Origin of the sequence: Paenibacillus jiangxiensis (genome assembly GCF_046098255.1) — a bacterium.
GTDB classification, from domain to species: domain Bacteria; phylum Bacillota; class Bacilli; order Paenibacillales; family Paenibacillaceae; genus Paenibacillus; species Paenibacillus jiagnxiensis.
On sequence record NZ_JBJURI010000015.1, the window covers coordinates 1 to 115,343 of the forward strand.

Annotated in this window: 104 protein-coding genes, 11 tRNA genes, 1 rRNA gene and 1 pseudogene (1 of these 117 running past the window's edge); 90 read left to right on the forward strand and 27 right to left on the reverse strand. The window is 47.2% G+C overall.

Annotated elements, in window-relative coordinates; translation table 11 throughout:
• From rrf to glmS, 20 genes are all read left to right on the forward strand, one after another.
• Positions 1 to 77: ribosomal RNA gene (rrf, locus tag ACI1P2_RS31470) — 5S ribosomal RNA — on the forward strand; the annotation flags it as partial.
• A gap of 31 nt (positions 78 to 108) precedes the next feature.
• A tRNA-Asn gene (locus ACI1P2_RS15345) sits at positions 109 to 184 on the forward strand.
• Between the two features lies 1 nt (position 185).
• Positions 186 to 258: transfer RNA gene (locus tag ACI1P2_RS15350), tRNA-Thr, on the forward strand.
• A gap of 5 nt (positions 259 to 263) precedes the next feature.
• Positions 264 to 335, forward strand: a tRNA-Glu gene (locus ACI1P2_RS15355).
• A 57-nt stretch (positions 336 to 392) separates the two neighbouring features.
• A tRNA-Val gene (locus ACI1P2_RS15360) sits at positions 393 to 468 on the forward strand.
• Positions 469 to 517: 49 nt separating this feature from the next.
• A tRNA-Gln gene (locus ACI1P2_RS15365) sits at positions 518 to 592 on the forward strand.
• Positions 593 to 597: 5 nt separating this feature from the next.
• Positions 598 to 673, forward strand: a tRNA-Lys gene (locus ACI1P2_RS15370).
• Between the two features lie 16 nt (positions 674 to 689).
• Positions 690 to 777, forward strand: a tRNA-Leu gene (locus tag ACI1P2_RS15375).
• 6 nt (positions 778 to 783) lie between these two features.
• Positions 784 to 858 (forward strand) — tRNA-Gly (locus ACI1P2_RS15380).
• Between the two features lie 6 nt (positions 859 to 864).
• Positions 865 to 941 (forward strand) — tRNA-Arg (locus ACI1P2_RS15385).
• A 35-nt stretch (positions 942 to 976) separates the two neighbouring features.
• Positions 977 to 1,050, forward strand: a tRNA-Pro gene (locus ACI1P2_RS15390).
• 10 nt (positions 1,051 to 1,060) lie between these two features.
• Positions 1,061 to 1,134 (forward strand) — tRNA-Gly (locus tag ACI1P2_RS15395).
• 385 nt (positions 1,135 to 1,519) lie between these two features.
• Positions 1,520 to 4,312: a phosphoenolpyruvate carboxylase gene (ppc, locus tag ACI1P2_RS15400; protein ID WP_355320728.1), complete on the forward strand. Its 2,793-nt coding sequence runs from the start codon at positions 1,520 to 1,522 to the stop codon at positions 4,310 to 4,312.
• A gap of 129 nt (positions 4,313 to 4,441) precedes the next feature.
• Complete coding sequence (gene sigW / locus ACI1P2_RS15405; RefSeq protein ID WP_355320729.1) at positions 4,442 to 5,008, forward strand: RNA polymerase sigma factor SigW; 567 nt, start codon at positions 4,442 to 4,444, stop codon at positions 5,006 to 5,008.
• Positions 5,009 to 5,152: 144 nt separating this feature from the next.
• Positions 5,153 to 5,767 carry a zf-HC2 domain-containing protein gene (locus tag ACI1P2_RS15410; RefSeq protein WP_355320730.1) on the forward strand — a complete coding sequence of 205 codons (615 nt, stop codon included), beginning with the start codon at positions 5,153 to 5,155 and terminating at the stop codon, positions 5,765 to 5,767.
• Positions 5,768 to 5,993: 226 nt separating this feature from the next.
• Positions 5,994 to 6,827, forward strand: a complete 834-nt coding sequence (gene cdaA / locus ACI1P2_RS15415) for a diadenylate cyclase CdaA (RefSeq protein ID WP_355320731.1) — start codon at positions 5,994 to 5,996, stop codon at positions 6,825 to 6,827.
• Complete coding sequence (locus ACI1P2_RS15420) at positions 6,824 to 8,269, forward strand: CdaR family protein (protein WP_355320732.1); 1,446 nt, start codon at positions 6,824 to 6,826, stop codon at positions 8,267 to 8,269. The genes cdaA and ACI1P2_RS15420 overlap by 4 nt, the downstream gene beginning before the upstream one ends.
• 41 nt (positions 8,270 to 8,310) lie before the next feature.
• A complete protein-coding gene (glmM, locus tag ACI1P2_RS15425; RefSeq protein WP_355320733.1) occupies positions 8,311 to 9,651 on the forward strand; it encodes a phosphoglucosamine mutase in 1,341 nt (446 codons plus the stop codon).
• Between the two features lie 183 nt (positions 9,652 to 9,834).
• A complete protein-coding gene (locus ACI1P2_RS15430) occupies positions 9,835 to 10,020 on the forward strand; it encodes a hypothetical protein (RefSeq protein WP_408976232.1) in 186 nt (61 codons plus the stop codon).
• Positions 10,021 to 10,229: 209 nt separating this feature from the next.
• A complete protein-coding gene (gene glmS / locus ACI1P2_RS15435) occupies positions 10,230 to 12,062 on the forward strand; it encodes a glutamine--fructose-6-phosphate transaminase (isomerizing) (protein ID WP_355320735.1) in 1,833 nt (610 codons plus the stop codon).
• A 239-nt stretch (positions 12,063 to 12,301) separates the two neighbouring features.
• Here glmS and ACI1P2_RS15440 read toward each other — a convergent pair whose 3' ends face one another.
• Positions 12,302 to 12,847, reverse strand: coding sequence for a TetR/AcrR family transcriptional regulator (locus tag ACI1P2_RS15440; protein WP_355320736.1), 546 nt, complete (start codon positions 12,845 to 12,847; stop codon positions 12,302 to 12,304).
• A gap of 451 nt (positions 12,848 to 13,298) precedes the next feature.
• On the opposite strand from ACI1P2_RS15440, the gene ACI1P2_RS15445 reads away from it, so the two are divergent.
• The 11 genes from ACI1P2_RS15445 (at position 13,299) to ACI1P2_RS15495 (ending at position 23,800) form a co-directional block, all read left to right on the forward strand.
• Positions 13,299 to 14,054 (forward strand): carboxymuconolactone decarboxylase family protein, encoded by a 756-nt coding sequence (locus tag ACI1P2_RS15445; protein WP_355320737.1) that lies wholly within the window; start codon positions 13,299 to 13,301, stop codon positions 14,052 to 14,054.
• 123 nt (positions 14,055 to 14,177) lie between these two features.
• Complete coding sequence (locus tag ACI1P2_RS15450; protein WP_355320738.1) at positions 14,178 to 15,041, forward strand: aldo/keto reductase; 864 nt, start codon at positions 14,178 to 14,180, stop codon at positions 15,039 to 15,041.
• A 28-nt stretch (positions 15,042 to 15,069) separates the two neighbouring features.
• Positions 15,070 to 15,477, forward strand: a complete 408-nt coding sequence (locus tag ACI1P2_RS15455) for a cupin domain-containing protein (protein ID WP_355320739.1) — start codon at positions 15,070 to 15,072, stop codon at positions 15,475 to 15,477.
• A gap of 194 nt (positions 15,478 to 15,671) precedes the next feature.
• Positions 15,672 to 15,794, forward strand: coding sequence for a hypothetical protein (locus ACI1P2_RS15460; RefSeq protein WP_408976233.1), 123 nt, complete (start codon positions 15,672 to 15,674; stop codon positions 15,792 to 15,794).
• Positions 15,795 to 16,565: 771 nt separating this feature from the next.
• On the forward strand, positions 16,566 to 17,084 hold the full coding sequence (locus ACI1P2_RS15465) for a zinc ribbon domain-containing protein (RefSeq protein ID WP_355320740.1): 519 nt from the start codon (positions 16,566 to 16,568) through the stop codon (positions 17,082 to 17,084).
• Between the two features lie 99 nt (positions 17,085 to 17,183).
• Positions 17,184 to 17,648 carry a zinc ribbon domain-containing protein gene (locus ACI1P2_RS15470; RefSeq protein ID WP_355320741.1) on the forward strand — a complete coding sequence of 155 codons (465 nt, stop codon included), beginning with the start codon at positions 17,184 to 17,186 and terminating at the stop codon, positions 17,646 to 17,648.
• Positions 17,649 to 17,660: 12 nt separating this feature from the next.
• Entirely contained in the window at positions 17,661 to 18,404 is a 744-nt protein-coding gene (locus ACI1P2_RS15475) for a hypothetical protein (RefSeq protein WP_355320742.1), read from the forward strand.
• Between the two features lies 1 nt (position 18,405).
• A complete protein-coding gene (locus ACI1P2_RS15480; protein ID WP_355320743.1) occupies positions 18,406 to 21,087 on the forward strand; it encodes an alpha/beta fold hydrolase in 2,682 nt (893 codons plus the stop codon).
• On the forward strand, positions 21,068 to 21,823 hold the full coding sequence (locus ACI1P2_RS15485) for a hypothetical protein (protein WP_355320744.1): 756 nt from the start codon (positions 21,068 to 21,070) through the stop codon (positions 21,821 to 21,823). Before ACI1P2_RS15480 ends, ACI1P2_RS15485 begins: the two co-directional genes overlap by 20 nt.
• 15 nt (positions 21,824 to 21,838) lie before the next feature.
• Positions 21,839 to 22,108: a hypothetical protein gene (locus ACI1P2_RS15490; protein ID WP_355320745.1), complete on the forward strand. Its 270-nt coding sequence runs from the start codon at positions 21,839 to 21,841 to the stop codon at positions 22,106 to 22,108.
• 198 nt (positions 22,109 to 22,306) lie between these two features.
• Positions 22,307 to 23,800 carry a zinc ribbon domain-containing protein gene (locus ACI1P2_RS15495; protein WP_355320746.1) on the forward strand — a complete coding sequence of 498 codons (1,494 nt, stop codon included), beginning with the start codon at positions 22,307 to 22,309 and terminating at the stop codon, positions 23,798 to 23,800.
• A gap of 95 nt (positions 23,801 to 23,895) precedes the next feature.
• On the opposite strand, the gene ACI1P2_RS15500 is transcribed toward ACI1P2_RS15495, so the two are convergent.
• Positions 23,896 to 24,915: an alpha/beta fold hydrolase gene (locus tag ACI1P2_RS15500; RefSeq protein ID WP_355320747.1), complete on the reverse strand. Its 1,020-nt coding sequence runs from the start codon at positions 24,913 to 24,915 to the stop codon at positions 23,896 to 23,898.
• 144 nt (positions 24,916 to 25,059) lie between these two features.
• Here ACI1P2_RS15500 and ACI1P2_RS15505 point away from each other — a divergent pair, with 144 nt between their 5' ends.
• Positions 25,060 to 25,968 (forward strand): LysR family transcriptional regulator, encoded by a 909-nt coding sequence (locus ACI1P2_RS15505; protein ID WP_355320748.1) that lies wholly within the window; start codon positions 25,060 to 25,062, stop codon positions 25,966 to 25,968.
• A gap of 69 nt (positions 25,969 to 26,037) precedes the next feature.
• Here the strand turns inward: ACI1P2_RS15505 and ACI1P2_RS15510 are convergent, their stop codons facing one another.
• Together ACI1P2_RS15510 and ACI1P2_RS15515 are read right to left on the reverse strand one after the other, a co-directional pair.
• Positions 26,038 to 28,347 carry a glycosyl hydrolase gene (locus tag ACI1P2_RS15510; RefSeq protein WP_355320749.1) on the reverse strand — a complete coding sequence of 770 codons (2,310 nt, stop codon included), beginning with the start codon at positions 28,345 to 28,347 and terminating at the stop codon, positions 26,038 to 26,040.
• A 312-nt stretch (positions 28,348 to 28,659) separates the two neighbouring features.
• A complete protein-coding gene (locus tag ACI1P2_RS15515; RefSeq protein WP_355320750.1) occupies positions 28,660 to 29,700 on the reverse strand; it encodes an NAD(P)-dependent alcohol dehydrogenase in 1,041 nt (346 codons plus the stop codon).
• A 263-nt stretch (positions 29,701 to 29,963) separates the two neighbouring features.
• On the opposite strand from ACI1P2_RS15515, the gene ACI1P2_RS15520 reads away from it, so the two are divergent.
• The 3 genes from ACI1P2_RS15520 to ACI1P2_RS15530 all read left to right on the forward strand — a co-directional run bounded on the left by ACI1P2_RS15520 (position 29,964) and on the right by ACI1P2_RS15530 (position 32,569).
• A complete protein-coding gene (locus ACI1P2_RS15520; protein ID WP_355320751.1) occupies positions 29,964 to 30,380 on the forward strand; it encodes a MerR family transcriptional regulator in 417 nt (138 codons plus the stop codon).
• 169 nt (positions 30,381 to 30,549) lie between these two features.
• The gene (locus tag ACI1P2_RS15525; RefSeq protein ID WP_355320752.1) at positions 30,550 to 31,539 is read left to right on the forward strand and encodes a quinone oxidoreductase family protein; all 990 of its coding nucleotides are present in this window, start codon (positions 30,550 to 30,552) and stop codon (positions 31,537 to 31,539) included.
• A 196-nt stretch (positions 31,540 to 31,735) separates the two neighbouring features.
• Positions 31,736 to 32,569: a helix-turn-helix transcriptional regulator gene (locus ACI1P2_RS15530; RefSeq protein ID WP_355320753.1), complete on the forward strand. Its 834-nt coding sequence runs from the start codon at positions 31,736 to 31,738 to the stop codon at positions 32,567 to 32,569.
• A gap of 30 nt (positions 32,570 to 32,599) precedes the next feature.
• Here ACI1P2_RS15530 and ACI1P2_RS15535 read toward each other — a convergent pair whose 3' ends face one another.
• A complete protein-coding gene (locus ACI1P2_RS15535) occupies positions 32,600 to 33,364 on the reverse strand; it encodes a 3-hydroxybutyrate dehydrogenase (protein WP_355320754.1) in 765 nt (254 codons plus the stop codon).
• A 491-nt stretch (positions 33,365 to 33,855) separates the two neighbouring features.
• Here ACI1P2_RS15535 and ACI1P2_RS15540 point away from each other — a divergent pair, with 491 nt between their 5' ends.
• The 8 genes from ACI1P2_RS15540 (at position 33,856) to ACI1P2_RS15575 (ending at position 46,710) form a co-directional block, all read left to right on the forward strand.
• Entirely contained in the window at positions 33,856 to 34,791 is a 936-nt protein-coding gene (locus ACI1P2_RS15540) for a class I SAM-dependent methyltransferase (protein WP_355320755.1), read from the forward strand.
• 2 nt (positions 34,792 to 34,793) lie between these two features.
• Positions 34,794 to 37,646, forward strand: coding sequence for a beta-ketoacyl synthase N-terminal-like domain-containing protein (locus ACI1P2_RS15545; RefSeq protein WP_355320756.1), 2,853 nt, complete (start codon positions 34,794 to 34,796; stop codon positions 37,644 to 37,646).
• Positions 37,647 to 37,735: 89 nt separating this feature from the next.
• Entirely contained in the window at positions 37,736 to 38,488 is a 753-nt protein-coding gene (locus ACI1P2_RS15550; protein WP_355320757.1) for a phosphopantetheine-binding protein, read from the forward strand.
• Positions 38,489 to 38,577: 89 nt separating this feature from the next.
• Positions 38,578 to 40,011, forward strand: a complete 1,434-nt coding sequence (locus ACI1P2_RS15555) for an SDR family oxidoreductase (protein WP_355320758.1) — start codon at positions 38,578 to 38,580, stop codon at positions 40,009 to 40,011.
• A complete protein-coding gene (locus ACI1P2_RS15560) occupies positions 40,008 to 41,393 on the forward strand; it encodes a hotdog family protein (RefSeq protein WP_355320759.1) in 1,386 nt (461 codons plus the stop codon). The genes ACI1P2_RS15555 and ACI1P2_RS15560 overlap by 4 nt, the downstream gene beginning before the upstream one ends.
• A 5-nt stretch (positions 41,394 to 41,398) precedes the next feature.
• A complete protein-coding gene (locus ACI1P2_RS15565) occupies positions 41,399 to 43,048 on the forward strand; it encodes a PfaD family polyunsaturated fatty acid/polyketide biosynthesis protein (protein WP_355320760.1) in 1,650 nt (549 codons plus the stop codon).
• Positions 43,049 to 43,303: 255 nt separating this feature from the next.
• On the forward strand, positions 43,304 to 44,446 hold the full coding sequence (locus tag ACI1P2_RS15570; protein WP_355320761.1) for a response regulator: 1,143 nt from the start codon (positions 43,304 to 43,306) through the stop codon (positions 44,444 to 44,446).
• Positions 44,447 to 44,937: 491 nt separating this feature from the next.
• Positions 44,938 to 46,710: an SgrR family transcriptional regulator gene (locus tag ACI1P2_RS15575; protein ID WP_355320762.1), complete on the forward strand. Its 1,773-nt coding sequence runs from the start codon at positions 44,938 to 44,940 to the stop codon at positions 46,708 to 46,710.
• A gap of 83 nt (positions 46,711 to 46,793) precedes the next feature.
• Here the strand turns inward: ACI1P2_RS15575 and ACI1P2_RS15580 are convergent, their stop codons facing one another.
• From ACI1P2_RS15580 to ACI1P2_RS15600, 5 genes are all read right to left on the reverse strand, one after another.
• The gene (locus tag ACI1P2_RS15580; protein WP_355320763.1) at positions 46,794 to 48,554 is read right to left on the reverse strand and encodes a methyl-accepting chemotaxis protein; all 1,761 of its coding nucleotides are present in this window, start codon (positions 48,552 to 48,554) and stop codon (positions 46,794 to 46,796) included.
• 266 nt (positions 48,555 to 48,820) lie between these two features.
• Entirely contained in the window at positions 48,821 to 49,738 is a 918-nt protein-coding gene (locus ACI1P2_RS15585) for a glycine betaine ABC transporter substrate-binding protein (RefSeq protein ID WP_355320764.1), read from the reverse strand.
• Positions 49,739 to 49,770: 32 nt separating this feature from the next.
• Positions 49,771 to 50,427 (reverse strand): ABC transporter permease, encoded by a 657-nt coding sequence (locus ACI1P2_RS15590; RefSeq protein ID WP_355320765.1) that lies wholly within the window; start codon positions 50,425 to 50,427, stop codon positions 49,771 to 49,773.
• On the reverse strand, positions 50,424 to 51,557 hold the full coding sequence (locus ACI1P2_RS15595; RefSeq protein ID WP_355320766.1) for a betaine/proline/choline family ABC transporter ATP-binding protein: 1,134 nt from the start codon (positions 51,555 to 51,557) through the stop codon (positions 50,424 to 50,426). The genes ACI1P2_RS15590 and ACI1P2_RS15595 overlap by 4 nt, the downstream gene beginning before the upstream one ends.
• Before the next feature lie 207 nt (positions 51,558 to 51,764).
• Entirely contained in the window at positions 51,765 to 52,391 is a 627-nt protein-coding gene (locus ACI1P2_RS15600) for a TrkA C-terminal domain-containing protein (RefSeq protein ID WP_355320767.1), read from the reverse strand.
• Between the two features lie 218 nt (positions 52,392 to 52,609).
• Between ACI1P2_RS15600 and ACI1P2_RS15605 the strand changes: the two genes are divergently transcribed.
• Positions 52,610 to 53,590, forward strand: coding sequence for an aldo/keto reductase (locus ACI1P2_RS15605; protein WP_355320768.1), 981 nt, complete (start codon positions 52,610 to 52,612; stop codon positions 53,588 to 53,590).
• A 62-nt stretch (positions 53,591 to 53,652) separates the two neighbouring features.
• Here ACI1P2_RS15605 and ACI1P2_RS15610 read toward each other — a convergent pair whose 3' ends face one another.
• Positions 53,653 to 53,979, reverse strand: coding sequence for a winged helix-turn-helix transcriptional regulator (locus tag ACI1P2_RS15610; RefSeq protein WP_355320769.1), 327 nt, complete (start codon positions 53,977 to 53,979; stop codon positions 53,653 to 53,655).
• A gap of 152 nt (positions 53,980 to 54,131) precedes the next feature.
• On the opposite strand from ACI1P2_RS15610, the gene ACI1P2_RS15615 reads away from it, so the two are divergent.
• On the forward strand, positions 54,132 to 55,016 hold the full coding sequence (locus ACI1P2_RS15615) for an MBL fold metallo-hydrolase (protein WP_355320770.1): 885 nt from the start codon (positions 54,132 to 54,134) through the stop codon (positions 55,014 to 55,016).
• A 41-nt stretch (positions 55,017 to 55,057) separates the two neighbouring features.
• The gene (locus ACI1P2_RS15620; RefSeq protein ID WP_355320862.1) at positions 55,058 to 56,236 is read left to right on the forward strand and encodes an MFS transporter; all 1,179 of its coding nucleotides are present in this window, start codon (positions 55,058 to 55,060) and stop codon (positions 56,234 to 56,236) included.
• 84 nt (positions 56,237 to 56,320) lie between these two features.
• Here the strand turns inward: ACI1P2_RS15620 and ACI1P2_RS15625 are convergent, their stop codons facing one another.
• Entirely contained in the window at positions 56,321 to 57,211 is an 891-nt protein-coding gene (locus tag ACI1P2_RS15625) for an AraC family transcriptional regulator (RefSeq protein ID WP_408976234.1), read from the reverse strand.
• Positions 57,212 to 57,309: 98 nt separating this feature from the next.
• On the opposite strand from ACI1P2_RS15625, the gene ACI1P2_RS15630 reads away from it, so the two are divergent.
• The 7 genes from ACI1P2_RS15630 to ACI1P2_RS15660 all read left to right on the forward strand — a co-directional run bounded on the left by ACI1P2_RS15630 (position 57,310) and on the right by ACI1P2_RS15660 (position 66,797).
• Positions 57,310 to 59,250 carry a glycoside hydrolase family 127 protein gene (locus ACI1P2_RS15630; protein ID WP_355320772.1) on the forward strand — a complete coding sequence of 647 codons (1,941 nt, stop codon included), beginning with the start codon at positions 57,310 to 57,312 and terminating at the stop codon, positions 59,248 to 59,250.
• A 128-nt stretch (positions 59,251 to 59,378) separates the two neighbouring features.
• Entirely contained in the window at positions 59,379 to 61,118 is a 1,740-nt protein-coding gene (locus tag ACI1P2_RS15635) for a sensor histidine kinase (RefSeq protein WP_355320773.1), read from the forward strand.
• A gap of 6 nt (positions 61,119 to 61,124) precedes the next feature.
• The gene (locus ACI1P2_RS15640) at positions 61,125 to 62,555 is read left to right on the forward strand and encodes a response regulator transcription factor (protein ID WP_355320774.1); all 1,431 of its coding nucleotides are present in this window, start codon (positions 61,125 to 61,127) and stop codon (positions 62,553 to 62,555) included.
• 165 nt (positions 62,556 to 62,720) lie between these two features.
• On the forward strand, positions 62,721 to 64,421 hold the full coding sequence (locus ACI1P2_RS15645) for an extracellular solute-binding protein (RefSeq protein WP_408976235.1): 1,701 nt from the start codon (positions 62,721 to 62,723) through the stop codon (positions 64,419 to 64,421).
• Positions 64,422 to 64,498: 77 nt separating this feature from the next.
• On the forward strand, positions 64,499 to 65,389 hold the full coding sequence (locus tag ACI1P2_RS15650) for an ABC transporter permease (protein ID WP_355320775.1): 891 nt from the start codon (positions 64,499 to 64,501) through the stop codon (positions 65,387 to 65,389).
• Positions 65,390 to 65,404: 15 nt separating this feature from the next.
• A complete protein-coding gene (locus tag ACI1P2_RS15655; protein WP_355320776.1) occupies positions 65,405 to 66,289 on the forward strand; it encodes a carbohydrate ABC transporter permease in 885 nt (294 codons plus the stop codon).
• A gap of 232 nt (positions 66,290 to 66,521) precedes the next feature.
• Positions 66,522 to 66,797 carry a hypothetical protein gene (locus ACI1P2_RS15660; RefSeq protein WP_355320777.1) on the forward strand — a complete coding sequence of 92 codons (276 nt, stop codon included), beginning with the start codon at positions 66,522 to 66,524 and terminating at the stop codon, positions 66,795 to 66,797.
• 44 nt (positions 66,798 to 66,841) lie between these two features.
• Here the strand turns inward: ACI1P2_RS15660 and ACI1P2_RS15665 are convergent, their stop codons facing one another.
• The gene (locus ACI1P2_RS15665) at positions 66,842 to 67,147 is read right to left on the reverse strand and encodes a hypothetical protein (RefSeq protein ID WP_355320778.1); all 306 of its coding nucleotides are present in this window, start codon (positions 67,145 to 67,147) and stop codon (positions 66,842 to 66,844) included.
• Between the two features lie 260 nt (positions 67,148 to 67,407).
• Here ACI1P2_RS15665 and ACI1P2_RS15670 point away from each other — a divergent pair, with 260 nt between their 5' ends.
• The 3 genes from ACI1P2_RS15670 (at position 67,408) to ACI1P2_RS15680 (ending at position 70,720) form a co-directional block, all read left to right on the forward strand.
• Positions 67,408 to 68,109, forward strand: a complete 702-nt coding sequence (locus ACI1P2_RS15670) for a GntR family transcriptional regulator (protein ID WP_355320779.1) — start codon at positions 67,408 to 67,410, stop codon at positions 68,107 to 68,109.
• Between the two features lie 278 nt (positions 68,110 to 68,387).
• Complete coding sequence (locus ACI1P2_RS15675; protein WP_355320780.1) at positions 68,388 to 69,656, forward strand: MFS transporter; 1,269 nt, start codon at positions 68,388 to 68,390, stop codon at positions 69,654 to 69,656.
• A 38-nt stretch (positions 69,657 to 69,694) separates the two neighbouring features.
• Positions 69,695 to 70,720, forward strand: coding sequence for a zinc-binding alcohol dehydrogenase family protein (locus ACI1P2_RS15680; RefSeq protein WP_408976236.1), 1,026 nt, complete (start codon positions 69,695 to 69,697; stop codon positions 70,718 to 70,720).
• Between the two features lie 93 nt (positions 70,721 to 70,813).
• On the opposite strand, the gene ACI1P2_RS15685 is transcribed toward ACI1P2_RS15680, so the two are convergent.
• Positions 70,814 to 71,737, reverse strand: coding sequence for an AraC family transcriptional regulator (locus ACI1P2_RS15685; RefSeq protein ID WP_355320782.1), 924 nt, complete (start codon positions 71,735 to 71,737; stop codon positions 70,814 to 70,816).
• A 179-nt stretch (positions 71,738 to 71,916) separates the two neighbouring features.
• Between ACI1P2_RS15685 and ACI1P2_RS15690 the strand changes: the two genes are divergently transcribed.
• The 5 genes from ACI1P2_RS15690 to ACI1P2_RS15710 all read left to right on the forward strand — a co-directional run bounded on the left by ACI1P2_RS15690 (position 71,917) and on the right by ACI1P2_RS15710 (position 75,660).
• Positions 71,917 to 72,783, forward strand: coding sequence for an aldo/keto reductase (locus ACI1P2_RS15690; RefSeq protein WP_355320783.1), 867 nt, complete (start codon positions 71,917 to 71,919; stop codon positions 72,781 to 72,783).
• Between the two features lie 76 nt (positions 72,784 to 72,859).
• Positions 72,860 to 73,165, forward strand: a complete 306-nt coding sequence (locus ACI1P2_RS15695) for an ArsR/SmtB family transcription factor (protein ID WP_355320864.1) — start codon at positions 72,860 to 72,862, stop codon at positions 73,163 to 73,165.
• A 138-nt stretch (positions 73,166 to 73,303) separates the two neighbouring features.
• The gene (locus ACI1P2_RS15700) at positions 73,304 to 73,879 is read left to right on the forward strand and encodes an NAD(P)H-dependent oxidoreductase (protein WP_355320784.1); all 576 of its coding nucleotides are present in this window, start codon (positions 73,304 to 73,306) and stop codon (positions 73,877 to 73,879) included.
• 348 nt (positions 73,880 to 74,227) lie between these two features.
• A complete protein-coding gene (locus ACI1P2_RS15705) occupies positions 74,228 to 74,932 on the forward strand; it encodes an SDR family NAD(P)-dependent oxidoreductase (RefSeq protein ID WP_355320785.1) in 705 nt (234 codons plus the stop codon).
• A gap of 125 nt (positions 74,933 to 75,057) precedes the next feature.
• Complete coding sequence (locus tag ACI1P2_RS15710; protein ID WP_355320786.1) at positions 75,058 to 75,660, forward strand: histidine phosphatase family protein; 603 nt, start codon at positions 75,058 to 75,060, stop codon at positions 75,658 to 75,660.
• Positions 75,661 to 75,696: 36 nt separating this feature from the next.
• Here ACI1P2_RS15710 and ACI1P2_RS15715 read toward each other — a convergent pair whose 3' ends face one another.
• Entirely contained in the window at positions 75,697 to 76,167 is a 471-nt protein-coding gene (locus ACI1P2_RS15715; RefSeq protein ID WP_355320787.1) for a DinB family protein, read from the reverse strand.
• A 459-nt stretch (positions 76,168 to 76,626) separates the two neighbouring features.
• Here ACI1P2_RS15715 and ACI1P2_RS15720 point away from each other — a divergent pair, with 459 nt between their 5' ends.
• From ACI1P2_RS15720 to ACI1P2_RS15735, 4 genes are all read left to right on the forward strand, one after another.
• Positions 76,627 to 77,565, forward strand: coding sequence for a ring-cleaving dioxygenase (locus ACI1P2_RS15720; RefSeq protein WP_355320788.1), 939 nt, complete (start codon positions 76,627 to 76,629; stop codon positions 77,563 to 77,565).
• A gap of 22 nt (positions 77,566 to 77,587) precedes the next feature.
• Positions 77,588 to 78,196, forward strand: a complete 609-nt coding sequence (locus ACI1P2_RS15725; RefSeq protein WP_355320789.1) for a flavin reductase family protein — start codon at positions 77,588 to 77,590, stop codon at positions 78,194 to 78,196.
• Between the two features lie 126 nt (positions 78,197 to 78,322).
• Positions 78,323 to 78,772: an RrF2 family transcriptional regulator gene (locus tag ACI1P2_RS15730; protein WP_355320790.1), complete on the forward strand. Its 450-nt coding sequence runs from the start codon at positions 78,323 to 78,325 to the stop codon at positions 78,770 to 78,772.
• Positions 78,773 to 79,060: 288 nt separating this feature from the next.
• Complete coding sequence (locus ACI1P2_RS15735; RefSeq protein ID WP_355320791.1) at positions 79,061 to 79,720, forward strand: nitroreductase family protein; 660 nt, start codon at positions 79,061 to 79,063, stop codon at positions 79,718 to 79,720.
• Positions 79,721 to 79,818: 98 nt separating this feature from the next.
• Here the strand turns inward: ACI1P2_RS15735 and ACI1P2_RS15740 are convergent, their stop codons facing one another.
• Positions 79,819 to 79,980, reverse strand: a complete 162-nt coding sequence (locus tag ACI1P2_RS15740; RefSeq protein WP_355320792.1) for a hypothetical protein — start codon at positions 79,978 to 79,980, stop codon at positions 79,819 to 79,821.
• Entirely contained in the window at positions 79,964 to 81,208 is a 1,245-nt protein-coding gene (locus ACI1P2_RS15745; RefSeq protein ID WP_355320793.1) for a PTS transporter subunit EIIC, read from the reverse strand. The genes ACI1P2_RS15740 and ACI1P2_RS15745 overlap by 17 nt, the downstream gene beginning before the upstream one ends.
• Before the next feature lie 257 nt (positions 81,209 to 81,465).
• Between ACI1P2_RS15745 and ACI1P2_RS15750 the strand changes: the two genes are divergently transcribed.
• Positions 81,466 to 82,665: an enolase C-terminal domain-like protein gene (locus ACI1P2_RS15750; protein ID WP_355320794.1), complete on the forward strand. Its 1,200-nt coding sequence runs from the start codon at positions 81,466 to 81,468 to the stop codon at positions 82,663 to 82,665.
• Between the two features lie 6 nt (positions 82,666 to 82,671).
• On the opposite strand, the gene ACI1P2_RS15755 is transcribed toward ACI1P2_RS15750, so the two are convergent.
• Positions 82,672 to 83,379 carry a GntR family transcriptional regulator gene (locus ACI1P2_RS15755; protein WP_355320795.1) on the reverse strand — a complete coding sequence of 236 codons (708 nt, stop codon included), beginning with the start codon at positions 83,377 to 83,379 and terminating at the stop codon, positions 82,672 to 82,674.
• A 136-nt stretch (positions 83,380 to 83,515) separates the two neighbouring features.
• On the opposite strand from ACI1P2_RS15755, the gene ACI1P2_RS15760 reads away from it, so the two are divergent.
• The 3 genes from ACI1P2_RS15760 to ACI1P2_RS15770 all read left to right on the forward strand — a co-directional run bounded on the left by ACI1P2_RS15760 (position 83,516) and on the right by ACI1P2_RS15770 (position 84,811).
• On the forward strand, positions 83,516 to 83,749 hold the full coding sequence (locus tag ACI1P2_RS15760; RefSeq protein ID WP_408976237.1) for a PTS glucose transporter subunit IIA: 234 nt from the start codon (positions 83,516 to 83,518) through the stop codon (positions 83,747 to 83,749).
• A 247-nt stretch (positions 83,750 to 83,996) separates the two neighbouring features.
• Positions 83,997 to 84,194: an SAF domain-containing protein gene (locus ACI1P2_RS15765; protein WP_355320797.1), complete on the forward strand. Its 198-nt coding sequence runs from the start codon at positions 83,997 to 83,999 to the stop codon at positions 84,192 to 84,194.
• Positions 84,195 to 84,484: 290 nt separating this feature from the next.
• Positions 84,485 to 84,811 (forward strand): hypothetical protein, encoded by a 327-nt coding sequence (locus ACI1P2_RS15770; protein WP_355320798.1) that lies wholly within the window; start codon positions 84,485 to 84,487, stop codon positions 84,809 to 84,811.
• A 41-nt stretch (positions 84,812 to 84,852) separates the two neighbouring features.
• Here ACI1P2_RS15770 and ACI1P2_RS15775 read toward each other — a convergent pair whose 3' ends face one another.
• Positions 84,853 to 85,305, reverse strand: coding sequence for a DUF4367 domain-containing protein (locus ACI1P2_RS15775; RefSeq protein ID WP_408976238.1), 453 nt, complete (start codon positions 85,303 to 85,305; stop codon positions 84,853 to 84,855).
• Between the two features lie 396 nt (positions 85,306 to 85,701).
• Here ACI1P2_RS15775 and ACI1P2_RS15780 point away from each other — a divergent pair, with 396 nt between their 5' ends.
• From ACI1P2_RS15780 to ACI1P2_RS15790, 3 genes are read left to right on the forward strand one after another with little or no spacing between them, the layout of a single operon-like run.
• Positions 85,702 to 87,537, forward strand: a complete 1,836-nt coding sequence (locus tag ACI1P2_RS15780; RefSeq protein ID WP_355320800.1) for an ABC transporter ATP-binding protein — start codon at positions 85,702 to 85,704, stop codon at positions 87,535 to 87,537.
• The gene (locus ACI1P2_RS15785) at positions 87,534 to 89,282 is read left to right on the forward strand and encodes an ABC transporter ATP-binding protein (RefSeq protein ID WP_355320801.1); all 1,749 of its coding nucleotides are present in this window, start codon (positions 87,534 to 87,536) and stop codon (positions 89,280 to 89,282) included. Before ACI1P2_RS15780 ends, ACI1P2_RS15785 begins: the two co-directional genes overlap by 4 nt.
• A 20-nt stretch (positions 89,283 to 89,302) precedes the next feature.
• A complete protein-coding gene (locus ACI1P2_RS15790) occupies positions 89,303 to 89,905 on the forward strand; it encodes a TetR/AcrR family transcriptional regulator C-terminal domain-containing protein (protein ID WP_355320802.1) in 603 nt (200 codons plus the stop codon).
• A 201-nt stretch (positions 89,906 to 90,106) separates the two neighbouring features.
• Here the strand turns inward: ACI1P2_RS15790 and ACI1P2_RS15795 are convergent, their stop codons facing one another.
• Together ACI1P2_RS15795 and ACI1P2_RS15800 are read right to left on the reverse strand one after the other, a co-directional pair.
• Positions 90,107 to 90,643 (reverse strand): TetR/AcrR family transcriptional regulator, encoded by a 537-nt coding sequence (locus ACI1P2_RS15795; RefSeq protein ID WP_355320803.1) that lies wholly within the window; start codon positions 90,641 to 90,643, stop codon positions 90,107 to 90,109.
• A gap of 468 nt (positions 90,644 to 91,111) precedes the next feature.
• The gene (locus ACI1P2_RS15800) at positions 91,112 to 91,396 is read right to left on the reverse strand and encodes a chromo domain-containing protein (protein ID WP_355320804.1); all 285 of its coding nucleotides are present in this window, start codon (positions 91,394 to 91,396) and stop codon (positions 91,112 to 91,114) included.
• A gap of 104 nt (positions 91,397 to 91,500) precedes the next feature.
• On the opposite strand from ACI1P2_RS15800, the gene ACI1P2_RS15805 reads away from it, so the two are divergent.
• Both ACI1P2_RS15805 and ACI1P2_RS15810 read left to right on the forward strand, forming a co-directional pair.
• A complete protein-coding gene (locus ACI1P2_RS15805; RefSeq protein ID WP_355320805.1) occupies positions 91,501 to 92,223 on the forward strand; it encodes an MBL fold metallo-hydrolase in 723 nt (240 codons plus the stop codon).
• A gap of 223 nt (positions 92,224 to 92,446) precedes the next feature.
• Entirely contained in the window at positions 92,447 to 92,899 is a 453-nt protein-coding gene (locus tag ACI1P2_RS15810) for a hypothetical protein (RefSeq protein ID WP_408976239.1), read from the forward strand.
• A 104-nt stretch (positions 92,900 to 93,003) separates the two neighbouring features.
• On the opposite strand, the gene ACI1P2_RS15815 is transcribed toward ACI1P2_RS15810, so the two are convergent.
• The 4 genes and pseudogenes from ACI1P2_RS15815 to ACI1P2_RS15835 all read right to left on the reverse strand — a co-directional run bounded on the left by ACI1P2_RS15815 (position 93,004) and on the right by ACI1P2_RS15835 (position 95,324).
• Positions 93,004 to 93,228, reverse strand: a complete 225-nt coding sequence (locus ACI1P2_RS15815; protein WP_355320807.1) for a DUF5348 domain-containing protein — start codon at positions 93,226 to 93,228, stop codon at positions 93,004 to 93,006.
• Entirely contained in the window at positions 93,225 to 94,025 is an 801-nt protein-coding gene (locus ACI1P2_RS15820; RefSeq protein ID WP_355320808.1) for an ExeA family protein, read from the reverse strand. Before ACI1P2_RS15820 ends, ACI1P2_RS15815 begins: the two co-directional genes overlap by 4 nt.
• Positions 94,018 to 94,993 (reverse strand): annotated as a pseudogene (locus ACI1P2_RS31475) (helix-turn-helix domain-containing protein). The gene ACI1P2_RS15820 and the pseudogene ACI1P2_RS31475 overlap by 8 nt, the downstream one beginning before the upstream one ends.
• 115 nt (positions 94,994 to 95,108) lie before the next feature.
• Positions 95,109 to 95,324 carry a DUF6431 domain-containing protein gene (locus ACI1P2_RS15835; protein ID WP_355320811.1) on the reverse strand — a complete coding sequence of 72 codons (216 nt, stop codon included), beginning with the start codon at positions 95,322 to 95,324 and terminating at the stop codon, positions 95,109 to 95,111.
• Between the two features lie 281 nt (positions 95,325 to 95,605).
• Between ACI1P2_RS15835 and ACI1P2_RS15840 the strand changes: the two genes are divergently transcribed.
• Entirely contained in the window at positions 95,606 to 95,944 is a 339-nt protein-coding gene (locus tag ACI1P2_RS15840; protein ID WP_408976240.1) for a hypothetical protein, read from the forward strand.
• A 239-nt stretch (positions 95,945 to 96,183) separates the two neighbouring features.
• Positions 96,184 to 96,636, forward strand: coding sequence for a Rossmann-fold NAD(P)-binding domain-containing protein (locus ACI1P2_RS15845; protein WP_355320813.1), 453 nt, complete (start codon positions 96,184 to 96,186; stop codon positions 96,634 to 96,636).
• 120 nt (positions 96,637 to 96,756) lie between these two features.
• On the opposite strand, the gene ACI1P2_RS15850 is transcribed toward ACI1P2_RS15845, so the two are convergent.
• Positions 96,757 to 97,668, reverse strand: coding sequence for a DMT family transporter (locus tag ACI1P2_RS15850; RefSeq protein ID WP_355320814.1), 912 nt, complete (start codon positions 97,666 to 97,668; stop codon positions 96,757 to 96,759).
• Between the two features lie 166 nt (positions 97,669 to 97,834).
• Here ACI1P2_RS15850 and ACI1P2_RS15855 point away from each other — a divergent pair, with 166 nt between their 5' ends.
• Positions 97,835 to 98,719, forward strand: coding sequence for an AraC family transcriptional regulator (locus ACI1P2_RS15855; protein WP_355320815.1), 885 nt, complete (start codon positions 97,835 to 97,837; stop codon positions 98,717 to 98,719).
• 81 nt (positions 98,720 to 98,800) lie between these two features.
• Here the strand turns inward: ACI1P2_RS15855 and ACI1P2_RS15860 are convergent, their stop codons facing one another.
• Complete coding sequence (locus tag ACI1P2_RS15860; RefSeq protein WP_355320816.1) at positions 98,801 to 100,708, reverse strand: BglG family transcription antiterminator; 1,908 nt, start codon at positions 100,706 to 100,708, stop codon at positions 98,801 to 98,803.
• A 176-nt stretch (positions 100,709 to 100,884) separates the two neighbouring features.
• Here ACI1P2_RS15860 and ACI1P2_RS15865 point away from each other — a divergent pair, with 176 nt between their 5' ends.
• The 13 genes from ACI1P2_RS15865 to ACI1P2_RS15925 form a co-directional block, all read left to right on the forward strand.
• Positions 100,885 to 101,214: a PTS sugar transporter subunit IIB gene (locus ACI1P2_RS15865; protein ID WP_458296143.1), complete on the forward strand. Its 330-nt coding sequence runs from the start codon at positions 100,885 to 100,887 to the stop codon at positions 101,212 to 101,214.
• A 14-nt stretch (positions 101,215 to 101,228) separates the two neighbouring features.
• Positions 101,229 to 102,458, forward strand: a complete 1,230-nt coding sequence (locus tag ACI1P2_RS15870; RefSeq protein WP_355320817.1) for a PTS sugar transporter subunit IIC — start codon at positions 101,229 to 101,231, stop codon at positions 102,456 to 102,458.
• Positions 102,459 to 102,480: 22 nt separating this feature from the next.
• On the forward strand, positions 102,481 to 102,828 hold the full coding sequence (locus ACI1P2_RS15875; protein ID WP_355320818.1) for a PTS lactose/cellobiose transporter subunit IIA: 348 nt from the start codon (positions 102,481 to 102,483) through the stop codon (positions 102,826 to 102,828).
• Between the two features lie 19 nt (positions 102,829 to 102,847).
• Positions 102,848 to 104,287 (forward strand): glycoside hydrolase family 1 protein, encoded by a 1,440-nt coding sequence (locus tag ACI1P2_RS15880; protein ID WP_355320819.1) that lies wholly within the window; start codon positions 102,848 to 102,850, stop codon positions 104,285 to 104,287.
• 11 nt (positions 104,288 to 104,298) lie between these two features.
• Positions 104,299 to 104,934 carry a YczE/YyaS/YitT family protein gene (locus ACI1P2_RS15885; RefSeq protein ID WP_355320820.1) on the forward strand — a complete coding sequence of 212 codons (636 nt, stop codon included), beginning with the start codon at positions 104,299 to 104,301 and terminating at the stop codon, positions 104,932 to 104,934.
• 14 nt (positions 104,935 to 104,948) lie between these two features.
• Positions 104,949 to 105,215 (forward strand): phosphocarrier protein HPr, encoded by a 267-nt coding sequence (locus ACI1P2_RS15890; protein ID WP_355320821.1) that lies wholly within the window; start codon positions 104,949 to 104,951, stop codon positions 105,213 to 105,215.
• Positions 105,215 to 106,942, forward strand: coding sequence for a phosphoenolpyruvate--protein phosphotransferase (ptsP, locus tag ACI1P2_RS15895; RefSeq protein WP_355320822.1), 1,728 nt, complete (start codon positions 105,215 to 105,217; stop codon positions 106,940 to 106,942). Before ACI1P2_RS15890 ends, ptsP begins: the two co-directional genes overlap by 1 nt.
• Before the next feature lie 227 nt (positions 106,943 to 107,169).
• Positions 107,170 to 107,577, forward strand: coding sequence for a hypothetical protein (locus tag ACI1P2_RS15900; RefSeq protein ID WP_355320823.1), 408 nt, complete (start codon positions 107,170 to 107,172; stop codon positions 107,575 to 107,577).
• A 361-nt stretch (positions 107,578 to 107,938) separates the two neighbouring features.
• Positions 107,939 to 110,176, forward strand: a complete 2,238-nt coding sequence (locus tag ACI1P2_RS15905) for a glycoside hydrolase family 95 protein (protein ID WP_355320824.1) — start codon at positions 107,939 to 107,941, stop codon at positions 110,174 to 110,176.
• A 6-nt stretch (positions 110,177 to 110,182) separates the two neighbouring features.
• Complete coding sequence (locus ACI1P2_RS15910; protein WP_355320825.1) at positions 110,183 to 110,392, forward strand: hypothetical protein; 210 nt, start codon at positions 110,183 to 110,185, stop codon at positions 110,390 to 110,392.
• 73 nt (positions 110,393 to 110,465) lie between these two features.
• Positions 110,466 to 113,519: a pectate lyase family protein gene (locus tag ACI1P2_RS15915; protein WP_355320826.1), complete on the forward strand. Its 3,054-nt coding sequence runs from the start codon at positions 110,466 to 110,468 to the stop codon at positions 113,517 to 113,519.
• Between the two features lie 293 nt (positions 113,520 to 113,812).
• Positions 113,813 to 114,427 carry a TetR/AcrR family transcriptional regulator gene (locus ACI1P2_RS15920; RefSeq protein WP_408976241.1) on the forward strand — a complete coding sequence of 205 codons (615 nt, stop codon included), beginning with the start codon at positions 113,813 to 113,815 and terminating at the stop codon, positions 114,425 to 114,427.
• Between the two features lie 71 nt (positions 114,428 to 114,498).
• A protein-coding gene (locus tag ACI1P2_RS15925; protein ID WP_355320828.1) for an MFS transporter crosses the window boundary here: on the forward strand, positions 114,499 to 115,343 show its 5' portion. 361 nt of this gene lie beyond the right edge of the window; only the first 845 of its 1,206 coding nucleotides appear in the window; the start codon lies at positions 114,499 to 114,501; its stop codon lies beyond the right edge, outside the window.

Genomic DNA, 115,343 nt, shown 5'->3' on the forward strand with positions numbered 1-115,343 from the left:
CGAACACGACCGTTAAGCCCTCCAGCGCCGATGGTACTTGGACCGAAGGGTCCTGGGAGAGTAGGACGTTGCCAGGCGGAACTGCGCTTGTTATCCAAGCGCATATATTCCCTGATAGCTCAGTTGGTAGAGCACTCGACTGTTAATCGAGTTGTCACAGGTTCGAGTCCTGTTCGGGGAGCCATGCTCTCATAGCTCAGTAGGTAGAGTGCATCCATGGTAAGGATGAGGTCACCGGTTCGATCCCGGTTGAGAGCTTATATGGCCCGTTGGTCAAGGGGTTAAGACACCTCCCTTTCACGGAGGTAACAGGGGTTCGAATCCCCTACGGGTCATAGCTTTCTTTAAAGCTTCAAGGGTGAGAACTCATGGGGTTCGCGGAAGTCATAAATGGAGGCTTAGCTCAGCTGGGAGAGCATCTGCCTTACAAGCAGAGGGTCGGGGGTTCGATCCCCTCAGCCTCCACCATATTTCTAATAAAATGACTGGTAATGGGGAATTTTATTCATATGCATAATGGGGATTAGCCAAGCGGTAAGGCAACGGACTTTGACTCCGTCATGCATAGGTTCGAATCCTATATCCCCAGCCATTTGCGAGCCATTAGCTCAGTCGGTAGAGCACCTGACTTTTAATCAGGGTGTCGAAGGTTCGAGTCCTTCATGGCTCACCAGTTTTTTCTAAAATATGCGGTCGTGGCGGAATTGGCAGACGCGCACGGTTCAGGTCCGTGTGGGCTAACCCCCCGTGGAGGTTCGAGTCCTCTCGACCGCACCATATTTTGCGGACGTGGCTCAGCGGTAGAGCATCGCCTTGCCAAGGCGAGGGTCGCGGGTTCGATTCCCGTCGTCCGCTCCATTGTTTGTCCCCTTAGCTCAGCTGGATAGAGCGTTTGACTACGAATCAAAAGGTCGGGAGTTCGAATCTCTCAGGGGACGCCATAATGCTTCAAGTAAATTGCATTATTTCGAATTATCGGGACGTAGCTCAGCTTGGTAGAGCACCTGGTTTGGGACCAGGGGGTCGCATGTTCAAATCGTGTCGTCCCGATACTTCATATGCGGGTGTAGTTCAATGGTAGAACTCCAGCCTTCCAAGCTGGTAGCGTGGGTTCGATTCCCATCACCCGCTCCATTGTGTACATACAAAGCCGCAAGGCTTTTTTTGCATTTCAATAAGAATATAGGCTGGAGAAAGCACTCGGTATGGTTTGGCTTTCTCCTTTTTTCTATATACATTTATACACATCCAAACTCTAAGGAGCAGCAGTATGAACTATTCAAAAGTGCGAACTAAAGCTCTGATTTCAAGGCAAATCGTTCTTTTATACGCGGAAGTTACATAGGGAATAATAATTTGCCTTTGTGAATAAAAAAACATACCTACTGGAAATAATAAAGTTCTTTTTCCTCGAAATTTTCCGTTTAAAATTAAAGCTTTTCACCGATTTTTATTGTATGATGTTAAGAAAGTGTCAATTTTTCGTGGTGTGAATATCGGATAAGATGGGAGGAAAAGCATGACTGAGCTTACGTTGACCGCAAATAAAAGCCAATCCAACAATCTACTGCGGCGTGACGTTCGTTTTTTGGGTACGATTCTCGGGGAGGTTCTTGTACACCAGGGAGGCAATGAGCTTCTTGATATCGTAGAGAGAATAAGAGAAACGAGCAAATCCTTACGGGCCGAATTTTTGCCTGAGCTTTTCGATGATTTCAAATCCATGATCGGGGATCTGGAGCCGGAAATCCGGCATCAGGTTATCCGGGCCTTCGCCATATATTTTCAACTGGTGAATATCGCAGAGCAAAATCACCGTATTCGCAGAAAGCGTGATTACGAACGCTCTGCCGGTGAGGAAATCCAGCCCGGCTCTATCGAAAAATCCGTTCAGGAGCTGAAGGAGCAGGGATTCACAGCAGAGGATGTACACTCCATACTGGAGGAGCTTTCCCTGGAGCTTGTGATGACCGCTCATCCGACAGAGGCCGTGCGGCGGGCTATTCTGGATATTCACAAGCGCATATCCGATTATGTAACGCAATTGGATAATCCGACGCTGACCAACCGTGAGCGCGAACAGCTTCGTCAGAACCTGTTGAATGAGATCATAACACTATGGCAAACCGATGAGCTGCGGGACCGCAAACCGACGGTACTGGACGAAGTCCGCAACGGCATGTATTTTTTCCATGAGACGCTGTTCCATGTATTGCCTGATGTGTATCAGGAGCTGGAACGTTGTCTGAATAAATATTATCCGGATACAAGATGGCATATCCCGACTTATCTCCGCTTCGGTTCCTGGATTGGCGGGGACAGAGACGGAAACCCTTCTGTAACCTCCGATATTACGTTGGATACCCTTCGGATGCAGCGCAAGCTGGCTGTGCGGGAGTATCATCGCATTCTGTATGACCTAATGAGTTCGCTGAGCTTCAGCACAAGCATCGTGAGCGTATCCGAGGAGCTATTGACTTCCATTGAGCAGGACAAACTAAATGTTCCTCTAAAAAAGATGGAAATCTGGCATAATGAAAAAGAGCCGTATCGTATTAAATTGGCCTACATGATCGCCAAAGTGAACAACGTGCTAGATGATGCCAAAAGGGGCACCAAAGAGCAGTACACAAGCGCTGAAGAGCTTATTGCAGACCTTAATATTATCGACAGCAGCCTGCGTACTCACTTTGCTGATTATGTGGCGGATACTTACATTCAAAAGGTAATACGTCAGGTCGAGCTGTTTGGTTTCCATACGGCAACTCTGGATATCCGCCAGCATAGCCAGGAGCATGAAAATGCCATGACGGAGATTTTGGCAAAAATGAATATCACGCCTGATTACAAAGCTCTGTCCGAAGAAGAGAAGATTGAGCTTCTGGAAACCCTGATGAATGATCCGCGCCCGATCACTTCGCGTTACCTGGATTACAGCGAAAGCACACGGGAATGCTTGAACGTCTACCAGACCATCTACAAGGCTCAGCAGGAATATGGTAAACAATGTATCACAAGCTACCTGATCAGTATGACACAAGGTGCGAGCGACATGCTGGAAGTGATGGTGCTGGCCAAAGAATCCGGTTTGTTCCGTAAGGAAGTGGACGGGACGATTGTCTGCAGCATTCAGTCCGTTCCGCTCTTTGAGACGATCGATGACCTGCATGCCGCTCCGGAAATCATGAGAAGACTGCTGAAGCTTCCGGTTTACCGCCAGTCGGTAGCAGCGATGAATCAAATGCAGGAAATTATGCTCGGTTATTCTGACAGCAACAAGGATGGCGGAGTCGTAACGGCGAATTATGAGCTTCGCGTAGCCATGAACGAGCTGACCAAAGTGGCGGGTGAGTTCGATATCAAGCTGAAATTCTTCCATGGGCGTGGAGGAGCGCTTGGACGGGGAGGCATGCCGCTGAACCGCAGCATTCTGGCTCAGCCGCCGGGAACGGTAGGTGGAGGGATCAAGATTACAGAGCAGGGAGAAGTTCTTTCGTCCCGTTATTCTTTAAAAGGAATCGCTTATCGCAGTCTTGAACAGGCGACATCCGCTCTGCTGACCTCGGCCATGTACCGCCGCTCCGGCAAGGAAGAAAAGCTGAATGAACAGTGGGAAACAATTATCTCACAGATTTCCGCAGTCTCGCTGGAGAAATATCAGGACCTGATTTTCCGTGATCCGGATTTCTTCTCCTTCTTTAAAGAGTCTACGCCGCTTCCGGAAATTGGAGAGTTGAACATCGGTTCCAGGCCGTCGAAGCGCAAAAACAGCGACCGCTTCGAGGATCTGCGCGCAATTCCTTGGGTGTTTGCTTGGACGCAGAGCCGTTACTTGCTGCCAGCCTGGTATGCGGCCGGCTCAGGGCTGCAAAGCTTCTACCAGGACAAGGAAGAGAACTTGCAGGTGCTGCAGACGATGTACCGGGAGTTCCCGTTCTTCCGTTCCTTGATCGATACGCTGCAAATGGCCATCGCCAAAGCGGATCTGCTGATTGCCAAGGAGTATGCCGGTATGACGGGGAATGATGAAGCACGCCAGCGTATACTCGGACTAATCACACAGGAGTATGAGCTGACCTCCAGCCTGATACTGAAAATTACAGGGCAGAACGAAATTCTGGATAATGTCCCGGTTATTCAGGAGTCCATCCGGTTGCGGAACCCTTATGTCGACCCGCTAAGCTACCTGCAGGTGCAGCTGCTAAGCGAGCTGCGCGCAACGAGACAGCAAAGCGGCGAAGACGCAGAGCTTCTGCGGGAGGTACTGCTTACCATCAACGGCATTGCGGCAGGGCTAAGGAATACCGGCTGATGCGTTTGCAGAGAGTGCAGAGATGCTTTAAAATATGCAGTCGGGTGCTCTAATGAGGACCCGACTGCTCTGTTATTGTTAGCAGGAAGAAAATCATATCAGCCCATCAGCAAGTCTGGGGGAATAACGGTGGAAAACATGGACAGCCGCTTAGTCAGGCTGATTCTTAAAGGGGATCAGCGGGCTTTTGCGGAGCTAGTGGAGCTTTACAAAGATAAAATATTTCATCTGACGTACCGCATGCTGGGAAATCGGCATGAAGCTGAAGATATGGTACAAGAGACGTTTTTACGCGTCTACCGCAATCTGGATAAGTATGATCCCAATCAAAAGTTCTCAACATGGATATACCGGATTGCTACCAATTTATGCATTGACCGGTTGCGAAGAAGAAAGCCTACATATTCTCTGGATGCGGAAATCAATGAGCAGGAGGGTAGCGATGGGTACGCCATGCTTCCAAGCGATGAACGTACACCTGAAGGCGAAGCCCTGCTGCTGGAGACGCAGACTCAAATCCGGGAGGCTATAGACAACCTGCCGGCTAAATACAAGTCTATTATGGTGCTCCGCTATTTACAGGATATGTCCCTCCAAGAGATCAGTGATGTGCTTAATTTGCCGGTCACGACAATTAAGACGCGGGTACACCGGGGGCGTGAGTTTTTGCGGAAAAAGCTTGAACACAAATTGTAGCATTTTATTTTTGTGAAACATATCTGCTGCGACAGCGTATGTAATGTTGTATGAACGGATCTTGCGCCAACGGGATGCGCCGACCTGAGTGTGTCCGCGTCTGCTGGCTGCAAATCGGAAGACTACAAGAAAGGATTGGCTCATATGGAATGCAAAGAGGCCGTCTCTTTGATGCACCTATACCTGGATGGCGATCTGTCCAAGCTGGAAAAGGAAGAGCTGCAGGATCATCTGCTGGAATGCCAGGATTGCCGGATGCGGTTTAAAGAGCTGGAGCGGACCGAAATGATGCTGTTCGGAATCCAGCATCCCCTGCCTTCTGTAACGGATGAGCTGACCGATCGGATTTTGGGCGTTATGCCAACACCGAAACGGCAACAGCCATGGGTCAAATGGATAAAAAGGCATCCGGCTGCGACTGCTGCGGCTTTCTTTCTCGTTGTCATCCTATCCAGTCTTTTAAGCAATTGGGGCCAGACCAGCCAGCTAGTGGTCCGTGGGGACAATCTGGATCAGGTGGTCATCCATGGCAACACGGTAATTGTGCCTGAAGGCAAGGCCATCAATGGAGATTTGACGGTGGAAAATGGAACTGCTCAGGTCTACGGGGATGTAGAAGGAAATTTGACGGTGATTGACGGATCCTATTATCAGGCCTCAACCGCACATATATCGGGACAGGTAAAGAGCATTGACCGGGCACTGGATTGGGTATGGTATAAAATTTCGGATTTGTTCACGGAAGTGGCATACCGCTAGGGCTTGGCCGGCAGTACCTATAAAAAGCGCCTTTTTCCGCGAAAAGGGCGCTTTTTTGAATTAGAGGGTTCCAGAAATTTGTGAAAATAACCGGAATGCACCATTAAATTCGGAGTTCGGCTTGCAACCTGACCGCGATCGTTATAACCTAGATAAAGAGACCATACTATATACATACTGACGCTTTAAACGACCCACTTATTACTGACACTGCGGGGGCATGCGCATGCTGGAGTACTTTACGGATATGACCTGGAAAGAGTCCATTAAGGACTTGATCGATATTTTAATTGTAACGTACATTATATATCAGATTATTTTGCTGGTACGGGGCACCCGGGCAGTTCAGCTGCTGAAAGGAATCCTCGTGCTGGTTGTGATATGGGCTCTCAGCACCTGGTTTGATTTGTATACGCTGAAGTGGCTGATGAACCAGATGTTCACCTTTGGGGTGCTGGCGGTCTTTATTATCTTTCAGCCTGAGCTCAGGCGGGGGCTTGAGCAGCTCGGCAGGGGGAAGCTGTTTGGCCGCTCGTCTGCCGAGGATGAAGAGCTGAATAAGCTGATCGGCGAGATTATCAAGGCGCTGAACTATCTTTCCCGCAGGAAAATTGGTGCCCTGATTGTCTTCGAACGCGAGACCGGCCTGAACGAATATACGGAGTCCGGGATAAGAACCCAGGCTGTGGTAAGTTCGGAGCTGCTTATCAACATCTTTATTCCGAATACGCCTCTGCATGACGGGGCGGTTATTATTCAGAACAACCAAATCGCAGCCGCAGCATGTTATCTTCCTCTATCGGAGAACCCTTTTATCAGCAAGGAGCTTGGTACAAGACACCGGGCCGCGATTGGCGTCAGTGAGATGGCTGATGCGGTTTCCATTGTCGTGTCTGAGGAGACAGGCCAAATTTCGCTTGCCATTAACGGGCAGGTAGTGAGGGACATTAAGGAAGAATCGCTGATCTCCAAATTATATGAGGAACTGCGCCCGGCCACATCGATTAAGGAAAAGCGCAAGCCGTTCTGGAAGCGGGGGGGAGGCGCCACCAACTCATGATGGACAGATGGTTTAATAATGCAACTTTTTCCAAAATACTGGCTTTGTTGATCAGCATCCTGCTTTGGGCTATGGTCCATCTGGACAGCGGCACGACTTCGCCGGGAATTACAACGGCTTATGATAATAAAACGATAAAAGATGTAGCGGTTCAGGCGGTAGGACTGGATGACAACTATGTGCTTTCTGCCATGAGTACGGACAGGGTAAATCTTGAAGTTAGGGGACAGCGTTCCCTGCTGACTTCGTTTTTTACGGATGACTATAAAGTAACTGTGGATTTATCTAAAGTGAAGGCGGGGACAGAGACGCTGCCGCTGAGAGCTGATCTGCCTTCCGAAGTTGAAGTGATCTCCATTAATCCGTCCATGGTTACGGTAACGGTGGAAGAGAAGAAAACGAAGTCATTCAATATAACCATTGCGACGGACGGTGAGCCGGCGGCTGGCATGAGGCTTGGTATTCCTTCCTCGGACCCTGCAGCAGTGAATGTCACTTTGGCTGAGAGCCGGCTTGAAGCGGTGGCTTCTGTACGCGGTACCGTGGATGTAAGCGGAGCGAAAGAAAATGTGGCCGAACGCAGAGTACGGCTTAAAGCATACGATAAGAATGGGCAGGAAATTGAGGAGGCTGTGATTGAGCCGGCTACGGTGTCCGCCGAAGTGCCGGTTGTTCAGGGCTACAAAACAATGCCAATACGGGTAAGCTACACAGGAGACCTGCCGGATGGCCTGGTTCTGGCCAGTGTGAAGCCCAGCGTGACAGAGGCAAGTGTGTATGCTCCAACCTCTGTATTGTCAGGAATAACGGGAAATGTTGCTGCGACACTGGATCTCAGCACGTTGACAGAAGCAGGGACCAAGCAGGTTCAGGCCAATCTGACCGTGCCTGACGGGGCGGAAAGAGTGGATCCGGCATCAATTACACTGGATGTTACAGTAGCTCCGGATGGAGCGGTACCCACAACGCAGAGGACGATAGAGAACGTTCCGATCCAAATCAGCGGAGCTGGTGATTCCGGAAGTGTTACGATAGTGAACCCGGAAAGCCAGACCATGAATGTCAGTATCATTGGACCGGAAGATCTAGTGAAGGAGTTGACGAATAACGATATTATATTGGCTGCGGATGTTACGGGCTTGGAGCCTGGGCAGCATGATGTGCCCCTCAAGGCAACGCTGCCGAAGTACGTATCACTTGCAGACGAAGGAGCCTCTTTAACGATTACCGTGCAAGTGCAGGGTGGTTCGGAGCCAACTGTTACGGACCCGGAAGGGGACACGGGAACAAATTCAACGGGGCAGAGCGGCGACCCGAGTGCCGGAGGCGCTCCTGACTCTCAGCCTGCGGATGGCGCTGCGGCAGGGGGAACGCCGGAGGGCGGGCAGGATGCCACCCAGCAGGGCAGTCAGAACGATGCAGCGGATACAGGTCAGCCTTAAGATAAACCAGACATATATATATTAAAGAGGGAGTCATTATAATGGGAAAATATTTTGGTACAGACGGCGTAAGAGGCGTAGCAAATAAAGAGCTGACGGCGGAATTGGCCTACAGTATCGGACGCTGCGGCGGATACGTGCTGGCTGGAAATGTGGAGAAACCGACGGTTGTGATCGGCATGGACACCCGGATATCGGGGGTAATGCTGGAATCGGCGCTGGTGGCCGGACTGCTGTCCATTGGAGCGAATGTAATCCGTCTAGGGGTGGTATCCACACCAGGCGTTGCATATATAACACGTCTGCTTAAAGCGGATGCGGGGGTAATGATTTCCGCTTCCCATAATCCGGTTGAGGATAATGGAATCAAGTTTTTTGGAGGGGACGGCTTCAAGCTGTCGGACGAGACGGAACTGAAGATCGAAGCATTAATGGATGCGGAGGAAGATCAGCTGCCTCGCCCTGTGGGAAGCGGACTGGGGGCAGTAACCGTGGATGACAAATCCCGTTACCTATACCTGGATTACTTGAAGACGACAGTTTCCAACTCTTTTAAAGGACTTAAAATCGTTCTGGATTGTGCCAATGGTGCAGCTTACGAACTGGCTCCCAAGCTTTTCGCTGAGCTGGGGGCGGAAGTGATCGCAATCGGAGCGGAGCCAAACGGCTTGAATATTAACGATCATTGCGGGTCTACACATCCGGAGAAGCTTAAGGAAGAGGTTCTTCGCCTGAAAGCGGATATCGGGCTTGCTTTTGACGGGGATGCGGACCGTCTGATCGCCATTGATGAAAACGGGGAAGAGGTAGACGGGGATTTCATTCTCTGCATTTGCGGGGATGCCATGAACCGTGCCGGCAAGTTGAAGGACAGCACGATCGTGTCTACGGTTATGAGCAATATCGGTTTCTATAAAGCGGCTGAGAAGCTTTCCCTGAAAACGGCGAAAACGGCTGTTGGCGACCGTTACGTCATGGAAGAAATGCGCCGCGGCGGCTACAATCTGGGCGGGGAGCAGTCAGGTCACGTCATTTTCCTGGATTATAATACGACTGGCGACGGTATGCTGACCGCCATTCAGTTGGTCGATACCCTTGTGGCGTCCGGCAAGAAGTTCAGTGAACTGAAATCCTTGATGAAGCAGTATCCTCAGGTGCTGGTGAACGTCCGTGTACAGGATAAAACCAATTACCCCGGCAATGCGGCCATCGCTGAAGCCATTCAGAAGGTCGAGCAGAAGCTCGGCGACAACGGACGCGTGCTTGTTCGCCCTTCCGGCACGGAATCGTTGATCCGGGTAATGGCGGAGGGTCCTGACAAGGCGGAGCTTGAGCATTATGTTGAAGAAATTGTCGAAGTTGTGAAAAAAGAGCTCGTGTAAAGGTGCAAGCAAACCTGTGCCCGGAGCGCTGCAGAACCTCCTTTGGGTTCGGACGGTATCGGGCACGGGAAATTATATGAAAGAAAAATTGGTACAGGCATGGTACAAAAACCATTGCCAAATCGACATAGACACGCATATAATGTACTAAGTATTTTGATTCAAGAATAGAAGGCGAGGGCAGTGAGGTTTACAACCACTAAGCGCCAGAGCTTGCATACATGCGCGGGGGAACTGAGGTTCACGGCATATCAAGCTGACGAGGTGGAGGTGTTCGAAATGTTCGGCGGGGACCTCCCGGTGATGCATCCAACCGTAAACCGGTTTTCGGAAAAGGAATGGGCGACCATTTTTACAACGACCCGGTAGATGCCACTAACTATAAAATTATGAATTCATTTCATGAATGTGCGGCCATCAACAGCTGTGCGGTACGGGAATGCGTGACATTCGTGAAGATTTTTAATTGTCGATTCGGTTATCTTTGACAACTTCATAATGAACTCTTTCCCGCATATTCCGCATGCTCTGTTTCTTGATGCCGTTCGCTCTGAAATGATGATCGGAGGAAATCGAACATGTGTGGTATTGTAGGGTATATTGGGGATAAGAATACACAGGAAATTTTGCTGGATGGCTTGAGCAAGCTGGAATACCGGGGGTACGATTCGGCGGGAATCGCCGTATTTACGAACGACGGTCTTAAAGTTGCCAAGTCCAAAGGCCGCCTCGCCAACCTGGAAGCGAAGCTGGAAGGTACTCCACTGATCGGCAGCGCCGGCATCGGACATACGCGCTGGGCTACACACGGTAAGCCTTCTGACGTAAACTCTCATCCGCATATGGATGAAAGCCGGAAGTTCTCGGTCGTTCATAACGGCATTATTGAGAATTACCTGGAGCTGAAGGAGGAGCTGATGAAGGAAGGGCACACGTTCCTGTCCGAAACGGATACGGAAATCGTGTCCCACCTGATCGCACGTGAGTACCAGGGGGATATCGTCAAAGCGGTGCAGAAAGCCATTACCCATATCCGGGGAGCGTTTGCGCTGGGGGTATTGACTGAATATGAGCCAGACAGACTGGTTGCTGTTCGTCAGGCAAGCCCGCTGGTCATCGGTGTAGGGGAAGGCGAAAATTTCATTGGTTCTGATATTCCCGCTATTTTAAAATATACACGTAATGTATACATTCTCGAAGACGGTGAGATGGCTGTACTGACGAAGGACGCTGTCGAACTGTTGACGATTGAAGGGAACTTTATTGCTCGGGAAATGATCCATGTCGATTGGGATGCCGTGACTGCTGAAAAAGGCGGTTATGAGCATTTCATGCTGAAGGAAATTCATGAGCAACCACGAGCTTACCGGGACACGATGCTTGGACGTATCGATCATGACAATCATCAGGTCGTTCTGCCGGAGCTCAAGCTGTCTAACGAGCAAATTAAAAATATCCGCAACGTCCAGATCGTTGCCTGCGGTACGGCATATAATGCCGGTCTGATTGGCCGCACAGTAATCGAGCAGTTTGCCCGCATTCCGGTTGAGAATGATGTGGCTTCCGAATACCGTTACCGTTCGCCAATCATCACTCCGGAGACGCTCGTGATCGTAGTCAGCCAATCCGGGGAAACAGCCGATACGTTAGCCGCGCTGCGTGAAGCGCAAGCGAACGGCGCGCATGTGCTCGCCATCACCAATGTGGTTGGCAGCTCCATCGCACGCGATGCGGATGATGTGCTCGTCACGCTGGCCGGTCCTGAGATTGCCGTAGCTTCGACTAAAGCGTACACTTCTCAGCTGATTGCTTTTTATCTGTTCGGTCTGTACCTTGCACAAGTGCGTGGAACAATGAACAAGGAAGAAATCGCTCATGTACTGGCGGCAATGGAAGCACTGCCTGAGCAAGTAGAAGCGATGCTGGGCAATGCGGATACGATCAAATCTTATGCCGAGCATATTGCGAAGCACAAGCATCTGTTCTTCATTGGCCGCGGTCAAGACTACGCTGTAGTGCAGGAGGGCTCTCTGAAGCTGAAGGAGATCTCCTACATTCATTCCGAGGCTTATGCTGCGGGCGAGCTGAAGCACGGCACGCTGGCGCTGATTGAAGATGGCATTCCAGTCATCTCCCTGCTCACCCAGGAAGCCGTGATGGAGAAAACGTTGAGCAACATCAAGGAAGTAAAAGCACGCGGCGCCGAGGTGCTCGCAATCTCCTATGAAGAGCACGCTGCCGAGTTGCTGAAATCCGTAGACCATGTGATTGCGATTCCGAAAACTCTGCCGATTCTGACGGCTGCGCTTTCGGTCGTAACGCTTCAACTGCTGGCATACTACGCTTCTCTCGCACTGGGTCATGATGTCGATAAGCCACGTAATCTGGCGAAGAGCGTGACGGTGGAGTAATTATTTTATAAATGTGTGGAACCGCCACACCCGATTTTATTAGCATTAAGAGGGTAGCCCTAGTGAAGAGATTTCAAAGGGCTACCCTTTTTTGGTAATTAACGTTTTCCTTAATGACTCATTACAATAAAGTGTTGTTCTGAGCTGAAAAACTACAAATAAGTTTTGTTCTATAAACATCATGGGCCGTCCTACGAGGTGAGGACGGCCCATTTTTGTTGTGGAAGGGGGATAGGCGACTACAAATTCCTATCTAACAATACTCCTGTTTGTTCTGCTATCACACGCGGTGGTAAAGGCATATCATTCCTGAACCACCATTCCACAGCCCCCACGACCGCTGCCCCAAAAAATTGAAGAATAACATCTTCACTTAACCCCTGATTTTTTCCTTTAGTTACATCCACTTCAACCTTGTACTCTTCAACTACTAGATCAAGGAACCGACTACGAAAATAAGCTGCACTTTTCGTGTTTAGCATTGTTGAAAAGAATATATGATTGTTGGCAAAGTATTCAAACCATACATAGTTTCCTTCTTTAAAAGTCATTTCAGACGCAGATTGACATAACTCTCGGAGATTACTTATATGCTCTTCGATAATCTTAGCAAGTAAGTCGAATTTATCTGTGTAATGGAGATAGATCGTTACTCGATTAACATCTGCTCGATCAGAAATATCACGAATTGTAATGTCATCGAAGTCTTTTTCAGCCATCAGTTCAAGAACTGCTTTCTTTATTGCTTCTTGTGATTTAAGTGTCCTTCTATCCACTTTAGCCATTTTATAAGCTCACCTTTCTTGGATGATCAACAAATAATTATTATTTGTTGAGTAATCAGCACATCACATAAAATTGCCGATTGAAAGTGTCCTGTTCTTGATTAAGAATTATAAACGAGAGTTGATTAAACAATCAATGTTTAATATGTCGAAAGCATTGGATAACTATGACGAGTTTAGAGGAGGATACATTCATGGATAAATGGTCGAATGACGCCGAGCGAAACCAGTTCCTAGTAGAACGTAAAATCGGATGAAAGCCTGACGATCCCGATTTTTGATACATCAATCAACACCTTATAACGATTTGTTCATTAATTAACAAATCGTCTATTATTGACGATTGCAATCATTTCATTTTTCTTTAAAATATAGACGTGTGTTGATAAATAGTTTTTTGTTCAATAAATGTAAGTCTCATTCAGTCGCCAAAGAAGCAGGAGGGCTATTTATGAATCGAATTGAAAAGAGCCAAGAAAAATATAAACAACTATTTGGTGATGGAGTCCCTGCCGCGTATGCTACAGATCCGGATTTACAGGACATCCTGAGTCGCTTTATATTTGGGGAAGTTTTTTATCAAGGTCACCTGGATATTAAACAACGGGAGCTTATCACTCTGGTTGTGCTTACAGCGAACCAAACATTGCCTCAGCTAAAGGCTCACGTTCACGCCGCGCTGAACGTTGGGCTCACACCGGTGGAAATCAAAGAGGCGATTTACCAGTGTGCGCCGTACCTGGGATTTCCCAAAACGCTGAACGCGAGTAATGAAGTGAACGAGGTTTTCAAAGCGAGGAATATTGTACTGCCGCTTGAAAGCCAAACGCAGGTTGAAGAAGATACCCGTTTCGACAATGGACTTGCTGTGCAAACAAAGATTTTTGGCGATGTCATTCCCAGAATGCGCGAAAGTGCTCCGGCCAACCAAAAACACATACAGGATTATCTTTCTTCTTTCTGTTTTGGGGACTTCTATACCCGCGGCGGGCTTGATTTGAAAACACGGGAGTTGTTGACACTTTGCATCATATGTGCACTGGGTGGTGCTGAAGGTCAAGTGAAGGCACATGTGCAGGGCAACGTAAATGTTGGCAATGACAAGGAAACATTGATTACGGCCATTACCCACAGCCTCCCATATATAGGCTTTCCGAGAACACTGAATGCATTGGCATGTATTAATGAAATTATTCCTGAAATTTAAGTTAAACGCTGGAGAGCAAGCATCTCTGTTTCATTTAAAGAAATTGTGAATGGGCAATGGGAAAACCAAGGATTTAGGAAAAGGAATTCCCCAAAATATATCCATGCAAAGGAGACCTAAGGTATGTTTAACGAAACTTACAAATTATCAAATAATATTGAAATTCCCAAATTAGGCCTTGGTACCTGGCTGCTTGACGATGAACAGGCGGCACAGGCAGTGCGTGATGCGGTAGCACTTGGATATCGCCATATTGATACTGCTCAGGCTTATATGAATGAAGCTGGTGTAGGTGAAGGAATCCGTTCCTGCGGTGTCGCAAGAGAAGAACTTTTCATTACGACAAAGGTTGCAGCAGAAGCAAAGAACTATGATGCAGTTAAGCAGTCCATTGATGGGTCTTTAGCAAAAATGGGACTGGATTACATTGACCTTCTGATTATCCACAGCCCACAACCCTGGAAGGAGTTCCGTGAGGAGAACCGGTATTTCGAGGAAAACAAAGAAGTATGGAAGGCAATGGAGGATGCTTATAAGACAGGCAAAGTAAAGGCAATCGGTCTTTCTAACTTCCTTCAGGATGATGTAGAGAATATTTTTGCAAGCTGTGGGATCAAACCTATGGTAAATCAGATATTGGCACATGTGAGCAATACTCCTTTGGAGTTAATTGAATTCTGCCAGAAGAATGACATCCTTGTAGAGGCATATTCACCAATTGCACACGGTGCGATCCTTGGTAATACAGAGGTTAAGGCAATAGCCGATAAGTATGGAGTATCTGTTGCTCAGCTTTGCCTGCGTTACGATATCCAGTTGGGTCTTGTCGTAATCCCAAAGACGGCAAATCCAGATCACATGAGAATCAATGCAGAGCTTGATTTTGTTATCAGTGATGCAGATATGGAAACTTTGAAGAATGTAGAGCACATCCAGAATTATGGTGAGCATAGTTTCTTCCCGGTATTTGGCGGGAAATTAAAGTAAATCGGTAATGAATGGGGGTTTTTTTACAATGGCAAAACATGAAGAAGTGCAAAATGGCGTGATTTTCCCCGTGGGAGAGAAGAATGAAGCATTTGCAAATTATTTTGTGGGACAAAGTTACCTAAAAACGTTGGTTGCCGATCCTAAAGTTAATGTTGGAGTCGGGAATGTGACCTTTGAACCGGGTTGTCGGAATAACTGGCACATCCATCGAAATGGGTATCAAATTTTATTAGTAACTGGCGGTGAAGGGTGGTACCAGGAAGAGGGACAACCTGCCCAATTCTTGAAAGCCGGTGATGTTATTGTTACCCATGATGGTGTAAAACACTGGCATGGTGCAACAAAAGACAGCTGGTTTGAACATATTGCAATCACTGCAGGTACGCCGGAATGGCTGGAGCCAGTGTCAGATGAAGAATATACCAAACTTTAAGTGATAAAAAACAGTAGATGGCGTTAAATATAGCCACTATCCCTAAGCTAACAGGCAGCTATACTTAAGACGACACCGGTGTTCTTGCACGGTGTCGTCTTTTTGTTCACTATCCATTTAGTTGTTGAAGTGTTGAATCCTGTTCAAGATCCGCGATTATGGCGTATAGAACGTTTTCAAGCCCGTGCCTGTTGATGAAAAGCGACCAAGGTGCAAGCCTGAATGGGCTGGTCAAAGATCCCATCATGCAGCGCGTTGTTTTGGATCAATCGAGCCAATCGAGCCGTCTCCGCTTCAAGCATTCTCTTATCGTTTGACTCCGATGGACCCGAATAGCATCTGGCATTCTCATACGATCGAAAGCATCTCCTTATTTTTGCAGCAGCATACCTTGCAGCGATTCCCAGACAACCTGCTCCCCTGGCCTTAAGTCTATAATCAAGAATAAGCATAGGTATTAATAGGTCTTTAGGTCCTTCTTTTGCTTCCAAAGGATACCTCCCCTTTTTCAAAGGAGTGTTAAGTGAAGAAAACATGTCTAATGGTGCAGGAAAAAAGACCCTATATGTCGAAATAATGAAATAATGCAGAAGCGAAGGCTTTCCATTTATATCTAAACTGGGGGTTTGAAAAGTGCAACAATTTTCCATCATTTTAAGGGAGATACGGAATTGGTTTGAATCATTGAAATGGTATCGACTCTTTCAGAAAGTCGAGTTACAGCTGCTCTTCGGGGGGCTGGGCATAGTTTTTCTAGAAGAACTGCTTTTTGCCATTCTGCCATATCAAAGCCTTAACGTACTGACGACTATTTTCTATACCATTCCTTTAGTAACCATTGCATCTTACGCTTTTCTAATTGGTGTATGGTCATCTCTAGTATCCGGTAATGTCAAGTATGTACCCTATGGGCTATGGTTTAATGCCTTCATCATTCTATTTCCTTTTACAGGGATATCGCTATCTACACTCATTTCGGCAGCCGTGTATGTCTTCCTTGGTTATATCCTGTTTAAATACACGGTTTCTCCGTATTCGGCAAGGTAGTCATCCTAGATTCCATTATCATATGAACTGGAGGGAAACTAGTGAGTTTTCTAAACAAAATGAAAAGCAGTTTGAACCAAGTGAAAGACAAAGCTCAGCAAACAGTGGAGACAACTCGATTGAGTGCTCAGATTTCAGCGAAGCGAAAGGAGAAGACCACAAAGTTTACAGAGTTAGGCGAAATAGTACACCGTGCTTATTGTGCCGGTGAATTGAGTGAAAAGGTAAGTCAAATTGATGAACTTTCAAAAGCCGTGCTTCTTATCGATGAAGAGATCGAGCATTTAGAACAGCAATTGCTTAAGTTAAAGGGCGAGAAGACATGTACATGTGGAGCAGTTGTCGGATATGACTCCAAGTTCTGTAATAGCTGCGGCCAGACGTTACAGCATGATGAATCTCCCCAGGTATATGATGAACCAACTAAAGCAGAGGTAACAGAGGCTCAATCAGAAACGATTGATCAACCATCTTCGGCGGTTAAACTTTGTCACAGTTGTCAGTCACCAATTGAAGATGATTCACGTTTTTGCACCTCTTGCGGTGCAAAGGCGGAATAAAACAAGCCTCCAACCCCCTCTTTGGTGGTTGGGGGTTTTGTATGTTTTTATTTTTTTACATAGTAATACTTGGTCAGTGTATGAAATAGGGGGGATACAATGAAGTGTCCAAGATGTTCGGCGCAGGTAAAGGAGAATAATAAATTCTGCGGGAACTGCGGGATGTTACTTACCGAAGATATGGATCTTAGAACTAATTTAGATGAGACAGGTGAACCGTCCATACAGGTAGAGCACCTGGTATATGAATCCGAATCATCAACTCTGTTACCACCTACTGAGCAGACAAAGGCAGAGCAGGTAGGACAGTCGGTAGACGAAGTACAACTAACAGTGGAAGATGGACATAAATCCGACGTGGACGTCGAACCACAAGGAACAGAAACAGCTATAACTACTGAGAGAGATACAACACTGATCCCTGATACTTCAGCTGTGTCCTTAGAGAGTAATAATGGCATAAACGAAAGAATCATCCGATTTGCTTCAGTGCCGACATTTCTCTACATAGCCCTTAGTATGGTAGTCATTTTTCTTACTTGTATTTATGCATGGAAAGGATAGGGAGAGATTCGATTGAAATTCAAAGTAACTACATTGATTGCGTTCATATTGCTCTTAGCTGGAGCTTTTGTGTTTTTTTACATTGAGGACCATCGGAGTAGACCTGTTAAAGCTGAAGAGAATACTGACGTTACAAGGGATCAACTCGAGCAAGCCTACAATGATTGGTGGAACAGTAATGATAAAAAGATAGAAAGTCGCCTTTCATATGGTACCAAGTTTGCTGTCGTTCATGTTGGAGAATTGAACAGCGACGCATACTTAGATATGTGGGGACTTGACCTTGACCGGCGGCATGCATCACTGAATCCTGAAACCAAGGCAATCTACTTTTATGACCAAGATTATATTCCTTCGGAAAACGATAATATGATTGTTATTCATGATGCAAATAGTCTGGAAGTACTTCTTAAGGAAGCTGTATACAGAGATCAAAACGAGATAGATATCCCGTTTGCTCCTATCTCGAGTGACACAGTGTCAGAGAAGCCAAAGCCGGAAGACTTGGTTATGGAAGAGGGAAGACTGTACTCAAATACCCCCATGCAAATTGAGTTGCTTAATGACAGTGGGGCCATCCGACTTGAGTTCGATGGACAGATCAAGGAATTAAAGGTAGATGAGAAAGCTGTTTTCAACAAGAGCAAGGTTTTCAATGGAAAAACCGTTCGTTCCAAGGTGGTTGTAACCAACTATGGTATGTGGGACGCCATTAATATGAAGTACGTTATCAGCGACATGGATGGGGGGCTGTAGTATGAAGCGTTTCATCATTATGGTCCTTATAATAGCGCTTCTGCTGCCAGTCAGCCCTACGAAATCCGGAGCCGCTGAAGTGTTTGATCCGTATAAAACGACAGAATATATTCCTGTATTATTTGTTCACGGTTATAACGATGAGGCGTCTTCTTGGGAAGCTGCTGAAATATATAGTTACTTGAATATTCAAGGATCCCCGGTGGTCGCTGTTGATTACGGTGAGTATAACCGGAACGACATCACATCAGATACAATTCAACAACGAATGACTGATGCGATTAACAAGCTACCAAGGGATGCCCAATTCGATATCATTGTTCACAGCATGGGAGGCTTGCTAACCCGATATTATTTTACACAGCACCCAGAGATTCAGAAGCGTGTTCGCAGAGTTATTTTCATGGGAACACCAAATCACGGATCTCAAGCCGCCTTCATGAATCGAATTCAGACCATGTTTGATGATCCAGAAGATTACTTTCAGGATGGACTTGATAATAAGGAAATTCAAAAATACCGTGGTTACTACCAAGATTACTCCAATAAAATGATGGAATCTTGGAATGGTGGTCAAATTCCCTCGCAACCCTATGAAGAATGGTTGAATAAAAACCATACAGAGGTTATACAGACTATCAAAGGTCGCCAATTAACGGAAGCGGGTCTTAACCTATCAAAGTTGGGGACAGATGTACTTGAAGGGAGCCTGGATTACCGATATAGTGGTGCATTTGAGGAGTACGCCAAATTGATGCTTGGACGTGTTTTAGAGCGTGAGGAAAGAAGCAGGGGGCAATACTCATTGAAACCCGTTTTTAAAGACGATGAGTCAGATTCAGTGAAGCTAGTGGATCGGAATCTTATCGACGAGGGTACGATTGTTTCAGAACTAAAGGCACGATGTTGGGGCTTTTGTTTGGACGGTCAGCAGCTGTCAGCGAAGAATGTTGTACAGGATCGTTTAATGTCGGAACGCTTCTATCTGCTTAATCATATTGATGAGGATGGCAAAGAGGTGAAGGAGAGTGTTATTTCTAATTTGTTTCTTCACCGTTTATGGCTTGACGAGTCATTGTATCGAAATTCTACACTAAGGAATAATGGATATCTTCCGCAGTATATAACAGTAGCTACCGTTGATGATCCTTACCATTTAATAGGGCGTTATCCTGTAGATAGATTCATAAAAAATATTAGCCTATGGGATGCTGAAGAGAACGATGCGGTAGTCCCATTAAGCAGCGTTAAGCTTGAGATATGGCCTGATTTAGAAGTTGAAAAAAATATGGACCGGAATCTACGGATTCTCCCTGATCTTGAAATGGCGGATGACAAGGAAGTTGAAGAACAACTAGGTCCATATATCTACCACTCCGACCAGATGAAAGAAACAGAAATTATTAAGAAACAAGTTGAGAATCCGCTTACCGGTAAAGATGATAATGAACTAGTCATGTTGCTGAATCCTAACCAGACTATCTCAAAGTCAGGTAATAAGATTATCGTTCGCGAGGACATTAGTTACTATGGTAAACCCGTGAAACTTAAGGTTAGCTCACGCACTCGTGCGAATGTAAGAATTATGGAGCGGGATCAATATCAGACATGGGAACGAATGGTTCCTGTCCCCATGAAGTGGATTGAAAATAATCAATGGGAGGGAGAATTTGAGTATAAACCTTCCGACGAAGTAAAGGATGTTTTAGTTTTTGCAGACACTGAGGTTACAGTCAGTTATGAGCCTGCATTAGAAGAGCAACCAGTGCCTGAATATCCTTATTACATCCAAATGCTTGATAGTGAGATGAAGGATGGTAGAATCATCCATACGTTCCGGGTGATAGATAGATCTACGGGGAATTCAGTAGCTACGCTTGATTCCACTGACTTTGTAGCTAAATTAAACGGAAAGCCACTCGTGAATCCATTCATAACTAAGAATAAAAAGACACTTATGACCTCTGGTAGTATTCTCATGAACTTAGACTACTCGAGTAGTATGGACGGATATCCAAAGGCCATCTCAAAAGTCTATGCAGAGAGGTACATTTCCAGTCTTCAGAATAAGACAGAGGCAAAAGTGGGTATTATCGGCTTCACAGATATGATCACCGTTCTTCAGACTCTAACGCTGGATTACCAAGAGGCGAGTAAAAGAGTGTATACAAATATTAGTGGTGGGACATCTTTGTATGATTCGATTGTTGCGGGGGCACGCCTGCTTTCGTATGAAGCGGGTAGAAAATCAATGATTCTGATGACAGACGGGAACGAGTCTGGCAGCAGCGAAGCGACTATGGAAGAAGCCGTTCAGGCTGCGAAAGCAAATAACTTAGCCTTATATATTGTTGCTCTTGGCCTAACAGATATGAATACATTACAGCAGATTGCCGATCAAACAGGTGGAAAGTTAATGTATTCATTGTCACCTGATGATCTAATTGAAGCATACAGTACCGTCACTGAAGAGGAAGACTATGTTTATACACTACAATACGATGTAGGGAATCTTAGCCAGGCTAATACTTTGCTACTTCGAATGACAGATGACCGTTCAAATGAGGCAGTGGCGGAATATGCATCTTACGGGTTAATGTATTTGGAATGGCCTTGGGAAAAACTCAGCAGTATGGTGGCGGACATTAAGGAGGGCTACTGGCTTGGAAACAGCAGCTATTGATGACATAAATCTGGTCGAGGGGAACAAAAAGTCTGATACAATGCTGGAACGTCTGTTTAGTTGGATGCATCCCCTATCCATTTGGGTGGCTATTCTTGTCTCGTTGGCTTTATATACGATGGGTTCAGCAATCGCCAACTCTATCATCATTTTGTTTATGTTCTGGCAAATATGGTCCAAAAAATCATTTTGGCCATATTGGATCACCTTTCACCTTTTTTTATCTATCGGTCTTTTTGCAGCTCACCGTTTTGATCCTTCGAAATCGTTCGATTGGTTGCTTGGATCGGTACTTCCCTTTGCGCTAATTAGTTTGCTGCTACAATACATAACCCGCATAAATCTATGGAGCAAAGTTGGTCGGAAAACTTGCTCTTTGCTCATGTATAGGATTAAGCTACATCCTTTACCAGGGACATTGCTGTTTGTTTGCGCAATTATTTGGGGTGTGGGAGATTATGTTCAAGGCTGGTTAGGGTTTATTATCATTACATTAGTGGCCGTGATGATGGAATCTAACAAGCTTAAGGCGACAATGGTTATCCTATATGCGGCTATGCTTCACTTATTTGTATGGAAGGGAATGATTACGCTATATACCGATACAATTCAATACTTGACGATATTTGTAGATCGTATTGTGTTTCCTATAGCGATGTTAGTGTTTCTAATTTTACAAAACGGTACGGATAAAGACGCTAATAGGGAGTTGAGAATAGAAGTCCAGGGCGAATAATAGGGAGGATAGATAATGGCAATACCGACTATTTTATTATTTATTTTGATTGCAATAACAGTCACCGCATGGATAAACTCTTACCGTGAGCAGAGCGTCGCTTTTATGATAGGGTTAGCCATTTATTTGACAGGACTTGTGTTAGATCCCCCCAGCACCGGTCCGGGATTAAGGTTAGAGGGTATTTATTTCACACTTATCACCATATTAGTTGTGTTTCCTTTATATTTTCTCGGCAGTATCTCTTGGTTGATTGCCTATATCCGAAGAAGAAAGGGAGAGTAGAGTTAAGAAAAGGATTACATTCTAATATAGTAAAAATGGATTAGTATAAATGGATTATTAAGGAGAGGAGGTGTACTTTTGTCACGAGAATATCTTAAATATAACTCCCATGAAAAATAAGGTTACGACTCAATTTGATTTAAGAAGTCGTTTCTTAAAATATATATAGTCACAACTGCGCTAAAAAAGGGGATATATATGAAGAATTGTAATAACTGTGGGAAAGAGATTTTAAACCAACAGGCAAAATTTTGCCCAAGCTGCGGACATAGGGTTGAGTCCCACGCACAAATGACTGAGCATAATGAATTAACAAAAAAAGAACAAGTCATTGAGAGTGCGAAAGATCGAACAGAACCTAAAAAAGGCATTAAAAATCTGATTCAAAAAAATAGATTACTCCTGATTTTGGTCCTAGGGCTAATCGTAATCTTATCCGTCTCCTTTAAGGTTGGAAGCAACCTGATGTCAAAGGATAGGTTGATAAACCGCTTTGAGGTTGCAGTAAGGGAGGATAAGCCCGAAGCTTTGAAGAATCTGCTGTCTTCTTCCGACGACCGATTAATCATTAATGATAAAGGTGTTCAAGGCTTTCTTACATATTTAAATCAACATCCTAATGTCGAAGAACGAGTTGTAGAAAATCTAAAAATCCAGGCTAATTCTGGGGAAATAGATTGGTACACTCAAAATGAAATGGTCAATTTGTATAAAGACGGGAAATTTCTGTTTTTTGATAGATACAAATTAGAAGTTCAACCTGCTTTCCTTACAGTGGAAACCAATTATCCAAATGTACAACTGTATGCTAATGGAGAAGAAATTGCAACGATTGCTAAAGCAAACTCAGAACAAACCGTAGGGCCTTTTTTGCCTGGACAATATGAGATAGAGGCAAAACTCAAGAACGATTTTGTTGAGCTAAGCAGAAAAGAAGAGGTCGCTCTCATTCAAGATACAGAGGCGGTTACTCTCGATCTTGATGGCGAGAATGTCAAATTTGATATTGCTATTAGATCCGATTATGCAATTGAAGGTGTTAAAGGGGATTTATTAATCAATGGGAAATCAGTTGGTATTAATCCTCTTCAGGAGGAAACTTATGGCCCACTATTAACAAATGGATCTCTGACTGCTTCTTTTGAAGGGGATTTTCCATGGGGGAAAGTTAAAACAGCTGATGTCCCTATCGATAGCTCACGTGTTGTAATCAATCCTACAAATGAAGAAAAATTTCAACAGGCAATTATGGAGCAAGTAACAAAAAATTTTAATGAATACATGGAGGCCTACACAACCGGTAATATTGAAAAGCTGACAATTGCCACTGATAATTATAAAAATCAAGTTAAAGGTGGTATTGATTCGGACAAGTTTTGGGGGAACAGATATTCTGGAAAATATATTGGGACTACATTTGATTTATCGTCGTTTTATTTGTCTAATATAAACAATCAATGGACTTTAAGACTTGATGTTAGTAATAAATTTAATGAAGATTCTACCTTTAGAAAAGGGGAGAAACCCGAACTAAAGGAAGAGAATCATGTTTATAATGTTACTCTCGTATATGATACAAACAATTCTAAGTGGTTAGTGGATGCAGTGTATAATAAATACTGGAAATTGGACAGCGAGAATACAAAGGAAGTTGTACAGGATAACCCTAAAACTTACACATCATCATGGTAAATTGAAAATTAATATACAAGCTATGAATACACGCCCACACCAAAAGGAGGTCGACCAGTAAGCGCTGGCGACCTCACTCCAATACTAATGATGATCTATCCGTTTGTACTAAGCGCCAACAATCGTTTTAGGTTGTCATCAATAAATTGATTATCGGCATTGTTGATTCCACGACCGGCAAAATGGCCCCAGATCGACTCGATAGGACTAAAAACAGCATTAGGTATAAGCTTAGTCTCGTATTCGTTATCGTCCGCCTTGCAGAAGAGATCCGTGCTCCCTGGCATGACGCAGGCAAGCGCTTTAATGCTTTTGAGCGCCTTATCAAAATCTCCGTTATAGGTTGGGTTTGCACTAATATCGGCATTTTGGCCTGTCCATAACATAGCCAGGACATTGTGCGGATCCATCTTCATAAAGCTATCTTCCCAGACACCCGCCACAAAACCTGCCAATGAGTCAAATCCCAGTTCACGATAGAGTTCATCTCTATAAAATGCATCCGATAAACCCCATCCCGCATAGACACGGCCAACGGCGCGCATGTCAGCAGAAGTCAACTGGTTTAGTTTACTTGAATCGAAGCGGACTGCAGCCATGAGCGCAGCTTTCATTCCGTCCAGGACCAGATACGTTTGGGGCCAAGGCTTGGCAACTCCGGCGAAAGGCGCAATTCGTTCCACCATATCCGGATAACTTGCCCCCCATTGGAAGGATTGAATACCTCCCATTGACCATCCTACTACGAGAGCGATCTTGTGAATGCCGAATTTTTCGGTCACCAGCCGATGCTGAAATTGAACGTTGTCATAGATGGTTACCTGCGGGAAATTAGCCCGGTCGAATGGGGGAGGCGTGTTCGTAGGAGACGAAGATAACCCGTTGCCCAGCAGATTGGGAACGATTATGAAATATTTCTGCGGATCCAGTGCCATGCCATTTCCAATCAACCATTCATTCTGAACATGCGTGTCGCCAAAAGCAGTTGGATAGACGATGACATTATCTTTCTGTTCATTCAATTTTCCATAAGTCTTATAAGCAAGAAAAGCACCCGGTAACGTCACTCCTGATTGTAAGGTTACGTCACCCAAATCGAAAATCTCATAATCCATCGTATTGTCGCTCCCTTCAAAATGAAACCACACAATTAAACATGTATTTCTTGTACCTAGTATAGGCCTGTGGTACTCTCAATAAAAGTGAATAGAATTCAAAGCAGTATTCAATAATATTGAAAGTAAAAGGGGGATCGTATGATGGAATTGCGTCAACTCAATACGTTCCGTATGGTTGCCTCAACGTTAAATTTCAGCCGTGCTGCGGAAGTGCTGGGCTATGTCCCCTCCAACGTCACGATGCAAATAAAAGCATTGGAGGATGAGCTTGGTGTTCGTCTCTTTGACCGCTTGGGCAAGCAGCTCGTTCTCACAACGGCGGGTAAAAGCTTTTTAACTCATATTCAAAGCGTTCTGGACAAATTGGACGAAGCTCGCAGCGCCGTTCATGACAATGAGGTTCTAAGCGGCACCCTAACGATCAGTGCCAATGAGGTGATTTGCGCCTATCGGCTTCCAATAGTCTTTCGCGTATTTCGTTCGCGCTATCCGGGAGTTCGTCTGATCTTCCGCTCCGTTCCAAATCAAGAGCTCAAGCAAACCCTATTTGAGGGAACCGCGGATGTCGTCTTTATGTTGGATGAACCCATTCGTTCGGGCGGACTTGCAGTGGAACCGTTGGTGGAAGAAACTTTCCGTCTTTTCGCTGCTCCGGACCACCCGCTCGCAAAACGAACTGTGCTACAGCTGGAGGATTTTCACGGAGAAGTGTTCCTGACGAATGAAAAGGGTTGTCCCTACCGAACCATGTTCGACCGGTCATTTGAGAAAGAGGGTATAGATAGTATTACGTATCTAGAGTTTCAAAGTGCTGAAGCCATTAAACAATGTGCAATTTCGGGAATCGGTATTGCCTTTCTTCCTGAAATCGTAGCTGAAGCCGAAGTTGAGCGGGGCGAACTTGTTGCTCTTCCATGGAAAATTCCGGACTTGCACGTGTATACACAGATGTCATGGCATAAAGACAAGTGGCTTTCACCAATCATATTATCTTTCATAGAAGCAGCAAGGGAAGTTATCGCTATAGAAGAGGAGAATAAAACCGTTTAGCCTTTTCAGCGATAGGAAAACAAAAGGGTTGGAGCAGGGCATAACCCCGACCCAACCCTTTTGTCTTGCTTACGGCTCAATTCCCCATACAAGCTGACCGTTCATATACCCGGTAACCTGTTCATTGTTTGCGAACTGACTGCTGGAAGCCTTAAACGAGTAATCGTCAGCCTGGTTGTAATTGGACCAGTTGGTTTTGGAAAACCGTGCTTGAATTTCTGCGCTCTCGCCGGGGTTCAGCGTTCCGGCCGAACTCGTAAAGCCCATTTCCAGAACATAATCTGCTCCGGCAACCGGAGTTGCCAGTTTAACGAATTTGCCGGTTACATTCGCACTCCCGATGCTGGCCCAGTCGCACCAGAAACTCTGTGAGTTTTCCCCGTCAATCGTATAGTAATACTGGAGTTTTACGTCACTTAACTGAATCGCGGAATCACCGGTGTTGACTACTCTGAATTTGGGCGAAATTCCGTTGGTGGAGGCACTCGTGTTGCCGTTGAATGCTTGGATGGTCAAGTCTCCTGCGGGTACAGGAGGAGTACTGCTGTCCACTACATTTACTGTAAGAACAGCGTTTTTTCCTCCGCTGAAATGAAAGGTTATCGCATTCTGGCCCAGCGGTAGCGTGGAAAGATAGGATTGGCTCAGAACGACAGCAGCGCTTGACTCCGTATAATCCTGGCCCGATGTAAGAGTATCATTTTTTCCATTCGTTATGTTAGTAAGCTGGTGTCCGTTCAAAGTAAGGGTTACGGAAATATCCTGCCCTAGATTCTCCGCTTTATCATATGTCGCATTCACGGGCGTAATCGCAGCGCTTGGTGTTGGATTGTCATTCTTTAAATCGGGCAGCTCATCCAACGTGATTACATAATCACTTTGATAAAGCGTTGTCAGGGTGGCCGGATAATTAAAGGCGGAACTCATGAGATGCTCGCCATACCAGGGGCAGAAGTAGAGCCATCCCGCTTTTTCCTCCGTCAAATTCTGTACGCTTGGGACAGTGTCATTCTCCGTCATGGCCACCATTTTCGTGCCGTCGGTTAAATCAACAAGCTGATAGAAAATCGAGGTAATGGCATCCTCATTGGGTACGCCGGACAAACCGTCATGACGGTTGTAGATCGTATTGTATTTATCATAGCCGACAATATCCACCTGATCGTCGCCGGGATACCATGCGGGAGAAGTGTTATACACGTAGCTGTTGTAGGTCCAGATCAAGTTGTGCAAGCCATACGTCTCTGTAAGTTCGGTATAGAGCAGATCCCACAGCTGTTTGTACACCTCCGCACCTGCCGAAGCCCACCAGAACCACGCGCCTTCCCCATTCAAACCGCCGTTGCCCTCCGCCTCATGATAGGGCCGGAAAATAACCGGCACATTGTTGTTTTGCAGAATCTGCAGCTGTTCCGCCAAATCCTCAATGGTCATCATTACGTATTGATATTCTTTAGTACCGGGAACCACCGCATTGGCTGTATTAAAATTGGTTTCCGTCGGCTTGTAGGTGGCTTCCTTCCAATCCACAAACTCCCCGATCTGATAGGAGGTGAAATCTCGGGGCACATTGATATGCCAGCTAGCTGTCGCGATCCCGCCGCGGTTATTCACCCAATCGATCATCCGCTCGGTTGTGCCGTCCTCCCAACCGTAGAGCGGATTATAGTTCATTAAATCGAAGCCGCGGATGGCAGGATACTTTCCGGTTAAACTGTAGATCCAATCAAACTCCAACTCATAATCGCCGTTATTTCCGCCCCCGTAGATCTCCTGCTGGCCGGAGAGAATATGGTTGCCGTAAACCTCTGTTAAATAATTCATCAAAGTCTGCGTTTCCGGTGTGGCTTGAGGATCGGTAAGAACAGGCTGCACATCCAGGGGATCAAGATCGGCATAATCCACAGTGAAGGTATCAAAATAAGCAAACCCCCAACCGGCCTTCAGTTGAATGGTGTTGTTTCCTTGCTTCAGCTTATGGAAACCAAAGTCGTAATTCGACCACTCGGTCGTATAGGGCAGCATATACGAACCCTTGGTAATACCGTTCACTGATAAATATTGAAGCCTGCCGTCTGGACTGAGCTCCTGCATATATCGGGTGGAGATCGCATACATGCCGGTTTCCGGGACGGTCACAGTAAAAGTGATAGTGCCAGAATTCTGCATCCAGACAAACCCGGTCCCGGAGAACCCGGGCTTGGGTTGTCCGTAAATTTCAGTCACCACTTGAAGATCGGAGGTGAGCTGAGCATCTTCGCTTTCAATTGTGAAAAGTGCGGTGTCTGCATGAACGGGCGCTGCCATCAATCCAAACAATCCAAGCAGCAGAGTAAATGCCAGCATCATTGCGCTTGCCTTTTTGAGCCAATGTTTCATTGCCATCTTTCCTTTCCATCTGAAATAGGAGGAACAATAACATAATGTATCAACTCATGGTAGCGCTTACAAAATAAACATAGCACATGAACCAAATTTTGTAAATATTTCGACATTGAAAAGTTCAGATCTTCCTTGTGTCTTGAAAACGACATACTTGTCGTTTATCGTTGAGGTGAATGATGGCACCCATTGTAAGCGAAGATTATAAGGAGAAGAAGAGGCAGACAGAATAAATGAAGGTGTCCCCAAAGCTTTGCTTTTGAGACACCTTCAACATGAAATCACTTATAGAATTATCATTTACACAAATTACATTGTGCTAATGTCAATCACGAATCTATACTTCACATCTGAAGCTAACACACGTTGGTAGGCTTCGTCAATCTGGTCGGCCGATATCACTTCGATCTTAGGAATAATATTGTGTTTGGCACAGAAATCCAGCATTTCCTGTGTCTCACGGATGCCGCCTATCATTGAACCTGCAAATGAACGGCGATGTCCGATGAGTGACATCACATTTAATGACAACGGCTCCCCAGGGGCACCGACGTTCACCAAGGTTCCATCAAGAGTGAGCAGTGAGAAATACGCATCCATATCAATCTTTGCACTTACGGTGTTAATAATTAAGTCAAAGGTTCCGGCAAGTTTCGCGAAAGTTTCCGGATCGCTTGTGGCATAGTAGTTGTCTGCGCCCAATTGCAACCCATCGTCTTTTTTCGACAGTGTTTGTGACAGAACGGTGACCTCCGCACCCATGGCATGAGCAATTTGGACAGCCATGTGACCAAGACCGCCCATACCCACAACAGCTACTTTTTTACCTGGACCAGCGTTCCAGTGGTGTAGCGGTGAATAAGTCGTAATACCTGCGCAAAGTAATGGAGCAGCCGCGTCAAGCTCAATGTTATCCGGAATTCTGACTACAAAGTTCTCGGTTACGACAATATGGGTAGAATATCCACCTTGTGTAGGTTCGCCGTATTTGTCAACACCAGCGTAGGTAGGGATATTTCCTTTAAGACAGTATTGTTCTTCTCCTTTACGGCAGTTCTCACATTCGCCACAGGAATCAACCATACATCCGACCCCTACCCGGTCACCAACCTTGTATTTTGTAACCTCTGCTCCTACATCCGAGACAATTCCCGCAATTTCATGTCCAGGTACAAGTGGATAGTTTACAGGTCCCCATTCGCCGTGAGCAGTATGGATATCCGAATGGCATATGCCGGCATATTTAATTTCAATCAGAACATCATGGGAATCAAGATCACGTCTATTAATTTCTGCCGCTCGAAACGGTTTGTCCGGACCATCTACAGCTCGTGCTTTAGCAGTTATCATTCATAAATCCTCCTATAATTTAAATTTTTCAAGAGAAGATGCTTGCATCAGGTAAATGAAATCAATCAGGTTTCATTTCTATCCCTTCTCTTGCAAAACAATTTTAGTCCTTATAGTTAACTCTAGGTCAAGTGATTATTTATAAGAGGCAATTTTTACTTTCCTTAAAGGTGGCTTTGACATTCAGCAAATAACGTGATAAAGTGCCCTTTATACCATAAAGTTAACTCGAACTCTAATATATTTAGAATAGGAGATGCAAGATGAAGACTTATTCTATCAGCGAAATTGCAAAAGAATTGAATCTTACACCATATACCTTGCGTTACTACGATAGGGAGGGACTTATGCCCTTTGTAGAACGGACATCCAGCGGAACACGATTATTTAAAGAATCCGACATCGATGCTTTAAAAGTAATTGAATGTCTAAAATCCACCGGGATGCCGATCAAGGAAATTAAAAATTTCATTGATTGGTGTTCTGAGGGGGACTGCTCATTGCAACAAAGATATGACATGTTTATGGAACGGAAAGCTACTGTAGAAGCTCAAATGGAAGAACTAAAAAAAACAATGGCAGTCATCGAACATAAATGCTTATATTACAAGACTGCATTGGATGCCGGAACGGAAGATATTCATAAAAACGTAAAAATAGGGAGTGTCTTTACTAATTAATAAAAGCCACCTGTAAATTCATAAGTTTTCATATGGATTACAGGTGGTTTTTTTGTGACAGCCGCGGTGTAGCCTGTTACCTTTTATACCCGTATAACCCAAACCTGTCTGACTCCGCCCCTCCTTGGTAAGATAACCGCATAGATAATCTATCGAGGAGGTTCTCAAGATGAAATCAATTGTTATTGAAAAGGCAGGCGGAGCCGAGGTACTGCAGGTAAAGGAAATGCCGGATCTTGCGCCAAGATACGGGGAAATGATTGTAGATGTGGCGTATGCAGGCGTCGGGCTCGTGGATATATTGATCCGCAAAGGCGAGTTTACGGAGTTGTTTCCATTTCCGGTGATCCCGGGACTTGAGGTGTCTGGATATGTCCGTTCAATAGGAGAGGGCGTTCAAGGATTTAGGATCGGCCAGCCGGTCGCTTCCATGAAGCTGCTTGAGCTTGGTGGCTACGCCACCCAGGCTAGAGTTACGCCGCAACTTTCGGTACCGCTTGATGAGCTTGGAGGTGATGTGAAGATGCCTGAGGCTGCTGCCTCCATTGTCAACCTGACAACGGCCTATATGGCAGTCAAGCATGTGAACCGGATGAAGGAAAGAGACACCATTCTGGTTCATGCCGCTGCAGGCGGATTGGGCAGCTTTCTTGGGCAAATCGCAAGGCGGTTTGGTGCAGGTACCGTGCTGGGAACGGTTGGCTCATCGGATAAGATCAAGCTGGCCGCCTCGCTTGGATATGACGAACTGCTGCTGCGTTCGGATTTTGTGGATGCAACCAAACAGATTGTGGGAGTGCAGGGAGTCGACGCCGTTTTTGACCCGGTCGGCGGAGAGACAAGGGCCCGCAGCCAGGAGCTCCTGAAGCCGCTGGGGCAAATGATCGCCTTGGGCAATGCCAGCGGCGGTGAGTTGATGCACGCCACGAATGATATTTGGCTGGGCAACATGAACATCGCCGGATTTAACCTGGGGGCATATGCCGTATATGATCCGATGTCGGTGGGGCAGGCGGCACGGGAAGCGCTACAGCTGCTCGCCAGCGGGGATGTCCGCTCGGAAGTGTACGGTATATATCCAATGGAGTACGCATCTGATGCCCACCGCCTGCTCGAGAGCCGGCAGACGTCGGGCAAGCTGGTGCTGCAGATGGGATGATGAATAATGGATAACAGTATGAACAACAGGTAACATCAGAACCTATCAAAACCCATCAAAACCCATCAAAGTGTATATCTTCCGCGATTTAAAGCCTTTCGCCCGCCAACAGGCGGACGAGAGGCTTTCTTTTGAGCGGTATGGATGGTAACATTTAAATATTTGATGAACGCCATCTCGGAGGTGCTGCTTTTTTATGACACAAACCCGGAATTTGCTCGGGGAATTTTTAAAATCACGCAGGGAAAGGCTTCAGCCGGAGGATGTCGGCATCAGCGGGGGATACGGCAGAAGGAGAACGCCCGGACTTCGCAGGGAAGAAGTGGCGGAAATCGCGAATGTCAGCACCACCTGGTATACGTGGCTGGAGCAGGGAAGAGACGTGACTGCTTCTAGGGAAGTGATGGAGAATATCGCGAGAGCACTGCTCCTGTCCCCCGACGAGAAGCTGCATGTTATGCGGCTATCGGGATTTGGAGATCTGCCGGACTGGCCCGAACAAGTGCTTTCCTCGCCGCTTGAACCCGGACTGCAGAAGATCATTGACCAGCTGCTGTATCCCGCCATCATTGTCAATCGCCGTACCGAAATCATCGCCTGGAATCGCCAGGCGCCCCGCCTTCTGTATGACTTTCTGGAAGACCCTGCGATGGGGCGCAACATGACCTGGTCTCTCTTCATGAACCCGTATTTGCGGGACCGCGTCTTGAACTGGGAAGAGTTTACCGGATACAGTGCTGCCATTCTCCGCTCGTATTATGGGCAATCGAAGGGGGACGCGTGGTATGAGGAGTTTGCCCAAAGGCTTTCCGCAAAAAGTCCAGAATTTGCGGCACTTTGGGATCATCACGATGTCAAAGAGAAGAAGTCGCAGCCTTTTCTGCTTAATCACCCGGACTTTGGTGCATTATCCTTTGAAATCAACACCTTTGGCCATATCAACGGCAACGAGGAATTTCACTGCTGTGTCTATACGCCGATGGCCGGTACCGGAACTGAGGAGAAGCTGGCGAAATGTGCGTCGACATAAGCATAGGTGCGTTGAAAGCCTCCACAAATATTACACACCCGCGGATACGCTCAGCGTTTGACCGGTTATAGCGGCGGCCGCATCGGAAGCAAGATAGATGGCAGCCGCAGCAACCTCAGATGTTTCCACAAAACGCTGCAGAGGCTGTCTGCCCAAAAGATGTTTATGGAGAGCTTCCTCCTCCGTGATCCCGTCTTCTTTAGCTAAATTGGCCAGTTGCTGCATGACCAATTCCGTTCTGACAGCAGCCGGCAAAATAGCGTTGACCGTAATTCCCTCGTTTACCGTTTCAAGCGCTACTGTACGCGTTAGGCCCACAACACCGTGTTTTGCAGACACATAGGCAGATTTATAAGGGGAAGCCATTTTCCCATGAACAGATGAGATATTGATAATTCTTCCATATTGTTGTTTTTTCATTAAAGGAACCACGTACTTCGTTAACAAGAAGGGCCCGGTCAGCATGACATTAATCAGTTGGTTCCATTTTTCAATTGGAAAATCCTCTACTTTGTCAATGTGCTGCAAGCCTGCATTGTTGACCAGAACGTGGACGTTACCCCGATCTGCTGCCACCTGTTGGACAAAAAGCTGTACGGATTCCGGATCTCCGACATTTACTTCGTAACCTTTTGCCCGGTCTCCGAAATCATGGATACGGCCAGCCGCACCTTCCAGATTCAAATCGCCAACCGCGACGAAGTCACCATTTTTGACAAATGCTTCGGCAATAGCATAACCAATGCCGCGAGCGGCGCCTGTGACGATAACTGTTCTTTCCCCTTGAAATGACATTCCGCATTTCCTCCAATTCTTGTAAAATAGCCTATTCTGAAATGATATCGGCTCCGGTTTAAATATCGTTTTCTTCTTATGCAGGCATAGCAACATCGTAATTGGACCATCTATACAATATCTGAACAGAGTTTAGTTATAGTCGGATTGTCTTTGATATGTTTATAAGGAAGCCTCCCGGTTCAGGATTACTCTATCATTTCAGAGGTTCGCCGTATGTTGAACGTGGGCGGGTTTTAACAGAAAATTCTGTTCAGAATTTGTATAGATATTGTATAGATGTTGTACAGATGGAAGATTTATCATTTTGTTATGCCTAAGTTATGCATGCAGGTGTATTGTCGAAAGACTAGGTAATAAAGTGAAATTTGTTGTTTTATAGTTGTTATGTGGTGCGAATCAGCTCTGAATTGTTAAAGGGGGGACTGGGAGTGGTTGCGTGGACGTAATCGAGGTCCGTTAAAAGCTTTCTGCGGAGGTTTGACCACAATATGGATCAATCGAATAAAAGCAATTTGCTGGATCAATTAGAAACAAAAATCAGTCAATGCCAATACTCTGATGCATTTACTACCCTTTATGATGGATTAAGCCACATACGTTCACATTCTTCAGCAGAAGAATGGAAGCAATTCATCACCCAATATCGTGAACATGCAGTAAGCCGTTTTTTCCTACAGGAGCCGCTAACCCGCCGGGCATTTGAGAAACCGCGTGGTTATGCAGGCGATCCCGAAATGATCGACTTTTTATATGACCATGATAAATCAGCACCACCTACCGCCAGATCAACCGAGATTTCCGAAATTTTAAACTGCGAGCTTAACCGTATAAGCCATGCAAGCCATGCTGTTCGTGAAAGAAAACGTATTCTTTCCAGAAAGATTAATCAAACTGCAGACCGGGTTGCGAATCCCTATATCCTCTCGGTCGCTTGCGGCTATTTGCGGGAAGCGTTGGATAGTTTGGCGGTTAAAAACAGAAAAATAGGAAAATTTGTCGCTATGGATCAGGATGAGGAAGCTCTTTCTGTCGTTGCCGAACAAATAAAGGATTTTGGAGAAACGATCCATGCCTCTTTACTCGACATTATTAGTGATACCGTGCCTCTCCCTACGTTCGATTTTATTTATACCGCCGGTTTATATGATTATCTGCCAGACAGCCTTGCGAAAAAAATAACCAGCAAACTATTTAATTTACTCAATCCGGGAGGCCGATTGCTGATAGCGAACTATCTTCCGGATACTCCCTCTATTGCTTATATGGAAGCTGTGATGGATTGGTGGCTTATTTATCGCGATAAGGACCAAATGCAAGAGTTAATCGAACTAATACCGCAAGAAAGCATTCATGATGTGGAAATGTTCGTGGAAAAAAACCAGGTTATTATTTTTATGGAAATTGAGAAAGTGGGTGGTGGTTAGTCATGTCAGATCAGCACAATCCATGTAATATCGCAGTTGTTGGAGTTAGTGCTCTGTTTCCGGGATCGACGGATGTTAATGGTTTTTGGAAGGATATACTCGCTGGAACGGACTTGATTCAGGAAGTTCCCCCTACACACTGGCTGGTCGAGGATTATTATGATCCTGATCCTGCTGCTATGGATAAAACCTATTGCAAAAGAGGGGCATTTTTGGGGGATGTTGACTTTGATACATTGGAGTATGCGCTCCCTCCCCTTAATCTTCCAGCCACTGATCCGAGTCAGTTATTAGCCTTGATTGTGGCCAATCAGGTGCTGCACGATGCTGCACGCGGACAGTTCCAACATATGGACCGCGAGCGCATCAGCGTTATTCTCGGTTCCTGGACAGCCTCATTGGCTTGCGACATGGCTTCCAGGCTGCAGCGTCCAGTATGGGCCAGGGCATTGCGTGAGAGCGGATTGCCGGAGTCACAGATCGATGCGATCTGTGATCGCATTGCGGCTTCTTATGTGCCGTGGCAGGAAAATACATTCCCTGGATTGCTTGGCAACGTTGTTGCCGGCCGCATCGCGAATCGGCTCAATTTGGGCGGAACCAACTGCATCGTCGATGCTGCCTGCGCCAGTTCCTTATCAGCGCTTTCCATGTCTATTATGGAGCTGGCAGCAGGAAAATCGGATATGGTGATTACAGGCGGCGTTGATGCGATGAACAACATTTTTGCATATATGTGCTTCAGCAAGACTCCCGCACTATCGCCTACCGGGGATTGTCGTCCTTTTTCGGAGGCTGCGGACGGCACAATCCTTGGAGAGGGAATCGGGATGGTTGCACTCAAGCGGCTGGCCGATGCGGAGCGTGATGGGGATAAAATTTATGCTGTCATAAAAGGAGTGGGCACATCTTCTGACGGAAATTCCAAAAGTGTGTATGCTCCTGTAGCAGAAGGCCAGGTGAAGGCATTGCGGCGAGCTTATAAAGAGGCTGGATATTCCCCGCAAACCGTCGAATTAATGGAAGCGCACGGGACGGGAACAAAAGCAGGCGATGTTACCGAATTCGAGGGCTTGAAGCTTGCTTTTATGCAGCAGGAGGCAGCTTCGGCGCCATGGTGTGCAATTGGATCGGTCAAGTCCCAGATTGGCCACACCAAAGCTGCTGCGGGTGCCGCAGGTTTGATCAAGGCGGTTATGGCTTTGCATCATAAAGTTCTGCCGCCCACGATTAAGATCGAACGTCCCAATCCCAAGCTGGGGATCGAAACAAGCCCGTTTTATTTAAATACGATGACCCGGCCCTGGATTCGGGACGGATTGCATCCACGGCGGGCATCTGTAAGTTCCTTTGGGTTTGGCGGGACTAATTTTCACGTTACGCTCGAGGAATATTCCGGTCCTGGAAAGAGGGCTGAGAAGGTGAGGTCTTTTCCGACAGAGTTATTCCTGTTTAGCGCTGATCTGCTGGAGGAGCTTCTGTCTGAATGCCGCCAGGTGGCCGAGCTTTCTCTTGACGGCAAAACCTGGGTGGCCGCCGCCCGTCAATCACAGAAGAATTTTGACCCTGGCAAGCGATTAAGGTTAGCTGTAATCTCCGCAGGCGGCAGCGATTTAAGCGCCAAGCTCCACAAGGCAGTTGCACTCATGGAGACAAACAGCAGTTTTTCAATCATGGGTATGCACTTCGCAAATTCGAGCCCATCATACGGCCGTATCGCATTCCTGTTCCCTGGCCAAGGCAGCCAATATGTCAACATGGGGGCTGATCTGGTTATGGGGTATGACCAGGCAAGACTGGTTTGGGACCGTTCGGCCAATATTTCCTTTACCGGGACTGACACTAGACTTCACCAGGTCGTGTATCCGATTCCAAGGTTTACAGATGAAGAGCGTAAAGCACAAACGGATGTATTGCTGCAAACGGAGTGGGCGCAGCCTGCCCTAGGCACAGCATCCTTAGCAGCACTTGGCGTGCTGCGGGCTGTGGGACTCAAAGCTGATGTTATGGGTGGGCATAGCTTTGGCGAGCTGACTGCTTTGTGTGCAGCCGGTGTTATAGACGAAACTGCTCTCATTGAAATTGCACGCACGCGGGGAGAATTAATGGCGCAAGCCGCAACCATTCCGGGTGCCATGAGCGCTGTGTTCGGCGATAAAGCATCCGTGGCAGAGCTGATCCGCATCAACCATTTGAATGTTGTCATCGCCAATTATAATAGTCCGGCACAGCTCGTGGTGTCCGGCCGGACAGATGAGGTCGAGCGGCTTGAATTGTACTTGGCGCAGAAGAACATTCAGTACAGACGTTTACATGTAGCAACTGCGTTCCATTCTTCTGTGGTGGAATCATCCGTTGCACCCTTCCTGGAAAGCTTGCGAAAATATCCGTTTCAAATACCTGATACCAAAGTATATTCGAACATGACAGGAGAACTATTCTCTTCGGATGCAGAGGTGATCCGTGAAACGATCGCGCAGCAAATTGCCAAACCGGTATTATTTGAGCAGCAGCTGCAGTCCATGTATGAAGATGGGGTGCGAACCTTCATCGAGGTAGGGCCGGGCGGTGTTCTGACAGGTTTGGTCGAACAAACCTTCAAGGACCGGCAGGTCACGGCAGTATGTATGGACCGCAAAGGCCAGCATGGAGTGACCATGTTGTGGAACGCACTGGGGAAATTAGCCGCTGCCGGATTGACATTGGATTATGAAGCACTCCGGGAAGAGGCTGTGCCCGATGAAACTGAACCGGAAACGAAGAAGAAGCCGCGTATGAGTGTGAAAATTAACGGTTCAGGCTACAAAAAACCATATCCTCCTCTTGGGGGCACGACCAGCGTTGCCAAAGCCTGATCCGGAAAAAGTGGAGAAATACCCGCAGTGACCCGAGTTTTTACCGAAAACGACAATACAAAAAGTTACTGAACCTAGGAGGAATACCTATGACAAACCAAGCGGGAAATCACATGTTGGCCCAAGTCAATTCTGAGTACAGTGCCTTGCTTCACACCTTTCAGGAGCTGCAAAAGCAAACCGCAGACGCCCATATTGCACACCAACAATTCATGGCGACCGGACATGCTGCGTTTCTTCGCGCAGCTGAGGCAACATTTACAAACCTCACTAGATTAATCTCAGGAGAATCGACCGCAAGCAATCAACACTCGGCTGCGCGAGAAGCAGTTATTGATGAACAGCCCAAGCCCCTGCAAAACCCTGAAATTACTGAGCTTCCTCATCATCATGCGCCAAATGAGCCGGATCGAGTCCATCCTATTGCAGCCGCTCCTGAACTGGAGCAGATTGCTGAGGTACAGCCTGCCAGTCAACCTTCGGAACAGCCCGCCACACCTTCTGCAGTTATGCCATCCGGCATGCAATCTGATGAATCGATCATCGGTAAACCACCACAAATTGACCTTCAGCAGCAACCAAATGCAGCCACACAAAACGCAGCACAATTATTACTTGATATCGTCTCCGACAAAACCGGATATCCAATGGAGATGCTTGATCTATCGATGGAAATGGAATCCGAGCTCGGCATTGATTCTATTAAACGTGTGGAGATTTTTTCCGCCCTCCAGGACCAACTGCCAACCGGTATCCAAATAAATGCCAATGAATTGGCTGTCCGCCGGACCCTGGGAGAAATTGCAGACTACGTGGAGCGCAGCTTTGAAAAAAAGTCGTAACGGTTGAATCGTCAGTTTCGGATTCGCCGGTTCAGCCGCTTGGACGTTTTTGTTTAAGCCTGCAAAAGGCACCAGCAACAGGCTTTGCGATGAAGGCCTTAAGTTTCATGGTGGAGGGTGTCTTGGCCATCACGGATGATGAAACAGGCATCGCCCCATTACTCGCTAACAAACTCAAGGCTCATGGTATTCAGGCTGAGGTTGTTGGCAGAGTGCCAAATCATGCGTCCGGGGTTGTGTTCCTCGGAGGTTTACGAAATTTGGTAACGGAGTCAGAGGCGTTAGCTGTCAATTATGAAGCTTTTGCCGCAGCGAAGTCAGTAGCTCAACAGCTTACGGCTCGTGGCGGACTTTTCGTAACCGTGCAGAGTACAGGCGGCTCCTTTGGCCTACGCGGTATAGAGTTACAACAAGCCTGGACAGGCGGGTTGTCGGGCCTGGTCAAGACAGCTGCTTTGGAATGGCCGAAAGCTTCGGTTAAAGCCATTGATTTGGAAATGACCGCTCTTACCAAGGAACAGGCCGCTGATGCGATTATGGTTGAGCTGCTTTGGGGAGGGCCGGAAGTCGAGGTGGGGTTGCGGGTGAATGAACCACGTATGACCGTTCATGCCGAGCCTGCTTCGCTCCCCAAATCCGCATCTATGCGGGTTTTAAATCAAAAGGGTGTAGTCATTGTCACGGGCGGGGCCCGCGGTGTTACGGCTGCCGCATTGCAAGCACTCGCTGAAACCGTATCTCTGCGATTTGTGTTGCTGGGCCGCACAGCTTTGACGGAGGAACCGGCCATCTGTAAACATGCCAATTCGGAAGCCGAGCTTAGACAAATCCTGTTTGATTCATATAAGGCCAACGGGCAGAAAATTACACCGGGAGAACTGTCAACGCGCGCTCAGGAAATTCTTGCCAATAGGGAAATCAAAGAGACCTTGTATACTTTAAAAAAATCAGGTTCTCATGCAAGCTACTATGCAGTTGATATTCAGGATCAACAGTCATTAGTCCATACTTTATCGGAAGTGCGCCGGGAATGGGGGCAGATTACAGGCATTATTCACGGTGCGGGCGTTCTGGCTGATAAAAGGATTGCCGACAAAACACCCGAAAATTTCGATCTCGTATTTCGCACCAAGGTAGAAGGGCTGCGTAATTTATTGGCTGCAACCCAACAGGACCCGTTGGATATGATTGTCTTATTTTCATCTATTGCTGCGAGAGCAGGGAATATAGGGCAATGTGATTATGCGATGGCAAACGAGATTTTGAATAAAGTCGCGGCAGCCCAGGCAGCACAACGCGGAGTTGGCTGTCTGGTCAAATCTTTCAACTGGGGAGCCTGGGATGGAGGGATGGTGACCCCGAGTCTGCGGACACATTTTACTGAAAGGGGAGTCAACCTCATTCCGATTGAACAGGGGGCTCGTGCCTTTGTTGAGGAGCTGTTATTCGGCGATCGGGAGCAAATAGAAGTGGTTATTACCGGTGATAGAGCTGGCCAAGGCCTGATGGGAGGACAGACATGAGCTTTCAGCGAACCGTTATGAATTATCACAATCAGCTTGTTCAAACGCATAGGGATTATCAAACTCAACAAGGGGAGCTTCATCTGCAGTTTTTACAGCAGAGGGAACTGGCTCTTAAGGAAATGACCGCCGCTTTGTCTAAATCCGCAGGAACAAGTGAGCGTTCACATCCGTTTCGGCCTGTGGGGCCTTCATTCTCCCGGGCTGAACTTGAGGTGTTGGCGTCTGGCAAGGTTTCCGGCATATTAGGAAGCCGATTCGAAGCACAGGACAAGTATGCTCATCAAGTTCGAATGCCCAAACCCCCGCTGTTATTCGCTGATCGGGTTCTCGGAATGGAAGGTGAGCCGGGCTCTCTTGGCTTGGGCAAGATCTGGTCTGAAATCGATGTTTCGGGAGACTCATGGTTTCTGCATGATGGTTGTATGCCCGCAGGCCTCATGATTGAAGGGGTGGCCAATCCCGTTGGCCTTCTTATGTCCTGGCTGGGGATCGAGTCACACAATAAAGGGAACCGTAATTTACGGCTCTTAGGCTGTGAGTTCATGTTTCATGAATCGCTTGTTAAGCATAATACGACAATTACATCTGAACTTACTGTAGATGCCCACGCCCATAATGGTGGTACCTGGATTACCTCTTTCCACACCGACTGTTATGCCGCAGGACAGAAACGGTTCACAATGCGAAAAGGACAGGTCGGTTTCTTCACTGCAGCTGAATTGCTTGGATCCCGTGGTGTGAACTGGGATGCTGAAACTGCACGGTTTCATGCAGATGCCAGACGGGATGCTCCAGTTGTGGTTTGCGAACATCGTTCATTCTCCAAGGAACAAGTAAGCTTATTCGCCAAAGGACGTACTGCTGAATGCTTCGGAACCGGATATGAAGCGGCTTCTACACACACAAGATCACCGCGTATTCAAGCGGGAAACATGCTCATGATGGATGAAGTGCAATGCTTTGATCCGCAAGGGGGACCTTGGGGGAAAGGCTACTTAAAGGCGAAAAAAGCAATTCAGCCTAATGAATGGTTTTTCTTATGTCATTTCCATAACGATCCAGTGATGCCGGGCATGCTGCAATTTGAAGGCTGTCTGCAAGCGATGGCGTTCTATCTCGCTGGACTTGGGTTTACGTTGGATAAGGATGGGTATCGCTTTGATCCCATTCCTGAGGTGCTGTATGATCTGCAGTTGCGGGGACAAGCCCCTCCAACCGCTAAAGAAATTATCTATGAGGTATTTGTCGAAGAGGTTCATGGTGGAGATGAGCCCAGGTTATATGCGGATTTGTTGGTCACTGTGGATGGTTTAAAAGCTTGTTATTGCCGAAGAATGGGATTGCACCTCGTCAAAATGGAAGATCAAAGAGAGGGATGAGCGGTATGAAGCAGCAATCTGCAGGAAATTGGAATGCAGAGGGTGTAATTGGAGGCTGGCAAAGCGCTGGTGAATCCCCGCTCTTTGATCCAGAGGACATAAAAAGCACGGTCTCCAGAATTCGCGAACCGATCCATATCGTGGGTGGCGGCCCAAACGGATCACGGGGGGTAGCCTTCGGAGGAAGTATACACCATAGTTCACATGTTGGTCAGGAGGGAATCTATCCGCTGATTGCCTCCTTGCCGGCCATTTATCCGGAATGGCTGGGGGATCGTTCATTTTTGCAGACCCATGGTTTGCGCTTTCCATATGTCGTCGGTGAAATGGCCAACGGGCTTGCAACCACTGCCATGGTTATAGCCGCAGCAAAAGCGGGGATGCTCGGTTTTTTTGGATCTGCCGGGTTATCTCCACAGCGTGTCGCACAAGCCATTGACGAATTGAAAGCCGGGCTTGAACCGCTTGGACTGCCATGGGGCGTGAATTTGATTCACAGCCCAAGCGAGACGGATACGGAAGAAACGAATGTCGACTTGTATCTTAAACTTGGTGTTACTCGTATGTCAGCATCGGCATTTATGAGTCTGACACCGAGTATCGTCCGGTATGCGTGCAGCGGATTGCGATTGAATGAAAACGGGCATATTGTGCGGCTGAATCATGTATTTGCGAAAATTTCCCGTCCCGAAATTGCGAAGCTGTTCATGTCACCGGCACCTGAGCATATTCTGCTGAGTCTTGTCAGGAGCGGAAAACTCACAGCCGAGGAAGCCCGGCTGGCAAGCCGTATTCCGGTGTCAGAAGATATAACGGTTGAAGCGGATTCAGGCGGACATACCGATAACAGGCCCCTGGGCACATTATTCTCAACCATTGCAGCTTTACGCGATGAATTAATGGCCTTTTATGGATATGACCGGTCTATTCGGGTGGGAGCAGCAGGGGGAATTGGCACCCCTGCCGCCGCTGCGGCCGCTTTTGCTTTAGGTGCAGCGTATATTGTTACAGGCTCGATTAATCAAGCGTCGCTGGAATCGGGTTTGTCCGATGCGGGCAAGCAAATGCTGGCCAAGGCGGATTTGGCCGATGTCACCATGGCTCCGTCAGCGGATATGTTTGAAATGGGAGTCAAGGTGCAGGTGCTTAAGCGAGGGACCATGTTCAGTGGGCGGGCGCATCGTTTATTCGAAGTGTATCGGCAATTTGAATCCCTTGAATCCATACCCTTGGACCAACGGGCGAAGCTGGAGAAGGAAATTTTTCAAGACTCTCTGGAACAGATTTGGGACGAAACAGAACGCTTTTTTCAGAATAGGGACCCCCAGCAGTTAGTCAGAGCCCAAAAAGATGCCAAGCATCGGATGGCGCTTGTTTTTCGTTGGTATTTGGGACATGCGAGCCGATGGGCCATTCAGGGAACAGCGGAGCGCAGACTGGACTATCAAATCTGGTGCGGTCCGGCGATCGGGGCATTTAATGCCTGGGCAGCAGGTTCATTTTTGGAAGATCCAGCGAACCGTGGTGTCGTGCCAATCGCATTGAATATGATGGAGGGAGCTGCTGTCATCACCCGAGCCCATCAATTACGTACATATGGCATTGCCGTAGTTCCGGGAGCATTTAATTTTTACCCAAGGCCAATGTCCGTATGAACCCGGAATACCGATGAATTGTTACCCCAACAATATCGGCTCCATCGCTGAGACCTTGTTCCCGCTAATCTTAGACAAATTTATTGTGATTTTTAAAGATATTCTATATTATTGCAATAACAGAGGAAGATTTTGGATACGCCTTCGCATCTTGAAAAATCCTGGCGACATTTGCAGTGCATGAAATGGGTGAGCAACAGAGGTTGGCAACTATGTTTCTGTCGTATTACAAAAGCTTACAGGGGAGAACTGCTGATGAACGTAATACTTCTAGATAATGATCGCTTCGCGTTGGATTACCTTGAGGAGCAACTTTTGGAAATGGCAAATGTTACAATTGTTGGCAAGTACCTGAATCCTCTGCTAGGAAAGGCCAGAGCTCTAAGCGATGAGGTAGATGTTGTTTTTCTGGATGTAAATTTAGGAACAATGAATGGGGTACAATTAGCGGAGCAGATTTTAGAGGTTAAGCCCAGCCAGAAATTTGTTTTTGTCACCGCTTATTATGAATATGCAATAAAAGCATTTGAACTTAACGCAGTCGATTACATCCTTAAACCGGCTTGTTCGGTACGTTTGACGAAAACATTACAACGGATCCAAGGGGAGGATCGTTCGAGTGTTCATGTCCGTCGCATAGACGAGCCCATAATGCTTCATGTATTTCAACAGGTCACAATTTCAGCAAAAAACGAAGATACCATGTTTCATTGGCGGACAACGAAAGCGCAGGAAATGTTTTTATACTTACTGCAGCACCGGGGGCAATTGGTGCGCAAATCCGTGCTGCTTGATTTGCTGTGGCCGGAATATGACTCATACAAGGTTTCATCGCAATTATACTCCACCGTGTATCAGGTGAGGAGAACGTTAGAACCTTACAGGGAACGGTTACAGATTGAGAGACATACGGATGGCTATATCCTGAAGTTGCATAACGTTATAGTGGACGCAAAGGATTGGGAGCGTAGGATAAACTCAGCCCCCCCAATCAGTGATGAAACCATTAAATACTATGAACAAACCATGAGGCTGTACACAGGGGATTACCTTCAGGAGTATGATTTTTGGTGGGCGGAAGGTGAGCGTCACCGGCTTAAGATGTTATGGCTGAACACGGCGCTATTGATGGCCAGGTGGTATCAGAATGCACATTATATAGAGAAGGCGGTCGGGTGGTACCAGGAGATATGCAATCGGGAACCACAGGCGGAAGAAGCACACTTTGCCTTAATAAGTATTTATGCGTCTATCGGCAATCATATCGCGGTAGATCGGCAATATCGGCTTCTGGTCAAGGTGCTGCAGGAAGAATTAAGTGAGCGCCCCAGTCCGTACATTGATGATTGGTATCACAGCTGGAAGCAGACAAGAGTGAAATTTTCTATACAGGGATAAGCGAGACATCCGTCACCCCTCCTTGGTGATATTAACCAAAAAGATCACCGACCTTATAAACCATTAGTCTAAATTAGTTACTCAGTTGGCTTGGAGCTTTTCTGCTATTAGAAGTGCTAACGAAAAAAAACCGTCTCCTCAGAGGGACGGTTTTCCGCTTTTCCGTTTCCCCAGGCTCGCCCATACCGATAAAACCCATGAAGTCCGTTTGGTGGGGAGTAGCTGATTAGCTGTAGTTTTGCTCGACGCTGGTTCCCCGGTCAAACCGTATTTCCGCATCTGCCGGGCTTGCCGGTATTCCATCAACTTTTCATTTATATAATCTTGTTCAAGCATGTTTACCCTCCTCAAACACCAGTTCTTATGATGGTTTTTTTTGTTTGTTTTTTGTCTAACCCCATTATGCTCTATTCAAAAGGGGATAAAAAGCGTATACTTGCGCCAAGGTATTTCCTCTTTTATTGTCATGTGATCGAAAGGGGGAGGGGATTATGCTGCTGGATGAGAGATACCTGCTGCTGTTTGAGCGTTTTGGAAGAGATACGGAACTGGGGGATCCTGTAGAAGTGAAGCTGGAGCAGCTGTCTGAAGCACTTTATTGCACCCCGCGTAATGCCAAACTCATTCTTGCAAAGCTCCGGAGTGAGCAGCTTATTGATTGGTTCCCTGGTCGGGGGAGGGGTAACCGGTCCAGAATTGCCTTTAAGATGGACAAAGAGGCCTACTTAATGGAGTTTTCACAAAGCCTGGTTGAAGAGGGGAATTATAAGCGGGCATTTGATCTGATCGGATTACATGCTACCGGAACGTTTGCCAAACCCAAGTTTCTGGAATGGCTGGATAAGCAATTCGGCTATAAAAAGGGGGAAGCGGGAGAAGGTCAGCATCCCCGGGATACACTCGTGTTCCCGGTATTGAAGCAGCCGCTGACGCTTGATCCCGCCGAGCTTTTGTATTCATTTGATTCGCATTTGATCCGTCAAATTTTTGACCGGTTACTCAGGTTTGATATGCAGCAGGGCTCGATTGTGCCCATGTTAGCCCATGCATGGAGCTCCAATAGCAATGCGACGGAATGGACGTTTCACCTGCGCAAAGGGGTGCGTTTTCATAATGGCCAGGAAATGACTTCCCGAGATGTAAAGTTTACGCTTGAGCGGCTCCAGAACGGACCGGCCAACAGCTGGCTGATGCGGGGAGTCGAAAGTATTGAGACGATGGGGCCCCGGACGCTCCGTGTGAAGCTTAGTCGGCCTAACCGGATCTTTGACCGCTTCATGTGCTCTGCGGCAGCTTCCATTCTTCCCTACGGATTTGCCGGTATGGAGGAGGAGGATTATTGGAGCCTCCCGGTGGGAACGGGAGCTTTTAGATTGATCTCCTGGACAACAGGGCGAATTGAGCTTGCCGCTTTTGATGCTTATTTTCAGGGCCGGCCCTACCTGGATAGTGTAGATATCGTGATTTTACCGAAAGACTGCGCCCTTGAAGTGGAAGAAAATGCAAAGGTTCATCACAGTATGGATACGATGCGGATGTACTCTTATGCTAAGGGGGAGGCCTGGCAGGAAATCGAGAAGCTGTGTCAGGGCTGCACCATGTTGATCTGGAACGTTTCCCGCGAGGGTCTCCAGCAGTCCGAAGCTTTGCGGAGAACGGTGAAAATGATACTTCATCCCGGAGAAATGGTTGCAGAGCTCGGCGGCGAACGGGTGCTTCCCGCTTTCGGGTTCCGTCCCGAAACCAGCCGTTCCCATACGGTTGAACCCATGAGGCCCGAACGTATTCGCAGGGCATTGGAAGAGTCGGGCTACGCCGGGGAGGTTCTTCGTTTTGCCTGCCATCCAAAATATAGCGAAGATGGCTTATGGATCATGAACAGGCTCTCCGAATGGGGAATCTCTGTCGAAGCGGTGGATTATGAGTCGTGGTCCGATGCTGACCTCTGTATTTCGGGGCTCGTGTTCCCGGAAGATGAAGTATGCGAAATCGAAGCTTATGAGCACCGGGATTACATTATGCACTCTTATTTCGACGAAGAGCGAAAGAAGTGGATCACCGGCCGGATTGATGAGGCGGTTGCGGCCGAATCAACGGATCAAAGACGCATGTATTTGAAGGAAATTGAAGACCTCGTTCGGGATAAGGCAACGGTGATCTTCCTGCACCATCGTCGGATAAGCACCTTTATGCATCCTTCCGTCCGCGGCGTAAGCCTGAACTCGCTCGGCTGGGTCGACTTTCAGAATGTTTGGTTGGAGTAATAAAGCAGCCTTCTTACCATGAAATAATATCTAATCTCACGATAAGAAGGCGTTGAAGTTTAATGTAAATGACAGTTGATATGTTAGTATTTAAATTTGACCGTCAGATCCTGCAGCTTCTGTGACATATCCGACAGGGTCGAAGCCAAGCTGGTGATCTGCTGCATGGAAGCCAGCTGCTCTTCCGCGGACGCCGCAATATTCTGCGAGTTGTCCGCCGCTTGAACGGCCAGGCTCGAGACGTTTTCTCCGCTCGCCGATATTTCCTGGGCACTTGCGGTGATTTGCTGCGCGATGCTTGCCAGCTCCTCTGTTTGCTGAGCGATGTGACTTGTAGAAGTCACAATTTTGTTGAACTGCTGCTCTGTCTCATTGGCAATTTGAATACCGGAGTCGACATCCACTTTTACGCGTTCCATGGTCTTAAGCGAATGTTCCATATCTATGCGCATGTCCTGAATTAACCGGGAAATCTGCTCGGAAGACTGGTTCGATTGTTCCGCAAGCTTGCGCACCTCTTCGGCAACTACGGAGAAACCGCGGCCTTCTTCACCGGCACGGGCGGCCTCAATCGAAGCGTTGAGTGCAAGAAGGTTGGTCTGCTTTGCGATATCCGTAATGGCATGCAGCATCGTATCGATCTGTTGGGTACGATCGTCCAGCTGTCTCATAACCGCATCGGTTTCATTTACGGAATTGTTGATCAGGCCCATTTGTTTTACAGTATGCTGTACAGCAGTTCCGCCAATGCTTGCCATTTCCATCGCATCTGCAGACGATTCAGCTATGGTCAAGGAGCTCTCCGTGATCCGCTGCATTCCAATTGAAATTTCCTCCAGCGAGCTGGTTGTTTTCTGGAGCATCACTTGCTGCTCCTTCGCACCGGCTGCCGATTCCTGGATCGCGATGGTGATATGCTCGGTCGCCTGCCCGGTGTGCTCTGCTCCCAGGGTCAATTCTTTTGAGGATGAAGCTACCTGCTTTGTGGACAGATTTACCTCACGGATCAGATGTCTTATATTTTTGATCATATGATTAAAGTCCTGTGCAAGCTCGCCAATCTCATCATTTGATTTCAATTTGACCTCTTCGACGGTTAAATCACCGTCCGCAACGGCGTTAAGCCGCTTTGCGATCAGGAGAATAGGCTTCGTAAAACGCCCGGAAACAAAGCTTACGATAATTGCTCCCAGAACAACCGCAACAGCCGCAATAACCAGAACAAGATACAGGACTTGGGTCGCGCCACTGTTAAACTCGCTTAGATATGCGCCGGAACCGATAATCCATCCCCAATGGGGATCCATTTCAACATACGATACTTTCGTTTCCACTTGATTTGTACCAGGCAAAGCCCATTTATAAGTGACAAACCCGCCGCCGCTTGTACCGACTTCAACGAGTTCTTTTCCCAGATACACACCGTCTTCCGTTACGACATCTGTCAAATTCTGGCCTTCATTTGAAGGGTTCATCACCGAAACGGCATCCTTGCCAACAGCCCACGGGTAACCCGTTTCTCCTACAGTATATTCACTCTTTATCTGTCGTTTGTTATCTGCATTTTTGGCGCCGAGGAGCTCAACACGCAGCTTTTCCTGTGCCTGCTCCAATGTTAAATCTCCGTTCTCGACTTGCTCGTTGAGAAGATTAATCATGCCAATGACCATATTCACACTTTGCTTAAGCGCCGCCTTGCCTGATTCATTCATTTCGTTTTTGGAGCCTAAATAAGAGCTGGCCCCAATCACGAGAGTAGGTACAATTAAAATAACCAAGCACAATATGGTTAGCTTCATTCTTAATGATCTCAACTTCATGATGGACCCTATCTTTGTTTTCACTGCATTTCCCCCTCAGATATTGACTTACAGACTCATCCCACCGCTATGGTAGTTAATCAAATAAAAAGGCTGTATATCATATATCGTAATAACGTGGCGGGAAATGAAGCCCTCATCAGCGGCACTTTCATGTTATCCGCCAAATTCGCCCGTATGATCGAGGTGGGGGAGATGAAAATTCAGAGTCATCGTAACATTGCAAGCCGAATATAAAAACGGGCGGTCCCTCGAGAGCGGGCGCCCGTTATTCATCGTTTTGCTATTTTTTACTCGCTGATCAAACCTTTTTCAACCAGAAAATCATGCGCAACATCTTCTTCCTTGAGTCCCTCGATATCAACCTGCCCGTTCAGCTTCTGCATATCTTCTTCTGAAATCGACCCACCGAGCTGGTTAAGAACTTCTTTCAGCTCCGGATATTGGTCCAGCGTATCCTTGCGAATGACCGTTCCCGCGTCATAAGGAGGGAAGAACTGCTTGTCGTCTTCCAGGATGACCAGGTTATGGGCTTCGATTTGAGCATCTGTGGAATAGGCGTTTGTTACGTCTGTTTCTCCTTCGCTGATCGACCGATACATGATGCCGTGGTCCATACCTTTGGCATCTTTAAAGTTCATGCCATACAGCTTCTTAATGCCGGGATACCCGTCTTCCCGGTCCAAAAATTCAAATTCAACACCGAGCACGAGGCCCTGGGACACCTTTGCCAGATCACTGAAGGTTTTGAGATTATATTTCTCAGCCGTTTCCTTCGTTACAGCCAGTGTATACGTATTGTTAAACCCGAACGGTGCCAAAAATTCCAGTCCGTCCTTCTCCACAAGCTCTTTCGTCTTTGTAAGTGTCTCTTCGGAAGTTCCCGTCTCCTGTTGATAGTAGTTGGCGACAATTGTGCCGGTATAGTCCGGATACAGCTGGATTTCATTATTTTTAAGTGCACCCCAGGCAACGTTCGAACCACCCAGGTTGACTTTGCGTACGACCGATAGATCTGTTTTATCTTCAATTAAATCGGCTATCATATGCGCAAGCAGTATGTTTTCGGTAAAGTTTTTGGATCCGATGGTGATGGTGCCGCCGTTTGCGGTTTTGTCGCTGGCAGCGCTTGAACCACCACAGGCCGCAAGCAGAAGCATGAGAGACGTCAAAATCATGGTCAACAGCGTTCTTATTTTCGTGTTCATAGTTGTCCTCCCTTTTGTAAAAGCTTATGAAATTAGACCTTGAGTCCTTTCGGCGTTGTCGCTTTTTCAAGCAGTCCGAGCAAATAATCCATGAGAAGCGCAAGCAGCGCCGCAGGTATGGCACCCAGCAGTGTGAGCGCCTCGATATTTCTTTGGATGCCGAGGAATATAAATTCACCCAGTCCTCCTGCTCCGATAAAAGCAGCCAGCGTTGCCGTCCCGACATTGATCACGGCCGCCGTTCGAATTCCCGCCATGATCACGCTAAAAGACAGGGGCAGCTGCACCTTGAATAAGATTTGCCAGCTTTTCATGCCCATCCCCCGTGCGGCTTCCACAATCGACTTATCGACATCGGTGATGCCCGCGTATGTGTTACGGATGATGGGAAGCAGCGAATAGAGGAAGAGGGCGGCAACTGCCGTCTTCATACCGATTCCGAATAAAGGAATCATGAAGCCAAGCATGGCCAAGCTGGGAATGGTCTGCAGGATGCCGGCCACCCCGAGTACAGTGCCTTTCAACGGTTTCATACGTGTGATCAGGATGCCCAGAGCAATACCGATGACGACCGCCAGAAGCATGGACAACAGCACCAGCTGGATGTGCACGCCAAGCGACTGAAGCAGGTCTTCCTTACGGCTGTCGAATTGTCTCAGCATCTGTTCCCATAACGTCAAATCTCTCATTTTGCAATCTCCCCCTCGCCGACCCATTTGGAGGCAAAAGCGGTCAGAAGACTGCTTCTTGTCACAATACCTGCAATTTTGCCCTCATCGGTGACAACCGGAATAATACCAAATGGCGCATCGGTAATGAGCGCAAGCGCGTCTCTTGCCGTTGCCGTATCCCTCAGCACCGCTTCGAGCGGTGTCATGATCTCATCAATGGTACGGATTTCTTCTATTTTGGCGGAAATATCATAAGCCGAAACAATACCGAGCAGATTACCCGAATCATTGACAACCAGCAGAGTATCGGTTCTGCGTTGGCGCATAAAGGTAAGTGCCTTGCCTGGCGCACGTCCCGGATAGGTTATGGATGGATTGGTACGCATGACGTCCGTGACCGGAATAAATTCGGGGTTTTGAAAAAGGCGGTTTTTACCGATGAAGCTTTCTACGAAATCGTTGGCAGGCTGGCTCAGGATCTGATCCGGTGTATCCAATTGCACCAGTTCTCCATCTTTCAGAATGGCAATCTTGTCGCCGAGCTTTAGAGCTTCCTCCATATCATGGGTGACAAAAACAATCGTTTTATGCAGTTCCTGCTGCAGCCTCAGCAGCTCATCCTGCAGCTGCTCGCGTGTGATCGGATCAAGTGCCCCGAAAGGCTCATCCATAAGCACGATTTCAGGATCGGCCGCCAGTGCCCTGGCAACGCCGATGCGCTGCTGCTGGCCCCCGGACAGCTGTTTGGGATAACGCTTGGCGAACACGGCAGGATCAAGCCCGACCAGACGAAGCATTTCGTTGACTCGTTCCTTTTTTCTGGCCGCGTCCCAGCCTTTGAGCTGTGGAATCAGTCCCACATTGTCTTCAATCGTGTAATGGGGGAATAAACCGATTTGCTGAATGACATAACCAATATTTCTGCGGAGTAGATCGGGGTTCTCTTTCGTAATGTCCTTGCCTTTCAAAAAAATTGTTCCTGACGTATGCGGCACGAGACGATTGATCATTTTCATTGTAGTCGTTTTACCGCAGCCGCTTGGTCCGATGAGAACCAGAATTTCACCGGCAGAGATTTCAAAATTCATGTTTTTGACAGCCTGATACCCGTTGGAATACTGCTTGTTGACCTGTTCGAATTTAAGCATGAATACCCCTTTCATTTAATAATCTTTGTGTAAAATTGATTTTTTGTAATTATAACAAGCAGCATCCATACTGACAACCCAAATTAATAATATAAGTTGTTTGTATATTAATGTAAATTAAATTTTGCGCACAAAAAAACGACCCTGTTCTAAGAATTCCAGGATCGTCTTATTTGCTTTTTCGCTGATTATGAATGTGAAACTTATTCAGGTATAGAATTCAGTCTGATTAATAAATTGTGCTGTTCGCTCATACATCTTTTCGTCCCCTACGACGACCAATGTATCCTTTTCACGCAAAATAACATGCGGACCCGGAGATATCGACACTTCCGTCCCTCTGCGCAATGCGATGATGGTGGCGCCTGTGTGCTGCCAGAACTGCAGCATGCCGATCGTTTTTCCTATGACATGTGACTTATCGGAAATTCGGATCTCTACCGGGTTATACGGTTTGAGATTCTGAAGTCTGTCCGAAGTCTCTATAATTTCAGTAAGCAGGATATCAAAGTGGCGATCCAACTTTTTCTTTTCGGATAAAAGCAACTGCAGGTCCTGCTTCAAAGAGTAGGCGGATTTTAGATAATGGTTCCTTGTTATATATTCATTTGCTTTTTCGTCCGAAATCACAATGATTTCCTTACCCTGTGAAACCGATACGATTCCTTCCTCCTTCAGCAATCCTATGGACTTGCGGATGGTTTCGGGAGATACATGGTATTGACCTGCGAGCAAAGATCTCCCTGAGATTTTGGATCGAACGGGAAATTCTCCGCTAACGATTCTTTGTGCAATATCCAGTGCGATCGATTTATAACCTGCCATTTCCTGCATTGCCGACGTCTACCCCTTGTTCATGAAAATAAAAACTCACACACAGTATACCTCTTTTTATTAGACAAATAAACGAAGTGAGATAATGAACAAATATCAATGGTCTGTTCACTAATTAACAAATCAGGCTAATCTAACAATTGCATGATACATATGCTTTTTTATAATAGTAGGCGTTAGTTCAATATTTCCCCATTTAAGCAAAGGAGCGAATCGGAATGGAATATGTAAAACTCGGCAATACAGGCTTGGACGTATCACGGCTTTGTCTTGGCTGCATGGGCTTCGGTGTAGCAGAACGGTGGGTGCATCCGTGGGTGCTGAATGAGGAGAACAGCCGGCCGATTATCAAAAAAGCGCTGGAGCTTGGCATCAACTTTTTTGATACGGCGAATGTATATTCGGACGGAACGAGCGAGGAGATTGTGGGACGGGCGTTAAAGGATTTTGCTAATCGGGATGAAATTGTGCTCGCGACAAAGGTCCATTTTCGCATGCATGAAGGTCCAAACGGTGCAGGGCTTTCGCGCAAGGCCATTATGAGTGAAATTGATAAGAGCTTGAAGAGGCTGGGGACCGATTATGTGGATCTGTACCAGATTCACCGCTGGGATTACAATACACCCATTGAAGAGACGATGGAAGCCTTGCATGATGTGGTGAAGGCAGGCAAAGCGAGATATATCGGGGCTTCTGCGATGTATGCATGGCAGTTCCTGAAGGCGCTTCATGTCGCGGAGAAAAACGGATGGACCCGGTTCGTATCGATGCAGAACCATTACAACCTCATCTATCGTGAAGAAGAGCGCGAGATGATGCCGCTCTGCAGGGCTGAAAAAATTGGCGTGATTCCGTACAGCCCGCTCGCATCCGGAAGATTGACACGGGATTGGACGGAAAAAACACATCGTTCCGAAACCGATCAGGTTCAGAAATCGAAATACGATGCCACCGCCGATACTGACCGATTGATCGTGGAAAGAGTTGCAGAAATTGCAGAAAAACGCGGCGTTCCGCGTGCCCACATCGCTATTGCCTGGCTGCTGCAGAAAGAGCCGGTCACTGCTCCTATTATCGGTGCTACGAAAATATCCCATCTCGAAGATGCGGCTGCTGCCCTGTCGGTGAAGTTAACTCCAGAAGAAATCGCTTCACTGGAAGAGCCGTATATTCCTCATCCCGTAGTTGGCGCTCTGTAACTGGAAAGTTGCGCTGGTGAAATATAAGCCGCCAATCCTAAGTTTGGGATCGGCGGCTTTAGTTATTGTTTAATGTATTTTTTATACTCATCTCCCCATATTTCAAGTTCTCTTAGAACAGGTAAAAGTTTCAATCCCATTTCGGCTAATGAATATTCTACGCGTGGCGGAACTTCCGGGTACACTTTTCTATTTATGAGCTGGAAGCTCTCTAATCTACGGAGTTCTTTTGTTAAAGTAGCTTGTGTTAATTCTGGCATTTGACGATTCAATTCTCCAAAGCGAAGTATTCCTGTACTTAAATTGTATAGTATCCGAAGAGCCCATTTCCCTCCGAGTATTTTCTGCGCTATTGCAATTGGGCAGTCATCAAGATCGATTCTATTCATACTTCTCCACCTCCATACTATCATTTTAGATAGTACCTATTAAATTTAATCCTACTTGAGATATTTATTGTAACATTATAGTATGTACGTGTAAATGAGACCCATGGGATAAGAAAATACGAAATGTAATTTTTCGAAGAAAGGTGATAATCATGATTACATCAACGGATTTCTGTAAGGTACAAAAACTGGACGATGATTTATATATCATTACTGAAGCTGGACTGGTGCATTTTTATCTAATCTTGGGGGAGAAGAAAGCGGTCTTAATTGACGCCGGCTTTGGCTTCGAGGACATAAGGCCTATCATCAGAAGTATAACCGATCTGCCGGTGATGCTGGTATTGACCCATGGCGATCCTGACCACAGCTACGGAAGCGAATACTTTGGAGATGTATGGCTGTACCAGCCGGACTACGGTCAGATTATGGGTTTTGACACAAAGCAAGAAAGGCAGTTCGCGGCAGAGTTGGGAGTACAATTTCTGAAAGAAAATAACCCTGAAGCCATTGAACGTTTCGATAGCAAAGCATTTGCTGAAAAGAGCCTGCTCCGAGTCCTGACTCCGCATTTTGTAAAGGATGGAGAATTGTTTGACTTGGGCGGAAAGACTTTGGAGGTAGTATTTACACCAGGGCATTCTTATGGGCATATCATGCTGCTGGATAGGGCAAAAAAGAGACTTTTTTCAGGAGATATGATTTGTGATTACGTCATCATGTACTTTTTCGAATCGGATAGAAATGCACCGTTTTCCATGGCCCTGGACAGCTGGAAAAAGATAAAACGATTAGAAAAGGACATCAAAGATATTTATAGCAGCCATGGACAGAACCCAATTACAATAGAATGGGTCGACGCATACATCGAATGTTTTTCGGGAGAATTTCAGCAGAATTATTTAAGGGATAAACCGTTTTCCAGGGGACATTTAGGCAGCGGGTACCAGCATATCTATAAAACCGTCAATATCCAATACACCGATAAGAGACTAGAGGAATTTTTAGGACACAAAGTGGAACGAATTGATCTGTAGTGCCTCAGCCCGGTTTTCTTTTATGGAGGGAGGTATGCAAGCTGGAACGCCTATGGACCAAGTCGTTTGTGCTCATGACCATCGGGATGCTTTTTTTGTTCATCGCATTTTACTCGTTGCTTCCGACATTACCCCAATTTATCAAAAAGATTGGCGGAAACGAGTCGCAGGTTGGGCTGGCGACGGGGGTGTTTATGCTGTCCGCGGTTATTTTTCGGCCGGTCGTTGGCGGGCTGCTGGATAGAGTCGGCAGGCGTCCGTTTATGATTTGGGGACTGCTTATTTTCGCTGTGGCGATGTATATGTATGACTGGGTCGGCGGAATCATCGTTCTATTGGGGCTCCGGATCTTGCATGGGATGAGCTGGGCCTTTTCTACAACCGCGATGATTACAGCGGCTACGGATATGATCCCGGCCGCCCGCCGCGGAGAAGGGATGGGGTGGTTCGGCATGGCCATGACCCTGGCGATGGCCATTGGACCGATGTACGGACTCTGGGTTGCGGAGAATCTGTCATACCACACTCTTTTTCTCCTCGCCGTCGGACTCACCGCTGTATCGCTGCTTTTGACACTGGGAGCAAAAATGCCTTTTCAGCCTCAAACGGGCACACGAAAAATAGAGCTTTTCGAAAGGTCGGTTTTATCGATCACCATAGCGGTCTTTTTTCTGTCTATCGCTTACGGAGGCATTACCGCCTTTGTCGCGCTGTTCGCTAACTCCATCGGGGTGAATTCGGGCGTATTCTTTTTGGTTTATGCCGCCACGCTTGTCCTGATTCGCCCTCTGGCAGGAAAACTGGCGGACCGGCACGGCGAGAGCTATGTCATTGTGCCGTCCCTTGTCATTGCGGTTGCGGCGTTGCTTGTCTTGAGCCTTGCAACCGGATTGGCCGGTGTTCTGGTTTCAGCGGTGCTCTACGGCATCGGCTTCGGTTCGGCTCAACCCGCTCTGCAAGCGGCGACGATTAACCTTGCCCGCCCGGACCGCAAAGGGGTTGCCAACGCTTCTTTGCTGACGGCTACCGATCTCGGCATCGGGCTGGGGGCGATTATACTGGGCTGGGTCTCGGAGCTTGCGGGCTACCAGGCCATGTTTATCGCTTGCGCCTTGTCATCAGGTATTTGCTTTCTGCTGTTTGTGATCTTTGTGAAACGTCTGTTGAAAAACAAAGCCGAACAGAACCGGGAGCAGCTCGCCCAGGGCAGCAGCTCCTAGAATGGCGGGTTAGGTCATGCAAACAGAAGCCCCCAGCCTCCTTAAAGGAGGTTTGGAGGCTCTTTTTCACATGAAAAACAGTCGTCAATTCATATATTGCTTGCGAAATTGCAGGGGGGACAAGCCAACGCCATGTTTGAAGCTGGATGAGAAGTAAGGTGCATTGCGGTAGCCGACCTCTTCCGATATGCGTTCCACTGACCAATCCGTAGTAATGAGCAGACGCTTTGCCCGTTCAAGCCGGAACTCGTGCAAATAATCGGTGGGTGTGCGGCTGTACTTCATTTTCATACAACGAATAATGTAATTGGGATGAAAGTGAAAAACATCGGCCAAAGTTTCGCTGGTGATTTTGTCCCTATAGTTTTGCTGAATATAAGCTGCGACCCGTTCCGCCAATCGTGCCGGTGCTGACCTTACGCCGTTCAAGCCACCTTCTTCTTCCAGCATAGCAAGCAGCTCGGCCAGCAAACGCTGCTCCTCCCAGAAAGAGTGATCCATCGGCAGCGCCAATAGCTGTTGTGCAAGGCTGAGGGCCGTCTGCGGGTTGGAAAGCTTTGAATGCTTTGGAAGGCGCAGCGTATAAGGGTTGCCAAATGGCCGGGATGAATAGGACACCCCTTTGTTATAGGTATTCGTTGTCGACGAACTTTCATATCTGCCCGCATGCTCAAAATGAACCCAGTAAAACACCGTATCCTGCTCGCAGGGCTTGACCGAAAAATGTTCGCCGTCCGGCAGCAGGAGCAATGTATCTCCAGCTGTCAGCGTCCATTGCTGACCATTCTCTCCGATGTGCAGCTCCCCCTTGACCATGATCAATACATCGTAAATGCCCAGCTTTCTTCGATTCGGGTGATGATCACCGGTACGGAACTCGGTCAGACCTGATCCCAAATAATAGGGAAGCGGCGGGGTTTTTAGTTCAATAACCGTCTCTCCGCTCATACAGCTCACTCTCTTCTTTTGTGTCATTTTTTATAAAAAAAGGTTCAATCCCTTTCTATTTCACCCGTTTATCAAAGCATATAATTGAAATCACAGTGGGTCAAATTCTATAGGAGGGATTGCATATGCAGAAAACTCAAGTTTACATTCAGGATGATTTCTGGGAAGATTATTCCGAACTGATTCGCCACACCGTCATTCCTTATCAATGGGAAGCGCTGAACGATAGAATAGAAGGAGCGGAGCCCAGCTACGCCATCCGAAACTTTCGGATCGCAGCGGGTCTGGAGGAAGGGGAATTTGGCGGCTGGATATTTCAGGACAGTGATCTTTACAAATGGTTGGAAGCGGTTTCTTATTCACTTCGTCATCATCCGGATCCGGAGCTGGAGCGAATCGCTGATGAAGCCATTGACCTCATCGGTCAGGCGCAGCACGACAACGGTTATCTGAACACCTATTTCACGATTAAGGAACCCGGAAAGCAGTGGACGAATCTATACGAAGCCCATGAGCTTTATTGCGCAGGCCATTTGATCGAAGCTGCTGTTGCTTATTATCAGGCTACAGGCAAGCGCAAGCTGCTGGATATCTCCTGCCGTTTTGCTGATCTGATTGAAAGATTGTTTGGTACGGAACCGGGGCAAATGCGGGCTTATTGCGGGCATCAAGAGATTGAACTGGCCCTGGTCAAGCTGCACGGGATTACGGGAGAAGAGCGCTACTTGAAACTGAGCCGCTACTTTATTGACGAACGGGGCAGCAAGCCGAACTATTTTATTGAAGAATGGGAACGCCGGGGCAGGACGAGCATTTGGAACCATGGCACACCTAACCTTGAAGTGTATCAAAGCCATCTTCCTGTACGTGAGCAAACGGTTGCCGTTGGTCACGCTGTCCGGGCCGTCTATATGTATACCGCGATGGCTGATCTGGCGCGCCTAACGGGGGATGACAGTCTGCGTGAGGCCTGCGAGCGGTTATGGGCCAATGTGACGCGCAAGCAGATGTATATCACCGGCGGCGTCGGTGCGACTCATCTTGGCGAGGCCTTTACTTTCGACTATGATCTGCCCAACGATACGGTGTATGCCGAGACCTGTGCATCTATCGGCTTGATCTTCTGGGCGCGCCGGATGCTGCAATTGGAGGCAAAAAGCGAGTACGCCGATGTGATGGAGAGAGCGCTCTACAACAATGTGCTTGGCAGCATGTCCAAGGATGGAAAGCATTTCTTCTATGTAAATCCGCTCGAAGTATGGCCGGATGCCAGTCAGAAGAATCCCGACAAGTTCCATGTGAAGCCTGTGCGCCAGAAATGGTTTGGCTGCTCATGCTGTCCGCCCAACGTGGCCCGTTTGCTGAGCTCGCTTAAAGATTATATTTATGATGTATCCGATGACGGATCGACGGTATATGCTCATTTGTTTATCGGCAGCGAGATCAGCTTTGCAGCCCCTGACGGCTGTCTAGTGACGTTGCATCAGCGGTCCAAATTACCTTGGGAGGGCCGGACCGAGTTCTCGGTTTCGCTTGCGAACGGTGCACCCGGCACTGTGTTTGAACTAGCGCTTCGAGTCCCCGACTGGTTCCAGAGTGGACACCCGGTATTGAAAGTCAACGGGGAAATTCAAGATTACCGCGTGGAAAATGGTTATGCGAAAGTTGAACGAACCTGGTCAGAAGGAGATACTTTGGAATGGCTGCTCCCTATGGAGGCAAAGCTGGTTGCTGCTCACCCGCAAATCCGTGCAAATGCCGGCAAAGCCGCTATTCAGCGCGGGCCGCTCGTCTACTGTGTCGAAGAAGCGGATAACGGTTCTCCGCTGGCCTCGCTGTCATTGGCAGGGGAGCCGAAGCTGTCAGAGCACCTGGTACCGGAACTGCTCGGCGGCTGTGTCGTTGTCGAAGCTGACGGGCTGGCTGCCGATGATTCCGTGTGGCCGGAAGATGAGCCATATCAGCCTTTCAGGAAGCAGACGACGCCCGTCCGTTTCAAGGCGATTCCTTATTATTTATGGGGCAACCGTCAGTCCGGGGAAATGAGTGTCTGGCTGCGCTGCTGATATAAGATTTTTCTGAATCATCATTGAATCCTGAAGGCTTCCGGGTAAAAGTCCCGAGAACCCTTCAGGATTGTTAGCATTGTAAGAACGCATTATTATGAAGGAAAGATCTGTCTGGAGATGAAAACATGAACCCGGAGAATGGATGGAAGTCCCGCATAGAACGAATGACGTTGAAAAACCGGATTCTCCTGCTTTTTGTGGCATCAACACTGATCCCTTTTATCTGTACCTGTTATCTATCCTACAAAACCATCAATTCCATCCTGATCACGAAGCTGCAGTCCGGCATTCAAAGCAATTTGAAACAGGTGACGCTGTCGCTTGAGAACACATTGAACAACCTGAACCATGTTTCGCAGCAGCTCGCCTTCGAAGGCAATATCGGCAAACAGCTGGAGCAGTTCATGATCGCAGATCAGCCCTATGACCGCAGCTATCTGACGGATCAGATCAAGTACCAGCTTAACCTGGTTACATTCACCAATCCCAATATCGGTCTGACGATGTATTACTTTCACAATGACCGCTCTTTTCTCTTTGAGACTACGGGCGTGAAGGAATCTTTTAATATTGACCGTCTTCCCGTCATCGCTTCCTATTACGGCATCACTTATTATGGGCCTCATCTCAGCAACGACCAGTTCAATAATCAGTATGTGCTCTCCGCATTGCGAAAGGTCGAGCTGCCGGAGCGGGAGGATGCATATGTCTACATCGAATCCGGTTTTAAGTTGACGCAGAGCATTCTCGACCTTGACGGAGTCAGCAAAAACGCGAACCATTTGATCCTCGACAACAATGGACGGATCTCGTATAGCGAGTTGAAGGACGTTTTTCCTGAAAACACCATGTTCCCGGATTTGAAATCCCCGTCACTGGGTTCCGGTGAGACTTCCGAATATTATTGGTACCGCCAGATCAGCAATCAGGGCTGGAGCGTGGTGTCCCTGATCTCCAAAGCCGATTACAACCGGGAAAAAAATCGCTGGATTGTACAGATGCTGGCGTTGTTCCTGCTGTTCACCTTAGTCAGTCTTGTTTTTGGCTGGCTCCTGTGGAAAATGGTGTACCGGCCTCTGTCTAAATTCAACAAGGAAATCAAACGGATGGCAAACAGTAATTTCGATGCCGTTACTATGCAATCACGCATACCGGAATTTGAAATGCTGTTAACCCAGTTCCAGCATATGAAGTTGCAAATTGCACAGCTGTACGCGGAGGTGCAAATCAAGGAAAAACGCAGGGCGGATCTGGAGATTGAGAAGCTGCTCTACCAGATTAACCCGCATTTTCTGATGAATACGCTGGATACGGCCCACTGGCTTGCCGTAATGAACGGACAGGAGGAAATTGACCGTCTTGTCACGTCATTGAACAAGCTACTTTACTACAACCTTCGCAAAGGCAATCAGGTTGCAACGATTCGGGAAGAAATCGACTCGCTCAAGCATTATCTTACTTTGCAGCAAATCCGATACAACTTTCAGTTTGATGTTCGTATACAAGTAGACGACGAACTGTTAGGTGTAAGCGTTCCCAGATTTATTCTGCAGCCTTTGGTTGAGAATGCCTTATATCACGGGCTTGATGATGAAGGCAGGATTGAGGTCGAAGTCAGCAAGAACGAGCGGCTCGAGATTGCCATTCAGGACAACGGCGCGGGTATTTCCGAGGAGAGCATCTCGGCATTGCTCGAGCAGGAACAAACGGAGCGCCAGCGGGCGGGGATGGGAATCGGTTTGAATTATGTCAAGCGTATGCTGGAATCTTACTATGACGGGAATGCCAGTCTCACGGTATCCAGTGAAATTGGCAAAGGCACCCGGATCGTCATCCGGCTGCCAATCCACAGAGAAGGAGAATAGTGCAGCATGATTGATGTGCTCATCGTTGATGATGATAAGCTGGTGCGCAAAGGGCTCATGTCCGCCATGCCATGGGACTCCTTCGGAATGAGAGTGATCGGTGAGGCGGCAAATGGCGAGAAGGCGCTTGAATTTCTGAAGGATAACCGGGTAGATCTATTGATGACCGATGTGGCCATGCCGGTCATGTCAGGCATCGAATTGATCCGGATCGTTCGCAAACGATACCCGGACGTCGCCATCGCTGTGTTGACCCTGCACCAGGACTTTGAATACATTCAGGAGGCGCTGCGTTTGGGGGCCGTCGATTACATCGCCAAGGTTCAGCTTGAAAAGGAGCGGTTTGAGGAAGTGCTTGGCCGCATTCATGAACTCATCCTTAATCAAAGACGGAGGCCGTCGAATGAACCGGATACTGTTGATAAAGACGTTTATCCGTTCGATACGGCATACGCAATTCTGGCGCTGGGGGATCAACCTCTTGTAAATGGACGCAGGCAGCATACGGATTTTTCGCAGGGCTGGAGAGTGGAGGCGGACGGACATATTTTACTGTGGACGCCAGACCTTCGGGAAGAGCTTCGGACAGAAGTGGACTCAGATCACGAAGGGCTTCCGCCGCTGCCGGACGAAGCTCTTGATGCTGACTGGAGACTAGTGCGGCTGAGGCATATCATCGGGCTAACGCAGTTTGACCTGCTGCAGATGCTTCGTAATTACAGGCAAAGGGATTTCTTCTATGATTGTGACGGATATGAGCCAAATCCCATCGCGAAATCCGTTCAGGAATTGCAGGCTGACCAGCCGGAGCCAAGTGAACAAGAGATGGAGAAGGTGAAGGAAGCGCTGCATGCCTTTCGCTGGGTCCATGACGATTCGTGTTTTGATACGTTGTGCAGCCAGCTGAGGGAGCTGAGGCTGCCAACTCCGAAACTGATGCAGCTGCTCTACGGTTTTATTGTGGATTGGTCCCGGCTATTTAAAGCCCTTACGAAAACGGGGATCACGCTGCCCGACACATTCTCGTGCTGGAGCGAGGTCGTTGTGTGGATGGGAGGCTTTAGGGAAATGGCGGTCACGTTGTCCGGTCATCTGCAGCTCAGCAGGGAAGTGAGCGTCAGCATCATGTCTGCCGTAAAAATCGTACATGACGAGTTTGAGTTTCCTCTGTTTGCTGTTGATGTCGCGAAACGGGTCAATCTGAGCCGCAGCTATTTTAACCAATGCTTCAAAGCGATTGTCGGTTATTCATTCAACGAATATCTGCGCAAGGTTCGAATAGACAAGGCGCGGGAATATCTTGCGCAAACAGCTAAACCGATTGTGTGGGTTGCTGAACATACCGGATATGCAGACGAGAAGTATTTCAGCAGAACCTTTCGCGAGCAGACAGGCATGCTGCCAAGTGAATATCGGCAGCAGCACAAGTCAAGATAGAGTAATGAACGGCATAAAGGGGGAGAAATGAATGGTAAGCGCTATCATTTTCGTTCATTTATCCCCCTTTGTCTCGTTCTCTGCCCTATCCATGAATCCATTTAAGCCATGCTATATTGATGTTGCTTGACAATACTGACAACGTGACAGAAGGGGGAAATCCGCTTGGCCAAGAAATTTGTCCTGATTGCAATGACTTTGCTGCTGATTATGTTAAGCGCTTGCAGTGGCACGAACGGCAAGGAGAACGATTCCGCTGCGGAAAGCACAACGCCTGGTACTGCAGATGGAGGCAGCGAGCCCGGCGATCCGTTTGGTAAATACCCTGAGACGATTACCCTTACGTACGGCAAATCCGTGGATCCTACGGACAAAAGCTTGCCTGCCGGAGATACACCGGAAACGAATCAGTATTCCCGTTATGTCAAGGAACACCTGAATATTGACACCAAGGTGACCTGGCAGGCCGCAACCGGTACGAATTATGACCAGAAAGTGAATCTGGCCATCTCCAGCAATGACCTTCCGGATGCGCTCGTAGTCAAGGACACCCAGTTAAGGGCGATGGTGAAATCCGGCCAGCTGGCTGATCTTACGGATGTATTCAATAAATATGCTTCACCGGCGATGAAAAGCTATATGGAGAAGACCAACGGCGTCTCGAGCGAGGCGGTTACCTTTGACGGAAAAATGTATGCGATTCCAAGCATACAAGTGCAGTCCGATGGTGTCCATCAAATGTGGATTCGCAAGGATTGGCTCGACAAGCTCGGGCTGCAGCCTCCGAAGACGATAGAGGAGCTTGAGAAGGTTGCGAAGGCGTTTGTCGAGCAGGACCCGGACGGCAATGGGCAGAAGGATACGATCGGCATTGCCGGCCAGCAGAACGGGGACCGGTTGTATGCGAATTTTCTTGAATCGACGAATAATACGTATGGTCTTGATCCGATCTTTGGCGCTTATAAATCCTATCCCGGCTTTTGGGTGAAGGACGCTTCCGGCAATCCTGTGTACGGCTCCACCCTTCCGGAGACGAAGCAGGCGCTGGCCAAGCTGCGCGATATGTACGCGAACGGGCTGATTGACAAAGAAATCGGCATCCGGAAAAGCGCTTCTGAAACCGTTGTCAACGGCAAGGCCGGCATATTCTTCGGCCCATGGTGGATGGGGTACGGACCGATTGGAGATGCGATTAAGAACGATCCCAAGGCCAACTGGCAATCCTATCTGCTGCCGCTCGACGCAGACGGGCAGTTCAATGCCCACATGGGTGCGCCATCCACGGTATTTGTCGTTGTCCGCAAAGACTACGAGCATCCCGAGGCGGTGATTAAAATGCTGAATCTGCTGATCCGCGATGAATCGAAGCTCGATATTACCGTCCCCATTGGCTACTATCCGCTCCGCGTCCCTATGTCTTATACGGACGAAAGTGAATATTCTGCCAAAGCGCTGCAGGACATTTTATCAGGGGCGAAAAAACCGGAGGACTTCACAGATCCGGGCTATAAGCTGCTTGCGGCCGACATTGAGAACGTGAAGAAGGTCAAAAAAGAACCATATGACAATATGGACATTCAATATTGGGATCCGCAGGCAGATCTCGGGATCTGGAGCCGTATTTACTCGCTCCTCGTTGGAGCCGCTCCGCTGCAACAGGACTACAACAAAGTATACAGTGTGCTGTACTCCCAGACCCGAACGATGGAGAGCCGCTGGTCCAACCTCAAGAAGATGGAAGATGAGACCTTTTTGAAGATTATTATGGGCGCCGCGCCGATTGATGATTTTGACAAGTTCGTTGACGATTGGAAAAGGCAGGGCGGCGATAGGATTACTGAGGAAGTGAAAGAGTACATGAAGTAAAAACGATGCTGGCAGGGACGCGGCGGGCCAATCCGGCGCGTCTTGCTGGTCATGCAGACTGAAGGAGGAGCGAAAAGGTGAGAAACAGAGGTTTTACCAAGCATTATTACATCATGCTTCTGCCCGGTTTCGTCTGGCTGCTGCTGATCAATATCATCCCCATGTTCGGGATTGTCATCGCTTTTCAGGACTTTAATCCCGGACAGGGATTCTTCAAATCGGAATGGATCGGACTTGAAAATTTCGATTATATGTTCAGCCTGAACGATACACGAGTTATTTTCTTTAACACCGTATTTATTGCCGTCATGAAGATCGCGGGCAACCTGATTGTGCCGCTTGTGTTCGCCATTATGCTGAATGAGCTTCGCTTAATGGTGGTTAAACGGTGGATTCAGACGATTGTCTACCTGCCGCATTTTTTATCCTGGGTGATTCTGTCTGGCATTCTGCTTGATGTATTCTCCTATACAGGCCCTGTAAATGGATTGTTAAAGCTTTTTGGCGTGGAGCCGGTGCTTTTTTTCGCCCGCGCGGACCTATTTCCCTTTATCGTTGCAGGCAGCGATGTGTGGAAAGAGTTCGGTTTTAATACCATTATTTATTTGGCGGCATTAACGGGAATCAATCCCTCTCTCTACGAGGCTGCTTCCATCGATGGAGCGTCCCGACTGCGCCGGATCTGGCATGTCACGCTTCCGGGGCTGAGAACGACCATTGTGCTGCTTGCCGTGTTAAGTCTCGGTAATGTTTTGAATGCGGGTTTTGATCAAATTTTTAACTTGTACAATCCGCTGCTCTATTCGACTGGCGACATTATCGATACATGGGTATACCGCGAAGGGCTGCTGAATATGCAGTACGGGCTTGCGACAGCGGTCGGCCTGTTGAAGTCGGTGGTCAGCTTTATCCTGATCATCGTGTCTTACGCGCTGGCGTCGAAGTTTGCGAATTACCGGATATTCTGACAAAGGAGTAACCATATGATAAGAGAAAAGACACTGCGCTCCAAGCTGTTCGATACCCTTCTTCTGATCGTATTGCTCCTGATTGCTTTTGTGTGTATTCTGCCGCTGTGGTATACGCTGGCTGTCTCTCTCAGCGAGAAATCGGCCGCGGCTGCGGGACAGGTGTGGCTGTGGCCTGTAGGCTTCAATTTTAATTCATACCGGCAAATTATCGGCGACAGCTCCTTCTTTAATTCCTTTTGGATATCCATCCAGCGCGTTGTGCTGGGTGCTTTGATCACATTTGTTGTCACTACCTTGATGGCATACCCGCTGTCCCGCAGCACCCGGGAATTCAGGTTGCGCAACGTGTTCATGTGGATTCTCGTTTTCACGCTGCTGTTTAACGGAGGTTTAATTCCCTGGTATATGACGGTGAAGGCGCTCGGGCTGTATGATACAATCTGGGCACTCGTGCTTGGGGGTGGTGTTCCGGTGTTTAACGTCATCCTCATTGTGAACTTCTTCCGCAATTTGCCGAAGGAGCTGGACGAGGCGGCGCTCGTTGACGGAGCCGGTCCGTGGCGGATGCTTATTATGATGTATATTCCTTTGGCGGTGCCGGTGTTGGCAACGGTTACGTTGTTCACCATCGTATACCATTGGAATGAATTTTTTCACGGTCTTGTTTTGACTTCAGGGCAGGATCACTACCCGTTGCAGACGTTAATCCAGCAATTCGTTGTGGTCATTGATTCGGCAAATATGACGGAGGATCAATACAAGCGGTTAAACGAGCTTTCCAATCAAACGCTTAACGCGGCGAAAATTTTTATCGCCATGCTTCCCGTGCTTGTTGTATACCCGTTCCTGCAGCGTTTTTTCATTCATGGAATTACGCTTGGCTCAGTTAAGGAATAGAGAAAAAGGATCAAGAGGTGACAAGAGGATAGATGGTTAAGAAGCCGCGGCACTGCGGCTTTTTTTGTGCGACGGAATTCGGCTTCTTAAGAGAGTTCTGCTAACGGGCAGTTATATTCATATTTCTCCCATTCACTAATAAAAAATCGTTGTAAAAGTATCCTTACCCATATAACAGTCAAGAAAATAAAACAAGCAACGCCAAGTAGGATGAAAATATTTCTTTCTGGTTATGATTATTAGAAACCTACAAATTTATAGTTTTGAATTGAGAGGTTTAACAAATGCAAGCAGTAAGTTAACTGAAGATATTGTAACTTGGAATAGAGATAGGGAGGCTGAGTTACAGGCAAAAGCTAGGTTGCTGGAACTAGCTATGAGCAGATTGTCCAGTGTACAGCGGAGTTATCTGGATGAAGAGGGAGAGTCCGATGCAATTGGTATACTTGCTGCATCATTAAATCTTATAGTTATGACTAATAAAATGCCGGATAAAATTTGCGGTTAAATCAAAAGAGACAAAGTGTATAGAATCTTCGTCTCTTTTCCTTGTTAATATTTTGATTCTACTGATTTAATAGTGGGTCTTTGGAAAATCCTATTCCCGTACGAGAAAAAATATTCTTCTCCAACTTTTAGAACGGGAATTTCGGAATGTGAATTAATATAAATAGTTCTTCTTTCTCTTGTTGCATTGTTTCTTTCAATAACCAAGTGATCACTTTTGATATCAACTAACTTTGCGCTTTCGTAAGTATTGGAGCCGCTAAAATAATAAAGTGTTCCTAAAATCGATAATACAATAATTACTTTTATTGTATTTCTAAAAACAACTAGGTAATTTTTACTGTTTTTCATAAAACACCTCCATTTACTGGTATTCATTATAACTATATAAGAGAAACAGGGGATACTCATATAAAGGGGATCTTAATAGTAAACCACTCAATAAAACTAAGTCCAAGGGAAAGAAATCCATTTTATGCTACTGAACAACTTGGTGGTTTTAAAAAAAGTATATCGTGTTCGGATCGCCGACTTGGGATAAAAGGTTTGATTCCAATACTTGCATACAAGTATAATAGTTCTATTCGCAGCACATTAGGTAAGGTGAAAATATGAATCTACCCAACATATCCAAAAAAAGGAATACCCTATCCGATCATGCCTATCATGTTATTCGGGGGGCTATTGTTACATTGCAGCTGGAACCCGGGCAGCTTGTATTTGAATCGGAATTAGGAAATACATTAGGGGTAAGCCGCACACCGATAAGAGAGGCTTTCCGCCGTTTGTTGACAGAAGAGTTAATCGAGATCCTGCCGCAGCGCGGCGCCCGCATCGCATATATGTCCAAGAAGAAGATTGAGGAGGCTCGCTTTGTACGTGTGAGTCTTGAGGTGAGCGCTTTTAAAGAAGTGGCCAGGAAGTGGAGTGCAAACGATGCCAGCTTCGAGAAGCCGTATCAGCAGATCAAGGGCATCCTGGAAGAGCATCGAAAAATGATTGATCAACAACACTTCGATAAGTTCCTTGAGCTTGATGAGAGCTTCCATAATACGGTTTTGGAGCTCACGGGAAATTCCACCTTGGTATCGATCATCAATCAAATGCGAGGTCATTTAAACCGTATGCGGTATTTGGAGCTGCTGGAAACGAAGCATATGAATCAGCTTGTAAACGAACACGAGTCTATATTCGAAGCCATAACAGCTAATAACGAAGAGGAAACGGAACGGTTGCTCAGAGAGCACATTACATCGCTTGAAAATTTTACGCCTGATTTAATTAACAAGTACTCGCATTATTTCCAATCGTAAAGTGATTCCCTAATCATTTTACGATTTTTTTGTTTTACAAGGAGGTGCGTCGGCAACAAAATTACAGCAAATTTTAACTTGTATACTAGCATAATGTATGCTAGTATTTCATTTGTGGTCGACCCAAAGGTTTCACAGGTGAAACAATTTGAAAAAAGAAAACGCTTTATTTTGATTGAAATGAGCAATGCAAACTGCAGGGAGGATCATCGATGAGAATGGTATGTACGTAGATGAACTTTATCGCAAAATCCATTTTTGAAGGGAGTTAACAGCTCATGTTATCTAAAGGGCGTGGCATCGTTCTGGTTCTGCTGTTTCTGGCGGGAGTTATCAATTATCTGGATCGCTCGGCCTTCTCCGTTGCAGCTCCATTAATTCAGGAAAATTTTCAGCTGGATGCGGCCCAAATGGGCCTATTATTCAGCAGCTTCTTTATTGGTTACGCTCTCTTTAACTTTATAGGCGGTTTCTTGTCCGACAAATTTGGGCCGAAAAAGGTACTCGGTTATTCCATGACATTATGGTCGCTTTTTGCCGGTTTAACCGCCGCTACCTTCAACTTCTCCTCTTTGTTTGTTGCACGCGTATTGTTTGGGATGGGGGAAGGCCCGCTTTCCTCATCGCAAAGCAAAATGGTCAATAACTGGTTTCCGAAGAAATACCGGGCCAGAGCATTATCGATCTCCATGGCCGGAACCTCGCTTGGTGGAGCCATTTCGGGTCCTATCGTCGGGATCATAGCCTTGACGTGGGGCTGGAAAGTATCCTTTGTCCTGATTACGATTATAGGCCTGATTTGGACTGTGTTCTGGATCAAATGCGTGAAGGATGCTCCGCAGAACGCTGCAGACGATGAAGCTGATGAAGAAGAGGTGCAACAGGCTCCGGCCGGCAAATCCAAAACGCCGCTCTCATACTATTTGAAGCATCCGACGATTTTGTTTACGTCAGTTGCGTTTTTTGCCTACAACTATATCTTGTTTTTCTTCCTGACCTGGTTCCCGAGTTATTTAATCCAGGCCAGAGGGCTTGACATCAAGGAAATGAGCTTTGCCACGATGATTCCGTGGACGGTTGGATTTCTAGGTTTTGCCCTGGGCGGTTTTATTATCGATTTTCTTTACAAAAAGACGGGAAATGCCATGTTCTCGCGTAAGGTCGTATTGGTCACTTGTTTGCTTGGCGCCGCGGTCAGTATCGGTTGTGCGGGTCTCGTTAACACAACGACCGCTGCAGTTTCATTGATGGCATCGGCGGTATTCTTCCTGTATCTTACAGCGATTACATACTGGGCGATTATTCAAGATACGGTTGAAAAAGAGCGGGTCGGCGGCGTCGGTGGTTTCATGCATTTTCTGGCGAACACATCCGGCATCATAGGGCCGACGGCTACGGGAATGCTCGTGCAAACAACAGGCCATTTTACAAGCGCTTTCATTTTGGCAGGAGGTTTGGCGGTGATCGGGGCATTGTGCGTTGCTTTCTTCGTTAAGCCTATTAAGGTCAAAAAAGTGAATGCTGGTGTGGAACGAACGATGGCTTAAATATATAAACCCAAATTATAAGTGATGGAGTGAGTGGATTGAAAGCAATACAAGTTGTAGAACCAGGGAAAATGAGACTGATCGAAAAAGAAATGCCGCGTATTGTTCACAGTAACGAGGTGCTGATTAAGGTTCGCATGGTAGGCATATGCGGCTCCGACATGCACATTTATCACGGGACCTCTCCGGTAGCGACCTACCCCCGCGTCATCGGACACGAGATGGTGGGGGAAATCGCAGAAGTCGGCGCGGATGTCAACCGGCTGATGCCCGGAGATAAGGTTGTCATGGAACCGATCGAAACCTGCGGGCAATGTTATGCTTGCAAAGCCGGCCGCCAAAATGTGTGTGTCAAGCTGCAGGTGTACGGAGTTCACAAAGACGGCTCCTTCCAGGAGTATATTGTTCTTCCCGAGCATTTAGTGCATAAAGTGGACAATCGCCTGGCCTGGGAGGAGGCGGTTTTGGTCGAACCATTCACGATCGGCGCTCAAGCGAACTGGCGTGGTGATGTTCGGGCTGGAGATTATGTTTTTATTATGGGAGCGGGTCCGATCGGATTGTGTGCGCTGCAGGTCGCCAAAATCAAAGGCGCGGTATGCATGATTTCCGACTTAAGCGATGAGAAGCTTGCTTATGCCAAGGAAGTTGGTGCCGACTATACATTGAATCCGCTTACGGATAATGTAGCCGACGAGATCAGTCGCATTACGGGCGGATTAGGTCCGAACGTAACGATTGATGCGGTTTGTACGGAAAAAACCTTCGAGCAGGCGGTAGAGTTGACCTCGGTGGCCGGACGGGTCGTCGTTCTCGGCTTTGGCGTAACCCCTTCGCAAATACCGCAGTTCCTCATTACCAAGAAGGAATTAACTATTGCGGGATCCCGATTACAATCGGGTAAATTTCCTGAAGTGATAGAATGGTTTAACAGCGGGAAGATCGATGTGAATGCTTTTGTCAGTCATCGTTTTGCGTTGGAGAATTTTCAAGAAGCGATCGAGCTCATCGAAACCAACCCTAACCAGGTTCGGAAAGTAGTCCTGGAGCTCCATACGAATTAGAGAAGATCCAAGTCACAACTGATGAATACGGGTTGGGGAGACGCTCCCCAGCCCGTTTTTGTCACAGGGGATACACAGTGCTTCCAAAAGAACCTAGAATGACGGGTTTGGTGTCTCGTCATATTTTTCCTTCAATGCTTTAATGTCTGCTCTGGGTGGAGAACCAAACATACGTGAATATTCGCGGCTGAATTGAGAAGCACTTTCATAACCTACCCGGAATGCGACATCAGCGGCTTCTGCCGACTCGGATAACAGGATTCGGCGTGCTTCCTGCAATCTCAACTGCTTTTGCAGCTGAATCGGACTCATAGCGGTTGCTTCTTTAAAGTTTCTATGAAATGACGAGACACTCATTTTGGCCATGTCTGCGAGCTCATCAACCCGCAAAGGTTTATCGTAATTTTGGATAATTTCTTCAATAGCTTCCCTGATGCGGTAGGTGCTGCTTCGCTCCATGGCAATTTGCCCCAGCGTCACTCCAAACTCTCCCTGCAGAAGCTTGTACAGAATTTCCTTGGTATAGAGGGGAGCAAGGTACGGGATATCTTGCGGCTTTTCTAGCAATCGGGCTAATCTGAGCACCGCATCCATGAGGGATGACTCCATCCGGCCAATAAACACAGCCAGCTTGGCATTTTCCTTCTGGTTGACTTGAATAGCTGTATCATTTAAAACTTCTAAAATTTGCGATCGCGTAAATTCAATCTTGAAGCCCAAATAGGGAACGTCGAGAGAAGCTTTGATCACCTGACTGACCAGCGGAAGCTTCATGGATGTAATAAGGTAGTTTGCAGCACCATATTCAAAGCGCTCTTGTGCCAGCAGCATTTCTTTCAGACCTTGAGCAGTGGCACAGAATGCAGGATTGTAAATCCTGTAGACCGGCTCGGTTACATCCGTAAAACGCATAAAAAACAGAGACCGGATAGCCGTTTCATGAACTCCGTCCCGGTCTGAATGACGCTCAATCAATTTGGCGAGCTCTTCCTGCTGGTTCAGCATTTCCTCAAGCATAGAATCCTCCTTATAGCTTTATCCTTTTTTAATTATAAGGTACCCATGTCTGTAAAGTTAGTGGTAATAAGAGAATAAGGCAATCATTCAAGACAATTATGGTACCGGTCTTGTTTTCATTTGCTGCACAATAAGGCTGTACCCAAAAGATCAGCATATTTAAAATGGGAGGGTTTCAAATGCGGAAAGTAATGCTGAACAATGGTGTTGAAATGCCGATCATCGGTTTTGGCGTTTATCAGATTAATGATGCGCAGGAATGTGAACAAAGCGTTTATGACGCTATTATGGCAGGCTATCGTTTAATCGATACCGCTTCCGGTTATCAAAATGAAGAAGCCGTCGGCAGAGCTATCAAGCGGAGCGGCGTGCCAAGAGATGAATTGTTTATTACGACCAAGCTCTGGATACAAAATGCGGGTTATGATAGCACAAAGAAGGCCTTTGCAAAGTCACTGGAAAGATTGCAATTGGATTATTTGGATCTGTATCTGATTCACCAGCCATTTGGTGATGTATATGGTTCCTGGCGTGCAATGGAGGAGCTGTATCATGAGGGGAAAATCAGAGCCATCGGTGTGAGCAACTTCCACCCGGACCGTCTTGTGGATTTGATTCTTCATAACGAAATCACTCCTGCCGTCAATCAGGTGGAAACACATCCTTTCTGCCAGCAAATTGAAAGTGCTGCTCTTATGAAGGAATACAATGTGCAGATCGAATCCTGGGGACCTTTTGCCGAAGGCAGAAATCATATGTTCCAGAACGAAGTTCTGATGTCGCTGGCTGAAAAACATCATAAATCCGTAGCTCAGGTGATTTTGCGCTGGTTGACACAAAGAGAAGTGGTCGTCATTCCAAAGTCGGTCCATAAAGAAAGAATTATCGAAAATTTCAATATTTTCGACTTTGAATTAAGCCAGGAGGATATGGAGACAATCGCCAAGCTGGATACGAAGCAAAGCAGCTTCCTCTCATATCATGATCCGGAAACGGTGAAATCACTAAGTAGTATTAAGCTGGACAGTTTAATACTCGATGTCTGATTTGATGTCTTTAGCAACTTACATGGAATTGTGTTGACATATCGGAAAATATCGATATAATGGTGGCATGAAACCAATTGATCCCATTGAAGTGTTCAAGGCATTATCTAATGAGGCTCGTCTGCAAATCCTGGAGTGGCTGAAAGATCCTAAAGCTCATTTTGTTGGACTCCAGGAAGGGGTTGACCTTCTCGACGTTGGGGTATGTGTCAGTCAGATCACAGCCAAGTTGAAGATGACCCAATCGACAACATCTCAATATTTGTCCATACTGCAGCGGGCAGGGCTTGTACATGCGACCCGGGTGGGAAAATGGACATATTACAGAAGAGATGAAGAAGCAATACAACAAATTGCTTCCTATATTCAGCAGGACCTGTAATAAAAACTGAATTCTATATCATGAATTCAGTTTTTATATATATAATATATCGACAATTCGCGAAATGTTATTTTTTTCGTCATTCATATCGACATATCCCGAATTGTAATATTATTTTCTGAAAAGGAGCTGTTTCATATGTTCAACGATTCCAACTTGTCCAACAGTGCCAAAACGCTTGTGATTGTTGTCCATCCGGATTTGGGATCATCCCGGATCAACAAACGATTGGCGACCGAGCTTGAGCGAAGAGGCCATGTTACCGTTCACCGGCTGTACGAGACGTATCCGGACGAAAAGATCGACGTTGCCCGTGAGCAGGCGCTGTTGTCGGCACATGACCGTATCGTATTTCAATTTCCATTGCATTGGTATAGTTCTCCTTCTCTGCTGAAGAAATGGCTGGATGAAGTATTTGAGCTTGGTTTTGCGCACGGCAGAGGCGGCGATAAGCTGAAGGGCAAGGAGCTCCTTGTTGCTATTTCTTCGGGAGGAGCTGCAAGCATGTTCCAGGCTGGCGGACTGCACAATTATTCCTACAGCGAGCTGCTGCGCCCGTTCCAGCAGACCGCCAATTACACCGGAATGACCTACCGCAGCCCTTTTATAATAGGCGGAATTCGCGAAGTGACCGATGAACAGCTCGAAAAATATGCTGTGGAATACGCCGACTATGTGGAGGGCCAGCCAGCCGTCATAGGTGCAAAAGGTTAACGGCAATCGTACTGCATCGAAGATAAAAACGCGCAAATCCTTTCTTAGGAATTCATTTGTGTGGGGAAATTAGAGTGAAAAAAACGACAAGGTTACAGGGACTTAAACCAATAGCCTTGTTTTTTTGCATGAAGCAGGGATATTGCCCAAATTGGAACCTTACTACCTATGACTTGTTCACATTTCCTCTTCGGATTGCTCTCTTGTCCATACGAATATAACATTATAGTTGACGCATCAACCTAAGTGTGATAAATTATATCCAAGTTGATATATCAACCTAATGCTGTATTACAAAAATCGAAGGATTCATCACAATTATACCAATCAAAGAAAGGAACATTTATTATGGAAATTCGTGACAAAGTTGTTCTTATTACTGGGGCATCTGCTGGTATCGGCTTAGCTACAGCACGCCGCTTTGCCGCCGCAGGTGCCAAATTGGCATTGGTAGCTCGTTCTGCCGATGTACTCGATCATCTCGCCGAGGAATTAAAGAGCCAGGGAAGTGACGCTGTAGCTCTGCCCGCTGACGTGAGCGATCCGAAGCAAGTTCAACGAGTCATTGAGGAGACGGCACGGCACTTTGGCCGCCTGGATGTGGTCATCAATAACGTAGGTCAAGCTGTAGTTGGCACGATCGCCGACGTCAATCCTGATGACTTCCGCAGGATCTTTGACCTTAATGTGATTGGACCATTAGCGGCTATGCAAGCTGTGATCCCTCTCATGAGAGAGCAAGGAGGCGGACTGATCATCAATATAAGTTCGGTGGTCTCCAAGATGAATATTCCCGGAATCGGAACCTATGCAGCTACCAAATCCGCGTTGAACATGCTTTCCGATACAGCACGAGGTGAATTGGCCTCAGAGCATATCCGGGTGATTTCCGTCTATCCGCGTGCAACCGCAACGGGTTTTGGCAAAAACGCGCTGGGTGTTCGACCGCAGCATGCACCAGGTTCCTCGGGTCAATCTGATACTCCGGAATATGTTGCAGAGAAAATCCTGGCAGCAGCTTTTAATGAGCCGGATGAGCAATATATGGATTAATGATATTCGACAGTTGTCTTGGTTTCCTTTTCCCAAATCATAAGATATCATATTATTAGATATATGTTTAATTTCATGTACATCTAATTTTAATTTGATATCCTTTGTGGAAAGGACTGATCAAAGTGAGTACGGATTTCTATCTGGTCAGACATGCTAAAAAAGAAAAAGGGGTGGGGGATGTCCCCATCTCTTTTGAAGGCGCATATGAAGCCCAAATGACGGCAAGCCGCTTTCGTCATATGTCACTAACCAAAATTGTTAGCAGTCCACTTAGAAGAGCCAAACAGACTGCCCAAATTATTGGAGAAGAAACAAGGAGAGCGGTATCAGAAGATATAAGGTTGCGGGAGCGGGCTAACTGGGGCGACCTGCCAGAACAAACTTTTCAGCAGTTTGTGGAAATGTGGGACCGGTGCACGAAAGAAAGGGATTTTTCCCCGCCAGTCGGTGATTCTGCAAGAAAGGCGGGGGAGCGGATGTCCTCGTGTTTACTGGAATTATCAGTTCAACATCCAGACGAGAGTATTATTATAGTGACTCACGGCGGTTTGATCACAGACTTTATGGTTAATGTTTTTGCCCCTGAGGAGCTGAACAGCAGGCATCCGAATTTTATACAAGAACAAAGCAATTTGATCCGGGAGTGCTCGATAACAAAAGTAAGCTGCAGTGAGGGAGCTTTCAAATTAGCCGATTTTGCCAATACGAGCCACCTGCTTAGTTAATTAACGGATGCCGCTTTTATGGAAATCATCAGCTGACTAGGCGTTTCCGTTGAGCCGCGCGTACAGGATATAATCCATGGGCGCCGGCTCGAAGCCGTCCGAGCGAAGTAAGGCGTTGATCTGGCCGCGATGGTATTGGCCGTGCAGGGCAACTTGCAGCAAAATGTCCCGAACGGATGATTCAAACGGCTCGCCGGACTGGCTGCGGTACGCGATGGGCTTATCCAGCGAGTCCTCTGGAAGAGCGTCAAACCAAGCCCGGAAGCCGTTTCCGTTTGCCTCAATCAGCGCTTCACAGGAGGCAAGATCCGCCTTATCCGCCCATAGTTCGATCCCCTCACTGCTCTTACCGCGTAGCTGGGTCAGCCAAATGTTCTCCGCCTGGAGCAAGTGCAGGAACAGCGTAGCTGCCTTGCTGGCTTCGTCCACCGGCGCAGCTTGCAAAGCTTCAAGAAGCCTGCGGTTGGCCCAATCCATATGCGCGAACAACGCTTGCATCGTTTTCATATCGTTTCGACCTCCATCGTTTCTTGATGTTATACCTTTTCTTTTGGATTGTATCATATCGCCGCACGTGACAGGCATGTTTACCGTATTCGAAGATTAATCTCCGGACCCAATATATAACTTGCAGGACAGAGAACACAGAGACGTTCCTGTCCTTTTTTTAGATTCCAGAAAGTACAAACTTCTTAGTAAAAGCTTCCTGGAATCGCAAGAAAAACTACCGCTAAACGCGGTCTGTCTTCTTTGAATGTACGTCGATAGACGTTTTTTTTATATTGTATATAACCGCCTGTATGAGTGGATAAATAAATCTAAAGAATAGTATTGACAAAAGGGGAATAAAGAAATATTATTATCTCATATTAAAAATACTTTAAATAAAGATAAATAATTTGAAGGTTGTTTTACCGAGTAAATGCAATTCCACACAACACTAATAAAAAACAGGAGTGAATTGAAATGAGTAAAAAAACAATGGGAATTCACCACATCACAGCGATCGTCGGACATCCACAGGAAAATGTTGATTTTTATGCCGGAGTATTGGGGCTGCGTCTGGTTAAACAAACGGTCAATTTTGATGATCCGGGCACGTATCACCTTTATTTTGGCAATGAAGGCGGCAAGCCTGGGACGATTATTACGTTCTTCCCCTGGGCTAATGCCCGCCAAGGAACCATTGGCGATGGCCAGGTGGGGGTTACCTCATATGTTGTGCCTAAAGGGGCAATGAAGTTCTGGGAGAACCGGCTTGAGCATTTTAATGTTCCGTTTTCAAAAATGGAGCGCTTTGGCGAGCAGTATCTGGAATTTGATGATCCGCATGGACTTCACCTGGAAATTGTGGAACGGGAAGAAGGGGAGCCAAACTCATGGAGCTTCGGCAGTATTACCTCCGATGTGGCCATCAAAGGTTTTGGGGGAGCGACGCTGTTATCCGCACACCCTGAACAAACGGCTGAATTATTGGAGAAAGTAATGGGGCTTGAATTTATTGCAAAAGAAGGAGATATCGCCCGTTACCGCTCTTCCGCCGACATTGGCAACATTGTAGATCTTAAACTTTCTTCAGTAGGTCACGGCCAGATGGGTGTCGGAACGGTTCATCATATTGCATGGCGGGCCAAAGATGATCAGGATCAATTGGAATGGCAAAAACATATTGCGGAAAATGGTTACGGAGTGACAGCGGTGCGGGACCGGAACTATTTCAATGCGGTATACTTTAGAGAGCATGGCGAAATTTTGTTTGAGATCGCTACAGATCCTCCGGGATTTGCTCATGATGAATCGTTTGAAACAATGGGGCAAGCTTTAAAGCTGCCGGCCCAGTACGAGCCTCATAGAGCTGATATTGAAGGAGTTCTGCTTCCGTTTGAAGTAAGAGAGCTTGACTAAACTGTGAAAGAGGTTGATCTGTATGCTTTCCATAGATCCTGCGGCAAATACGGAACGGGAAAATTATAAGCTGCTTATAGGCAGCATTGTTCCCAGACCTATTGCCTTTGTCACGACGCTTTCCAAGGATGGCGTTTTGAACGGCGCTCCATTCAGTTTTTTTAATATCGTATCCGCCAACCCTCCGATGATCTCGTTGTCCATTCAACGCTCGGAGGGTGTACAAAAAGACACAGCCAGAAACATCAGTGACATAAAAGAATTTGTGGTTCATATCGTTGACGAAGACAATGTTCGCCAAATCAATGAAACAGCCGCAAAGCTGCCGCCTGATCAAAGTGAAGTTGAATTGGCTCATCTGACTCCCATAGACAGCGTCAAAATCAATGTTCCGGGAGTAGCTGAAGCAAAAATTCGTATGGAATGCGTTTTGGAGCATTCACTTGAACTTGGCGGGACAGCTTCAAACGGATGCGACCTTATTATAGGCAGAGTAGTTCACTTTCATATTCAGAACGACATTTATGATCATGGAAAAATTGATCCAAGGCGCCTAGGGGCGGTCAGCAGGTTAGCCGGTCATGATTATGCGAAAATTGGAGAGATTTTCACGATTGAGCGACCTGTCTAGAGAAATATGTGGTCCGACGATTCAAGTCATGGCGTGGCTGGTAAAAGCTCATCTATTGCGGCGTACAAGGGAATTCGGTACAATTTATTCATGCTAGCCAAGAGTAGGCTGAAGGGGGAGTAAAGAATGAAGCATGAATATTGTACGCCGACTCAGCACCCGAAATGGTTCGGACTGGCTGTTCAAGCGCTTGCTATATTGTCGCAGGAGGACGTAAACATAGCTTGTCCAAGTGTTGAACTCGCCAAATATCTTCAGTCGGAGCCTTCCCTGTTGCGCCGCATTCTATCCGTTCTTGTTAAGGAAGGGTATATCGGAACCCGGGAAGGGCGTGACGGCGGGTACCATCTTAAAAAATCGCCTGAATCCATTCGTCTGGTTGATGTGTACGATGTATTTCGAGCAGGCAGCAGCATTTCCTGCGGCATTATCGAGACAGCGGGCACACACCCGCTTGGGAAAAGCATGAAATCTGCCCTTGAGGATATTACGCAAGAAATGGAAGACAGCATGCGCGGAGTATTAAGCAAATATACGATTGCAGATATCGCCAAACAACTGGAAGCAAAGATTTAGGTGAGTCCAGGAAAAAAGACAGTTGACAGCGGTTTGCTTAGATTTTATACTGTGCAATATAAGAAACAGTTTAAGGCAAGCCGCGAATGGTGTTATTTTTTTTGGTGCACTGTGTAGCTATGAACACAGTTATGCCCATGATCAGCAGCGGGAACAATTTGGTGATCTTGCTGCGATTCATTTGCAAACATTGGCTTCGCATGCGGACTTGGGCGTTAAACTGGGTCGTTTAGCTTAAAAATAACTGTGCCGAATCAATAACAGTATTGATTCAAGGGAGGATTTATCATGTCAACTTCAACTCAAACCAGTCAAAGTTCCGCTTTATTCGCCGATGTCATCCGCGAGCGCCGATCTGTGCGTGTGTATGACAAGTCGGTTCGCCTGTCTCACGAGGAAATTAAAGAGCTGATTAAGGAAGCGACGCTTGCTCCTTCCTCCAGCAACGCTCAGCCTTGGCGTTTCCTGGTGATCGAGACGGAGGAATTAAAAGCGAAGCTTCTGCCGATCGCTTACAATCAATCTCAGGTTACTGAAGCTGCTGCGGTGATCGCTGTGCTGGGTGATACGGAAGGATACAAGAAGCTGGGTGATATTATCGGCGAATCCGTAAAACACGGCTATATGGCGGAAGATACCGCTAAAGCATATGTGGAAAGATCGATTAATGCATACGGTTCGATGACGGAGGAAAGATTGCACAAAGTTCTCCACATTGACGGTGGTATTGTCTCCCAGCAGCTCATGCTGGTCGCGCGTGCTCATGGCTACGATACTGTGCCAATGGGCGGATATGACGCAGATCAGTTCAAGCAAGCTTTCGGCATCAGCGACCGGTACGTTTCGGTCATGCTGATTGCCCTCGGCAAAGCGGCCAAACCGGGCCACCCGACAACTCGGTTGCCTATTGACGACATCACTTTCTTCAACGAAATGCCTGCTAACTAAAAATGATTGAGCATCACGCAAAGAAAGCAGCCGGTCACCCGGCTGCTTTCTTCATGAGATAAATCCAATCAATCTATGAACTTGAGAGCCAGAAACCATTAATTGCTTTGCAGCGCAGTCGCGTTTGCTTTCTCGACCTCTGTTTTGCTGAGCAGCAGATAGCAAATTGTAAAGGAGAGCGCAATGGCAATGGCCATTCCGGAAATGGCATAGATAAAGTACGGACCGAAGTAGGCCGGGATGCTAAAAATACTGGACAATACATATCCGTACAATCTTACGCCGAAAAAGCTGATAAACGCGGAAGCAACCGAGCTGGCGATGATGGCGGCCAGAAAAAGCCTTTTTATACTTGGACAGTACACCGAACAACGCAGGCTCTGTAATTCCCAACAGACCGGAAACGGCGGCGGACACGATAATCGTTTTTTCTTTGGCCGTGTTTACCTTGTAGTACACTGCAAAGGTTGCGCCCACGATCGAGAAGTTCGCCATACACATCATAGGCATCAGCATATCGTAGCCTTGTGTTGCAAAGTTTTGCAAAGCAATCGGAGTCATGGCATGGTGCATGCCCGTGAAGACGGCCAACGGACGAATGGCACCAACAACAACACCGGCAAGGATGGGAGAGATGTCAAACAAGCCTTGCACAAGCCAAGCCAGCCCATTGCCCAGGTAAATACCGATAGGACCGATAACGGATAATGCGAGAAAACCGGAAATAAATAAGGTCAAGGTTGGTGTAACGACGGTTTTCAGTATTTCCGGCATAAATCGGTTAACCCACCTGTGAATATAGCTCATCGCCCAGACGGCAAAGATAATGGGGATAACCGTGCCGGTATAGTTAAACACAGGAATAGGGATAATGCCTAGAAAATGAAACGACGATAGCTCCCCGGCTTTGGCCGCATCCACCATCGTTGGAAACATTATGGTAGCGGCAATAGCGACGGCCAGATATTCATTGGTTTTGAATATCTTGGCTGCCGAGGCTGCCAGGAAGAATGGCAGGAACGTGAACACTCCGCTCGCCATCATGTTAATGATTTGCACCGTTTCACTTTTATCCGAAATAATATCGAGAGCGATCAGCCCCGCGATAAGTCCTTTGATCAATCCTGCCCCGGCAATAGCCGGAACGATAGGTCCGAACACGCCGGATACAATGTTCATGAAGAGGGTAACAAAGCCTTTCTTTTTCTCTTCGCTTTTTACCTCATCCTGTTGCACATCTGCCAGTTTGAGCTCACCGGCCAAAGCATTATAATATTCCCCAACCTTGGGGCCAAGAATGATCTGGAATTGGTCTTGGTTGAACTGAGCTCCCAAAACGGGATCCAATTGCTTAAGCTTCTCAATATCTACTTTGCTTTTATCTTTCAGATCAAACCTGAGTCTCGTCATGCAGTGCCAAGCGTTTACAATATTGTCTTCTCCACCGACCCCGGTAATGATGTCTTGTACCGTTTTCACTTTGCTCATCAAAAATTCTCCTGTCCTCGAAATAAGTGTTGGTTCCGTTTACATTACTGAATGCTATCACAAAGGCTTATCAAATAAAAGCAGTCCAAAATAAACCAGGTTTTTCGATAAATCCTTGATACATAAGGGTTCAATTAGATTTTTATGATAAATTGGACTGATATTTTTTAATATTTTGACCTTTTACCTTGCCAAATTGCTTCCGCATTTCAAAACATGTTTCAATAAATCTAGATTTCTTAGAAAAGAGGAGACCTATGAACCCTTCCATTATCACGAACGTGGAATGTTTTGTGCTTAAGCCGGATAGGCATAATCTGGTAGTTGTGAAAGTCACTACAGACAATAATCTGGTTGGATATGGCTGTGCCACTTTTCAGCAGCGCCCGAAGGCTGTCCAGCTCGTCGTCGAAGAGTATCTTAAACCTATATTGCTGGGAAAAGACGCGAACAACATCGAAGATTTATGGCATTTGATGATGGTCAACTCTTATTGGCGTAATGGTCCTATCCTGAATAATGCTGTCTCCGGGGTAGATATGGCTCTATGGGATATCAAGGGGAAAATCGCCGGCATGCCTTTGTACCAGCTGTTTGGCGGCAAAGCGAGGGATGCCGTGCCTGCATATACTCATGCAGTTGCGGACAATATCGAAGATTTGTATCGGGAGATTGATGCCATTCTCGAACAGGGGTATAAGCATATCCGCTGCCAGCTTGGCTTTTATGGGGGAAATCCTTCACGCCTGCACACCCCGGATAACAGCACCAAAGGGTCGTATTATGATCAGGATGAATATATGCAGACAACCATTGAGATGTTTGCCCAGTTAAGGTCCAAGTACCAGAACCGGTTTCATATTTTGCATGATGTACATGAGCGGCTTTTCCCGAATCAGGCCGTACAGTTTGCCAAAGACCTTGAACGCTATAAGCCTTACTTTGTCGAGGACATTTTGCCGCCGGATCAGAACGAATGGTTGAGTCAAATTCGCTCCCAAACTTCAACAGCCATAGCCACCGGGGAGCTGTTCAACAATCCGCTGGAATGGAGAAGCCTGATTGCGGACAGGCAGATCGATTTTATCCGCTGCCATGTATCGCAAATCGGGGGCATTACATCCGCGCTTAAGCTGGGAGCGTTGTGTGAAGCATTTGGCGTCAGAATTGCCTGGCATACGCCGTCGGATATCACTCCAATTGGCATCGCTGTGAACACGCATCTGAATATTCATTTGCACAGTGCCGCTATCCAGGAAAATATTCCGATCAAGGAGAATACGCGCAGTGTCTTTTCGCCGATCATCGATGCCAGAAACGGCTACATCTACCCGCTGGAAACACCGGGAATCGGGGTGGAGTTCAATGAGGAACAGGCGAAGAAGTATCCGGTGGAATACAGGCCTCATGAATGGACACAGGCGAGACTGCCGGACGGAACACTGATGACTCCGTAAGCCTTACTATGAGTTTCTTCTTTTATGATGCTCGTTATTAAACGCGGTCAAATACGTGCATCTGTAGTCAATGGCTACGATCTCACTGATCTCAAAGATTCTTCCATTACTGAGCAGGCCGCGGCTTGATATTTTCATGGCCGGGCTCTTTCGCTTTTGCTGCAGGAGCATGGCCTGCTCTTTGTTAAGCGCGATCGCCTCATAGGTATTCAGATAGTGAGAAATAGTATATTTATGCTTTTGCACATAGGATTGAATGGAATTTTCGGCATCCTTGGGAGTGAACATGGGAAACAAAGCAACAGGCAGCCGGGACAGCTCGATTTGCACCGTTTGATAGTTCACGATTCTTACACGCTGAAGCACCCATACCTCGTCGCTGCTTGTGATTCCGAAAATTTGCTGGTCCGCGGACGTGGCAGGCTGCTTTTGCAGCTCGATCACTTTGGATTGGATGTTGGAGTATGGATTCTCTGTCAAAGAGTTATATATAAGCGGGCTGGTCTGGATGTTCTTTCCGATGAAAATGCCTGATCCCTGCACGACTTTAACGAGGCCCATGTATTTCAATTTTTTGATGGATTCCTGAATCGTGTATCTTGAAACATGATACTGCTCCGCAAGCTCCCGTTCCGTCGGCAGCTTCGCGTCGGGGTAGTGGTTTTGATAGATTTTGCTTAACAAGTCGTGGATTATAAATTCTGTTTTGTTCACAGGCTGGTCCCCCTAGTCGTTAGCTCATGATACTTATATTACTGTTATACGATCGATTTTCAAGTCATCGTAATCGTTATAGAAGTGGGAGGTTTCAACATAAAACAACCGGCACGCAGCATTGATCCATGTCGGCATGAATACAGTTTCTCTTAAAGGCGATGGTTTTCAGGCACATGTGGGCACCGGAGACAAGGTCAAAGAAGGGCAGCTGCTGCTGGAATTCGATATGGACAAGATTCGTCAGGCCGGATACTTTGTCGTGACCCCTGTCATTGTCCCAGATGGCCAGGAACATATAAGACTGGTTGAAGTGGATAGCTCCGTCCGGAAGCCTTCAGAGGATCCGGTGCTGCGGGTTTATTTCTGAAGCTGCAAAGCAGCTCAATCGGATGAACTGGCATGCCAAGCCGGTGTTGTGTTTTTTACGAGGTAAACATAAAAACATGGAAAGCAGCAACAAATCGGCTTGAAAATCCACCTTCCAAGTAAAGAGTGAAGGTGGATTTTCTCATTCTATGACTTGAAAAACCACGTGAAGAAATGGAGTCCATTTCAAGTAATATATTGTTCAGACAATCAGAAAATCGATTTGACATGGTCTCAAGGCGGTTCCGATGCCCGCCGAGCTTCTTCCGTCCGGAATTCTGACCAATCGGGAGGCGATTATCGGCAAGCATGCCAAGGTGGAGCTGGACCCGAACGCCGCTGCTCGCTTTCTTGCTGTATGCGGGACAGCCCGTTCCGAAGGATGTGCGACTCAAGGAATTTCAGGTCCGTGGACCGGGGCCTTAAGCAATTGGCACGGTTGTTGAAGACTGAGCAGGAATCGTAGGCCCAATAATTGAACAAGCAGGTAACAATGGAGGGAAATATTGAAAAGATATTTCCTTGCCATTTGCATTTAAGAATGAAGCGCCTAATTTAGTCCGGTGTTGTGTTTTTTACCAGGTAAACTTAAAAACATGGGAATCAGTAGCAAATCGGCATGAAAGCCACCTTCGAAATTAAAAACGAAGGTGGCTTTCAAATTTGCCACCGTCAGGAAATGAGCGTATGTGTCGTTATATAGAGTGTAGTCTACTTCATAAAGGAGGTTCATCTATTGAAGAAGTTTTTTCCGTTCCGTATTCCAGTCCTGACGTTGATCCTCGCACTGCTAGTGCCTGCCGCGTTTGCGCAAGCAGCGCCGGAACCAACATCGGCGACAACCCCGCCGCCTCCGATAGGGTTTTCAATCTTGACGGTGTTCGATTCCAACTTTGATTACTTGGAGAGCGGCCACGCCAATGCGGCCTATGTATACTCGTCCTATAGCAATGTGCCGGTTGAATCCGGCTACTATTATCGTACACAAGCGTATCATTGGATCAATGAAGGTTCGAGAACGGAGTCCGGGTATCGCTACTCGGCCACCTATTTAGTTCCATAAGACAGGAGAAGGAGCGAACGGTTCTCCCCGTTTGCTCCTTCTTAATGCAAGGAATCGGCCACTCGAATGATGTCTTGTTCACTCAGCTTTCCAGAAATCAGCACTTTCACATTGCCTTTTATCCATTCCAGATAGGACAAGTCGCTAGGCATCAGAACAAGTACGGCCGGATCGGTGCCTATGATGATTTCTTTAATTATACCTGCGTCGTTCGCCAATTCTCTCCGAACTTCCGCATCACCGATGAACAACTCACTAACCTTAAAAATTTCTCCAGCGTCATTGGCATACTCCAGATAGACATTGTTGTACTGACCCGACTCCTGATAGACTCGTACAATGTCCAAGCTGAAATTGTCCGGCAGGAAGCTGGGTTGAAGCAACGGAAAGCTTAACTTTTTTGAGCGAGAAATCTTCCTACTACCCTCCCCGATTCTGACCAAGTAATTCAGAAAAATAGACTTGAAATTGTTATGATTGAAATGGCTACTCATGACATGGAGCTTCTACGGGTATGATTTCTTGCGAAAAGACGAAACCAGAAAGGGGTTCGCAGGACAGTTCAGCATCGTACCCCTCAATGTAAAGAGCCTTGCATCAGTTTGAAAGTGGTTGGCTCACGTTTTCATTATCAAAATGGCTTAGAGGTTATTAGCAAACATAACGTTCTTGGTGGCTTGGTCGCACTGAAAGTTGAGTTATATAAATAAAATCATTTGTATCTTGTTGAAAAATACTTGGTCAATGAACAATTTTCTTATTGACTTGTTCATTGACCAAGTATATTGTTGTGCTAATAAATCAGAATAGCATGGTAACCAGTACGGCTAATCTGACTTATAATTTTTGGGAAATAGGATGTCAAAATTTCAATGTAGGAGGTGGAGTATTTGAACTCTGCAAAAATAAATATTGAGAAAGAAAACAGCATGGCCAAAGCTAACGCTATCCCGAACTTCCGTGGGTTGTGGCTCCTTCTGAAGCCGATTCGTTGGCGGCTAATTCTCGCATTTTTTATAGCAGCAATTGGCGCCACGGCTTCAATCGTGCCGTTTATTGCAATTGCCGAGATCGCACAGATGCTTCTCGTTTCCGAGGTGAACACGGAGGGGAACATATGGATTTGGGGTTGGATAGCTGCTGGGGCGCTGCTGCTGCGTCTAGTTTGTGTGTTCGTTGCAGGCGCAATTACGCATTTTGCCGACACTAGTTTCCAGCTACTTGTGAGACGACGTATTGCGGCTCATCTGGGAAGGGTACGATTGGGCTGGTTTACGGCGAGAACTTCTGGAAGTATTAAGAAGAGTGTATCCGACGATGTGATGCATATGCACCATCTGGTCGCTCATACAGGACTAGAGATTGTAGACGGAGCGGTTGTGCCGGTTGTAACCCTGGTGTATTTGTTTAGCATTGACTGGGCGATGTCGCTGTTCGTCATGCTGCCACTGTTAGCAGGAATTGGCTTGTATGCTGTGCAGATAGCAAAGATTCGCCCGAAAATGGCCGATACGTCTACAGCCATGAGCGAGATCAATGGAACTGCAGTTGAGTTTGTGCAGGGCATCAGCGTGGTGAAGACCTTTGGTCAGGCTGGGCGTGCCTATCGTAAATTTTTGGATGCCACGCAGCGATTTATGGCTCTTATGAGCGGAGTCATGGGTGGAACCTTGCGGTCTGCAGCTCTCGCGGAAGTTGTGCTTGCACCACTGGCCTCTCTCGTCATTATTACAGCAGCAGGCTCAGTTTTATCCGGAATGGGGCAGTTGGACCCGGTTGCAGTCATTCCTTTTGTATTACTGGGTGTTGGTGTGACGAGTCCGCTCATGGCATTGTTTTTTAGCGCTACTGCGACTTCGCAGGCTGCTGAAGCCAGTGAACGAGTCCTTGCCTTGCTGGATACCAAGACGCTTCCCGAGCCCAAAACGCCATCTGTACCTGCGAATGAAACCATCGTGTTGGAGAATGTTCGTTTTAGCTATGATGGGCAGCATGCAGCATTGGATGGGGTTGATCTTTGGCTGGAGCCCGGAACAACGACTGCGCTGGTCGGCCGCTCGGGTTCAGGAAAAACAACAATCGCCAAGCTTATTCCGCGTTTTTGGGATCCGGATGAAGGCAAGATCACGCTGGGAGGCGTGGATCTGCGTGATATCCCGACGAGTGAGCTTTACCGCCATGTTTCTTTTGTTTTTCAAGACATACAGTTATTGAGCACTTCTGTGGCGGAGAATATCCGGCTGGCAAGACCTGAAGCCACAATTGCAGAGGTGGAGCAGGCCGCGCGTGCGGCTCAAATTCATGACAGAATTCTTGAACTTCCACGTGACTATGATAGCGTTATTGGTGAAGATGCCCTGTTTTCAGGTGGCGAAGCGCAACGTATTTCAATAGCCAGAGCACTGCTTGCAGACGCTCCGATTCTTGTACTTGACGAGGCCACTGCATTTGCTGATCCGGAATCGGAAGCACTCATTCAAGATGCGCTCTCTGCGCTGGCTGCCGGACGCACCTTGCTGGTCATCGCTCATCGGCTTTCGACAATTCAAGGAGCTGATCAGATTGCAGTTGTTGATCGGGGACACATTGTCGAACGAGGCACACATGGGCATCTGCTTGCGCAGGGTGGGCTATATGCCCAACTGTGGTGGAAACATGAGCGCTCAATGTCCTGGCATCCTGAAGTACATCATGGGTTGGATTCAACCAAGGAGGTGAAGTCATGATTCGTCGATTGCTTCGAGTCATGGGAGACGACGCGCCTGTATTGCGGCGGTTAATAACGCTAACTGTTGTATGTGCTATCCTGCAAGGAGTTGCTTTCAGCTTGCTGGTACCGCTTGTGCAAGTACTTTTGGAAGGCGATTTTCAACAACTCTGGTTATGGATAGGGGTTGAGGCGGCTATCCTTGCCGGGTTTGGAATACTAAACTATCGTACCAAAATGCTTGGCTTAACCTCATCAATGGCTTTGACTGCGCATTTGTGGCAACGACTGGGGGATCATATATCCAAACTTCCATTAGGCTGGTTTAATGCTGAAAAAGTAGGTTCCGTTTCTCGCTTGACCAGCTCCGGGGTATTTAGTGTCACGGGGTTTCCGACACAAATGTTGGGGACGCTGGTCAATGCTTTTGTAACGCCGGCAGTTGTTATTGTGCTAATGTTTCTGTTTGAATGGAGATTGGCGCTGGTTGCCCTGATCGCTGCTCCGATCGTATGGGGCGCTTATCGGGGCACGGTTGCGATTGTGGATTATGTGGATTTGCGTACACATAGCGCCAATACACGAACAGCAAACCGGATCATCGAATTTGCCCAGACTCAGCCTATACTCCGCGCGTTTGGCCGGGTGTCCAAGGGCTACAAGCTTCTTGATGAAGCGCTTGTAGCGCAACGCAAGGCGGATAACAGCATGATTACATGGGGTGGTGCGATTGGCGACGGCATGTTTCGCCTTACGGTTCAGGGTGCATTTACAGCCATTCTGCTCTCGGGAATTGCGCTTGGTGTGGGTTCTTCAATTGGAGCAACGGAACTGATTGCCTTGCTGATTCTTGCCACCCGTTTCGTTCAGCCGCTTATGGACGGTGCCGCAGCAGGCGGGGGTGTACGTACTGTGCGCAACAACCTCAATCGAATGGATCATATCTTTCATACCAAGCCGCTCTCGGAGACGGCTGATGCTGGACAAGCCACCCTTGGCGATCCGGCTGTTTCGTTCGAAGCTGTCCGTTTTGGTTATGATAAACGAGAGATTTTGCATGACATCACCTTTACTGCGCAAGCTCGCACAATGACAGCGCTGGTTGGACCCTCAGGAGCAGGCAAAACAACCATAACCCGGCTTGTCGCCCGATTCTGGGACATCAGTTCTGGCGTCGTGAAGGTGGCTGGTGTTGATGTCCGGGACATGACTGCGGAACAATTGATGAGCCAGCTTTCCTTTGTGTTCCAAGATGTTTACTTGTTTTCCGGTACAATCCGTGAAAATGTGCTGATGACCAAGCCTGATGCTACTGAAGAAGAATTGAAAAACGCGATTCGTCTTGCGCGTGTAGATGAGATTGCGAACCGGCTTGCCCACGGCTTGGATACGCAAGTCGGAGAAGGGGGGAGCGCGCTTTCCGGAGGGGAAAGACAACGGGTGTCGATTGCCCGGGCCATACTCAAGGATGCGCCAATCGTTCTTCTTGACGAGGCAACTGCTGCGCTTGACGCGGAAAATGAAGCACTTGTACAGGAAGCGCTTCATGCACTCACTACAGATCGCACGCTGATTGTTGTTGCTCATCGATTGCAGACAATCGCCGCAGCAGATCAAATTATTTTCCTGGAGCAGGGAAATATAGTAGAATGGGGTACTCATCAAAAATTGATTAAAGCGGATGGACGTTATGCAGACTTTTGGCGGGAACGCTCCCGATCACTCGGTTGGCGACTTGGTTCGAGAGCGAAAATACAGGAATAAGCAAACAAGGAGGGAGCGAATTGGTAAAAAAGCGCCACAACCGGGATGATGTTGTGCGTGAGGCCCTGGCCATGTTGGAGGATGTGGGAATTGAGGCCGTTACATTGCGGGGGGTCGCCAAGCGAATGGGACTGCACTTGAACTCGGTGTCTTTTCAAGTGGAGAGCAAAGCACGGCTATTTGAATTAATGGCGGAGGTCATCCTAGGCGAGCTTTCTCTTGCGGATCTTTCTGACAACGCTCGGGAAAGAATCACAGAAGTAGCTTTGCGGCTAAGATTAGCTATGCTTTCGCATCGGGATGGCGGTCGTGTTATCAGCGGTACGCATACTGCTGATAGGAATGCGCTGCATATTGCTGAAGTGCTGATCACGGCGTTCCAGGAGTTGGGCGTAGATGAAAGAGTTGCAGCTCGCGCTAGTGTTGCCTTACATTGTCTAATTATTGGGCTTGTTGAAGAAGAACAGGTTATTCGTCCGCAACGCCGCGCTGTACCGGATGGTGTTGATGATTATCACAAGCTTGCTCATATTAGCAGACTGCTTGAAGAAGATACGTATGCGAAACGTGCCCGGTTCGGAATAGAGGCAATTATTAATCAGGCAGTCTCCACTACTCGTTAGTAAGAAGGCTGTTGATTTAAGTTTCTGCAAGGAGTAAGGGTCAATTATCAGGAACGGAAAGGCTCCCTGAATTTTTTATGGCTCTCAAGTTAGCTCAGAATCGTATGGCCGCGCAGTTGATAGTTTTCAGCAAAAAGTCGTTATAGCACCCTATAGCGGCTTTTTGCTGTCAAGATAATAACGATAATAAAATGCGATGTTTTATTCGCAAAACTTATAAAGAATTTCGGCCATGTATTCGTCGCTTTCGTTCATGTTATTTGAAGTCCATTCGATTAAGGTGTTAAAAAAGCCGCCTACTACAAACTTGACGATGTAATTTTCTTTCTGCTTTTCATACAAATTCTCTCCGACAATTCTGTTTGTTAGTGCAAATAAATATTCATTGCACTTCTCAAGCAATATGCTAGATGCATTTGAATTCATTAAATTAACAATTAATGTCTTTTCTTCTCTAAATCGGTTGAAAAACAAGAGAGTAATAGTATGATTATCAATTGATTCCGTTTTTGAAACCAAATCGAAGTAGTTGGTAAAAATTTGATCAATATACTCTAAAATCACATCTTCAAGAATTTCATAATACCTGTAAAAAGTCACTCGCGATACACCAGCCTTCTTACACAGTTCCGTAATGGACAATGAATTTAAGTTTTTTGTTCTCATCAATTCCATTAATGCATTATAAATCAAGTCTTTTGTCTTTTGCTTTTTTAAACTAAGAGGACCATAGGACATTACAATATCTCCTTTTCTGTAACACTTCAGGATTCTTTTATTGATACCCTTTGATTGTATACCATATACTTAAATTATAACGAATTATGTTAATAATAAATTCATTAAAATATGCTTCTACATTGTGAGTGGGCTAAAATGGAAAGTCGTTTAAGGACCTATTTAAAGGAAATTCCCCTGGTATCCAGCTCTATTTTGTAGCTAAAATGGGCCAATAAAACTAGACCCATTTAAAAATTAAGTTAATCACCAAAATTTTACCGGGAATTTGTGAAGAGACTTTAGCAAAGGAGGGTTATTCCTTCACAGGCGTCACCTTCTTGCGAATGCGGTCTGAGTACTGAAGCGATCATGCCGGGTACAGTGCGCAAGCAAGCACAAGAAGCCGGGAACTTTGTTTCTCGCGGTTTAGGGTGTGAATCAAGTGAGCCGCATGCGGGTCAGATGCTAAAGGGTGACATACTGCTCTTACATGACGATGTAGATCATCAAGCATCCAAAGTGCAGGCGATCGGCAGTGACCCAGGCATCAAGCCGGTCGGTTTTATTAAAGTCAGGACAGGCTTCGCGAAACTTTGCTGGCCAGCTTGGGATTGATGGTGAAGACTTGGTTTTACGCTTCTGCAGCGCGAGATCTTGGTGCAAGTACATGGGCAAGATGCCAATTATAGACGGAAGTGACTTCGAGCCCGATGTGAACTTGAAAACGGTAAGCTTGTCTGCCAGAGCGCCAGTTGCTTTTTTTATTTTCAAGGTGCAAAGTACTGGAGATTGGAGTGGCCCGCACCAGCCCCATCGGGGACTGAAAACTGACTTAAAACTAAATACTAAACTTACTATACGAGGAGAGAAAAGGCATGAGATTTATTCGTCAAAAAACTCTTGTTCAACTGACTCATTTGCCACATGTGTTTCCGGTAAATTGTTATCTGGTTGAGGAACAAGATAGTTTAACGCTAGTAGATGCTGCCTGGCCCATTAACGCAAAAGACATCATTAAGGCTGCTAGGCAGGTCGGCAAGCCTATAACACGCATTTTGTTGACTCACACCCATGTCGATCATGTGGGCGCGGTTGATAATTTGAAATTACTACTTCCTGAAGTGAAGTTGTACCTGTCAGGACGAGAAGCCAAATTGCTTTCTGGAGACAATTCGCTTGTTGAAGGAGAGGCGAATGTTCCCATTCGAGGTGGATTAGCAAAACCGGGTCCAATGAAGGCGAAACCGGATATATTATTGAAAGAAGGGGATATGATTGGCTCTCTAATTTCAATTTCAGCACCTGGGCATACACCAGGACAAATGGCTTTTATGGATACTCGTAATGAAGCATTAATTGTGGGAGATGCTTTTCAAACTCGGGGAGGTTTAGCCGTTGCTGGTCAGATGAGACTGTTATTTCCTTTTCCGGCTCTATCGACCTGGGACAAAAGAACAAGTATTGAGACTGCTCAAAAACTATTTGAATTGAAACCTTCATTGATAGCACCAGGTCATGGAAATCTGGAAATTAAGCCACAACATCTAATGGAAGCAGCAATTAAAAGAGCGGAAAAGGCCCTGACTCCCTCCATTTAACTTGGAAAATCCAAAAACATGATATCTCTGGTCTATACAAAGCTGAAAAAGATAGAGGCTGCTGTATCTCTTGCTTGGTAGGAACTTGGTCGCGTGCCTCGATATGTGTTGCCATCGATGGCAAACGTATCATCCATAAGGAACCCTTCTGCCATGGCTTGCTGAAATAGCTGTGCTTGCATCTCTTCCTAGGCATGGCTGTCGATTACAGCCACAGAAACGAATGGTGCGAACCGCCATGCAGGCGATGAATGTTGACATCATAAAAATGCTCGTTCGGATCACAGTGTTGTTGGTGAAGGGCTTGGCCGCGCTATTGGGAGTGAGCAGCAGCGCGATCATTTTGCTATGCGTCATCATGATGATTGCGGCGCTGCTCACCTCTCCGTTCGCGATCTTCATGGCGGATGACAATACGGAACTGGGCACACAGCAAATATCGCGAATCGCAGATGAATTGGATAAACAATTCCTGGCGCTGCTCGAACGGGAACGTCAGGCGGCTGGCAAGGTAGAGCGTGCGGAAATGCATTACACGGGCAGCGCGGCCAATAGTCTTATCGACGATTGGCTGGGGGGATTGGCTGTGTTTGCAGTCAAAACATCCATGTCCGTGGTGAGACTCGATGTGGCAACGATGGATCGTCAGCGCGTGGAGATTGTTACAGCCAACTGATTCTGTCCAGAAATAGACGGTGTTAGTTGTCCACGATAGGACGAGAATATTGACCGTGAATGGTATGCCGACGGGAAAGCCGATTTAGGGCTTTCCCGTTTACGCTATACTTCGACTTGATACGTATCCTTCTTGCGCAAATCAAATCGCGCCCCCTGCATGATGACATACCAATCGAGATCGAGCTCTATACGGCAAGGAATCCCCTGATCTCCGATTCGAATCTCCAAGAAGTTGCCGCAATGAAGCGCTAGAACCTCATTCTCTGCTTCGACAATCCAACGGTCTCCGACCTCGTCAAAGGACATTTGAAACCATGTCCGCTTCATGACAATTCACCCGCAATGACGTGCTTGACCATATGATCGTCAATGATTCGTCGCTTGTTCTGCGCGCCATAAATCAGCGAATGCGTACACGCTTTATTAATCAGCCGTGCAGCGCCGCCAGCGTATCGATGGATTTCGTCAACAGCCCCGTCGGAGAAAATATCGTGTTCGCTGCCGGCGTACGCTAGATGCTGCTTCATGTACGCGCCAGACTGAGCTCTGTCATAGTGCGGAAGCTTGCACTGCAAGTCAATCCGCTGGCGAATGGCGGCGTATGCCTGCAAGCGAAGCCGATCCCACAGTTCGCTCTGTCCAACGAGGATAAGCGCCATGGGGCTTTGCGCATCCATCCGGAAGTTCAGCAGAAACCTTACTTCCTCCAGCATCTCCCGGTCCAACAGGTGCGCCTCGTCCACGACGACAACCGGCTGCAAACGATGAATGCCGCGCATCAGTTCGATTTCCCGATGCAATTGCCGCTTCGCATCGCCACGATAAAACTTCGATTCGCACCCAAGCTGTTCCAGCATCCCTTTGTAGAAATGGCGCGGAGTCAGCTTGGAATCCGACAGGTAGAGCAACTTGTACTTCGCTGCATCCAGCGCGGCGGTGAAGCGCCGAATCGTCGTCGTTTTTCCGGTTCCGCAATCTCCAGTGACGACGTTAAACAGTTGCCGCTCAGCCGCATATTCCAGCCGCTCAAGCATTTCATCCAGCATGGGGGAGCGGTACAACGCCTCTGTCGGCGTATCCCGAGAGAAGGGCGTGTTCCCCATACCATAGTACGATTCAAACATCGCTGCCATCCTCCTTCCGAATGGACCGGTAGGAGACGGCTGGCGCATGGTGTGCTTGACGTTTGGCATGTTCTCGCGCTGCGCCGCGAAGAAGACGGGAGGTATCTCCCGGCTCTTGCGCCAGATGATCCGGAAGCGTTGGCCGCTTCCCGGACCGCTCCCCGATTACCATCTCCCGCGCCGTCCAGGGCGTATGCCCCTCATGCTCAATGGTCACTTCGCGAATATCCGCCGGGTCGTACACGACCTGAACGGTTCGTCCGATGAAGAGCAATCCGACTTCGTATTTCTTGCCCATGAAGCTGATGCATCCGGCCTTGTCGACTTTGCGATCCTCGCTATGCAGAAAGGCGTTAGCCAGCAGATCTGCATCCACGAGTCGAAGCGCCTTGATGTCGCTCCGATAGGCGATTTCCGGTGTTTGATCACTGCCAAGCGCCGCGTGCGGCTTTGCCCGGACCGATAGGCAGATGCGGCCCGAACTTGATATCTGATTGCCAGAGCGCATTACGGTGTCTCTTTTGAAAGCGCCGGGCAGCAACGCCCTGGCTCGTATACATGCGCATCTGACCTGAGCTGTAGCCGCGTGAGGTTAGCCGATCCTGTAACGTGCTGCGCTTGATCTCGCCGGGCTTTGCCTTGCCTTCCCAGACGAGAATCTAGATGATCTGCCTGACACTGCGGCCAGGCACCTCTCTTCGTAGCAGAATGGCTTCCTCGAGGAGCTCAGCCTTGATCGTGTTCGTAGAAGGTTTTCGGCCACGGGGCTTTGGTTTGAGTCCCTCGAATTTCTCGGCGCGATACTGCGCCAAGTACCGGCGCAGCGTACGTTCTGACAGGCCGTACTGCGAACAGATCTGTGCCTTGATTTGACTGGCTTTGGCCGGATCCAGTCCGCTCGCCAAGAGCGGGGACAATAATTGGACCCGCTGTACGGCGATTTCTTCCGCTTTCATCTGATCTTTCACGTCTCATGCCTCCCTATTCGTAGCGATGAGATGAGTCTATTTCAGAAGGCAGCGGACAGAAAGGCAGAACGGGTCTGTGATCCAAAGATTCGAATTGGCAATAGGGCGGACAACTCTACGTAGCCATCCGGGGGCATCGCCGACAAAACGTCCGCTTAGGCTCGGACAGCGTACCTTCTATGCTTTCAGCGTCATAGCGCTTATAAGGAACAAGCAAGTCCGGCAGTTCATGATGAATACGCGCACACGCTTCGCAATAAAGGCGACGAATGATGAGCGTTGCCCGTTCTCCGCTGCTCTGATACCATACCCGCTTTCGGCTACCCGCCACGGGTAACTCCCCTCCACAACAGGGGCAAGGGATTCTTTCCGCACTCCTAACGAAAAACCCGGGATTCTGCCTCTTTCGGTTCTAATGAAAACTTTGATATAATGACCATGATATATGACCATGAAAAAGACGTCCTGGAGAAGATACTGTTACAGCAGTAGTTTCTCCGTTAAGGGACGTCTTTTCCATACCTCCGTTATGTTCTCGGTCATTATATCGGTCTATTCTTGGACAACTTTTACCGGCTATATCCGGTCATTGCAGCTTGGCGGAAACAGGAGATGCTGCGAGCGGTCTATTGGGATATGAATCAGATCGCTTCAAACGTCGAGACGCTGGAGCATACGAGAATGGTCGCCGTGGAGCAAGAGGATGGAAGCTTCGTGGAGCAGGAGATAACCGAGTATGAACGTATCCTGTATCAGTTGATTACAACCCGGACGGCCGAGCAGCAAGCGGCCTTAGATGCATTCAGTACGGCGGCGGAGCAGGAGCGCTTTATCGCGGACAACGGGCTGATACTGGCTTCTGATGAATTAGCGCCAGACGACTTGATCTTCTGGAGCTACGAGCCAAATGGGTTTTTTGGATATTCTGCATGTCGGGATCTATGCCGGTAACGACAAAGTCATTGACGCTTACTCCAGTCGTTTGCAGGTGGTATACCGGAATGTGTTCGATGCCGAGCTTCAAGTGATGTATGGTAGGCCGTATGTCCAATGTTAGTTTTCAGCAAAAAGTCGTTATAGCACCCTATAGCGGCTTTTTGCTGTCAAGATTTTTCGATTGAGCGAGAAAACTTTTGCCTCCCTACCCGATTCTGCCCCAAAATGAACAGGCTTATAGAAAGAGAAATTCGATGCTGCTCCTGGTTACGGAGAACAGCAGGATTGCAGCGAGGAGCTTTGTGCCGACGTTGATCAACATCGCCCGGGAGAAGGGCTTCGCCGCCTATATCGGCGACGGAACGAACCGCTGGCCGGCGGTTCACCTTCTGGATGCGGCGGTTCTGTACCGGCTGGCGCTGGAATCCGCCCCGGCCGGCTCACGGCTGCTTGGCGTCGGCGAAGCAGGCATTCCGTTCCGCGAGATCGCCGCTGTCATCGGGCGGCAATTGAATGTGCCGACGGTCAGCATCACACCTGAAGAAGCTGTCGCCCATTTCGGCTTTCTTGGCCCCATTGCGTCATTCGACATCGCAGGCGTGTTCAACACTGCGCAGGGGAGTCTGGCAACACGGGAGCTTCTGGGCTGGAAACCGATGCAGCCCGGACTGATTGCCGATCTCGAAAAAGGGCATTATTTTGCATAAAACCTTCTCACAAGTAACGATAAGTTATATCGAGAAAACTCTTGAAGCAAAACGGATAACAGGTGAGGGCCATTGCTTGCGAAAAGCGATGGCTCTCAGCTTTTAACCCACCCTCTGCTGCTAATGAACGTCCAAAACGCCTTTTTCTGTTTTTGCCAACTCTTTTGCATCTCTCGATCTTGGCCAGAAATACAGGGCTATTCCCGCGATGGTGAGCATTCCCCCCAGCAATTGAGAAGCGGAAATAGATTCTCCCAATAAAAGATAAGCCAGAATAATGGCGAGAACGGGCTCCCCGATGATGCCAACAGAAACGGTTGTTGCTCCGATGGACTTTAACAAAAGGTTAAAAAGATAATGTCCAAAAATCGTGGGTATAATGGCAAGCAAAACGAAATATGTCCAATCCGCAGGACGATAATCAGTCAGAGAGAACTGGTTGACTAAAGAGTATATGAGCAAAACGCTCCCGCCAATAAAAAACACGATCACACTATAGAGATTAGCCGGTATTTTATGACTCACTTTTTGTCCTGCAAGCATATAGACTGACATCGAAACGGTCCCCAATAATGACAGCCCGTCTCCAATTAAAGCTGCTCTGGAAATACCAATGTCTCCCCAGGCTATAATCATGGAACCCGCAACCGCTGCAATCATGCAGAGTGTCGTGAGCATCGTAACCCGTTCTTTAAAAAGAAAATAAGAGCCGATCATGACAAACAAAGGCTGCAAGGTCAGGATGACCATAGAACTGGCAACCGAGGTATGCAATAAGGATTCCATCCAAAACAAAAAGTGTAATCCAAGAAACACTCCAGCTATAAAAACGATGCTCCAATCTTTGCGGCCCATTTGTAAGGAGCGCACCATCTTCCAGGGCACAAAAGGTATCATGATCAACACCGTGATAAATAGTCTATACATTCCGGCAACCGCGGGTGGCGTTGTTGAAGCTTTTATCATGATGGACGAAATGGAAACAGCTAATATGCTGACGAAAAGTAAAACAAATGGTTTATTGAATTTCATGTTAAACCTCCGGGATAGATGATTGATGTGCAGGTGGAAATCAGAGGTTTGTGTTTAAAAAGACCATCTGACGAAATATAATAATAGCACCATGATTAAATAATTTGTGCAATAATATCGCTTAATTATATGGATATATCGTCACCGAAAAGGAGGGACTGCGTTAGTGACAATTCATTTGCACGAAGACATTCATTACCCGGATGCTTCGTTTCCATACGCGATGTATACGATAACGCCACAAGACGTTACTCCCAAAGGGAGAGGTTTTAATGATTTGCATTGGCATGACGAGCTTCAGTTTACCCTGGTTATGGATGGGAGAATCGGGATGCGGGTTAATGGCATAGATCACATCATGGAATCCGGGGAAGCTATCTTTATTAATAAGGGAGCTTTGCATATCACGGAGCAATTAAGACCTAACAGTCATTATGTAACGTTTAATTTTCCCGAAAAGCTGCTTGCTTTTTATGCTGATAGTAGTATGGAGAACCATTACGTGCTTCCCTTTACGAATTCGCTCCTTATATCGTTAGTCTTCAAACAAGATGTAGAATGGCAGCGGCACATCATAGAAACACTCAGGGATTTGAAGAAGATATTTGAGATGGGAAAATACTGGGGGTGGGAATATGAAGTCTCCCTTAAAACGGCGCAGCTTTGGTTCATCATGATATCCAACGTGTCTCTTTCCGCTGAGGAATCCTCGAAATCCTTCAAGAAGCAGCAGGAACGAATGCAATTAATGGTTAGTTATATCCATCAGAACTATACTGATCCCATCACACTGCAGACCATTGCTGCTGCCGCGCATCTAAGCGCTTCAGAGTGCAATCGCAGTTTCAAACGAACCATTAATATGACCGCATATGACTATCTGATTCATTATCGGATTAAAAGAAGTTGTGAGTTATTAATGACTACGGACTATACGATTACAGAAGTAGCTCGTATGGTGGGGTTCAATCATGTGAATCACTTCATACAATCCTTTAAAAAACATTATGGTATCACACCTATGAAATATCGGAAACGCGTAGAACCGTGATGAAGTACAGCGAGGGAAAGCATAAGAGGCCAGCCAGCTAAAAACTGGCTGACCTCTTTTTGAATTATGCTACAGGACATCTTATTCCCAGCAGGTGATTAATTTATTGATAAAATCATCGAAACTATGCGTAGAAGATAACAGATTCACATTTTTATCATCCGTTAATATGGTGGCAAAGGCATCGAATACGTCGCGGAATATTTTCCGATCCTCGCTGCTTATGGTGAGTAATAATACAATTTTCACGATGGAATGATCCCATTGAATCCCATCCGGGTTCAGATAAATGAACATGCCTGTTTTACGTGATTCCATTTTTATGGCATGAGGGATGGCAACGTGCCCAAACGCAGTAGACGACATGGCTTCCCGTTCCATAATTTTGTCCAAAAAGTCATCATCCGTATAACCATCCTGAACCATAATTTCGCAGATAAAACGCAAAACATCTTCTTTATCAGACCATTTGGTGGAGCTGTGAAAATGTCTTTCATCCAAGAAAGATGTTAAATGGGCCTTGAATTGATTTTTCTTTTTTTGCTCTTTTAATTCAAATATTTTGTCGGATACTTTTTCCCGATCGCTTTCGATAAAAAAGGGAGTAATCACGACATAGGGTACTTCCGGAATCTTATGCAGTTGGGCAGAAGAAATGATAAAATCGCTTGTTGCATGATTCAAATCGCTCTCATCCGTAACAATGGAATGAATGGAAATATCATCGCCAAAATACTGCTGTAATTTATTGATGATTTGCACATTCATATTGTAGTAAAGCGGGAACAGCACCGTGCATGAGATTTTTACATTCGATTGCCGCTGCAATTCAATGGCATATCCCAGGTGAAAAGCCAGATAAGCAATTTCGTCATCGCTAATGATATAACCGGTTTTTTCTTTAATGACATGTGAAGCATGAACAGCGCAATCATAAATGAGCGGGCATTCTCTTTTGATCGTACTGGTTAAAGGATTTTTCGTTGAATGATTGTTTTTTAATCTCATCAATAGATTTTTTACATGCAGCGTAAAACGTGTAATAAAGTCAGAATCGGCAATACTGATGTAGTAATATTTATCCAGGTCAATGGCTATTTCACTTACCAAATCAATACATTCTTTGCCGGCAATGCTTTCCAGGTCGCTTACTTCAATCTGAGTAAAGTTCACGTTTGTCCCATTACACGAAATTAAGATCGCCAAATCCGTGATTTCTTCTTCCGGATATTGTACATGAAAATAGGATTCTAATTTTAAGGCGATTTCTTCAGCAATTACATATGCATTGTTGTCCGTGTTATAATTAACGCTCTTATTTAAAAATTGAAAATCATGCTTCATTCTGTCCAGTGCAATGGTGATGTGAATAATCACATTCGTTAAATAATAATCATTCGTAAAAAAGTGATGGGCAGAAAAGGTTTCCGCAACGACTTCCCGAATGTAATCGATATTTAATTCCTTATAGAACCCTTTTATTTTATCAATATCAATAAAGCTCCCATTGGCCTCTTCGTACAAAATGCTGCTCATTAATTTGCGCTTATCTTTTTCTTTTCCTTGTAAGCCTACATGATCCTTAATCAAATGCAATTCCAAATTATTTTTGGAAAGTTTTTCTTTGATCAACTTTAAATCCAGTCTAAGCGTTGACTCGCTAATAAAGAGAGCGTCACTTAAATCATAGATGTTAATTGGCTGATGGGTCTGCACCAGTTTTTTCAGAATATAGGCAATTCGCTCGGATTGGGTTTGCGGGATCGCCTTTTCCTCTCTTGTCAGAAATGCATTTACTTTATCCGTATTGACTTTATAACCTTTATTTGACGCTATGATTAACCCTTGGTGAATAGTATTGATCTCACTGATATAAGATTTGATGGTGCGTTTGGATACATTGAATTTATCCGCCAAACTCTGCGACGGAATCCATTCATTGTTATAAAACATTAAAAATTGAATTAAATCAATATAATGTGCTTTCATTTTTGGCTCCTCCTTTTAAACTATTCCACAAAATATTGCACCATGGGGGTGCAGTTTTTTATTTGGCCCATTTTTGGGTTTGTAATATAGTTGGGTTGTAACAAATGATAGCGCTGTCACAACAAGATTTAAAGAAAAATTTATACCAATGTACAGCAAAGACAAGGAGGATTACCATGGGAAATTCAAGCGAAATGTTAAAGGTGTTGTTAGTTTGCGGGTCTGGTGCAAGTTCCGGTTTTATGGCTGCCAATATTAGAAAAGCCGCTAAAAATAGAAATTTGAACATGGATATTAAAGCCAGAGGCGAAGCGGAAATCGAAAACTATATCGATGATATCGATGCTTTGTTGGTGGGTCCCCACTTGGCTTATATCATGGATGATATCAATGACCTTACCAAAGATAACCAAAATGTCAAAGTGATCTTAATGAAGTCTTCTTATTATTCCACTTTAGATGGGGAAGCCGCTTTAGATGATTTAATGAGTGAATTGAAAATTTAAAGGGGATAAGAACAATGAACACATTAATAGAATGGCTGAAAAACGACTTCTCTCCTAGGATGAACAAAGTCAACAACAATGTTTGGGTAACAGCACTTAAGGATTCTGTCATGCAATTGCTGCCTTTTATTCTCTTAGGTTCGGTATTTTGCCTTCTAACTATACCTGGAGACGTGTACCATATCAAAAACTACCCTGATTTTTGGGTTCCTTTTGGATGGACGATGGGCATGCTTTCACTGCTGGTTTCTTTCCTGATTCCATTTAACTTGATGGAAAAGAAGAAGCTAAGAAAACAGCGCTTTATTGCCGGATGTACGAGTATGATTACTTTTTTGATCATCGTTACACCCCAGGTCGTAAAAGACGGTACGGTTGGTTTTACTCATAGTTCTTTGGGAACGGGGGGCATGTTTGTTGCCATCATAGCCGCTCTTTTTACCGGTTATATCATGAGTCTGTTCGGAAAATTCTCTTTTTTCAAAGAAGATTCCGTCATACCGGATTTTGTCAGATCGTGGTTTGATTCCATGCTTCCCATTGGAGTGACTTTAGTTCTGGCTTGGGTGTTGGTCGATCTCGTTCATATTGATATATACAACATTATTCTAAATATTTTCATGCCGTTGGCGAATGTAGTAGAGACCCCTTGGGGATTTATGTTAATTTTGTTTATCAGCTGTTTCTTGTATTCCATGGGGATTTCCAGTTGGATTTTGACCCCTGTCACCAAACCGATTTTTCTGGCAGCCATTATGGCCAACGCTACCGCGGGAGCGCACAATGTCGTAACGGCCGAAACGATTTATTCGGCATATCTGTGGGTAGGCGGTGTGGCCTGTACGCTGCCGCTGGCCATTATGCATCTGCTTTCCAAGAGCACCAAGCTCAAAGCGCTGGGACGTGCAAGTATTGTACCTTCCGTCTTTAACATCAACGAGCCTTTGGTGTTTGGTTCCATCGTATGGAATCCCATTATGATGCTGCCGATGTGGATCAATGGTTTAATCTTGCCGTTGGTCGTTTGGATCGGAACGAAAGTCATTCCTTTTGCCCCCATACCGAAAGTGGTTTTCGATATGTGGTACGTTCCTTTTCCAATTGCCACGTGGATTACAACGGGAACCATCACAGGCATTATCCTGATGTTAATCGTTGTTGCAGTAGCCACGCTGATCTGGTATCCATTTTTCAAAACGTACGAAAAGCAAGAGCTTGAAAAAGAAATGCCGCAAACCAATTAATCTGTTAAGGGAGATCTTTATTATGACTTCGGAACAAGTAGCTCATGATGCGATGCAAATCATTTTGCACGCAGGGGAAGCAAGAAAACATTGTACAGATGCATTAAAGGATATTGAAAAAAGCGATTTTGCTGGGGCTAAGGAAAAGATGAAATTAGCCAATTCGGAAATTGTTATCGCTCATCGTGTGCAAACGAATTGTATCCAAAAAGAAACAGAAGGGGAGAAAGGAGAGTACTCCGTTTTATTTGCCCATGCGCAAGACACCCTCATGACGATCTATAGTGAGATTAATCTTGCCAAGCGTCTAATTGAAATTTTCGAGAGCTTTAATGAGAGACTGACCCAACTGGAAATGATCAATAAATAAAGAAGGGACGTAATCAACAATGAAAAACATTCCAACAGGATTCCCATCCGACTTTTTATGGGGGGGAGCCGTGGCTGCCAACCAACTCGAAGGTGCTTATGATGTTGACGGAAAAGGTTTAAGCGTAGCGGATATTAATGAATATTTGGATGGTATTCCGCTAGATAAAAAATCGAATTTGGAACTGACCACGGACTATATCAAAGAAGCTATTCAAAGTGAAGGCCGCATTTTCCCGAAACGTTGGGGAATCGATTTCTATCACACTTATAAAGAAGATTTGAAATTGTTAGGGGAACTTGGACTCAAAACCTTTCGCACCTCGATTAACTGGACAAGAATTTTTCCCAATGGTGACGAAGAACAGCCGAATGAAGCAGGCCTGAAATTTTATGATGACCTGATTGACGAAATTATTGCAAACGGCATGGAGCCCATGATCACCCTGTCGCATTATGAAATGCCGATTCATCTAACGACGGCGTATAAAGGGTGGTACTCCAGAGAATTGATTGATCTTTTTGTTCGCTTCGGCCAAGTGGTTTTTGACCGGTATCATAAAAAAGTGAAATATTGGATTATCGTGAATCAAATCAATTTGATCGATCATGAATCCTTCAACCATCTGGGCATTGCGGAGGATGTGGTGGACGATTTGGCCTCCGCCAAATACCAGGGCTTGCATCATGAATTTGTGGCCTGCGGCCTGATCACAAAGTATGCCAAAAGTCTGGATCCAAATTTGCAAATCGGTATGATGCTGTGCGGGGGACCGGCTTATCCGGCTACCTGCCGGCCGGAAGACATCTTTGCCACCGTGCGCAGAAATCAGATGGAGTACTTTTTCTCCGATATTCTGCTTCGCGGATATTACCCGGGCTATGCTTTCCGTTATTTCGCCGACAATAACATCACTGTCGAATTTGCAGAGGGCGATGAAGAGGCACTGAAAAATACGGCGGACTTTATGTCCTTCTCCTACTACTATACCCGCATTTACGATGCGGAAAGCATGAAAAACAAAACGGGACCTTACCGTAATACCGAGCTTCCGGCCAACCCATGGGGATGGACCATTGATCCTGTCGGTCTGCGCACTTTCCTCAACCTGTTCTATGACCGGTATCAGTGCCCTATTTATATCACGGAAAACGGGATCGGCTACCATGACACCCTGGAAGAAGACGGTTCCATCCATGATTCCTACCGGGTTGACTATTACCGGGCCCATATTGAGCAAATGAAAGAGGCCATTAAGGATGGGGTGGATTTAAGAGGTTATTATGCTTGGGGGCCTATCGATATTATTAGTTGTTCTTCCTCTGAAATGAGCAAACGTTATGGATTTATTTACGTGGACCAAGATGATTATGGAAAAGGCAGCAAAAAGCGTCTCAAAAAAGACAGTTTTTCCTGGATGCAAAAAGTGATCGCTTCCAATGGAGAAGACTTGGACTAGAGGTTTCGTAAATGCCTGTTTATCTTAAATTTGGCGGACGATTACTGATATTAGTCGTTGCCATGGTGTTTACCGCGGTAGGAGTCAATTTATTTATCGAGTGTAATATCGGGTCCGATACATTAACGGTTTTATTGGATGGCTTGCATCAAAGCACCGGAATGAGTATAGGCCTGACCAGCTTTTTCGTAAATATTGTTTTTCTTGCCGCGGGTCTTTTATTAAATCGCAAATCGATAGGTTTTTCTTCTATTATCTATTCTTTCTTTGTAGGACCATTCATTAATTGGATTCATCCGTTCATTGCCCATATGGAGTTGTCGGATTCATCTCTATTCATAAAAATCGTCATTGTCATCCTGGCTAACTTTTGTTACTCCATCACCTATGTATTATTGATGAAATTTGGCAATGGCATGTATGCGATCGACGCTATTTTGCGATATACGGAGTCGAAGTTCGGACTAAGGTATGATATCGGCAGAATAGGTGTGGATGCGGTCTTTTTAAGCACCGGATTCTTTTTCGGGGGAATCGTGGGCATAGGAACGGTTATAGCTTTTGCTTTAACCGGGCCGGGAACGCTGCTGCTTGAAAAGACCCTATCTTTACCTCTGCAAAGAAAATATGAAAAATCACAAAGATAGAGGAGAGAGAAGCTATGGTGAAAAAAACATTTACAGTCATTGATGAGCTGGGAATACACACGCGCCCGGCTTCAACCCTGGTTCAAGCCGCAAGCAGCTATAAAGCAGAGGTTAACATGGAATATAACGGCAGAACAGTCAACCTGAAATCGATTGTAAGTGTTATGTCTTTAGGGGTTCCACAAGGAGCGCAAATCCATATTGTTGCTGTTGGTTCCGATGAGGATAAGGCGGTTAAGGGGATTGAAGAAACCTTGATAAACGAAGGGCTTGGCGAATAATGGGTGAGAAACTGAAAGGAATCGGCGCTTCCGCCGGGATAGCGATCGCCAAAGCATACCGCTTGGAGGAGCCGGAGCTTCAAATCACAAAAAAGAACATCATGGACAAGCAAACCGAAAAGCAGCGGTTGGAGCAAGCTATCAGCCGGTCCAAAGCGGAGCTTGAAAAAATTACAGAGTACGTGCGCCGCGAGTTGGGTGCCGATAAAGCGGAAATCCTCGCCGCTCAGTTATTGGTTTTAAATGACCCTGAACTATTAAATCCGGTTTTTGATCAAATATGCGCAGCAGGAGCAAATGCCGAATTTGCCTTGAAAGAATCAGCCGACAGGTTCATTTCCATGCTGGAAGCGATGGATAACGAATATATGCGGGAACGTGCCAAAGACATCCGGGATGTAACAAAACGTGTGACCGCGCATCTGTTAGGTGTGCAAATTCCCGATCAAAGCTTGATTTCCGAAGAAGTCGTCATCGTTGCAGAGGATTTAACACCTTCAGATACAGCCCAGTTGAATCGCCGGTATGTGAAAGGTTTTACAACGGATATTGGCGGCCGTACTTCCCATTCGGCGATCATGGCCCGCACCATGGAAATACCCGCTGTAGTGGGAACAACACGAGCTACGTCCAGTATTGAACACGGCGCAGTGGTCATTGTTGATGGTTTGGATGGTGAAGTCATCATTAACCCATCATCAGAGGTCATTTCCCAATATGAAGCGAAAAAAGCAAACTACGAAGCGCAAAAGGCACAGTGGACAGCATTGGTTCATGAGCCAACTATCACAAAAGACGGCATGCATGTTGAGCTGGCCGCGAACATTGGTACACCGGACGATGTAAAAGCTGTGCTGGAAAATGGAGCAGAAGCAGTCGGGCTTTATCGTACCGAGTTCCTTTACATGGGCAGAGACCGGCTTCCAACAGAGGAAGAGCAATTTGCTGCCTATAAAACCGTGCTTGAACGAATGAACGGGAAGCCGGTTGTTGTCCGTACGCTGGACATCGGTGGAGATAAAGAGCTGCCCTACTTAAAGCTGCCCAAAGAAATGAATCCGTTTTTAGGCTTTAGGGCGATTCGTTTATGCCTGGAAGAACAGGATATTTTCCGTACACAATTACGTGCCTTATTACGTGCAAGCGTCTATGGGAACCTGAAAATCATGTTCCCTATGATCGCAACATTATCTGAATTCAGGGAAGCCAGAGCCATTCTTTTAGAAGAAAAAGAAAAGCTTGTCGCAAGTGGTGTAAAAGTTGCTGATCACATTGAAATTGGCATGATGGTGGAAATCCCCTCCACAGCAGTAACGGCGGATCTATTTGCCAAAGAGGTTGACTTCTTTAGCATTGGAACGAATGATTTGATCCAATATACCCTGGCCGCCGACCGCATGAATGAACGCGTATCCTACCTGTACCAACCATATCATCCAGCTGTTTTACGTCTGATTTCAATGGTCATTGATGCGGCGCATAAAGAAGGAAAATGGGTCGGGATGTGCGGAGAAATAGCAGGCGATCCGCTGGCCATTCCTTTATTGCTTGGTCTGGGACTTGATGAGTTCTCCATGAGTGCATCATCAATCCTTCTGGCACGCACACAAATCAAAGAGTTGGCAAATGTAGATGCCAAAAGCATGAAAGAGGCCGTTCTGTCCATGAAAACGTCAGAGGAAGTTATTGAGTTTGTAAAAAGGACTGTAACAATCCATCACTTCTGATTAACCTTAAATACCCCAAAAATTAAAAAACGCTATTCTTTCTGGAACATAAGAAAGGGTAGCGTTTTTCTCTTGTTAGATGGTATTATCCAGTATTTTCTAAGCGGGAAATTCGAAAAATAGTGGAACAAATTCACCGTTTTGCACGTCTATTTTATAAGTTACCTTTTTTAGTCTGTTTTTAGTCTGCTCATTTATCTGATGCCAAAAGAAAGGAATTTATCAACGTGTCGGTTCAGAAGAAGGAAATTGGCCAACTGGATATGGAATTTCACCAGCAGCTTTTAGAGGAGCAATTTCGGCTGTCCGAAGGAAGCAACGGTGAGATGGAAGAGAACTTGAAAGCCATCCTGTCCGGGCGATACGGGGCGCTTCAGTCTCAGGTTCTAAACCGGAATAATTTGAATTTGCTGATCCGGTGCCAGGTCAACCGGAATAATCCCATATTGAAGGCTGAGCTGGTGGATGAGATCCTGTGGAGAATCCTGCAGAAGGTTAGCGGAACCTGGAGCTATACTGTGAGGCAAACGGCTCACAGTGTCCATTGTTATAGACTGATTCTGGAGCAGAATCATATTTTTATCGTAAAAAACGACGAGCACGTAGTGGAATTCAAGCCACCGGCTTTCCTATAAGACAACTACATATTTTTTTACAAAAGTGCATGATGCAAAAAAGCTTCATGCACTTTTGTACTTGTATTCCGTATTAGAACAGTCTCAAAATAAATTCTAAAAATTATGGATACAGCTATTACATTAACAAATCTTGGGTTGTACAATAAGGGTACGAAATGTACGAATTTTACCATGACATTTGCGTAAAAGATCAGCTTAAAGATGAGAATGAACGCTCGCAAGCATTACTAGTCCTGTTTTTGAAAGCGCTATCCAAACGTGAGCGAAGGGGAATGCTTCCGATTCTTCACGGCAATGCGAAGACGTTTTACGTGCATGTAAAAAGAGGTTCTAACCGGAGAGGAGAAGCTTGTTGAATATGGAACAGACGCACCGATTATGGTACGACCGGCCTGCGGTGGAATGGAACGAGGCGCTGCCGGTAGGAAACGGGCGGCTGGGAGCGATGATTTTCGGCGGTACGGATGCGGAAAAGCTCCAGTTGAACGAAGATACGGTATGGTACGGAGGGCCGCGCGACCGCAATAACAGGGACGCGCTTCCTCATTTGCCGCAGCTGCGTGAAATGATTATGCAAGGGCGGCTGCGGGAGGCAGAGGAGCTGGCTTCCCTGACGCTGCCGGGACTGCCGGAATGCCAGCGGCATTATTTGCCGCTGGGCGATCTGCTGCTGACCTTCAGGGAACATGACCAGCCCTGCACCGAATACATCCGCGAGCTTGATCTGAAGCAGGGGCTGTGCCGAATCCGTTACCGCATAGGGGAAGTAACATACACGAGGGAAATTTTCGCAAGCTATCCTGACCAGGCCATCGTCATTCGTCTTACAGCGGACAAGAAGCAATCACTCTCACTGAAGGCCCGCTTCGACCGGGAGCAGTGGAGATATCTCGAAAAGACGGAGAAATGGGAGCAGAGTGGACTTGTGATGAAAGGAGAGTGCGGCGGAGAGGGTGGAAGCGTATTTTGCGCTGCGCTGAAGGCGGTCTGCGAAGGCGGAACTAGCCGGACTATCGGCGAGCATCTGCTGGTGGAAGCAGCTGATTCGGTCACGCTGCTGCTTGCTGCAGGCACCACATTCCGTTATGAGGATCCGGAGCAGTACTGCAAGCAGCATTTGAGCGGATTGACTGGGCAGCCTTACGCCGAACTGCTGGAACGGCACATCTCCGATTACCGAAGTCTGTACGGCCGGGTCAGTCTGACGCTGCCCGCGGAGCCAGATAAGAGCCATCTTCCTACAGACGCACGGCTGGAGCTTGTCCGCCAGGGCGAAGAGGATCACGGGCTGGTTGCCCTCTATTTTCATTACGGCAGATATCTGCTGCTTTCGTGCAGCCGTCCGGGATCATTACCGGCCAATCTGCAGGGAATATGGAATGACAGCTTCCTTCCTCCGTGGGACAGCAAATTTACAATCAACATCAACACCCAGATGAACTATTGGCCTGCCGAGCTCTGCAATCTGGCCGAATGCCATGAGCCTTTGTTTGAATGGATCGGGCGGATGAGAGAGCCGGGAAGAGTCACGGCCAGGGTGATGTACGATTGCCGCGGGTTTACTGCGCACCACAATACGGATATATGGGCAGACACGGCGCCGCAGGACACCTATCTGCCGGCATCCTTCTGGCCCATGGGAGCGGCCTGGCTATGCCTGCATCTGTGGGAGCATTACCGCTTCGGTCAAGACAAGCAATTTCTTGAGCAGGCTTACGATACGATGAAAGAGGCGGCGGTGTTCCTGCTGGATTACCTGATCGAAGATCAGGAAGGCTGGCTGATTACCTGCCCGTCCGTCTCACCCGAGAACCGGTATATTCTGCCCAGTGGTGAGACGGGAGTTCTCTGCGCAGGGGCCTCCATGGATTTTCAGATTATTGAAGCCTTGTTCACGGCCTGTATCCAAAGCGCGGAAATTCTGGGGAGCGATCAGGAATTCAGCGCAGAGCTGACCGCGGCTCTGGAACGTCTGCCCAAACCGAAAATCGGCAAGCACGGCCAAATTCAGGAGTGGATGGAGGATTATGAGGAGGCTGAGCCGGGACATCGCCATATCTCGCATTTATTTGCTCTCTATCCCGGCGATGCCTTTACAACCAAGCCTTCCCCGGAGCTGACGGCAGCCGCCCGCGTTACGCTGGAACGCAGATTGTCCAGCGGCGGCGGGCATACCGGCTGGAGCCGGGCCTGGATTATCAACTTCTGGGCCCGGCTGCAGGATGGGGAGAAAGCTTATAAAAATGTGATGGCACTGCTCGATCACTCCACTCTGCCCAACCTGTTCGATAATCATCCGCCGTTCCAGATTGACGGCAATTTCGGAGGCGCTGTGGGCATTGCCGAGATGCTGCTGCAGAGCCACACCGGCGTGGTCCGCCTGCTTCCCGCCCTGCCCGGCCAGTGGAGTGAGGGTGAAGTCACAGGCCTGCGCGCCAGGGGAGGGCTTACCGTCAGCATCAAGTGGTCTGGAGCGCTTGTTACAGAAGCGGTCATTGAGTGTGCGGCCACAGGACCGTGCCGGATAGAGGCTCCGGGGCTCGCTCCCATCGATTTTATGGCTGAAAAGGGGAAAATCTACTTTTTTTCAAGATAGGCCGGAATGCCAGAGGAAGTGATCACGGCAAAAAGAAATAAGGAAGCCATTCAACGTACCTGCTGTTCTTCAAGCGGGAGTATATTGAATGGCTTCTTTTCAGTTTTTTGGCTAACCGATTATCCAGCGGATGAACCGTTTCAGGCACCTGCACTGGATCACGATTTTGTGCATGAATTGGAGGATCGGGCTATTGAAAATGCTGACAGCTCATGAGTAAGATGGTCGTACAAGCAGGAAAAGGAGGGGATAGGTGCAGGTATCAAAAATGGTTCGAAGGAGGCATGAAATGAGAAGATGGCTGGCGCTTATGTTAAGTATCGTGATTTCGCTTTCCTTATTCCCATCGCCTTTACCTGCTGCGACAGCGGGTTATGACGCCCTGCCGGCATTCCCCGGAGCGGAGGGCTTCGGTTATGCCGCGGAAGGGGGCCGGGGAGGCGAGGTATACCATGTTACCAGCTATGGGCTGACAGGCCCGGGAACGTTTCATGATGCGCTGACTACGGCAGGAACGACACCGCGGACGATTGTGTTTGATGTTTACGGGGAACTTACAATCCCTCAGATCGTGCTGCGCAATAAAGCAAATATCACCATTGCGGGCCAGACCGCTGGGGGAGACGGAGTGACCATCCGCGGCAACAATATCCGTTTTATCAACTGCAGTGACATTGTGATCCGTTATATGCGTTTCCGATTGGGAGTGCAAAGCTTCCAGGACGATGCGATGTACTTCGAGGACTGCCGGAACGTAATCATCGATCATTCCTCCTTCTCCTGGGGGACCGATGAAGTGTTATCCATCAAGAGCAAGGATTACGATAACCCCAAATCCGCCAATATTACGGTCCAGTGGTCCATGATATCCGAAGGGCTCCTCACGCACTCCATGGGCGGATTAATCGAAATGAACACCATCTCCATGCATCATAACCTGTATGCCCACAATAACGACCGCAATCCGAAAACGAAAGGGCAGATCGACTTCGTAAACAATATTGTCTACAACTGGGGCAGCTATCCCTACGTAGCGGGCGGCGAGTCCGGAACCAAAGGCTACGGCAATGTCGTCGGCAACTATTTTATCGCAGGTTTGAATTCCGCCAATCCCCAATATGCGATTGTGCGCGGCAATGAGAACTACAGCCTGTTTTTGGAGAATAACATTATAGACAGCAACAAAAATGGCAAACTTGACGGCACGGACACCGGTGCAGACATGATGGAAAAAGAACGACCGAGCCTTCTGGTGCCGGAGCGCTTCGAATATCCTCCCGTTCATACCCAGGATCCGGAAGCAGCCTACGAGTATGTTCTGAATTACTCCGGCGCTTCCATCCATCGCGACGCTGTGGACCGGCGTGTGCTCGACAACGTGCGCGACCAGACGGGCGCGATCATCGGCCATGAAAATGACGCTGGCGGCTTTCCGCAATTGGCGCAAGGGATAGGTCCGCTGGATACCGATCTTGATGGAATGCCGGATGAATGGGAAAGAGCGCGGGGACTGAACCCGAACGATCCGGAGGACCGCAATGGCGACATCAACGAGGACGGATATACGAATCTGGAGGATTATCTGAATGAATTGGCTGCTCCAGGCTTTCCCGCGGATTACCCTACGAGTCCGCCAGCATGGTCGGGCACGCCTTTCATTCCGCCGGTCATGCCGGAGGAACCGAAACCTGAGCCGGGTCCGGCACCTGCCATGGACGGGGAACTGATCAGGAATGTGGTCATCAACGATAACAGCAGCAACGGTAACGCCAATGCGGCGGCCTGGTCGATGCAGGAGAATGTGCAGCCGGGTGACTTCGTGGCCGGAGACCGGATGACCGGCAGCAGTGTGTATACATTTGTGACGATTCCGGATGAGCTGCGGGGCATGGAATGGATACGGTCAGCCGTCGGCTCCAGAAGCGCGACAAGCAGCGATCTGCTCTCTTTCTATTTGACGGCCGATGCGGATGTATATGTGGCCCACGACTCACGGATCTCGACGCGGCCGCTTTGGCTAACGGACGACGGTTATGAGGATACTGGACTTATGATCTCGGATAGCCAGCCGGTTCAGTTCAAGCTTTTCAAAAAGCGTTATCCCGCAGGCTCTTATGTCGTCATGGGCCCCAATAACAACACCAAAAATATGAACTATTTTGTCATCCTGAAACCGGCCAGTCCCGAAGTGGTTCCTCCTGCGGCACAGCCTGCGGAACTGGCGGGTGAATTAAGCGACAACCCGGCGGTGTCCCTTCAATGGAGGCCTGCAGAAGAGGCTGACGCGTACCTGATCTATCGCTCCACTTCCACCGATCCCTACCATAGAGTAATCGGAAGCTCTGTCACTCCCGCATATCTGGACTCAGACGTTACGCTGGGCGTTACCTATCAATACAAAGTGTCCGCACTGAACTCAGGAGGTGAATCCCCGCTCTCCGAAGCAGTGGAAGTACTCGCATTCGATCCAGCGCAACCTTCGCCGCCTCCCCCGGCAGGACTGAAGGTTACGGAAGCGAAAAGCATTTCCGCCGCACTGGCATGGACACCTGTTGACGAAGCGGTCAGTTATGGAATTTACAGGGCCGATGCGCCGGAGGGGGCGTACGAAAAAATAGGTATTGCAACAACTTCAGTATATACAGATCTAGCGTTAAGCCCGTCCGCGACCTATTTCTATAAAGTAACAGCCATGTCTCCAGGTGGAGAATCTGCCCTCTCCGGCAGCGTCAGCGTAACGACGAAACCGCCAATGCCGTTTCCACAGACACCGGGAAGGCTGTCTGCTGGTGAAGTTACGACGTCGTCCTTCGCCATGAAATGGCGCCCGGCAGACGCTGCGGAAATTTACCACATTTACAGGCAAGCGCAGGGGGAGACAGGTTTTACCCGTATCGGCAGCACGGAATCCTCCAGGTATATCGACGAGAGTGTAAGCCCGGACCGTGCAGGCTACACCTATAAGGTGACGGCGGAAAATGAGATGAGCGAGTCCGACCCGTCCAGGGAACTGGTGATTAACATGCCGCTGCCCGCCAAGCCTACCGATCTTCTCGTCGGCGCGAAGGGGTATACATTTGTCGGTCTCATATGGACGTCTCATGGCGGAGGCTCGCAATACAATATTTACAGAAGTTCCCCCGGCGAGCACGCTCAGCTTGTGGGGTATGCCAAGGTGGATACGTTCTACGACCGCACCGTTCAGCCGGATACCAAGTACACCTACTTTGTCCGAAGCCAAAATGCCGCGGGCGAATCGAAGCCTTCCAAACCGGTACATGTAAAGACCCTCGCGCAGACCGCTTCTGAAACACTAATGAACGTAACGGATTCTGTGTATTGATTTCATGTAATACCGTGAACCGGCCAGTCTGGGAGAACACCAGGACCTTTTGATTTTAGGTAGGAATAAGCACGCAGGAGCGGAGAGGACGAAGCAATTCCGGAAAAGCGAAGCGCTCGCCTTTTGCCCCAAATTTCTTCCGCTATAAAACAATTTGAAATTTGGGGCAAACAGCGATTGTAGGAATGCTTCGTTTTCGGAGCGTCTCACAGTGCACAAAAGGGAGCCGGATCAATAGATCTTGTGGGCTCCCCTCTTTTTTTGAAAAAATACTGGACTGATCATTTCGGAAAATGTATACTGTTGTTAGCGAAGAGAAGGAAGGGATGATCATGGGTCGCACCAAAGAATTTGACCATGAACAGGTGCTGCATAAAGCGATGCTTGTTTTCTGGGAAAAGGGCTATGAAGCAACGAGCATACCGGATTTGGTCAAAGCTATGGGCATCAGCCGATCGAGCATGTATGAAACGTTTGTCGACAAAGAAACACTTTATGTGCAGGCCTTCAAGCATTATAAGAGGGTCTGGGAGAAAAAACGGACCCTACTGAGGCAAGCAACGTCTGTAAAAGAGGGAGTCCGCCAGTATTTTGAGATGCATATTGCCGGCGCATATGATGAAGCTTACCCCAAAGGCTGTCTCGTGACGAACACGATCGTCTCTGCCGATTCTCCCCATCAGGAGTTTCACCAGTTGACCCGGGAAAGCCTGAATGAGCTTGAGCGGATATTTTATGAGCTTCTCAAAAAGGGGCAACAGAGCGGAGAAATCGGCCCTGACAAAGACATCAAAGTGCTTGCATCCCTGCTGCTTCACTTGAACCATGGCATAAACGTCATGGCCAGATCCACAAGTGACAGGAAAGCGGCTGAAGATATGATAGCTGCGGTAATTGAAATGCTGTAGCTAAATTTTTTTGAGTTTTCCGGAACGTTCATTCCTGTAAAATGAAATCAAAATGTAAAGGGGCCCTTTTTATGAGTTCAATAGGAAATCAATCGGTTGTGAAATCCGTTCCAACGTGGCTGACACTTTTTCTGGCCATCTCGTGCGGCATTATTGCTGCTAATTTATATTATGCCCAGCCTTTGGTCGGGGAAATCAGTTCATCCATCGGGCTATCTTCGGGTGCGGCGGGTTTGATCGTTACCCTTACGCAGATTGGCTACGGCATCGGCCTGCTGTTTATCGTCCCATTGGGGGATATTCTTGAAAACAGGAGGCTGGTTGTGGGTGCCCTGCTGCTCACTACGCTGTCTCTGCTTACCCTGGCGGTGGCTCCAAGCGCCTCACTGTTTCTCCTTGCGGCCGCAATGATCGGGATCGGATCGGTGGCAGCGCAGATTTTGGTGCCTTATGCGGCCCATCTTGCCCCTGACGAAACCCGCGGGCGTGTCGTGGGGAATGTGATGAGCGGCTTGTTGCTCGGTATTATGCTGGCCCGTCCGCTGTCCAGCATGGTGGCTGACCTGCTGGGCTGGCGTTCCGTATTCGTGTTATCTGCCGTACTGATTCTTGTGCTGGCTCTGGTTCTGGCCAAGGCGCTTCCTGCCAGAAAGCCGGAGACAAATGAATCCTATTCCGGGCTTATCGGCTCCATGTGGCATCTGCTGAAAACAACGCCAATCCTGCGGCGCCGGGCCATTTATCACGCTGCTGTATTCGGGACCTTCAGCTTGTTCTGGACGACGGTTTCGCTGTTATTAACAGGTCCCGCATTTCATTTTACTCAGACGGAAGTGGCTTTGTTTGCATTAGCCGGAGTAGCCGGTGCGATTGCAGCTCCCATCGCAGGCCGTCTGGCGGATCGGGGCTGGATTCG

Excerpts from the sequence above, each read along its gene's own strand:
- ppc (WP_355320728.1), top strand. The coding sequence starts at position 1,520 with ATGACTGAGCTTACGTTGACCGCAAATAAAAGCCAATCCAACAATCTA.
- ACI1P2_RS15410 (WP_355320730.1), top strand. The coding sequence starts at position 5,153 with ATGGAATGCAAAGAGGCCGTCTCTTTGATGCACCTATACCTGGATGGC.
- cdaA (WP_355320731.1), top strand. The coding sequence starts at position 5,994 with ATGCTGGAGTACTTTACGGATATGACCTGGAAAGAGTCCATTAAGGAC.
- ACI1P2_RS15420 (WP_355320732.1), top strand. The coding sequence starts at position 6,824 with ATGATGGACAGATGGTTTAATAATGCAACTTTTTCCAAAATACTGGCT.
- glmM (WP_355320733.1), top strand. The coding sequence starts at position 8,311 with ATGGGAAAATATTTTGGTACAGACGGCGTAAGAGGCGTAGCAAATAAA.
- glmS (WP_355320735.1), top strand. The coding sequence starts at position 10,230 with ATGTGTGGTATTGTAGGGTATATTGGGGATAAGAATACACAGGAAATT.
- ACI1P2_RS15440 (WP_355320736.1), bottom strand. The coding sequence starts at position 12,847 with ATGGCTAAAGTGGATAGAAGGACACTTAAATCACAAGAAGCAATAAAG.
- ACI1P2_RS15445 (WP_355320737.1), top strand. The coding sequence starts at position 13,299 with ATGAATCGAATTGAAAAGAGCCAAGAAAAATATAAACAACTATTTGGT.
- ACI1P2_RS15450 (WP_355320738.1), top strand. The coding sequence starts at position 14,178 with ATGTTTAACGAAACTTACAAATTATCAAATAATATTGAAATTCCCAAA.
- ACI1P2_RS15455 (WP_355320739.1), top strand. The coding sequence starts at position 15,070 with ATGGCAAAACATGAAGAAGTGCAAAATGGCGTGATTTTCCCCGTGGGA.
- ACI1P2_RS15460 (WP_408976233.1), top strand. The coding sequence starts at position 15,672 with ATGAAAAGCGACCAAGGTGCAAGCCTGAATGGGCTGGTCAAAGATCCC.
- ACI1P2_RS15470 (WP_355320741.1), top strand. The coding sequence starts at position 17,184 with ATGAAGTGTCCAAGATGTTCGGCGCAGGTAAAGGAGAATAATAAATTC.
- ACI1P2_RS15480 (WP_355320743.1), top strand. The coding sequence starts at position 18,406 with ATGAAGCGTTTCATCATTATGGTCCTTATAATAGCGCTTCTGCTGCCA.
- ACI1P2_RS15490 (WP_355320745.1), top strand. The coding sequence starts at position 21,839 with ATGGCAATACCGACTATTTTATTATTTATTTTGATTGCAATAACAGTC.
- ACI1P2_RS15495 (WP_355320746.1), top strand. The coding sequence starts at position 22,307 with ATGAAGAATTGTAATAACTGTGGGAAAGAGATTTTAAACCAACAGGCA.
- ACI1P2_RS15500 (WP_355320747.1), bottom strand. The coding sequence starts at position 24,915 with ATGGATTATGAGATTTTCGATTTGGGTGACGTAACCTTACAATCAGGA.
- ACI1P2_RS15505 (WP_355320748.1), top strand. The coding sequence starts at position 25,060 with ATGGAATTGCGTCAACTCAATACGTTCCGTATGGTTGCCTCAACGTTA.
- ACI1P2_RS15510 (WP_355320749.1), bottom strand. The coding sequence starts at position 28,347 with ATGAAACATTGGCTCAAAAAGGCAAGCGCAATGATGCTGGCATTTACT.
- ACI1P2_RS15515 (WP_355320750.1), bottom strand. The coding sequence starts at position 29,700 with ATGATAACTGCTAAAGCACGAGCTGTAGATGGTCCGGACAAACCGTTT.
- ACI1P2_RS15520 (WP_355320751.1), top strand. The coding sequence starts at position 29,964 with ATGAAGACTTATTCTATCAGCGAAATTGCAAAAGAATTGAATCTTACA.
- ACI1P2_RS15525 (WP_355320752.1), top strand. The coding sequence starts at position 30,550 with ATGAAATCAATTGTTATTGAAAAGGCAGGCGGAGCCGAGGTACTGCAG.
- ACI1P2_RS15530 (WP_355320753.1), top strand. The coding sequence starts at position 31,736 with ATGACACAAACCCGGAATTTGCTCGGGGAATTTTTAAAATCACGCAGG.
- ACI1P2_RS15535 (WP_355320754.1), bottom strand. The coding sequence starts at position 33,364 with ATGTCATTTCAAGGGGAAAGAACAGTTATCGTCACAGGCGCCGCTCGC.
- ACI1P2_RS15540 (WP_355320755.1), top strand. The coding sequence starts at position 33,856 with ATGGATCAATCGAATAAAAGCAATTTGCTGGATCAATTAGAAACAAAA.
- ACI1P2_RS15545 (WP_355320756.1), top strand. The coding sequence starts at position 34,794 with ATGTCAGATCAGCACAATCCATGTAATATCGCAGTTGTTGGAGTTAGT.
- ACI1P2_RS15550 (WP_355320757.1), top strand. The coding sequence starts at position 37,736 with ATGACAAACCAAGCGGGAAATCACATGTTGGCCCAAGTCAATTCTGAG.
- ACI1P2_RS15555 (WP_355320758.1), top strand. The coding sequence starts at position 38,578 with ATGAAGGCCTTAAGTTTCATGGTGGAGGGTGTCTTGGCCATCACGGAT.
- ACI1P2_RS15560 (WP_355320759.1), top strand. The coding sequence starts at position 40,008 with ATGAGCTTTCAGCGAACCGTTATGAATTATCACAATCAGCTTGTTCAA.
- ACI1P2_RS15565 (WP_355320760.1), top strand. The coding sequence starts at position 41,399 with ATGAAGCAGCAATCTGCAGGAAATTGGAATGCAGAGGGTGTAATTGGA.
- ACI1P2_RS15570 (WP_355320761.1), top strand. The coding sequence starts at position 43,304 with ATGAACGTAATACTTCTAGATAATGATCGCTTCGCGTTGGATTACCTT.
- ACI1P2_RS15575 (WP_355320762.1), top strand. The coding sequence starts at position 44,938 with ATGCTGCTGGATGAGAGATACCTGCTGCTGTTTGAGCGTTTTGGAAGA.
- ACI1P2_RS15585 (WP_355320764.1), bottom strand. The coding sequence starts at position 49,738 with ATGAACACGAAAATAAGAACGCTGTTGACCATGATTTTGACGTCTCTC.
- ACI1P2_RS15590 (WP_355320765.1), bottom strand. The coding sequence starts at position 50,427 with ATGAGAGATTTGACGTTATGGGAACAGATGCTGAGACAATTCGACAGC.
- ACI1P2_RS15595 (WP_355320766.1), bottom strand. The coding sequence starts at position 51,557 with ATGCTTAAATTCGAACAGGTCAACAAGCAGTATTCCAACGGGTATCAG.
- ACI1P2_RS15600 (WP_355320767.1), bottom strand. The coding sequence starts at position 52,391 with ATGCAGGAAATGGCAGGTTATAAATCGATCGCACTGGATATTGCACAA.
- ACI1P2_RS15605 (WP_355320768.1), top strand. The coding sequence starts at position 52,610 with ATGGAATATGTAAAACTCGGCAATACAGGCTTGGACGTATCACGGCTT.
- ACI1P2_RS15610 (WP_355320769.1), bottom strand. The coding sequence starts at position 53,979 with ATGAATAGAATCGATCTTGATGACTGCCCAATTGCAATAGCGCAGAAA.
- ACI1P2_RS15615 (WP_355320770.1), top strand. The coding sequence starts at position 54,132 with ATGATTACATCAACGGATTTCTGTAAGGTACAAAAACTGGACGATGAT.
- ACI1P2_RS15625 (WP_408976234.1), bottom strand. The coding sequence starts at position 57,211 with ATGACACAAAAGAAGAGAGTGAGCTGTATGAGCGGAGAGACGGTTATT.
- ACI1P2_RS15630 (WP_355320772.1), top strand. The coding sequence starts at position 57,310 with ATGCAGAAAACTCAAGTTTACATTCAGGATGATTTCTGGGAAGATTAT.
- ACI1P2_RS15635 (WP_355320773.1), top strand. The coding sequence starts at position 59,379 with ATGAACCCGGAGAATGGATGGAAGTCCCGCATAGAACGAATGACGTTG.
- ACI1P2_RS15640 (WP_355320774.1), top strand. The coding sequence starts at position 61,125 with ATGATTGATGTGCTCATCGTTGATGATGATAAGCTGGTGCGCAAAGGG.
- ACI1P2_RS15655 (WP_355320776.1), top strand. The coding sequence starts at position 65,405 with ATGATAAGAGAAAAGACACTGCGCTCCAAGCTGTTCGATACCCTTCTT.
- ACI1P2_RS15660 (WP_355320777.1), top strand. The coding sequence starts at position 66,522 with ATGATTATTAGAAACCTACAAATTTATAGTTTTGAATTGAGAGGTTTA.
- ACI1P2_RS15665 (WP_355320778.1), bottom strand. The coding sequence starts at position 67,147 with ATGAAAAACAGTAAAAATTACCTAGTTGTTTTTAGAAATACAATAAAA.
- ACI1P2_RS15670 (WP_355320779.1), top strand. The coding sequence starts at position 67,408 with ATGAATCTACCCAACATATCCAAAAAAAGGAATACCCTATCCGATCAT.
- ACI1P2_RS15675 (WP_355320780.1), top strand. The coding sequence starts at position 68,388 with ATGTTATCTAAAGGGCGTGGCATCGTTCTGGTTCTGCTGTTTCTGGCG.
- ACI1P2_RS15685 (WP_355320782.1), bottom strand. The coding sequence starts at position 71,737 with ATGCTTGAGGAAATGCTGAACCAGCAGGAAGAGCTCGCCAAATTGATT.
- ACI1P2_RS15690 (WP_355320783.1), top strand. The coding sequence starts at position 71,917 with ATGCGGAAAGTAATGCTGAACAATGGTGTTGAAATGCCGATCATCGGT.
- ACI1P2_RS15700 (WP_355320784.1), top strand. The coding sequence starts at position 73,304 with ATGTTCAACGATTCCAACTTGTCCAACAGTGCCAAAACGCTTGTGATT.
- ACI1P2_RS15705 (WP_355320785.1), top strand. The coding sequence starts at position 74,228 with ATGGAAATTCGTGACAAAGTTGTTCTTATTACTGGGGCATCTGCTGGT.
- ACI1P2_RS15715 (WP_355320787.1), bottom strand. The coding sequence starts at position 76,167 with ATGAAAACGATGCAAGCGTTGTTCGCGCATATGGATTGGGCCAACCGC.
- ACI1P2_RS15720 (WP_355320788.1), top strand. The coding sequence starts at position 76,627 with ATGAGTAAAAAAACAATGGGAATTCACCACATCACAGCGATCGTCGGA.
- ACI1P2_RS15725 (WP_355320789.1), top strand. The coding sequence starts at position 77,588 with ATGCTTTCCATAGATCCTGCGGCAAATACGGAACGGGAAAATTATAAG.
- ACI1P2_RS15730 (WP_355320790.1), top strand. The coding sequence starts at position 78,323 with ATGAAGCATGAATATTGTACGCCGACTCAGCACCCGAAATGGTTCGGA.
- ACI1P2_RS15735 (WP_355320791.1), top strand. The coding sequence starts at position 79,061 with ATGTCAACTTCAACTCAAACCAGTCAAAGTTCCGCTTTATTCGCCGAT.
- ACI1P2_RS15745 (WP_355320793.1), bottom strand. The coding sequence starts at position 81,208 with ATGAGCAAAGTGAAAACGGTACAAGACATCATTACCGGGGTCGGTGGA.
- ACI1P2_RS15750 (WP_355320794.1), top strand. The coding sequence starts at position 81,466 with ATGAACCCTTCCATTATCACGAACGTGGAATGTTTTGTGCTTAAGCCG.
- ACI1P2_RS15760 (WP_408976237.1), top strand. The coding sequence starts at position 83,516 with ATGAATACAGTTTCTCTTAAAGGCGATGGTTTTCAGGCACATGTGGGC.
- ACI1P2_RS15765 (WP_355320797.1), top strand. The coding sequence starts at position 83,997 with ATGCCCGCCGAGCTTCTTCCGTCCGGAATTCTGACCAATCGGGAGGCG.
- ACI1P2_RS15775 (WP_408976238.1), bottom strand. The coding sequence starts at position 85,305 with ATGAGTAGCCATTTCAATCATAACAATTTCAAGTCTATTTTTCTGAAT.
- ACI1P2_RS15785 (WP_355320801.1), top strand. The coding sequence starts at position 87,534 with ATGATTCGTCGATTGCTTCGAGTCATGGGAGACGACGCGCCTGTATTG.
- ACI1P2_RS15795 (WP_355320803.1), bottom strand. The coding sequence starts at position 90,643 with ATGTCCTATGGTCCTCTTAGTTTAAAAAAGCAAAAGACAAAAGACTTG.
- ACI1P2_RS15805 (WP_355320805.1), top strand. The coding sequence starts at position 91,501 with ATGAGATTTATTCGTCAAAAAACTCTTGTTCAACTGACTCATTTGCCA.
- ACI1P2_RS15810 (WP_408976239.1), top strand. The coding sequence starts at position 92,447 with ATGGTGCGAACCGCCATGCAGGCGATGAATGTTGACATCATAAAAATG.
- ACI1P2_RS15815 (WP_355320807.1), bottom strand. The coding sequence starts at position 93,228 with ATGAAGCGGACATGGTTTCAAATGTCCTTTGACGAGGTCGGAGACCGT.
- ACI1P2_RS15820 (WP_355320808.1), bottom strand. The coding sequence starts at position 94,025 with ATGTTTGAATCGTACTATGGTATGGGGAACACGCCCTTCTCTCGGGAT.
- ACI1P2_RS15840 (WP_408976240.1), top strand. The coding sequence starts at position 95,606 with ATGCTGCGAGCGGTCTATTGGGATATGAATCAGATCGCTTCAAACGTC.
- ACI1P2_RS15845 (WP_355320813.1), top strand. The coding sequence starts at position 96,184 with ATGCTGCTCCTGGTTACGGAGAACAGCAGGATTGCAGCGAGGAGCTTT.
- ACI1P2_RS15850 (WP_355320814.1), bottom strand. The coding sequence starts at position 97,668 with ATGAAATTCAATAAACCATTTGTTTTACTTTTCGTCAGCATATTAGCT.
- ACI1P2_RS15860 (WP_355320816.1), bottom strand. The coding sequence starts at position 100,708 with ATGAAAGCACATTATATTGATTTAATTCAATTTTTAATGTTTTATAAC.
- ACI1P2_RS15865 (WP_458296143.1), top strand. The coding sequence starts at position 100,885 with ATGGGAAATTCAAGCGAAATGTTAAAGGTGTTGTTAGTTTGCGGGTCT.
- ACI1P2_RS15870 (WP_355320817.1), top strand. The coding sequence starts at position 101,229 with ATGAACACATTAATAGAATGGCTGAAAAACGACTTCTCTCCTAGGATG.
- ACI1P2_RS15875 (WP_355320818.1), top strand. The coding sequence starts at position 102,481 with ATGACTTCGGAACAAGTAGCTCATGATGCGATGCAAATCATTTTGCAC.
- ACI1P2_RS15880 (WP_355320819.1), top strand. The coding sequence starts at position 102,848 with ATGAAAAACATTCCAACAGGATTCCCATCCGACTTTTTATGGGGGGGA.
- ACI1P2_RS15885 (WP_355320820.1), top strand. The coding sequence starts at position 104,299 with ATGCCTGTTTATCTTAAATTTGGCGGACGATTACTGATATTAGTCGTT.
- ACI1P2_RS15890 (WP_355320821.1), top strand. The coding sequence starts at position 104,949 with ATGGTGAAAAAAACATTTACAGTCATTGATGAGCTGGGAATACACACG.
- ptsP (WP_355320822.1), top strand. The coding sequence starts at position 105,215 with ATGGGTGAGAAACTGAAAGGAATCGGCGCTTCCGCCGGGATAGCGATC.
- ACI1P2_RS15905 (WP_355320824.1), top strand. The coding sequence starts at position 107,939 with ATGGAACAGACGCACCGATTATGGTACGACCGGCCTGCGGTGGAATGG.
- ACI1P2_RS15910 (WP_355320825.1), top strand. The coding sequence starts at position 110,183 with ATGCCAGAGGAAGTGATCACGGCAAAAAGAAATAAGGAAGCCATTCAA.
- ACI1P2_RS15915 (WP_355320826.1), top strand. The coding sequence starts at position 110,466 with ATGAGAAGATGGCTGGCGCTTATGTTAAGTATCGTGATTTCGCTTTCC.
- ACI1P2_RS15920 (WP_408976241.1), top strand. The coding sequence starts at position 113,813 with ATGTATACTGTTGTTAGCGAAGAGAAGGAAGGGATGATCATGGGTCGC.